Here is an 81,840-nt window from a genome sequence, read left to right on the forward strand (position 1 = left end):
GCTTGTCATAAAAACGGTCATTTACGAAAAGTAAACGCCTTGAATTTGAACTTTATATTTCAAGCACTTAGTGTATAGACGGACTTTAAATAGTATCATTTTTTTTTAACCCCTCACTTTGCATTTCAAAGTGCTTTTAATTCTTAATTCAATGGAAACCAGACTATCAAAATCAGAACACTGGAGCAACACCATCACTTTCAAAATGGTTGTAATAGCCGCCATGGTATTATTGCTCCTTATTCCACTAGCGATGATAAAAAACATCATCAGCGAACGGGAATCGACTTCGCACGAAGTAGAAAATGAGATATCCTCACAATGGGGAAATGCGCAAACGCTGGCCGGCCCTGTATTAAACATACCCACAATAGCACGAAGCGTTGACAAAAAAGGAGAGGTGCACATCGAGCGCAGCATGCTTCACATTATGCCGACAAATTTAACCTACACAACATCACTGTCGCCCGAAATACGGTACCTTGGCATCTACAAGGCAGCTGTCTACAATAGTGAAAGCACCATTACAGGAGATTTCAGCCTGGAGATAAAGCCGGAAGACAGCCACGGGAAACCAGACTGGAGCAAGGCATTCATAACATTCGGCGTGAGCGATAACAGGGGCATACGCGGAAATGTAGATATCCTCTGGAACAACCAGGCCATAACGCCTCAATCGGGAATGCTTACCAATGATATTACGACAACAGGATTCGGGGCAGAGGCAATAGCCAATCCTGAACTACTTAAAAAAGGGATTCCTTTTAAAATACAATTACAACTCAGCGGTTCAAACAGCTTTTCCATATTACCCTTAGGACAAACCAGCCGTATCAATATGGAATCGAGCTGGAACGACCCACGGTTCAACGGCAATCTGCTGCCACAAAAACGACAGATAGATGAATCCGGTTTCCAGGCAGAGTGGGAGCTGACGCACTTAAATCGCAACTTTCCCCAATTTTGGGAGGGTAAAAAATTTAATGTAGGGGAGCACAAACTAGGCGTAAATTTGTTTCTACCCGTCAATCATTACCAAAAATCGCTGAGATCGGCCAAATACGGCATTCTCTTCATATCATTGACCATGCTTGTTTTCCTGTTTATTGAGCTGACAAAAGATAAGAAAATACCAGTTTTTCAATATCTATTGGCAGGGCTGGCTATGATTCTGTTTTTTTCACTGCTGACAGCCCTCAGCGAGCATCTGGGCTTTAACATTGCTTACCTGATTGCTTCAGTGGCCAATGTTTCGCTTCTAACCCTGTTTGCCTATGGCCTTTTGCAGGATAAAAAAACCACATTATGGGTAACTTTGCTGCTCATAGCTATGTATGCCTTTTTGTTTGTGCTGCTTCAACTTAACGACTATGCCTTCCTCGCAGGAAATATTGGTTTAGTCATTATTCTATCAGTTATCATGAAAGCTTCACTAACCCTTTCGAAAAAGAAATAGTGTTTTAAATCATCTATAAAGACCAACTTCTGCGTTATGCTTACTCATTTTTCAACTTCGAATTAAACGGATTAAACAAATTATTTTGTTGCAACGCACTAATTTGCGGGGAGTAGTTCCCCCTCAAGGGGGGCAGGGGGGTGTGGGGTTAGGAGTGAAGGATCAGGGGTAAGAGGTTAGGGATCAAGGGTCAGGGGTCAAAAATGTTGAATACCCGAAGCGATATGTATGGCAGGATTGATTTGCGCCTGAAGGGCTTGATGGAATAATGTTGATCAAGGCTGAAAGTCTTGGAGTATCAGCACAGGGCATCGCCCTGTGTTATGATATTCAAACGTTTCATCGCCCTGAAAGGGCTACAGCCAGAAATAATTCATCCATATTGCACCTCTCAATTGATAGTATATTCCTAAACACTAATTTTTGTGTGGTTCTCTACCCAATGATTTTGTTCAATAATTAGATGAATTACCCACATCCGAAAAAATTGTATTACTATTTGGCTCTTGCCCTTTCAGGGCGATGTTTTTTTTGATCGTATACATAGGGCGTTGCCCTATGCTTTTGCTTGTTGCCCTTTCAGGGCTATTGGGTGACTGCCTCAAAAGACCAACTTCTGCATTACGCTTGCTCATTTTTCAACCTCGAATTAGTGTTTGTCTATAAAGTCAACTACTTCGTTACGCTTGTCATAAAAACAGTCATTTACGAAAAGTAAACTCCTTGATTTTTATGACTTCGCAAGCCTTGTATTTGAACTTTATATTTTAAACACTTAGTTTATAGACAATCTCTAATTAAACGGATTAAACAAATTATTTTGTTGCAACGCTCCAATCTGCGGGGAGTAGTTCCCCCTCAAGGGGGTCAGGGGGGTGTGGGGTTAGGAGTGAAGGGTTAGGGGGTTAGGGGGTTAGGGGTCAAGGGTCAAAAATGTTGAATACCCGAAACGATATGTATGACAGGATTGATTTGCGCCAGAAGGGCTTGATGGAATACTGTTGATCAAGGCACATGCGGTCGGTTTATAACCCTTAATTTTAAAATTGTATTTTTAAGGCCAAAATTTTTATTATGAATGATCAGGTACCATCCACGGAGCTCACTTCACGCATGCACCGGTTTCGGGAACGAATGACTGCCGACCACCCGGACTGGGAAATGGCCGTTGTTTTCAGCAAAATTAATCTTCTCTATTTTACCGGTTCAATGCCCGACGGCATGCTGATTATCAGGCGCGAAAAAGAAGCGACACTCTGGGCACGACGTAGCTTTGAACGCACACAAAAAGAATCGCTGTTCAGCGATATACGACCGATGAATAGTTATCGTGATGCGGCAAAAGCCTACACCTCCATTCCTGCCACCATATATCTGGAAACTGAATTTGTTCCTTTGGCCATGTACCAACGCTTTCAGAAATATTTTCCCGGCAAAAGAGCGGAGTCGATCGATTATCAACTATCCATGACGCGCGCCATCAAAAGTGACTGGGAACTTGGCTATATGAAACAGGCTGGCAAAATACACCAAAAAGTGCTTGAAAAGCGGGTGCCTGAACTATTGCACGAAGGAATAAGTGAAATGGAATTTGCAGTTGAAGTGTACCGTGTGATGATTGAAGAAGGTCATATGGGTATAGCCCGTTTCAATATGTTCGACACAGAAATGGTCATTGGGCAGATCGGCTTTGGCGAAAGTTCCATCTACCCCACAAACTTTAACGGTCCCGGTGGTAACTATGGTCTTAACGCCGCCATGCCGGGTATGGGGAGCCGTCAGCGCCGACTCAAAAAAGGCGATATGGTATTTGTAGATATGGCGCTGGCCGTTAATGGCTACCACACCGATAAAACCCTCAACTACCAATTTGGCCAACAACTGCCGGATGCGGCCATCGACGAACACAATAAGTGTGTAGCAATTCAGAATAAGATGGCTGAAATGCTGAAACCGGGCACTATTCCCGCCGACATTTACGACACCATTATAAATGATCTGAGTCCCGATTTATTAGTCAACTTTATGGGGTTTGGCACCCATCAGGTCAAATTTTTAGGACATGCCATTGGATTAACCGTGGATGAAATACCTGTTATAGCCAAAGGCTTTAACGAACCGCTGCAAAACAACATGGTGTTTGCCCTCGAACCTAAAAAAGGAATTGCCGGGGTAGGGATGGTTGGCATTGAAAATACCTTTATTGTAACCCCACAAGGTGGCAGATGCATAACAGGCACACACCCCGGATTAATGAAAATTTAAAATGCGACTATTGAATAATATTAATAAATTTAACACGGTTTAATTTAAGTAGAGTCTGTCTACAAAGTCCAACTTCTGCGTTACGCTTGCTCTCAAAATGGTCATTTACGGGAGTAAACTCACATTTTTCGAGCTGCGCAAGCCTTGAATTTGAACTTTATAGCTCAAACGTCCGACTTTATGGACAGGCACTAAGTAGTGCCTGCAAGAAAAATTCAATTTCTGCGTTATGCTTGTCCTCAAAATGATAATTTACGGGAGTAAACTCCCATTTTTCGGACTTCGCAAGCCTTGAATTTGAACATTTCTTATCAAGCACTTGAGCTTTCTTGCAGGCACTAAGCACCAATTTCAGTAATAAAAAATGAGATAACCCTTTAACATTCACTCATTGGAAACATTAAAATACATTTTGACAAATTTTAAATAGCCTTAAAAATTAAATTATAAACAGATGAAAAAATTAATTCTAATCCCGTTTTTACTAATCACTATTGCAAGTTCATCGCAAGTCTTTAACACCTCGTCGACACTTCGAAGCGGTCATTTCAGTTTGGGTTTTGAGCCCTCTGTGTATATTAACGGCGCCTCCGATTTCAATCTGTTTATTCATGGCGGCATTGGTTTAACCAGCAATATTGATTTAGGGCTTCATTTGGGCGTTCTGGGCAACGAAAACTACATCGGGGCTGATGTAGAATTTGGTCTGGGCCGACACTTCTCATTTACTGGTGGCGTTCACGATTATTATAATTTTGGTCTGGATGGAACTCTTTTGTGCACATTACCAATACAGCAAAATGCCAATATATTCATTGGTCTGGATACCGACATTGTTTTTGCCGACGAAGCAGACATGCTCTTCTGGCTACCGCTAGGTGTTGAGATTAATGTTCAGAAAAACATGGCTTTTATTTTGGAATCAGAAATAGGTCTGGGAGATACCAACACTCATTTTATTGGGGGAGGCCTTTGCTTCTATTTCTAGCCTACTGATTTGAGGTTTAGCAGTTCGATAAATTGAATGTAGCATCGAAGAGTGTGTCTCAAAAGTTCAATTATTGCAAGGTATTGACACAAACGCCCTGCTCCAGGGCAATCATTCTATACAGTACAACTATTCATCGGCGTCAACATGAATGGTAACCGCCACATCCAGTTTTTCCGCTAAAATGATCTCATATTTGGTGGCTATTTCATGAGCATAATAGAGACTATATTCACCTGGTAAAATAATATGAAATGTAAGCTCAGTGTGATTTCCATATCTATGAACTTGAAACTTATGCGGCTTCAAATCCAGCTTATCAACTATAGATCGGCCTAAATCAATAATTTCATTTTCTATTTCCGGTTCCAATGCTTCCCCCAGCAAAACACTTATAGAATCTTTCATAATACTGTAAGTGGTATAAAAAATCATAAAGGAAACCAGGAAACCCAGAACGCTGTCCATCCACCAAAAAGACTCACCAAAAATAATACCTACTAGTATCACCAAACTACTGATGGCATCCGAACGGTGATGCCACCCGTCAGCTTTAAGCGAATTATATTTAAATTTTTTGCCAATAATAATAGAATACCGGGCCATTATTTCTTTAACCACCACCGAAATAACGGTGACCCAAATAGCCAACGCTCCGTATTGTACCGACTCTTTAGACTGAAATTTGATAAACGACTCCACCAAAAAGCTAAAACCTACCACAGCTAATAAAACCCCCACCACCAGCGAAGCAATTAATTCAGCCCTGCCATGACCAAAGGGATGTTGTCTGTCGGCAGGTTGGGCAGAAAATTTAAGTCCAACAAGAACAGCTATTGAAGACACCGAATCGGATAAAGTATGCCATGCGTCCGCCATAATAGCAACCGAATTAGAGACTATCCCGGCCCAAAACTTTAATGCAGCCAGCAAAATATTTAAAACAATAGACAACCAGGTAGCTAAAAACGGCGTTTTACTTCTCATAATAATTATGATTTTATTGAATCACTAACGCATGTTGTATCCAACGGAAAATTTTGATTAATCCATGATGACAATCCTCCATTGAGCTGATATATATTCTTAAAACCTTTCTTCTTTAAAATTTTTGCCACGACTCTGGTACGCTCTCCATAATCGCAATAAATAAACAGAAGAGTATTCACATCCAGGTTACTGACCAAATTATTAAGATGCAATAAGTCACCTCCCCATACGGCATCAGGAATTCTATTTATCTGATAGTCGTTCCAGACCCTCACATCAATAAGCAAATATTTATTTGACTCTGAAGTCATCTGATAAAAATCTGCCGGTTCTATAAATTTTACAAAACCAAAAGATATCACTGCGAATATAAGTAAGCATTTCTGCATAGAATCAATTTACCAAAAATAATTCTTCAATAATGGCATCCGACAAAAACCAACCATCGGCCGTACACCTCAAAAATCCATCTTCAATAACTAAATGCTTCTGTTGAATCCGTATCTGTACCTGCCTGATTAAATTATCGAAATAGTCAGGAAAGTTAAGCTTTATCTGTGTTAAATTAACACCTTCGGCAGTGCGCAACCCCAACATAATACGTTCGTTAAACCGATCAATAGGTGTTAAAGATTCCTGTCCGTGTATCGCCTCATAATTTTTCGCATTGTATAAGCCCAGGTTACCTTTATTCCAGCTTCGTGTATTGTTATAAAAAGAATGACTTCCAGGTCCCAGGCCAATATAAGGTTCACCTTTCCAGTAGGATGAATTGTGGCGTGATTTAAATCCCGGCATACAAAAATTTGACACTTCATAATGTTCAAATCCGGCATCCAAAGCAGCTTTACGCAACATTTGGTATTGCATCAAACTACTTTCATCGCTAATTTCTTTATAAAAACCCTTTTTCAACAAGGCATAAAACGGCGTCCCCGATTCAAACGTCAAATGATAGGCCGACAAATGCTGCACATTAAGTTCCTGCATCGTTTTAAGATTATCGGCAAATGCCACTTCATTACTCCATGGTAACCCATAAATCAAATCAATACTAATATTCCGAAAGCCTGATTTTTGCGCCAACTCAACCGCGGACACAGCCTGAGCCGCATTATGCCTGCGTCCCATCTGGCGCAAATCTTCATCTTTAAAACTCTGTATTCCGATACTAATACGATTAAAACCGGTGTACAACAAAGAATGCAGAAAAGCCGGGGTGATGTCATCCGGATTAACTTCAATGGTCCACTCCACATTATCGCTAAAATCAAAATGCTTCAACAACCAGTCGTACAATTCGCTCAACAACTCCACACTTAACAACGAAGGAGTACCACCCCCCAGATAAACCGTATCTATTTTTTCACAAAAATGAGAAGAACGTTGTCGTATTTCCTCCTTTAAGGATTCAAAATAAGGCTTCATTTGATTTAATCTGGTGGTTTTATAAAAATCACAGTAACCACAACGGGTAAAACAAAACGGAACGTGAATATAAATACCTGCCATTCTTCATTAATATTAAAAATAGAGAAAAAACTAAAACCAAAACATTAAATTGTTTCACGTGAAACATTGCAAAACAAGCGATTAACCACACTTATAAACAAGTTATTAACAGAAATAACAGTCTTATTAACAACAAAAAATAAGTTTATCAACAAAACGTCGTATTTTTGTTAAAAATAGAGTTTATGAACAGAAATTGTAATTTGCTGCCGCAATAAAAACAGATTAATAAATGAACTACTTTACCATTCATATTCGTCAGTATAAATTTACAGCTATAATTACCCTCATTATAACATTTGTGAGTTTAATGAACGAATCAAATATTCCATCAACCGGATGGTTATCTTTTAAAAACTCCGATAAAGTGGTTCATATAATTATGTATATGACGCTTTCATATGTTTTGTTTTTAGAAAGAAACCAAAAAAGATACCTAAGTGTTCGTCATCACAAAATACCAAATTTTGTTTTTATGATTATTTTGATTCTTATGGGTGGCGTTATAGAAATAATACAACCCATTGTATCAAACAGAAGTTGTAATTTACTTGATTTTTTAGCCAACGGAGTAGGAGCTATTTTTGGGTTTTTGCTATTCAAATATACCCACCGGCTATTAAAGCTCTAAAAAAAGTTTTTCTTTACTTTCAAAATTATTCACGATACTACCAATCGTTTCTTTCTTAAAAAAGGAGACTATTTCCTGACGTATGGATGAATATTCATCGTGAACAGGACATTTTTTATGGGCCTCGTCGACACTATTACAAGGACGTGTACCCACAATACAGGATTCAAAAAGGTCGGTACCATCAACAATTTCAACCACTTCGAATAAAGTCACTTTGAACGGATCTTTACTAAAACGAAAACCACCCGCCGGTCCTTTAACACTAGTGAGTATGCCTTTACGAACAAAAACCTGCAATATTTTACTCAAAAACTGCATTGGAACCTTTAATTCTGTGGCAATGGTTCGAACGTTAACCAAACGTTCGGGAGTCGACTTAATACCAATATAAATAATTGATCTTAAGGCGTATTTACAAGTATTTGACAACATGATAGTATCGTATTTATGATAGTTATAGTCTGTCTATAAAGTCAACTACTTCGTTACGCTTGTCATAAAAACAGTCATTTACGAAAAGTAAACGCCTTGATTTTTATGACTTCGCAAGCCTTGTATTTGAACTTTATAGTCAAACTCACGCGTTTATGTACAGACTCTATTTGTGCTTGCAAGCAAAGTTCAGTTGCTGCATTAAATTTGTCCTGAAAACAATCATTTACCGTGGCAAACTCACATTTTTAGAACTTCACAAACCGTATGTTTGCAATTTATATTTCAAACATTCAGTTTATTAACAGGCTCTATTCAAGCGTCATTACTGCAAAATTCAATGATTAAGCAATAAAATACGCCTAAGACAAACATTATGAGTTTCCGGGCAAGCACAAAATAAATAATGTCCCGGCCTGATTTTTAGCGACAACTGATTTTTTGAATTCTGCGGATATGACGTCCGCCATCAAATGGTGTCTCTAAAAATAAATCAACAATTTCTTTAGCTTGTTCAACGGTAACAAACCGACCCGGCAAACTGCAAATGTTAGCATCATTATGCGCCCGTGCCAATCTTGAAATTTCAGGTATCCAACACAAAGCCCCTCTGATACCCTGATGTTTATTAGCCGTCATATTAATACCGTTGCCACTGCCACAAATAGTAAAACCCAACTGATTTTCACCATTCTCTACCGAAGTGGCTAAAGGGTGCGCATAATCGGCATAATCAACACTTTCGGCAGAATTGGTACCAAAATCTTCTACCTTTATACCTTTACTTTCAATATAACTCTTCAAAATTTTCTTTAACTCATACCCGGCATGATCACTACCAATGGCTACTTTTGTCCAATTCATTCAATTAATAATTATAACTTATTATAAATAAATATATAACGAAACAATACGTTCACACTGTCTTCATTTACAGACCAAAGATAATAATTAAATGGCTCGAAACAGGTTACTAACAGTTCTGTTTAAATCATTGTTAATAATTTGTGAAAACAAGCGCATAACTATTTAAAAATTTAAGTTGCTATTGTAAAAATGATTCACAAGCTAACTACAAAATCAAAAAGTCAACTATTGAAGCATCAATTTACAGATAGTTTTAAACAGCTTTAAGACCTAAATCACGTTGCTATGGCTTATGAAATTTTCAACTTTAAAAGTTCTTAACAACTGGTGAATAAACATCGTAAAGTATTATAATTAAATACGATATAAAATTAACGCATTGTTAATATCATCTTGATAAAGTACTTTTTAAAATAAAGTCAATACTTTTGCACAAATGTTTTCAACAGAACTAACAGCATAATACCATTATCATATAATTATTAAATCTATAAATATGAATAATAATAGTGTGTGGAAAAGTAAAGGTTTTGCAGCTGAACCTATTTCTGAAGATTTAAATTTGGTGGAAGAAATAGAGCGGCTGAAAAAAGAGAAAAATGCTATTATTATGGCCCATTACTATCAAGATAAAGCCATTCAGGACATTGCAGATTTTGTAGGCGATAGTTTAGCTTTGGCTCAGCAGGCTGCTAAGACAGATGCTGATGTTATATTGCTGGCAGGGGTTTATTTTATGGGCGAAACAGCAAAAATTTTGTCACCCGAGAAAAAGGTACTTATTCCAGATCTGAATGCGGGATGTTCATTGGCCGATAGTGCACCTGCTGCCGATTTTGAAGCTTTTGTAAAAAAATATCCCAATCATCAGGTGGTTACTTATGTTAATACCACGGCAGCTGTAAAAGCTTTATCGGATGTGGTGGTCACTAGTACCAATGCACTGGGAGTTATTAACAGCATACCTGGCGATCAGCCTATTTTGTTTGGTCCCGATCGTAACCTTGGTAACTATCTGGAAAGTTTAAGTGGTCGTAAAATGGTGTTATGGGATGGTGCGTGTCATGTTCATGAAAAGTTCTCCATTGATAAAATTGCTGACTTGAAGAAGCAATATCCGGAGGCCGAACTTTTGGCGCATCCTGAATGTAAACGTCCTTTGCTGATTATGGCCGATTTTGTGGGAAGTACGGCTGCGCTGTTAAAATATTCCATAAAGAGTGACAAAAATACGTTTATAGTAGCTACGGAGTCGGGTATTCTTCATCAGATGCAAAAAATGGCACCCGGTAAGACTTTTATTCCAGCACCGCCATTGGATTCTTCCTGTGGATGTAACGACTGTGAGTTTATGAAGTTGAATACGCTTAAAAAAGTATATTTGGCGCTAAATTATGAATATCCTGAAGTTTTTGTGGAAGAATCGGTGCGCATAAAAGCCTTGCGACCAATTGAACGTATGTTAAAGATTTCGGAGGCATTGAAATTTTGATGACGGTTCATCTACCAATAAATAAGGTCGATCTGTCTAAATGATTGGTTGGTCAATTTTTGTTCTGATATTTTATTTTTAACGTATGGCTTTTGTACTTTAGCATTTTCTGTTATTAAGAATTTTTTATGAAGGAATTGTCTCTATTGTTGGTTGAGGATAATTTGTTGAATCAAAAGCTTATTTTTTTGAATTTGACGCGTTACGGTTTTTCTATTGATGTGGCTAATAATGGTGTGGAGGCATTGGATAAAGTTTCAGATAAAAATTATGATCTTATTTTAATGGATTTGATGATGCCTGTGATGGATGGCTTTGAAGCCACGCGTTTGATTAGGACACGCGAAAAATCGCTGGGTGGTCATACACCAATCATAGGATTAACAGCCAATACTTTTGATGCCGATCGTGAAAAATGTTTAGAGATTGGCATGGATGAATTTATGTCGAAACCTTTTGATGTTGAAGTATTTTTAGCCATTTTAAAAATTCTTAATATTGATTTCGATTAAAATTCTTCAGTAAAGTACCACTTCGGTGATATTGTTGTTATCAATATTTTTTTTACATCAGTTAGCTTACATTTTAGAAAAAATGGGGTTTGGCTGTTGTCGTTAATTATAATTTTCGTTTTTTTGTCGTCTTAATAAATAGCATGGATCTTGATCTTCATAACCCCGGTACCGACGGTCCGGGAGATATTGATTTAGAGCAACGCTTAAGGCCGCTATCGTTTAAAGATTTCAAGGGACAGCAAAAAATTGTTGACAACCTTGAAGTTTTTGTAGAAGCTGCTTTAATGCGCGGTGAGTCGTTGGATCATGTGTTACTTCATGGGCCGCCCGGTTTGGGTAAGACGACCTTATCAAATATCATTGCCAACGAATTACATGTGGGTTTTAAATTGACAAGTGGTCCTGTTTTGGATAAACCGGGTGATCTTGCGGGTATTCTGACCAGTCTGGAACCCAATGATGTGTTGTTTATTGACGAAATTCATCGTTTAAGTTCGGTGGTCGAAGAGTATTTGTATTCGGCTATGGAGGATTTCAGAATTGATATTGTTATTGATAAAGGGCCGGGTGCCAAATCGATACAAATAGAGCTTAATCCTTTTACTTTAATCGGTGCAACCACACGTAGTGGTTTATTGACCAGTCCGTTACGTGCCCGTTTTGGTATCAATTCACATTTAGAGTATTATGATACAGAGATATTGTCGGGCATAGTTTCGAGATCGGCACGTATTTTAAATGTTGCCATTGAAGATTCTGCAGCTCATGAAATAGCCCGTCGTAGCCGAGGCACACCACGTATTGCCAATGCTTTGCTACGTAGGGTGCGCGATTTTGCCATGGTTAAGGGTAGTGGTAGCATTGATATCGAAATAACCCGTTTCTCTTTAAAAGCGCTTAATATTGATAATTTCGGTCTGGATGATATGGATCGTAAAATACTTTTGGTATTAATCGATAAATTTGATGGAGGACCAGTTGGGTTAACGACTATAGCAACTGCTATTGGCGAAGATAGTGGAACGATAGAAGAGGTTTACGAGCCTTTTCTCATAAAAGAAGGTTTTCTGAAGCGAACACCACGAGGGCGTGTGGTTACAACTTTGGCTTACGATCATTTTGGCAGAACGCCCGGTTCTATTCAAAACACATTATTTTAATGTCATCCGGTATTAAAGGTTTAGCTGGCGAAGCAATTATTTATGGGGCCACCACTATGATAGGCCGGCTTCTTAATTGGCTTCTTATGCCATTTTACATACGTACGTTAACCACGGGCGAATATGGAGTCATCGTTAATATTTACGGTGTTATTTCTATTCTTTTGGTTGTTTTTACCTATGGGTTGGAGACAGGTTTTTTCCGTTTTTCCAAAGAAGGGAAAAATCCATCTGTTTATAGTACTTCGCTTATAATGTTGGGCTGCTCCAGTGTTTTGCTCGTTACTGTTTCTTGGCTATTTTCGCCTTCTTTGAGTGATTTTTTTTATGGTGGCAACTACCATAAATCTGTTTTTTTGATGGGGTTAATAGTTGCTTTTGATTCTTTTTTATCTATCCCATTTGCTAATTTAAGGCTTGAAAATAAGGCGGTTCGCTTTGGTATTATAAAACTTACCAATATATTTTTGAATATATTTTTCAATCTGTTCTTTCTGTTGGCTGTGCCGTGGCTGATTAAACATCATTTATTAAGTGATTTTTGGCAATCGTTGTATGCTAAAGGGAATGGTGTTTTTTATGTACTTTTAAGTAATTTGATTGCTTCGGCTGGTATTGCATTATTTTTTATATCTGATTTTAAGCTTCTTAAATTTGGTTTGAATCGTACTTTGGCAACACGTATGCTAAGTTACTCATGGCCGGTTTTATTGGTTGGTATTACAGGCATGATTACTCAAAATAGTGATAAAATATTAATGCCTAAACTGATTAAAAACAATGGTTTAGAAGCTTTGGCTATTTATGGTGCTAATTTTAAAATCGGAGTTTTAATGAGTCTTTTTACCCAGTCGTTTAGGTTTGCTTTTGAGCCCTATTTCTTTAAGAATGAAGGGAAAGGCGTTATGAGCTATGCGCGGATAATGGATTATTTTATTTTTTTCGGTCTGGTTATTTTTCTGGGTGTTATACTTTTTATGGATGTGATAAATATTATTCTTACGAAGGAATATTTATCAGGTAACATCATTATCCCTGCTGTTTTGTTGGGGCAGTTGTTTTATGGAATATATTTTAATCTGTCGCTATGGTATAAGTTGACAGATAAGACTATTTATGGCGCTTTTTTTGGTTTTTTGGGTATGGTGGTCACCTTGGTTCTTAATTTCCTTTTAATACCGTTAATAGGTATTATAGGGGGTGCTTTGGCGATGTTGGCAGGTTATTTGTTAATGATGATAGTGTCTTATTTTTTAGGTCAACATTATTTTAAAGTGCCTTATCCTTTAAGACGGATTTCAATTTATTTTTTAGGCGCCGTTTTGGTTTATTATCTAAATGGCGTTATTGATTTGGACGCCATTTGGTTGACTTATTTTTTTAAGTCTTTGTTATTTCTTTTCTTTGCGCTGATTTTTGTTTTGGTGCAAAAGAAACTTTCATTTAAATAACGCGTAGGATGTTGGAAATTAAAGTTATTAATAAGAGTCATCACAAATTGCCTGATTTTGGAACTATTCATTCAGCAGGCGTAGATCTCAGAGCATATATAGATACATCGATCGTTATTAAACCTTTTGAGAGAGTTTTGGTTCCTACCGGCCTTTTTATACAGTTGCCGGAAGGCTATGAAGCTCAAATACGACCTCGAAGTGGCCTCGCCTTTAAAAATGGTATCACTGTATTAAATTCGCCTGGTACCATTGATGCTGATTACAGGGGTGAGATAAAAGTTATTCTTGTTAACCTTTCTAACGATGAATTTGTTATTAATGATGGAGAGCGTATATGCCAGATGGTCATTAATAAATTTGAGCGGTTTAATTGGAAATTATCGGAGTCGTTAGATGATTCGGAAAGAGGTACGGGCGGATTTGGACATACTGGTACACATTAATTTAGTGTAATTTTTTTTTTATGAAGCGACTACAATTTTGGGCATTAATTTTTTTCACGGTTATTTATATTTCCGGATGTAAAACAACGGAGTCTGTTCCATCCTTCAATTCTTATTTATATCCGCAGGGTAAGAAGGCGACAATTCAAACCATTGACGGCTGGGATCAACGTAAGTTCGATTTTTATTTCATGGAAGCCACTCGTCTTAAGATGATGGGTGATTTACAAAATTCTATATCCTATTACCGGGAGGCACTCAGTATCGATAGTACTTGTGCTACCTGTTTCTATGAGTTGGGTAATATTCTTATTCAGAATAAAGAAATTCCGGCCTCCGAAACTTTTTTGTTTAAAGCTGTACAACTGGATCCTACAAATGAAGAATTTGTTAGCTTACTCAGTAAGTTATATATCAATTTAAACAAGGATACTCTGGCCTTGAGTGCCACGCAGCATTTGTTGGAACTTAAGCCCGAGAATCCTGAGTACAGGTATCAAATGGCTCAGCTTTATTATAAAATCAAAAATTATGATAAAGCTATCGGTCAACTTAATATTCTGGAACAAAATATGGGCATTAATGAGAATATTTCTCTTGAGAAAATGTCCATATATGAGGAGCAGGATGATTTAAAAAGTGCAGAGGGTGAGTTGCTTAAACTCATCGAGCGATATCCGGCTAATAGTAATTATAGGGTTTATTTGGGCGATTTTTATATACAACATAAAAAAATTGCTCAGGCTAAAAAGGTTTACGATCAGGTGTTACAGGATGATTCGTCTAACGGGTTTGTCTATTTCAGTTTGGCTAACTATTATCTGATTAATGATGATCTGCCCGCTTTTAAAACTAATTTATTTTTAGGTTTTGAAAATGGTAATATTCCTTTGGATGTTAAGTTGCAGAAACTTATGTCTTTCATGGTTACCAAGGATCAGAAAAATCACCCTTTAAAGGACGATGATTTTCATGCTATTTTGGATACTCTGGTGCATGTTCATCCTTATTCGGCCAAAGTATATAATATTTACGGTAATTTTTTACTCGACCAAAAGGATACCGTTAATGCGGGCAATCAGTTCGATACCTCTCTTTTAATTGATCAACGCCAGGAAGAAGTTTGGAATCAGTATCTAATTATCACTTTTCAATCGCAGGATACGAGCCGATTTAATACAATTTTTCCACAATGTATGACGGTTTATCCCACTAATGGTTTTTTTAATTATCTGGGTGGTTTATCCTACTTTATGCAGGAGCGTTATGATTTGGCCCTTTATCATTTAAATAACGCGGTTGCAGCACCCGATTATGCCGATGGCTTTTACAGTGACGCTTATGGCCTTATAGGTGATATATGGCATTTAAAAAATAATCTGGACAGTGCCTGGGTTAATTATGATAAGAGCCTGAAGTTGAATGCTAATAATGTGGCTGTTTTAAATAATTATGCCTATTATCTTGCCATCAATAATTTGAATTTGGATAAGGCCGAAGATATGATTAGCCGGGTTATTGAACTGGAACCCGGAAAAGCGACTTATCTGGATTCTTATGCCTGGGTTTTATTTAAAAAGGGTAAATTTTTGGATGCTCTTTTTGTTATAGAACAGGCTATAGAAGCTGATACTTCGGCAAGTGGTGTCATTCAGGAGCATTATGGTGACATACTTTTTAAAAATGGAGACGTTGATAAAGCACTTATATATTGGCAAAAGGCTGCTGCAACTGGCAGTTCTGATTTGAGTAAAACCTTGCCGCAAAAAATTAGAGATCGTTCTTATTATGAGTAATTTGTAGTATTTTTTATGCGAAATATTTTTAAATCTTTTTTCATATTGTCTTTGATTTTTGTTTCTTCCTGCAAATCGGTGAAAGAAATTTCTGTGGGAGAAGTAGATCATAGGTTGAGTGAAAAAGAGTTGGTTTACAAGGTTTTAGATCAACAAAAACCATTTAAAAGCCTTTTTTTTAAGCATGTTCAGTTCGAATTTGACTATCAAGGGCAATTAAGGTCTTTGAAAGGTAATCTAAATTTGATACAGGATTCGGTTATTATCTTGTCTTTAACACCATTTATGGGTATTGAGGCTTTTAGGGTTTTGCTTTATCCTGATAGGATTATTGTTATCGATCGGCTTGACAAGAAAGTTTTGCATGGCGATTATTCTTATGTGGATGAGAAATTCCATTTTCCGGTTGATTTTGCTTTTTTGCAAAGTGTCTTGACCAACTCTCTGTTTTCTTATCCCCAGGGCGATACTTTAAGTTTGCTTAAGTATTACGGATCTGTAAAGAGTGACAGGTATTCACTTACCAGTTCGAAAGGACGCCACTTTTTAAATTATTCAAAAGATAATTTTATTCATACGGTTCTGATTTCTCCTTCTATTTTTAGAATGACCTCGTCTGTAATTACTTATCCTATTCAAAATGTTTCGTTTACTGTGGATTATGATAATTTTAAAACTTTTTCATCCGATTATATTTTTCCATCAGTTATTAATATGAAGGGTAGTCATTTATCTGATACCGCGCACATAAATATATTTTTCAGTTCGTTGGAAGTAAATTCAAGTCAATCTATTTCTTCGCAAGTACCTGATAACTATGAAAATATTAATTTATAGTTTTTTTTTCGCTTTTTTTTGTTTTTTTGATCTGTCGGCTCAGAATATTTCTTCTTTGAAAGCGGATCGGGATAAGCTTTTAGACGATATAAATAAAACTCAACAATTAATTAAAACAAAGCGTATTACGCGAGAATCGACACTTGAACAACTTGAATTAATCAATAGCGAACTTGCTTTACGAGATCAACTTATCACTAAATTATTACAGGAATTAGAACAAATAGAATCGAATATTACAGCGACTGAAGAATCAATTAATCAGTTAGAAGCCGACATAGAATCTTTGAAGAAAGAGTATGCTAAATTGCTTCAGGAGACTTATCGACGTCGCAATGCCATGGATGAATTGGTTTTTTATTTTAGTGCAGGTAGCTTTTCTGAAACGTATCGCAGATATCGTTTGTTGAAAGAGTATGCACGCTATAGAAAGCATCAGGCAGATCAGCTTATTACGTCACAGCAAAAGTTAATTGCTTTGGTTAATCATGTTCAATCACAGAAGGAGCAGAAGGAGTTGTATTTAAGGTCGATTAAAGATGAAAAGCAGCTTTTGGATAGTAGTAAGGCTAAGCAGGCTGTGGTAGTTCAAAAATTACAGTCTGAAGAAGCCTGGCTTTTGAAATCAATTAAGGAGAAAAATGTTCAGGCCAAAGCTTTGGAAAATAGAATTATAGAATTGATTGCGTCTGCAGGATCAGGTAGTGATGGGGTCGATTTCGATAAATATAAGGGTAAATTAATTTGGCCGGTCACAAAGGGTTTGGTTATCAGTAAGTTTGGCGAGCATCCGCATCCTGTACTGAAATCCGTTGTTGTGAAAAATAACGGGATTGATATTCAGGTTGTGGGTAATGAAACTGTATTTTCAGTGCATAATGGAGATGTTAGTAGAATTGTTGGTATACCTGGTTATAATACAGCTGTTATAGTGCGGCATGGCAAATTTTTATCGGTTTATGCTAATCTTAAAAGTGTTACTGTTAAACAGGGTGATCGTGTTATGGCTGGTGATCCCGTTGGGGTTGTTTTCAAAGAAAGTGAGCAATTATATGGTATTTTGCATTTTGAAGTGTGGGAAGGTAATGAAAAATTAAATCCATCTGATTGGCTCGTACCTTAATTATTTATAAATTTAGTAACTCTTAGGTGTTTTAAGAGTATAATGTTTTGCTAGTTGCTATTAAGGGGGAATTTAAAAAAAAATAACAAGCTGTGGAGCGAATGGTAATTGTATCCGATATTAAGAACATCAGTTTGGTCGAGAAGTTAATTGACGATTTAACTTCCCGGTTCCAACTGCATGCTGATGTTTATGGGAAGGTCCTTTTAGCTGTTGTAGAGGGGGTTAATAATGCCATTCTGCATGGCAATAGAGGGGATAAGTCAAAACATGTTGTTATTGACTATGAAGTTAATGATTCTGACCTTGTTTTTGTTATCAAGGACGAAGGTAACGGTTTCAATTATCAGAATTTACCAGATCCTACATTGCCTGAAAATATTGAGCGTACCAGTGGTCGTGGTGTTTTCCTTATGAAGCATCTGGCTGATGATCTGGAGTTTAATGAGTGTGGTAATAACGTAAAACTGGTATTTAATAAGTAATTATTTTGAGCCTTACTATTTTTAACGAAGATGTAGATTTACCTTCTTTGCAAGTTAATATTTTGGAGGATTGGTTTAATGAGGCAACCTCTTCAAATGGCCTTAAATTAGGCGATATTTCAGTTATTTTTTGTTCTGACTCCTATTTGTTAAACATTAATCAAAAGTACCTAAATCACGACTATTATACCGATATTATCACCTTTAACTATTCCAGACGGAATGTGCTTTCAGGTGATCTGTTTATTAGTTTGGAGATGGTGGTTAATAATGCTGCCAAATTTTCTATTCCTTTTGATGAGGAATTACATCGGGTTATGATTCATGGTCTTTTGCATTTAATCGGTTTTGATGATCATACCGAAGATGATATCGCTGAGATGCGTTTTCAGGAAAATTATTGGTTGTCAAAAATTGAATTAAATACTTGATTATAAGCTCTTTCAATCTTTTTTACTTTCTTTGGTTTTATTTTTATCTCCCAGCGGTAAGCTGCTTGTATTCTGATCTGTTCAGAAGGCTTTAATTATGTTTAGTATAGATTAAACGATTTTTCTTTGAGTTTGTTTATTACTTTTGCACACTATTACTCTTCTTTTTTAAATAGATAAAATGAGGTACGATTACGATATAATTGTCGTTGGAGCGGGTCATGCAGGTTGTGAGGCCGCTGCTGCGGCTGGTACCATGGGATTAGATACTTTGTTAATCACCATGGATATGAATAAAATGGCTCAGATGAGTTGCAATCCGGCGGTAGGAGGTATTGCTAAAGGTCAGATTGTTAGGGAGATAGATGCTTTGGGAGGGCGTATGGGACAGGTAACCGATGCTTCGTCTATTCAGTTTCGAATGCTCAATCGAAGTAAGGGACCTGCAATGTGGAGTCCCAGGTCGCAATGTGACCGGATGGTTTTTTCCGCAAAATGGCGTGAGACGTTGGAGTCTATCCCTCATGTATTTTTTTGGCAGGATTTGGTTGTTGATTTGGTTCTCGAAAATAACAAAGTCAAGGGTGTTATTACTAAGATGGGCGTAACATTTTCAGCCAATCGGGTAATACTTACAAATGGTACTTTTTTAAATGGGTTGATTCATATTGGGAGCACACAGTTACATGGCGGTCGTATTTCTGAAGAGGCGTCCTATGGTATTACTGAAAAGCTTTTTTCGGCAGGTTTTAAAACCGGTAGAATGAAGACGGGCACTCCGGTTCGTATAGATGCCAGAACCATCGATTTTAGTAAAACCGTAGAACAGAAGGGTGAGGATGGTTTTTATAAGTTTAGTTATTTGCCCGGTTCTAATCGATTACTTAAACAGAAGAGTTGTTATATTACGCATACCAATAGCGAGGTGCACCAGACGATAGAAGCAAAGCTTTCTGAGAGTCCTATGTTTAATGGTACCATTCAAAGTCTTGGACCAAGGTATTGTCCGAGTATTGAAACCAAAATTGTCACTTTTAGTGGCAAGGATTCTCACCAGCTATATTTGGAGCCTGAGGGGGAGACTACAGTAGAGTATTATTTGAATGGCTTTAGTAGTAGCTTACCTATGGAAACTCAGTTTGAAGCTTTGAAAAAAATTCCGGGTTTAGAACATGCGGTTTGTTTTAGACCAGGTTATGCCATCGAATATGATTTTTTTGACCCTACGCAATTGCTTCATACCTTGGAGACAAAATTAATTAGCGGACTATATTTTGCTGGACAGATTAATGGCACCACAGGTTATGAGGAAGCAGCAGCTCAGGGTATAATGGCTGCAATTAATGCTGTTTTGGCACATCGCGGTGAAGCTCCCTTTGTTCTTAAGCGGGATGAATCTTATATTGGGGTTTTAATTGATGATTTGGTTACAAAGGGGGTTGACGAACCTTATCGGATGTTTACCAGCAGGGCAGAGTATAGAATTTTGCTTCGCCAGGATGATGCCGATGTGCGGTTAACCCCCAGGGGTTACAGTTTAGGTTTAGCTTCCAAAGAGCGCCTACAATACTTGCAGGAAAAAATTGAGTTACGCGACTCTATTATTTCTTTTCTTAAAAAACAGAGTGTACGGCCAGATGATTTGAATTTGTATCTGGCGCAAAACAACTCATCGCTACTTAAGCAGAGTGTTAAGTTGATCGATATTGTACCTCGTCCGCAAGTTTCGTTATTTTCATTATGCGATTACTATTTACCGTTCCAAAAGTTTTGTGAGAGTTTACCGGCAGAAAGAAGGGAAGAAATTATAGAAGCGGCCGAGATTTTAATCAAGTATCAGGGGTATATTAGCCGAGAGCGTATTATAGCTGATAAATTAAAGCGACTCGAGAATATTAAGATAACGGATAAATTTAATTATTCTGAAATACATACTTTATCTACAGAAGCCAGACAAAAGCTTACAAAAATTAATCCTGAAACCATAGGGCAGGCCTCCAGAATCAGTGGGGTTAGTCCCAGTGATATTAATGTACTTTTGGTGCTTTTGGGTCGATGAAGTTTCACGTGGAACATTTTAATTGTTTATTATGCGTATAACAGGACATATTGTTGATTTATTTAAGCGGCGTATTTTTGACGGCGAAATTTTAGTAGAAGGCAATCGGATTGTATCCATAAGAGAGTGTGATACGATAAACGATCAATTTATCATACCCGGCCTTATCGATTCGCATGTTCACGTAGAGAGTACGATGTTAACACCATCACGTTTTGCTGATTTAATAGTTCCACGTGGAACAGTTGGGGTTGTAACCGACCCGCACGAAATTGCAAATGTAGTGGGGGTGGCAGGCGTTGATTTTATGATTGCGGATTCGAAGCATGTTCCTGTTAAATTTTTCTTTGGCGCGCCTTCGTGTGTTCCTGCTACGGCTTTCGAAACTTCGGGAGCCGTATTGGATAGTAAAGCCATTGAATCGCTCTTGCAGCGCGATGATATTTGGTTTTTGTCTGAAATGATGAATTTCCCAGGTGTTGTATTTGATGATAAAGAAGTGTGGCAAAAAATTAAATTCGCCCATTATTATAAGAAGCCGATTGATGGCCATGCACCGGGTTTAAAAGGAGATGATTTACGTAAGTACGCCGGTGCAGGGATTTCTACCGACCATGAGTGTGCTTTTCTGGATGAAGCACTGCAGAAAATAAAACAAGGGATGATGATACAAATCAGAGAGGGTAGTGCCGCTCGTAATTTTGATTCTTTGTATTCTTTGTTTGGGTCTCATCCTGATAAATTAATGCTGTGTACGGACGACAGCCATCCTGATCAATTACTTAATGAAGGTCATATTGACCGTCTTTTGCGACGAGGGATTGAGAAGCAAATTAATATTTTTGATTTACTGCGGGCGGCTACCGTTAATCCTGTTCAACATTATGGATTACCGGTGGGTTTGTTGCGTGAGGGTGATCCGGCGGATTTTGTGGTGGTAAAAGATTTGAAAAACTTTCAGGTGTTGCAAACATGGATTGATGGTTCTCAGGTTTATGATGCTGTAAAAGGTGTTCTTTTTGATTTACCATCTATTGAGCCGGTAAATAGCTTTCGCACCGAATTGGTGGATATTTCAAAGTTGAGAACAGGGATTCCATCAGATAAGAATTTTGTAAAAGTTATAGATATTGCCGATGGCGAATTGTTGACAAAATCTTTTTTGTGGGAGCCTGTTGTTAATGAATCACGTGAGGTTTCTCCGGATATTAAACAGGATATATTGAAATTGGTAGTTGTTAATCGGTATACAGCGGAAGAGCCAATAGTAGGTTTTGTGCGTAATTTAGGTTTAAAATCAGGAGCGATTGGGGGAACAGTGGCCCACGATAGTCATAATATTATTGTGGCAGGTGTTGATGATGCATCTATTTTAGCTGTTATTAATGGTCTTATTCAAGCCAAAGGAGGTATCGCCTCTTATGCAGAAGGATATTTTGATCTGCTGCCGCTTCCTGTTGGAGGTTTAATGAGTGCTGAAGATGGTGTGTCTGTAGCCTTAAAGTATCAACAACTTAATGATAAAGCTCGTCATCTGGGTTCTAAACTGAAAGCACCTTTTATGTCTTTGGCGTTTTTGTCTCTATTAGTTATTCCCTCGTTAAAGTTAGGTGATAAAGGTCTATTTGATGTCGATAAATTTAGTTTTACCTCATTGTTTGAATAATTGAATTGATGATTGATATTCCTCAAAAGCGTTTGGCGTATCTCCGGCAACTCGTGGCTGTTTTGCCACCAAGTCCTGGCGTATATCAATATTTTGATGAAAATGATAAGATTATTTATGTAGGTAAGGCCAAAAATCTAAAAAGACGAGTCGCATCCTACTTTAATCGCGAGCCGGATAATGGAAAGACCCGCGTTTTGATTCGAAAAATTCGTAATATCAGACATATCGTTGTCGATACGGAGGAAGATGCGTTGTTACTCGAAAATAATCTGATAAAAAAATATCAGCCTCGTTACAATGTTCTTCTGAAAGATGATAAGACTTATCCCTGGATTGTGGTTAAAAATGAACCATTCCCCCGTGTTTTTCAAACCAGACAAATAGTAAAGGATGGTAGTCGTTATTTTGGGCCTTACACGTCTACTTTTATGGTCCGAACGTTGCTTGATTTATTTCGCCATTTGTACCCTTTGAGAACATGCCGTTACGATTTATCCTCCGAAAATATTCAAAGAGGAAAGTTTAAACGGTGTCTGGAATTTCATTTGGGAAATTGTAAGGCGCCGTGCGAAGGGTTACAAACCTCCCGGGAGTACCAACAGCAGATTGAGGATATTTGCGATGTGTTAAAGGGTAATGTGGTGGGGGTGCTTCGCTATCTCAAAGAGCGAATGACGCATTTGGCTTCACAATATAAATATGAAGAGGCGGAGGAGTTGCGGCAGCGTATTGAATTATTGTCGCGTTATCAGAGTAAATCTACGATTGTTAATCCGAAGATTGATAATGTGGATGTCTTCTCTATTTTAAGTGATGAGTCATCAGTGTATGTTAATTTCTTGAAGGTTTTAAACGGTGCTATTATTCAGGCACACACCATTGAATATCGGCGACGCTTGAATGAAACCGAGGCTGAGTTGTTGTCAATGGCTATCGTGGAAATGCGTGCACGCATGCAAAGTTTTTCGCCTGAGATAATTATTCCTTTTATGCCCGAAACAACTCTTAATAATGTGATTTTTACAATCCCTAAAATAGGTGATAAAAAGAAATTGCTGGAGTTGTCAGAGCGTAATGTCAAGTATTATCGTCTCGAAAAGTTAAAACAGGCTGCCAATAAGCTGCAAACGCCCCGCCATGTTAAGTTGCTCGAGCGGTTACAATCCGATTTGCATTTAAAGCAATTGCCGGTGCATATTGAGTGTTTTGATAATTCAAACATAATGGGGACTTATCCTGTGGCCGCTTGTGTTGTGTTTAAAAATGGGAAGCCGTCCAAAAAGGATTATCGCCATTTTAATATTAAGACCGTAGAAGGGCCGGATGATTTTGCCTCGATGGAGGAAGTTGTGTTTCGTCGGTACAGAAGAATGCTGGAGGAGGGGTCGCCATTACCTCAATTGATTATTGTTGATGGAGGAAAGGGACAGTTGGGTTCGGCAGTCAATGCCTTAAACGATCTTGGTATTACCGATAAAGTTACCATTATTGGGATAGCTAAGCGTCTGGAAGAGCTATTTTTCCCTGGTGACCCGGTACCTCTCTATCTCGATAAAAATACACCATCGTTAAAGCTTATTCAGCATTTGAGAAATGAAGCCCACCGTTTTGGTATTACCTTCCATCGTGATAAACGCAGTAAAGGTGCCTTGATTTCCGAATTGGATGGCATTCAGGGGGTCGGTCCAAAAAGTGTTCAGGTTTTAATGTCGCATTTCAAGTCATTATCAGGTGTTAAAGCGGCATCTTTTCAACAATTAGAAGAAGTTGTTGGAGCCAAACGAGCCGGCGCAATCATATCACATTTTTCCGGTCAATCAGAAAAATAATGCTGTTAATTCTGATAAGGAGAGCTGATATTTTTTATCGATCTGATGTTTCTCTATCTCATTTTTAATGGCGCTTTTTGTATGGTATCTGTTTTTTACTGCTTGTGTTAAGTCTTCAATAATTTGCTTCTTTGGATGATTACTATTGATTTCTATGTTTTCAATTTTACCTTTATCTGCCTGTATTTTTATTATAAAGACAAATTCATTGGCTTTACCTCTTTTTTTAAAGACGTAGGAAGGCCCGTAACTATAGTTCCATTCGGGTGTGGCATATTTATTAGCTGCTAATTCTTTTATTGCCTGTATTTCGTCAGACGTAAAGTCTATTCTTTCCGTTTCAATTTCATGCTTTTCAATGGTGTTTACAAGTTGAAGCATAAAGTCCCTGGGGGATAAATTTTCGCGATATACTTCCGACAGGTTCATGACTTCACTGCGTACTGATTTTACCGCTTTATCGGTGAACCTGGAGGGGTCGCTCTTGAGACTGGCTGTTAGTTTGTTTAGCTCCGATTGATAAAGAAGGGTGCCGTGATGCATTACGCGTCGTTTGAAAACGTGACAGGCATTACCTGATATTTTTTTGTAGTCGATTAATAAATCGTTACGCTCACCATTCCGAACCGCCACTCCCCATTCGTTTAATACATCAACTATTGGTTGGGTTGCTTTTTTAAAATCCACCAAATGACCGGTTTCTCCATTTCTTATAAAGCAAAAGTTGATATTTCCCAAATCATGGTAGACTGTACCACCACCCGACAGTCGTCGGTATAATGGAATGTTTTGTTCTTCCAGATAAGGGAGGTTGATTTCTGATAATGCATTTTGATGTTTTCCTATAATGACCGAAGGTTTGTTGATGTAAAAAAACATAATGTCATTATCTCTCTTTCGTAATAGAAATTCTTCTGTCGCCAGATTAAACGATGGTTCGTTGCTGCTACTTATAATGGTTCTGGTCATAATGTATCCTTTAGTGCTGTGCGTCGTTTTGTTTTATATTGCTTAAAATTCTGTTTGGTATTAAATGATAACTTTATATAAAACATTTAAAGTACAGTTTAATAAAGTTTTATAGATGTATATTTTATAAACTGCTGTTACTTTAATTGCGTTATTCTTTTGAATAAATTTTTACATTGGTCGTCATTTTTTATTTGAATAAACCATTTAGAACTATTCTTGTTCTTTTTTTTATTTAAAAGTAATCGATAATTTCGAGCAATCAATATTGTTTTTATGCGGGTTGTTATTCAAAGAGTAAAGAGTGCTTCGGTATCCACGTCCAATGGTTACAATCGGTCCATAAAGAAAGGTTTGCTCGTTTTGGTGGGAATTGAACATGCCGATGATCAAACAGATGTTGAATGGCTGGTTGGTAAGATTTCCGGGTTACGTATTTTTGATGATGATAACGGTGTTATGAATTTATCAGTTCAGGCTGTTAACGGCGAAGTGTTGGTTGTTAGTCAGTTTACGCTTCATGCCAGTACGAAAAGGGGAAATCGTCCATCATATATTAAAGCGGCTCCACCGGAGTTTTCAATTCCATTGTACGAGCGCTTTGTGAAAGAGATGGCGCGAAGTTTGGGCAAACCTGTGCCGACGGGTGTTTTTGGCGCAAATATGGAGGTGTCGTTGATTAACGACGGACCTGTGACTATCATTATAGATTCTAAACAAAGAGAATAGTATGACCATTGAAGAGGCACAAAAAAAGGTGGACCAATGGATCGAAACCATTGGCGTTAGATATTTTAGTGAACTAACCAATACTGCCGTTCTGATGGAAGAAGTCGGCGAGTTGGCTCGGATCATGGCCCGTCGTTACGGCGAACAGTCCTTTAAAGATGGGGAGGAAGGTTCCGATGAAAGATTGGCAGATGAAATGGCCGATGTTTTATGGGTGCTTATTTGTTTGGCGAACCAAACGGGCGTTGATTTGACAGAGGCTTTGAGTAAAAATTTTCAAAAAAAATCAATACGTGATGCCATGCGACATAAAAGTAATGCTAAATTGAAGCCTTAATTGTGGCAGGCAATTATAGTCGTGTTTTCCTTAAAACTCTAATGGCAGATCAGGGCAGTGTATTTTTGAGTCTTTAGAAATCAGAATTTTACGCTATTTTGAAATCGGGAGTTGAGACGATGATGACTTTATGTTTTTGGCAATATATGCTTGTTCATGGAGGCGGTACTTTAGTTAATAAGTTCACATTTGAGGCTTGTGAAGTCATAAAATTAAAGGCGTTACCTTTTTGTAAATAACTGCTTTTATGGGAAGCGTCGCGCTGAAGTTGTACTTTTATAGACGGACTTTGAATAGGAGAGACCTAAAATTTTATTATAATGAAAATGAATTCTTTGTTTGAGGAATTTTCGGATGATTTTGCTGCTATACCTGTTTTTGACCCTGCTCGGTTGGGTAATTCAGATTCTACGGCTAATTTATTAAAGAAAATATTCAGTTGTATTGATTTAACTTCTTTAAAAACAACTGATAGTAGTAATTCTATTGAGACTTTTTGTGAGAAAGTTGCTGATTTTCCTGAAACGTTTCCCGAAATGCCTAACGTGGCTGCGGTGTGCGTGTATCCTGTTTTTGCATCTATTCCTTCTACTAAATTGAAAGGATTGTCGGTTAAAAGAGCGGTTGTTTCGGCATGTTTTCCGTCGTCTCAAACGTTTCTGGAGACAAAGGTCGATGAATGTAAAAGAGCCGTTTATTTTGGGGCTAATGAAGTCGATATAGTCATCTCGGCCGGTGAATTCCTCGAAGGGAATTATGAATTTGTGGCTGAAGAGATTGCTTCCATTAAAAAGGTTATAGGTAATGCGCTTCTTAAAGTTATTCTTGAAACCGGAGTTCTTGATACGGACGAAAATATATGGAAGGCCTCTTTGTTAGCTATGGAGGCTGGTGCTGATTTTATTAAGACATCGACCGGAAAGCTGGAACCAGCAGCCACACCGCAGGCAGCCTGGATTATGACGCATGCTATTCTGGCTTTTTCGAAACGACGTAAGCGGATGGTGGGATTTAAGCCGGCAGGAGGTATTGCATCGGTGGATGAGGCTTTGGTATACTGGCGTATACAGGAAAAGGTGCTTGGAGAGGAATGGTTGAGCCCCGAATTGTTTCGGATTGGCGCCAGTCGTTTGGCCAATAACCTGCTTTCTGCTATTGCTCAATTAGAGGGGAAACCGGATGTTAAATGGTTCTAAATTGACCGTTTTGGTTAATCGGGAGTCCTGCCTTAGGGGACTCTTTTTTTTGTTCTGCAGTGGATTGTTTAATCTGAATTTTTTTGTTTTTGTGATTTGGGTTTTACATTCTTCGGGTTGTGGTGAAATACACCAGTTCAATTAACGACGCACGAGCTTCAGATTCTGGGTAACTGTTTAGTATTTTTAATGCCTCGTCACGAAAGTGTGTCATACGTTCTTTGGCATATCCAATGCCGCCACGTTCTTTTACCATCTGCATAATGAGTGCTATTTTTTTCTCATTCTTGTGATGACGTTTAATGGTGCGCAGAACTTTTCGTTTCTCACCATTATTCATTTGATTCAGCACATATATAAGCGGCAGTGTTATTTTCTTTTCTTTCAGGTCGTTGCCCGTAGGTTTGCCTGCGAGGTTGGTTTTTTCATAATCAAGAAGATCGTCGCGAATCTGAAAAGCCATCCCCAAAGCCGTTCCAAAGTCGTGCATTTTTTGCAGCTGCTCGGTAGATGCTTTTACCGAATAGGCGCCTGCTTTGGTACAGGCTGCTATAAGCGTGGCCGTTTTTTTGCGAATGACCTCATAATAAACTTCTTCAGTAATATTGAGCTGACGTGATTTTTCAATCTGTAACAATTCCCCTTCGCTCATTTCTTTTACAGCTTCTGACACGACTTCCAAAACGCCTATTTGCCCTGTTTTTAGGGCGCTGATAAGTCCGACGGATAAGAAGTAATCGCCCACTAAAACGGCTATTTTTGAGCGCCACAATGCATTGATGGAGAAAAATCCCCTTCGTTGATAGGTTTCATCCACCACATCGTCATGAATTAAAGTGGCCGAATGCAATAGTTCTATGAGGCCCGCGGCAGTGAAACTCGCTTCACCAATCGTTCCATTTAATTTGGCCGATAAAAATACCAACATCGGACGCATCTGCTTGCCTTTACGCCGAAGCAGGTAATTGGTGATAATCGTCAGCAACGGAATCCGCGAGTTTAATTGAGTCCTGAAATAAGACTCAAATGATTTCATTTCCGCGGCTATCGGTGCTTTAATTTTTGATGTTGTATTCATGTAGTCGTTTGATAAACCTCAAAAATAGTAATTATTTAGACAGATTCTCAGGAATTTTTCTTAAAAGCTACAGTATCAACATTTCCATTTGGTTTAAAATTCTGAATTTAGGGTCTTGTTTCTTGTCAGGCAGCAATAGGCGTGTGAATGGGCTTTTTAACAAATTAATTACATATAAATAGTTAAATATTTTAAATGTAATATAATACGCTCTTTTATTCTTCTTATCTTTGTGGTTCATACTACAAAACCATTTTGTTGGTAGGCTGTTTATTCGTTGATTATAGAAATACAAAATGGCAGATATTTGTTAAAATTATGGAAATGGAAAAAGTTGCCCCGCTGAATGTAAAAATTAAGGACCTTGATCCTGCGGCTCTCGAGCGTGCAGCAAGTATGCTTAAAGCCATTGCACATCCTATGCGCATTGCTATTATTTCTCATCTGGAAGATGGGAAGAAGTTAACGGTTACCGAAATTCATAATTTGTTAAACATAGAGCAAAGCACCACTTCTCATCATTTGGGAATTTTAAAGGATAAGGGTGTTTTAACTTCTTTGCGTGAAGGAAAAAATACCTATTACTTTTTGAAGCACGATAGCTTGCGTAATATTATTGATTGCGTAAGTAAATGTAGTGTAGGTTGATAAATGGTATTTGTTGAAGTCTTTAATTTAATAGTATTTGGTTTGAATTTGAGCGAGAGCTCATTATTCTTCTAATATTTTTGTTAATGGTAAAAATAAGACTTACTAAGGAGTTCCGTTTTGAGATGGCACATGCCTTGTACAATTATGACGGGTTGTGCAAAAATATACACGGACACTCATACATTTTGCAGGTTACAGTTATTGGTGAACCTATAACCGAATCCAATAATCCAAAATTGGGTATGGTGATGGATTTTGGTGAACTGAAAACCATCGTGAATCGTGAAATTGTTTCAAAGCTCGATCATGCAGTGGTCATTGGTGATACTTATCCCAAAAAATATGTGGCTGATTTAAGGGGAATGACCGACCGTCTTTTTGTGTTTAACTATCAGCCTACCTGCGAAAATATGCTTCTTGACTTTGTGCAACGTATTCAGCCTTATTTACCGGATGGTGTTGAACTTTTTAGTCTTAAACTACACGAAACTGCCAACTCCTTTGCGGAATGGTACGCCGCCGACAATAAATAGTTTTTCTGATAAACAATCTTTATTTTAGCATGATTATTAATGCTAAAATAAAACGGCATGTCCGAAAATAAGAAAACGCTATTTTTACTGGATGCGTATGCTTTGATCTTCAGGGCTTATTATGCATTTATCCGTGCTCCGCGAATTAACTCCAAGGGGCTGAATACCTCTGCTATCTATGGGTTTGTTAATGCTTTATGGGATATTGTTCAGCGCGAAAATCCATCGCATCTGGCGGTAGCCATTGATTTTGCCGGGCCTACTTTTAGGAATAAGATGTACAGTGAGTACAAGGCCAACCGCGAATCTACACCTGAAGATATTAAGAAGGCCGTTCCTTACATCCGGCAAATTTTAAAAGCTTTACGAATTCCCTTGCTGGAAATTGAGGGGTTTGAAGCCGATGACGTGATTGGCACATTGGCTTTAAGAGCTGGTGAGGAGGGGTTTGATACTTATATGGTTACACCCGATAAAGATTACGCACAGCTTGTAAATGAACGTGTTAAGATGTATAAACCGAAGGCACGTGGTAACGATATTGAAATTTTGGGCCCCGATGAGATCCGAACGAATTTTAATGTGCCGGAACCCATTAATGTTATTGATATTTTGGCTTTGTGGGGTGATTCGGCCGATAATGTACCAGGTTGCCCGGGAGTTGGTGAAAAGCGGTCTAAGGAGATGGTGGCTAAGTATCATAATATTGATAACATATATGCTCATATCGACGATTTTTCGGGTAAGCAGAAGGAAAATTTAATTAATTTCAGGGAACAGGTTGAGCTGGCGCGTAAATTGGTGACCATTCACACTGAGGTGCCTTTAGATGCTAAATCGGATGATTTTATCAGATCGGAACCCGATTTGGAAGCCTTAAAGAATATTTTTGAGGAGTTGGAATTCCGGACGTTGTGGAAGCGCATATCCGGAAAGGAGCTAACTCAGGCCAAAGCACAACCCATGCAGACTTCTTTGTTTGGCGATGATAGTCCTGTTGTCCAGGCAGTAGATGACGACAGTATTAATTTTAAATCTATTGATGAAGTTAAGCATCAATACTTTTTGGTGGATAATGAGATGGCTGTTGATTCGTTGGCGATGGAACTGGCTATGCAGACCGAATTTTGTTTTGATACGGAAACCACCGGTTTAAATGTGCGTGAAGACGCGCTTCTTGGAATTGCTTTTTCGTGGAACGTTCATGAAGGTTATTATCTGGTTTTGCCGCCTGAAAGGGATAAAGCAAAGGAATTACTCGATAAGTTTCGTCATGCGTTTGACAATCCCGGATGTCTTAAAATAGGCCAGAATATAAAGTTTGATCTGTTAATGTTACGCCAATATGGTATTAATGTCGGGGGCCCGTTGTTCGACACAATGGTGGCGCATCATTTGTTGCAGCCCGGGTTGAAACATAACATGGATTATCTCTCGGAAGTTTATCTGCATTATCGTCCCGTTAGTATTGAGTCGTTAATAGGTTCCAAAGGTAAGAACCAGGGGAACATGCGCGATGTAGATGTTCAACTGGTAAAGGAATATGCCTGTGAAGATGCCGATGTGACTTTTCAATTAAAGCAGATTCTTTATAAGGAGCTTCAGGATGCTGCGTTAACAGGTTTTTTTGAAACTGTGGAAATGCCATTGGTACGTGTGTTGGCTCAGATGGAAGAGGAAGGCGCCCGAATCGATACGGCTGTGTTGAAGCAAACGGCATTGGAGCTGGAAGAAAAGCTGGACGGCATACAAAAGGAGATTATTGATATGGCTGGCATGACATTTAATGTGAACAGCCCTAAGCAGGTGGGTGAGGTTTTATTTGAGCATTTAAAAATTGAGGGTAAAGCATCCAAAACCAAGACGGGACAATTTTCCACCAGCGAGGAGAATCTTCAAAAGTTACGCGATAAACATCCTATTATTGGTCTGATACTGGAGCAACGTGGTCTTAAGAAGCTGTTGTCTACTTATGTGTACGCGTTACCTCAATTGGTAGATAAACATACAGGGCGTATTCATACCAGTTACAATCAGGCGGTGGTGGTTACCGGCCGTCTCAGTAGTACGAATCCTAATTTACAGAATATTCCCATTCGTGATGACGAAGGAAAGGTGATGCGTAAAGCGTTTGTGCCACGTCAAAAGGATTGGCTTTTTTTCAGTGCAGACTATTCGCAGGTGGAATTACGTTTGATGGCTCATTTAAGTGGCGATGCGCATTTGGTTGATGCTTTTCGTCGTGGTGAAGATATACATGCAGCTACTGCAGCGCGTATTTTTAAGGTTTCCATCAGTGAAGTGACTTCTGATATGAGGCGGAAAGCTAAGACGGCTAATTTTGGTATTATTTACGGCATTTCTGCCTTCGGATTGTCTGAGCGGCTCAATATACCAAGGGGAGAAGCAAAGGCTATTATTGATGGTTATTTTGAGAGTTTCCCGGGGGTTAAATTATTTATGGAAGCCTGCATTGCCACAGCACGCGAAAAGGGGTATGTGGAAACCTTATCCGGCCGTAGGCGTTATTTACCTGATATTAATTCGCGTAATGCCGTGGTTCGTGGCGTGGCCGAACGAAATGCCATTAACGCACCCATTCAGGGAACGGCGGCTGATATTATAAAAAAGGCCATGGTCGATATTCAGACTGTATTGGCTGAGAAACAGCTTCAATCGAAGATGATTCTTCAGGTTCATGATGAATTGAACTTCGATGTGGCACCCGGTGAACTGGAAGTATTAAGATCTATTGTGATAGAAAAGATGCAATCGGCATACGCACTTGATGTACCTCTGTTGGTCGATACCGGAGTGGGGCAGAACTGGCTCGATGCCCATTGATAATTGGCGCTTGCAAGAAAACTCCTGTGGCACATAAAAAAGCTTCATTTTAGATGCTTTCGAAGCCAGAAAAATTATGATGTTGTTAATGATTATTTTGAACGCGGGCGTAACGAAAAAAAACGTTTATCTTGGCAACCCAATTTTAATGAAATTAGGACGGGAAACCGGCTTTACGAATCTGTTTTATCAAGTCGTTTGCAAACAACAACCTTAAAACTTTAGGCCTTGTTCGGAGCTGCAGTCAGAGGTCTTTTTGGGACTTTAATCAGATCAGGCAGATAAACGGATATTCATTAATTTTTTTAATTTTAAAGGCGTGTAACTGATAAATTTAGAATAAACGTGGATCTCTTTTTTGTTATTTTGGGCATCCTGTTACTTTTGACAGGTATTGTGGGATGTGTATTGCCAGTGTTGCCGGGTCCACCTATTAGCTATGTGGCGTTGCTAATGCTACAGCTTACCCATTGGGGTCATTTTTCTTCGGGATTTTTATGGGGAGGGGCTCTGGCTGCTGTGATCGTAACAATTTTGGACTATTGGGTGCCGGCCTGGGGAACAAGAAAGTTAGGAGGCAGTAAACGTGGCGTTTGGGGTGCCTCCATTGGTTTGCTAATTGGTTTTTTTGTGGGGCCGCTGGGTATGATTATTGGTTCTTTCATGGGTGCATTAATAGGTGAACTGTCCTATCATTCAGATACCACCCGCGCCCTCAAAGCGGCTATTGGCTCTTTTATTGGCATCATTACAGGGATGGTTTTAAAATTGACGGTTTCTGTTTTTTTTGCCTGGCATTTTTTTAAGGAGTGGTTGTTTTAGCATAAAAAAAGCGATCTGATTATTTCAGATCGCTTTTTTTGTGTGTGCTTTGTTCTGATTTTACAGACAAACACTATTTAGAGCCTGTCCATAAACGAAGTGTTTGAAATATAAAGTTCAAATTCAAGGCTTGCGAAGTCATAAAATTCAAGGAGTTTACTTTTCGTAAATGACTGTTTTTATGACAAGCGTAACGCAGAAGTTGACTTTATAGACAAACACTATTTAGTTTTGTCTTTTATCACCGGCATGAGTCAAAATTGTACCGTTAAGCATGCCTGTGTATTTCGACATATCGCCAAATACATTCATTGCCGTTTCAACTTCTTTGTCATCCTGCAGATTGTATAGGATCGCTCCTTTTTGGTAGTAGTAACGGCGCATTAGTTCAATGGCAACCAAATTTTCCACTTCGTCGCGGAAATTATCAAGATCTCTGCCGACATTGGCATGCAGATGTTCCTCCATGTCATCAAACAGTTTGCGGTTTAATTCGTAATATTCTTCTTCTTTGGCCGTTTCTTTCAGTTTTTTTAGCAGGCTTTCAGATTCGGATTCATATTTGAAATCCTTTAAGCCACTAACATATTCTTTGAAATCAGTGAATATTTCGTCCGTTATTTTGAATTTATCAGGCGTTGCAATGGCGTTGTGTTCCAGTGAAAATTTAGTGGCATAATCAAAGGTGGTTTGGTTCATGATCAATGCCATGCTAATGTTGCTATAAGTCTCTTGTTCTGTTTCAATATCAGGAGATATGCCACCGCCATCAAATACCGTACGGCCATTTTTGGTTTTAAAAGGTTTCATGAGTGAATCAGGAACCAGACCTACGCTACCGTCTTCGTTACGGTTTGCATAATCAACGGCTTGGATGCAACGGCCACTTGGAATATAATACTTTGCTGTGGTCACTTTCAGGCTTGAATTGTATGCCAGGTTACGGGTGGTTTGAACCAGTCCTTTTCCGAATGAACGATGTCCGATTATGATGGCTCGGTCCTGATCCTGAAGGGATCCGGCAACAATTTCGCTGGCCGAGGCGGAACCCCGGTTTATCAGCACGGCCATTGGCATAACTGTGTCAATGGGTTCGCGGGGGGCACGATAGCTGTTGTCCCATTGCGCAACCTTGCCTTTTGTGTTGACGACTTCACTGCCACGAGGTAAAAACAGGTTGGCAACTTTTACGGCTTCATCCAATAACCCGCCGGGGTTTCCCCGAAGATCAAAGACCAGCTTTTGCATTCCCTGATTCTTTTTTAAGTCTATAAATGCTTTTTCAACTTCCTTGGCGCAGTCTTGTGTGAAATTATTAAGTATGATAATTCCTGTTTCGCTGTCGAGCATACCGTAATAGGGAACCGGGTTGATTTGAATAACGCGGCGGGTAATGGGGATTTCCAGTTTCTCATTTTTACCCGGACGTTCTATTAATACTTTAATTTGTGTACTGGCAGGTCCTTTTAATCTTTCACTTACCTTTGATACATCTTTGCCTTTCATATCGTCGCCATCAATTTTCAGAATGCGATCGCCGGCTTTCAATCCGGCTTCCTGAGCCGGGAAGCCTTCGTAGGGTTCTGAGATAACAATGTAATCGCCGCGTTTTGTTATAATAGCGCCGATACCTGCATATTCACCTGTTGTCATAAATTTGAAATCATCCATTTCCGATTCCGGAATGAAAGTGGTATACGGATCAAGCGATTCGAGCATTGCGTCGATGCCCGTTTTTATTAATTTTTCAGGATTGGTTTCATCTACATAAAAACTATTCAGTTCCCTGAAAAGCGTGTAGAAAATATCCAGATTTTTAACAATTTCAAAATTTCTACGGTCGCTGGAAGCTGCAACAAATCCAACAAGTATAACCGAGCTTAGCAGGCTGGCTAACAACCATTTTTTTAAAAAAAATCTTTTCTTCTTTACCATTTGATAAGGTATTTATTAATTTTTATTGCTGTTAGGATTGTCTTCACAAATACCGTTCCATGTGATTTTAACCCGACACTTCCGATGTTGCAAATTTAGTATTTATTATGAAATGAGCATGTTAATTAAGTTACAAACAGGTGTTAAGCGCAGTGTCAGAGGTTTGTCGCCTTATCGGAACGGGGAAGACAGTAGAAAATGCGTGTTGTGCGAATGCCGGTATTATCAATCAGGGTAATAATATGACGCCCTTTGTCCGGTTGGATTTCCATGTCGTGGGGAGATTGGGTGCTGCCCAGAAAATTACCATCCAGATGCCAGAAAATTACCGCATCGGGATTGCGGTGAATAGCTTTTAAAATGACTTTTTGTAAAGAGCCATCGAGTCCTATGGGCAGCGCTATGGTTGTGTTGGCCGGTGGATATACAAATTCCATGGGTTGCTCTTCACTACTGTCGAAGCAGCCTGGTTTTAGTGGAGGTAGTGTTTTATATTCCGGATGGCGTCGTTGGTAATACCATTCCATTACAGGAGGGAGTGTGAAGTAGTTTACGGCCTTAATGTTGTTGGCTGACTCACAACCAATGCGGGTACGATAACGTTCGTCTTTGGTCACGTGTTCGATGTGATGATAGGGGCATGGTTTATTTTCCCTGGTTTGACGGGGCACGAGAAGTGTGTCCGTTTCGGAGCAATAAGGCCCCGCACGGTAGCCTGATAACCGGCAAATGGTTGTTTCTGCTAAATCGTCATAAGGTGTCGCAAATTTTGGTGTGGGGGGCAGCAGATTGAATAATTCGAAGAGCATAGGTCCGGCAGCGGTGCCTCCCACTATCCCAGGACGGCCTTCGCCGGAGGCATTGCCTGCCCATACGGCGATCACATACTGTGGGGTTACGCCTACAGCCCATGCATCTCTGAAGCCGAAACTGGTGCCTGTTTTCCAGGCGATTTGTCTTGAAGTGCCGAAATATTTCCAGCCCGACTCTTCGGGGGGCCGTTGCAGATTGGTCATTGCTTTAAATGTTTGATAAATAGTTCCGGCTCTAAGTACAGGTGTATATGATATATTATTTTTTGTGGATGGGGTATGAGTGGTTGGTTCACAGCTTAACGATCGCGTTAAGTGATCGCTGTATGTGCCATCGTTTGCGACATAATAATTGAGTGTTCGCGACATGGAGGCATAGCAGCCTGCCAGCTCCAGCAAGGTGATTTCGCCTCCGCCAAGTATCAGACTTAAACCGTAGTGGCTGTATGGCTGATTAAAAGTGGTGAAACCGCATCTTTTTAGTGTTTTTAAGAAGATCTCACCACCAAAACGATCAAGCAGTCGGACGAAGGGGATGTTTAGCGATCGGCTTAAAGCTTCGTCGGCGGGCACTGCTCCGTCATAGAAGGCTTGATAGTTGCGAGGTACAAAATTTTTGTAATACGTTGGAATATCTGGTAGTAACGTGGTGGGCATTATTAGTCCTTCCTGTAAAGCCGCGGCATAAAGTATGGGTTTCAGAACGCTGCCTGAACTACGTGGTGCTCTGATAATATCAACCTGATTGCCCTTATAGGGTTCTGTGGGGTCTGAATTTCCGATGTAGGCGATTATTTCACCGGTTTCTACGTTTGCGATTAGGGCCGCTGCGTTATATATTTCATTTTGGCTTAATCGGTGGCTGTGTTGATTAACGATGCGTGCGGCATTAATTTGTAAATGCCGGTCAATGGATGTACGAATGTTTTTTCCTTTTTTGTTTTTCAGATAAAAATCAAGCAGGTGCGGGGTCAGTTGCGGCAATGCCTGAGGTTTTTCGGGCAATGGTTCCAAAAGCGCCAGTTGACACGTTAAACTATCCAAATAACCTTTGGTATATAGCTTTTGTAACAGGCGGTTTCTCTTTTTTATCAGAAGAGTCCGGTTTTTCCCGGGGTGCATTAAGCCTGGAGCATTTGGTAATACGGCCAGCAAAGCGGTTTCACTCCAGGTTAATTCTTGCGCAGGATGATTGAAATAACGCCATGAAGCCGCTTCGAGACCAACGGTGTTACCTCCAAATGGAGCATGGGCTGCATATAGTTTTAAAATGGCGTCTTTGCTGTTGGTGAGTTCCAGACGCAGTGCCTTTATAATTTCTATGGTTTTAGTAAAAACAGTTCGTTTGGATGGTTGTGCCAGTCTTATCACCTGCATGGTTATGGTACTTCCTCCGCTGACGATTTTGCCTTGCTTGATATTTTGGGACAGGGCCCGCAGCAATGAAATAGGATTTACGCCCGGATGTTTATAAAAATAGGCATCTTCAAATGTTAAGAGGGCGGTTATAAATTTAGCAGGGACTGAATCGGCTGGTGGAAATCGCCACTGCCCGTCGTCGGCAATATGAGCACCAAGTAACTGTCCGCTGCGATCAGTCACAACGGTCGAATAGCTTGTTTTGAAAAGTGGCCGCGGTATTGAGTACCAAAAAAACAACCATCCGGCAATGAGAAGAATACCCCATTTCAGATGGTTGTTATGTAGTGCTTTTCCGAAAGTTTTCCTGCTAATGCTAAGTAAAATAGGTTTAAACGATATCATGGCAAATGGTATTGTGACCGCCAATTTACCCAATATTTTTTATCGTGGTACCTGATGTTAAATAAAGGCAGCCAGAATTTGAACGCAGATAATTAAAATCACCATAGCCACAGGATAAACGGTTGCGTATGCCACTGCCGGAGCATTGGTGTCGGTCATTGGCGAGGCAGCGGCCAATCCCGGTGTGCTGGTCATGGCACCCGTTAAGGTTCCCATCAACGACAAAATGTTCATTTTTTTGGAAAATCTGGCGACAATTACGGTCAATATCATGGGGACTAATGTGATGGCGCCCCCGATCACAAACAGATTATAGCCATAGCTCTCAAAAGTACCGACGATATTAGCACCAGCTTTGGTTCCTACTTCTACCAAAAAGAACATGAGGCCCAACTGGCGTAGCAGTTGCGTGGCAGCACCCGACATACTCCAAATGATCGGACCGGTGCGACCCAGTCGGCTGAGTATCATTCCTACTAATAGAATGCCTCCGGTTAACCCGGGACTGAAAGTGAAATTATCACCGAATGAGAGTGACAGATTACCGAATACTATACCCAGAACAATACCTGCTGCAATGGGAAAGAAGTCTGTGTCGGACAGTTTCTTATCGTTATTGCCGAAGATGTTAATAACCTGTTTCATGTTTTCCCGGCTGCAGGCGACTAATAGTTTATCACCCATCTGTAGTCGTATCGATGGCGATGGCGTGATGTCAATACCACTTCGTCGAACACGGGTGGCGGTTGCCTGATAGTTGGTCCATAAGTTGAAGACGCGTAATTCTTTGTTAATAGCATCTTTATTGGTGACCAAGACGGATTGTACTTCGTAGGATTTATGCAACGGTATTTCTTCGTCACTTTTACTACCAATGAGCAGACCTATTTTGGTTAATGCTTCTTCAGTTCCCACAGCCTTTATTAGGTCACCTTTGGCCAATGTTGCGACGGGGGAGGGTACGATGGGTTCTCCCTGGTGTTGAATTCGTGAAATAACCGCATTGGTCATCGAGCGGAGTTTTAGTTCGCCAATGGTTTTATTACAAACGGCATCGTTTTCAACTTTAAAAATCTGGCTTTTTATTTCGGGAAATCCTGAGTTGCTTTCTTTTTCGTATTGTTCTTCTGCTGCCTTTATGTTGGCGCGCGTAAGTTTTGGGTATAAGCGTACAAATAAGATGACTCCAATGACACCAAACGGGTAAGCAATACCGTAACCGATGGAAATGAGCGGTGAATGAGCGGTTGCGTCAATTCCTGCTGCTAATCCGGGTGTGCTTGTTAATGCACCTGTGAGTAAACCGATGGCAACAGGCATTTCTATGCCGCCAAATTTGTAACTTAGAAAGGCAATTAAAGAGGCTGATACAATGACAATGGTTGTTAGTAGCACCAGTGTACGCCCTTGTTTCTTAAATGAATCAAAAAAACCTGGTCCCGCTTGCATGCCAATTGTGTATATAAAAAGGACCAGTCCCAGTGTTCCTATTATTGGTGGCATGGTAACACCCAGATGACCAAATAATAGGGCCACGAAGATGATGGCTGAAATGTCCAGCGAAATGCCGGCTACTTTGATGTTGCCAATGATGAATCCAAGGCAAATAATGACGAATAACGCCACGTACGGTTGACTGATGAGCTCCATAATAGTTTGTGATTTTTTTGAGGGTGCAAATGTAGGGTAAATATAGGTTTTGGACCTGAAAAAGACGTTGTTAAATGTTGTAAAACTAAAATTTATGCATTTTATAACATCTGTTGTGTTTTAATATGAAGGTTTACTGATGTTTGTTTTGTTTTTAATTATTATGGGTGGCTATTTTTCTTACTTTTGTGTACTATGTAGTGCTTTGCCCGAAAATGCCAGTGGCAGACAAGAAAGCTTTGTTTTTGAGGCTTGCGAAAGTCGAAAAAGTTGAGTTTACTGGTGTAAGTAACTCCTTTGAAGGCGGACGTAACGAAAAAAAATGGCGTTTTTTTGTTGCCATTATATAATTTTTAAATCTTAGCACTTTATCCTGTATGAAAATAATATATTATCATGGACAAGTCACATGACCTCGTAAAGAAGCAGCATTTGCTGGATCAGCGTTATCTGGGTATGGCAGCTATATGGGCCCAGAATTCCTATTGCAAAAGACGGCAGGTAGGGGCGTTGCTCGTCAAAAATAAAATGATTATCAGCGATGGGTACAATGGGACGCCTTCCGGTTTTGAAAATATTTGTGAGGATGAGGAAGGCAAAACAAAACCGTACGTACTTCATGCCGAAGCCAATGCGATTACGAAAGTGGCACGAAGTAACAACAGTTCTGATGGTGCGACGCTTTATGTTACCTCGTCACCGTGTATTGAATGTGCCAAGCTTATTATTCAGGCTGGTATTGTAAGGGTTGTCTTTTCTGAAAATTATCGGGTGGATGACGGTATCAGGTTACTTGAAAGAGCTGGTATAGAAATAGTTCAAATTTAAAGTTCTTCTTTTATTTTTTAAAAAGATGCATTACAAAAACAGCTTTAAGCAAATTATTTTACCTGTTGTTATAGCAGGTGTTTTAGTGGTTGGATTTTTTATGGGTAAGCTATTTTCTCCAGCCAGCACTGGGGCGTCAGATGGTAAACTCTTTATTTATCCGCAAAAGAGTAAGGTGGAATCCATTCTTAATCTGATTGAGGAGGAGTATGTCGACACGGTTGACCGGGGAAAGCTGGAAGAAAAGATTATCCCTGAGATATTGAAAAATCTTGATCCTCATACTGTTTATATCCCAAAAGATGATTTGCAGGAAGCGAATCAGGAACTGGAAGGTAATTTTGGTGGTATTGGCGTTCAGTTCAGCATTCAAAACGATACTGTTTTAGTGATTGGCGTGGTGTCGGGCGGTCCATCCGAAAAATTAGGTGTATTACCCGGCGATCGCATTATTACCGTTAACGACAGCGTTATTGCCGGAAAGGGAATTCGTTCGGATGACGTGGTTGGAATGTTACGTGGCGAAATGGGAACCCGGGTTAATGTGGGTATCAAACGAAACGGACGGCCCGGGTTGATCGATTTTGAGATTATTCGTGGTAATATTCCCGTTTATAGTGTCGATATTGCTTATATGGTGACGGATTCTATCGGTTATGTTAAGGTCAGTCGTTTTGCCCGAAATACTTACAACGAATTTCTCACTGCGTTGGCAAAGCTTAAGGCTTATAACTGTCAGGATTTGATTCTCGATTTACGTGGAAATTCAGGGGGTTACCTTGATGTTGCCATTAGTATGAGCAATGAATTTTTAGAGAAAGGTGATTTAATTGTCTATACAGAAGGGAAATCGAGTCCTCGTCAGAATGTGTATGCCAATGGTACCGGTTCGTGCAGGGATATGGGCGTGACTGTTTTAATTGATGAGTTCAGCGCGTCGGCCAGCGAAATTGTGTCGGGGGCTATTCAGGATAATGACAGAGGGCTTATTGTGGGACGTCGTTCCTTTGGAAAAGGGTTGGTTCAACAGCAAATTCCATTGTCGGATGGTAGTGCGTTGCGGCTGACGGTGGCCCGTTATTATACACCCAGTGGTCGCTGCATTCAAAAGTCCTACGAAAATGGGTTGGACAATTATAATCTCGATATCATAAATCGTTTTCAGCATGGCGAGTTTTTTGTTCGCGATAGTATAAATTTTAATGATTCTCTTCGTTATAAAACAAAGGGTGGACGCATCGTTTTTGGTGGCGGCGGTATTATGCCGGATATTTTTGTGCCACGCGATACATCTATGTTGTCCGATTATTATTACCGTTTGCGCGATCGCGGCATTGTTTATCAATTTGCTTTAAAATATAGCGATGATCATCGACTGGTTTTGCAACGTCATCAAACGGTTGAGGAATTATTGTCTTTTCTCGAAACGCAATCTTTTGGACGCCTGGTAGCCAACTTTGCCACATCTAAAGGAATTCCTTACAATGCAACTCAATATAAGCTCTCCGAAAAAATCATTAATATTGAAGCCAGGGCTTATATTGCTCGTAATATTATGGATAATGAGGCTTTTTACCCGGTGTTGCATAAAATTGATGAGGTGTTGATAAAGGCGGTTGAGGAGATTCGATTTGAACATCCACAGAAGTTATTACAAATGGCCGGTATTGTTGGGGAAGAAGACGTTAATTAGTATCAACAGAAACGCAAATGCTCAATGGAATCGTCAAATTCAAGGCCTGCGAGATCCCGGAAAATGTGAATTGTATGGTAAATGGTCATTTTGAGGATAAGCGTAATGCTGAGGTTGGACTTTCCCTGCAAGCAATAATTAAGAGATTGAGTTATGCTTAGGTTTTTATTATTTATTTTTCTGTTCTATTTGATTTTTAAGGTTCTTGCAAAGTTCCTTTTTCCCTGGCTTCTTGCTTCAGGAATCAATAAAATGAATGCTGATAAGCAAAAGAACTATCAGGATTTTGTTAAAAACAAAAAGAAGGAAGAGGGACGGGTCTCTGTTGACTATGTTCCTCCGAAAGGTAAACATTTGTCTTCGGATGAAGGCGAGTATGTCGATTACGAAGAGGTGAAGGATTAACTATTTATAAGGGACAAAAAAACGGCTGTCATACCTATTGTGTATTTGACAGCCGTTTTTTTTAGCGTTTATGAAGGCCACACTCTTTGGTGTCTGGATTTTCCCACCACCATCGGCCGGCCCGGAGGTCTTCGCCGGGTTGAATGGCACGCGTACACGGCTGGCAGCCAATGGAAGGGAAACCTTTGTCGTGAAGTGTATTGTATGGTACTTTGTGGGTTTTGATGTATTGCCAGACATCGTCCTCAGACCAATGAGCCAGCGGATTAATTTTTATCAATCCATTGTTTTCATCCCACTCTATAATGTCGATATTTTGACGTGTTATTGCCTGTGACGCACGTAAGCCACAGATCCATGCATCCATGGTGGTGAAAGCCCGTTGCAGCGGTTCTATTTTGCGTATGTGGCAACATGCTTTGCGGTTGGTGATGCTTTCGTAAAAAAGATTAATGCCTTTGTTGTTGACCATTTCTTCCACTTTTTGATGATCGGGAAAAAAGATCTCTATTTTGGTTTTATATTTCCGACTGGTTCTATCAATAAGATCATAGGTTTCAGGGAATAATCTGCCTGTATCTAAAGTAAATATGCGAGCAGCTGGTTCTATTTTTAATATCATATCAGTTAACACCTGATCTTCGGCACCCAACGATGACGACAAGGCGATGCGGTCGCCGAAAATCGGGAGCACTCGCTTTAATATGTTTTCTGCTGTTTCCTCTTGAAGTTCAATGTTTAGTTGTTTTATTTCTGTGCGATCCATCTGATTTTGTATTGTAATGATTGTTTATGTTTTACGGTGTTTGTTTTCAATTATAGATTAAAGGCAGTCGCCAAAGCAAACACCCATGTGACGGCCCTCTTTTACCAGGTGGTTGGTGGTTGGATCAATCAATTTTATTTTTCCACCCACATCGCTCAGTGGTATGGATACAATTTCTCCGTTTTGTATAGCTACCATGGTGCCAAATTTTCTTTCGTGTATTAATTCTGCTGCAAAAGCACCCAGTCGGGTGGCCAAAATCCGGTCGGTTGCAGTCGGGCTCCCGCCACGTTGAATGTAGCCTAAGATGGTTTCGCGGGTTTCGAGACCCGTCAATTTTTTGATTTGTTTGGCGATGAAGACACCGGCTGACTTTTTAGACTGTTTTTGAATTCCTTCACCAACTACTACAATTGAATAAGGTTTCTTTTTGCGGCTTCGTTCCAACAAACATTCGGCCACTAAATTAAGATCATGGGTAATTTCGGGAATCAGAATTACGTCGCCACCACCGGCAACTCCTGAGTTTAGCGCAATCCAGCCGGCGTGATGGCCCATCACTTCAATCACCATTACTCTTTTATGTGAGTTGGCGGTGGTGTGAAGGCGGTCTATGGCTTCGGTGGCTATATGGACGGCTGTATCAAAGCCAAAGGTCATGTCTGTGCCCCAAATGTCATTGTCGATAGTCTTGGGTATTCCAACCACATTAAGGCCTTCTTGTGCCAGCAAATCGGCTGTTTTTTGAGTGCCATTGCCACCGATGCATACCAGAGCCTCCAGGCCCAGTTCCATATAATGCTTTTTTATGAGATCCGGTTTGGTGTGTGGCGCTTCTCCCTCAATGTTTTTAAAGGGTTTAAGTCTTGAAGTTCCTAATATTGTACCGCCAAGGGTAAGTATTCCCGACAGTAGTTGCTCGTTTAATTCAATGGTTTCCTTTTCAACCAGCCCGTTGAAACCGTTAATAATGCCAACCACGTCCATCCCATATTGAACAATGGCTGTTTTGCCTACGCCACGTATGGCGGCATTGATGCCGGGGCAATCGCCGCCGGCTGATAAAATCCCTATGCGCATGTTTTTGCTCCCCATGGTATTTTTGCTTTTTATTCAACGCCTGAAAGATAATTCAAATCATTTTATCTCTCTTTATTTTTATGGATAATGCTGATAAAAATTCCGTTTCGAAGGTCGTTCTTTTGGTTATGATTGGAATATTAATAATGGAACATCGGTTTCGTAAAGCATTTTTTTTGTAACCGATGGTGTAAAAATTTTTTTTAGAATTGTCCTTTTGTGGCTCGACATGGTGATGAGGTCTATTTGGTTGTTTTCAGCATAGGTTTTAATCGTTGTTACAAAGTTTTTTCCACTAATCGCGCTGAATTCAATGGGTTGGTGTTGACAGTTTTTCTCGCAATAGCTACGCATTTTGTCTATCCGGCGTTGGTCTCTTTTGTCCTCTTTGTTGGTGGTGTGATAAACAGCATATATCCGGGTGTTAAATGGTTTTGTAATCCGAATTAACCGGTGCAGTGTGATGAAGTCGCGATCGTTCTCTTCCATTAAAAATAAGATATTACCAATTTTTAAGTGGTTTACACGACTGTTGGCGGGCACGGCCAGAACCAGCGCTTTTGTGCGGTTAATAACATCGCCGGTAACGCTGCCCATGGCTTGTTTTATGGGGTCGTTTTTGCTGCTGGTACCCATAATGATCACATCCGAACGCATGGCCTTGCTTATTTGTGTGATGACTTCTTCCGGATAGCCATATTCAAAGCGGTATTCAATATGTATGTTCTTGTTTTGAAGTGACGACATATTTGTGATCACTTTGTTGGTTAGTTTTTTTAAACGTTCCTGGCTGTCGCGGTCGTGTCGTTCAATGTCAGGCAGCAGGGGTTCTTCGGTATTGGGGTTGTCGGGGTCGATGTCGCGTGATGCATAATCAGAAAAGCAGTGCAGAATAGTGATGCCTGCCTGAAATTTTTCAGAAAGCGTCAGGGCATACGACAAGGCGTTGATGGAATAATCCGAAAAGTTAACCGGCACCAATATCTTAATCATTGCTTTGTTGTTTGAAGGGGTTTGTAAAGCGGTATTTGGCCTTTAACCACATTGTTTTCTTATCCTACTAAATGTAGTATAAAAATAGGGAAAAAAGAACCCCGGAGAAAATTCTTTACTCCGGGGTTTTGAAATTTTTTTATGATGGCATTGTCTGTTACTCTTCTATCAGAGTAAGCCAGCCGTGCTTGTCAGGTTCTTCACCATACTGAATGGCTCTGAGTTTATGGTATAATTTTTCGGAAATAGGACCCGGTTTTCCATTTTTACTATAAACGTATTTTTTACCGGTATCAATGTCGTCAATTTCGGCTACAGGACTTATAACAGCAGCCGTACCACAGGCTCCGACTTCTTCAAAGGTATCCAATTCCTCCAATGGTACTTTTCGACGTTCGGTTTTTAGTCCCATCTCTTCAGCAAGTACCATCAGGCTTTTGTTGGTAATTGAGGGTAGTACTGATTTTGATAAAGGTGTAATATACGTATTGTTTTTGATGCCGAAGAAGTTGGCCGGGCCGCATTCGTCAATGTATTTTTTCTCGCGGCTGTCCAGATATAATACGGCTGAATATCCTTTTTCGTGGGCAATTTTGCCTGAACGTAAGCTGGCTGCGTAGTTGCCGCCGATTTTAATATAGCCTGTACCGTTTGGCGCTGCTCTGTCGTATTCACGGGTTATCATCAGGTTGGTGGGTTTAAAGCCTTCCTTAAAATAGGGTCCTACCGGTGTTACAAAAACGACAAAAAGATATTCATCTGATGGAGAGACTCCCACTTTGGCACCGGTGCCAATTAGTAATGGACGTATGTATAGGGCGGCGCCTGAGTCCATTGGTGGGACAAAGCGACTGTTGAGTTGTACGGCTTTTTTAACGGCTTTTATGAAAATTTCTTCCGGGACGGGCTGCATGAGCACACCTTCGGCTGAGGAGATCATGCGGCGGGCGTTATCTTCGAGACGGAAAATTCTGATTTTGCCGTCTTTGCCTCTGAAGGCTTTTTGTCCTTCAAAGGCTTCCTGACCGTAATGCAGGCAGGTGGCAGCCATGTGCATGCTAATGTTTTCTGAGGAGCTGATTTCTAACTCTCCCCATTTCCCGTCGCGATAATAGCAACGTACGTTGTAGTCTGTTTTTATGTAGGAAAATGATAATTTTCCCCAATCAATATCGCCAGTCATTTTATTTATGATTTGAGAGTATAAACAAATGGTAAAAATAGCAATATCTTTCCATATTATAGCCTGATATTAGCAATTATCAACTAAAAAGATGAGTTTAGTCACACTTGGGGGTTTGTTATTTTTCAAAATGCGGGAATCAATTGGGGTGGATTGTATGTCAGACTCAAGTGTTTTTTGTGATAAGAATCTGTTTTGTGTTTATGGGCTTCCTTTGAAATCTTCTTAAAACAGATAAAGGTTTATCTTATATAGGTTTTATGGGTAGCGAATAATTATTCGACGTTTTTATAATTATTTTATTACTAGTCTTTTAGCTCGTATGTAATTGTGCCCGACGGCTGAAGTCTGGAATCTTTTATTTATGAGGATGACGTAAATAATTTGTTTTATAGTTTATTTGGAATTTACATTGTCGTTTGAGTTTTTTTAAGGCATGTTTGTTTCTGAATAGGTTCGTTTATTGTCGTTAATGATTATTTTGAAAGCTTGAATAATTAAGAAAATGGCTTTTTTGTAGTTTGACGAAATAAAAAAGGAGGCTGTATTTCAGCCTCCTTTTTTATTAATTTTATTCTCTAATTAAAAAGCATAACTCAAACCTATTTGAAGGACATTGTTTTTAGCGTCGCCATTTTCCATAATATTTGACAGCCCAAGGTTGTATCGGATGCCGATCCCTAGTCCGGAATTCATTTGATAACCAGCTCCGAATCCAAGACCAAATTCGGTTCCTTTCATTCCATCTTTGATATCTTCATCGTCTCCGTCAAACTCCTCTTTTGCAGCCAGATTAAATCCAATTTGAGGACCTGCTTCCAGCATAAAGCTTTCTGTTAGGTTTAATTTTACCATTAATGGGATATCCAAATAAGTAAGTTTGACCACGTAATCGTCAGTAATCTTTGCACCTTTCATTGAAAGAAGGAGTTCTGGTTGAAAAGATAATTTTTTAGATAATGAGATGTTGGCAAAACCTCCAAAATACGGTGCTATACGTGAATCTAAGTTCTCTGCATCATCACCGGACATATTGGCAATGTTGATACCGGCTTTGGCGCCAAAAGAGGTTTGAGCAAACGAAGTAACTGTTGCAAATAACAGGATACCCGTTAGTAATACTGAAAATTTTTTCATTTGGTTAGTTTTTGTTAAGTAATTAAATCTTTTATGTTTATGTTTTAAACATTCAAAAATAATTTAAAGATTGTTACATGTTTTGTTTTCGTGCAATTTTGTGACGAATGGTGTTTTTTTTATGATTAAAGCATTGTTTCTGATGATAGAAGCGGCGTTTGGGTAATTTGACGTGCTTTTAATAAAGAATTTAATATTACCATTGATAAATAGCAGTCTATTTTATCAGTAGTAAAAAGGCTGAGATGGCAATTACTATTACCACAAAATAGCGGAATGCTTTTTCGGGTATAAAGCTTACAATTTTACGACCGACCAAAGTGCCCAGATAAACGGCTGGTATCATTACGAAGTTCATTTGGAGTGACGAGAGGGTCACCGATTCCCAAACAAACATGTGAAGCGGTAGCTTGATGAGGTTGAGTGTGAGATAAAAAAACGCACCGGTACCTATAAAATTAATTTTAGGCAGGCGCATCGAAAGCAGATACAAATCGAATATTGGACCTGCTGCATTGCCTATCATCGATGCAAAACCACCACTTAAACCTGCAAAAATTGATAAAGGTTTTGATTTTGAAAGATCTGCTTTTTTTCCTGCTAAATCGAATATGAAGATGAGCGACAGGCAAATGAATACAATAATGGCGATGATATTTCGGAAGATGCTGTCGTTAACCATTTTTCCAACTAAAACGGCAAGTACAATGCCTGCTAAAGCCCATGGAAGCAGTTTTTTTATCTGCTGCCATTTGGCACTTCGGTGATAGTAACGCAGCGCAAAAATGTCACCAATAATTAAAAAGGGGAGTAATATTCCGGTGGAGGTCATGCCGCCGTAATAATAGGCCAGTATGGGGATGGTTACCATGGCTATGCCTTTGAGTCCACTCTTCGAAAGCCCGTTGATGAATGCACATCCTAAGGTGATGAACCACACTCCCCATGATACGTTTAGCGGATTTAAAATGGATTGAAGCATGTTGCAAAGGAAGTGAATAATTTATAGGGCCTTGAATATTTATTTGTTAAAAAAACAAAAGTGGCGTTTCAGTTTTGGTGGTTCAACAGATCACGAAGAACCTTTGAGGCGGCCATGATGCCAAAAATTGCGGGCATATAGCTGATGGTGCCCAAAGTTGTTTTTTTATTTGGCTCGTCATCCACAAATAACAGGTGATTTTTGTCTGTGGGTTCAGGGCTGAATACCACATTAAAACCATTTTTGATGTCAAATTTGTTCAGTCGTTTGCGTACCATACGCGCCAGCCGGCACTGGTATGATTGGGAAATGTCGCTGACCTGTACTTTGGATGGATCCATTTTGCCGCCGGCTCCCATACTTGAAATCAGCGGTATTTTATTATTTACGGAATGGACAATCAGAAATATCTTTGGTGTCAGAGAATCAATAGCATCTATAACATAGTTAAAAGGTTGGTTTAATAGTTCAGGGATTTTGTCCTTATCCATAAATTCATGGATGGCATTGACTGTTATGGATGGATTTATGTCTACCATCCTTTGTTTCATGATTTCAACTTTTGGCTGATTCTCGGTGCTGCTCAGGGCAATTAACTGCCGGTTTCGGTTGGAGGGTTTTACGGTATCTGCATCCACAATGGTAATTTCGCCAATACCGGAACGAGCCAGCATCTCTGCGGCATAAGCCCCCACACCTCCAATCCCGGCTATTAATATATGGGCTTTCTGAAGCTTTTCCATCTGTTCTTTGCCCAATAATAATTCCGTTCTGCTAAGCCACTCCATTTCTCGTTTTTTTGTAATGCCCGCAAAAATAGTCAGATTTTTGGTTTGGTGAATGTTTCAAAGCTGATATTCGTTTGCGCTACCAGATAATGCGACCTAATAAGACCCAACGGTTTGAAGGTAAGTCTTGTATTGAAGGGTGGTTAGTAATTGTTTTTTGAAGAGAGTATTGTAGAATTTAATATTTAACTATTATTGTGTTATATGCTTAATGATATAAAGTTATTCCATATTATTTCAATCAGTTGTTTAATATCGGTAGCGTGTATTCTGGCTGCATTTTTATAGATCTCTTGTATTGGTTCATTACTGTCGTCGGTTTCTAAAAAGAAAGACTGAGGCGGTGTTTGTTTAAGACTTTGGGCTGCTTTGCTTTTTTCTATCAGGATGGCGGGGCCGAAACTGAGCCTGAATCCGGCAGACGTCAATTGCCGGGCCAATTGTGGGTGCCCTGTAAACCCATGAATTATCCAGGGTTGAATGGGTTGCTTTTCTTTTTTTATTTGGAGTAGTTCGTTAAAATAGCCTACGCAATGAATGACCAGTGGCTTTTTTAATTTTTCGGATATCTGTATGTGTTCTTCAAAAATGGATATTTGTTGTTCTAAGGAGCTACCTTTTAATTTATCTAATCCACATTCTCCAATGTAAAAGAGATTCTTATTTGTGGTTATTTGACTGTTAAATTTAAGTTTGTTTTGGGTTTTACTGTCCCATGGATGCACGCCGTAGCCAAAGAATCCTTGTTGAGGTAATGGCTCTCCCTGGCGAATGCTTTGAATAGCTAACACTGTTTCGGGATGAACATTTTTGTGGGTGTGAAAATCAATAATAGTCATTTTTTAGGCGTTGATTATACCAATGCTGCTTATGATTTTTTTTTATTTGAAGATGTTTATAAGCGTCAGTTTCTGCGTAACACTGTGTCAAAAAGAAAGTTTTATTATTTATGTACTTTGGGTGCCTAAAGGTGGCACCCAAAGTTTTGGTTTTATTGTTTGGTTACGTTAACCCACATTCCTGGTTCTGATGCTCTGATGCTATAATCATACATTGCTTCGCAGCTAACGGCAGGCAGATAAAACCGGCCAATATATGCAGCATGTAATCCAATTACTAACCGTTTGGTTTCTCCGGGCATTAGGCTAAGATATGAGTATACCCGGTCGTCGCGAATGTCGCGATAGCCGGGTTGGTCAATCTCATATAATGAACCATTTCCTTCCATGCGTGAGTTTCTGATTTCCCAGCCTGATGGAAATATTTGTGTCAGAGCCAGGTTGTTTACCGCTTTGGCTCCTGTGTTTTTAAGACTGACGGTGACCTTAAAGTCGGTGCCTTGAGCCATGGTTGATGGATTTATGCTGTTGCCGTTTAAGGTGGCATACTCCACTTTTATGGATAGGTTTTCTTCTACTTTCTGTGTTAAGGTGTCGTGCAACGGTCGTCCGGACATAATCAGGTTGGCAAAAATTTCGCCGTCGGACTGATTGGTGATTGATAGATTTCCTTGCGCCGGGAGCTCTGCATTTGTTTTTTGTTGATTAATGGGTTTTGTAAAGCTTATGACGGTTCCGGGACCGTTGTTAAATGAGTATTTAACTTTTGCTTTAGATGTTTGCTTTTTATTGGTTGTTATATATTTGCTTAAAGCAAGTAACGAGTAGGCCGTTGTTTGAGTGCTCAACCAGTGGTCGCTATTGATGAGGTTGGTTAGTTCGCGGGCTAAACGTGCAGACTTCTCTTTCTCATTCATCAATAACATGGTTTCGAGTGTCATGGCCATGTCACGTTCTCTTGATCCGTAAGTGTTGGAGAATACGCTGGTTTGATCCGGGATTTCAGCAATTGTTTGTGTCAGTTCCCGGGCTACGTCATTTATTCCTGCAATGGCGTAGGTAGCTGCAAGGCGCCATTTGGCCTGCTGCGACAGATTGGGCTGCTGCCGCATCCTGTTCATCCCTGATAGATGAGTTTCGCCTGCCAATGCTAAAGTGTAAAGTCGGTAGGCCTGAATGAAGTCATGGCCATGGTAGCGACCTGATTTATCTGGCACCCATGCGTTGACCTGACTTTTTTGATATTTTAGCCACTGTTTTTTTATCGTCGCAGGAAGGGCATAGCCTTTTAGTTCTGCTTCGACCATAAAATGGCCGGCATACGAAGTGGCCCATTCGTCGGCTGTGGGGCCTCCTGGCCAGTAGGCAAATCCGCCATTGCCTGTCTGGTAGTTGCCCAGCTTTCCTAGTGTTTCCTGTACATTGGCCATTGCCCTTGACATTTGTTGAGGGCTTAGGTCTGAGAGGTCAGAGAGGTACAATTGGGGGAAAGCTTTGGACGTTATCTGTTCAATGCAGCCATGTGGATACGACAGTAAATATTCCAGACGTCTTCCAAAATTAATGGGTGTCAGGATGCTTAGTTCCAAAGTGGTTTTATTGGTGCCCTGAACGCCCGGCATGTTATAGTTTATGCGTGTTGTCTTACCGGCTGCGATCACTTCACTGTTAACTCTTGTGACGGATGGGTTGGGATTTCGAATGGGTAGGTGAACAATGTGTGTGGCTGTTTCCTTTCCCGCACTGGCACTTACTTCTATTGTTGAAGTGCCGGTGACTTCTCCTGCCTGCAATTCAAAAAAGAGGGTCTGTTCTCCCGCCTTGTCAAATTGAATAGCTTGTTTTGATAATCCTTTTATAATTATACTTTTGTCTGTTTTTATTTCAATGTTAACTTCATGGATTGATTTTTCTGAGACAAAGACGGTAACCGGTAAAGCAACGGTTTCGCCCGGGCCCAGCACACGGGGTAGGGCAGCCCATACCATAAGTGGTTGTCGTATGGCGATGGTGCTTTCTGTTGAGCCGGTTGCGTTACCGTTGGTGGCTACTACCATAGCGCGAACAGAGCCCGTGTAGTTGGGTATTTGAAGGGTGTGCTTATTGGTACGGCCTTTTTTCAGGTCAAAAGGACCGTAGAAGTGAACCATTGGGTCAAATCTTCTTGCATTGTTTTGACCCTCACTGTTTAGCATATCTGCATCACCACCAATGCTGAACAGACGTTCTATTTGTCCGCCGTATGCACCCAGCACGTAGTCGTACATATCCCAGGTCTTGACGCCCAAAGCCTCCCTCGCGTTGAAGTGATTCCAGGGATCAGGTGTTTGAAATCTGGTCAGATCCAATAAGCCTTCATCAACAATGGCAAGGGTGTAGCTCATGGCTTGATTCTCGGCTTCACTCACTTTGATGGTGACTTTTTGATTAGGGCGCCATTCTTTGTTACTTTTGATCTGTGGCTTCAGTTGACTGGCTGGCGAAAAGACCGTTATGGGCAGGATGCCGTACATTCGTACCGGTAGATCGTTTTTCTTTTTATCCTGAGGCTGTAACAAACTGATATGTATATATATATTCGGTGTCATATCGTCGGTTACTTCAAATGTAAAATGGGTGCTTTCCGGTTCGGGCTCAACCCACCATGACCGTAGTACTTTTGTGCCGTTCTCAAGACTAATTAATGCCCGGCCTTTTCCTGCTGAAGGGAAGGTGACTGTAGCTATATCACCTACATTGTATTTTTCTTTATCGGTATTAAAAATCAGCATAGAAGCGGCTTCTGCATCAACTCCGCTGGTTTTCTGTGCCCATCCGGGCCAGTCAACCAATACGGTGGTTGTGGCTGCATGGCCTCCAATGGGATCTTCCACCCGGATGAGGTACCGGCCCCATTCGGGTTGGTCGATGCGGAAGGGAATTGAGGCTTTGCCATTAGTGGTGGTCAGGTTGCCTTGTTTGATAATATTGGCCGACCGTGAGCTGACATAACGCCCCAGTTTTTCTTCGCTGCGATCCCACCACCAGCGCCAGTTGATTTTATAGATGGTGTATTTAAGTCCTTTGAGGTTGACAGATTTTCCTTTTTCATCAACGGTTACAACGTCTATCTGATGGTCGGTATCGGTCATTAAATAGCCTTTTTGATCGCCTTGTGGTGCACGGACGCCGATGTAACGGCTATAGGGCGAATATAAGTTGTGATCGGTGCCGATACTAAATGATCCGCCTTGCTCAAAGACGCGTGTGGTAAAGTTGACCCTGACAAAGCCGGGTGTTTTTTGATGAATATTAGGTTGAAAAAGAAATGATGCTTTTCCTTCACTATTTAATGGCGCTTCATAGACGACTTGTTTGGATGGTTCGAAATCCCGTGTCTGGTCGTCAAAACGATAGTTGGGATAGGCATCGAAAGTTGTGGTAGCAGGGTTTAATGTCATTTCTACTTGTGCTTTCAGACCGCTGGCTGAGGCACCGTGAAGCCATTCTGAGTACAACTTAATTGTTGCAGCATTACCTGAAGTCAGTAGTTTGTTCATTTCAAGATTTATCCGCAACCGGTTGGGTTTGATGGTTTCGATGCGCAGACTTTTTGTAAATACCAGATCGCCCATCAAGGCACGTATCTGCCAGAAGCCCGTTGGTGCTTCGGGGGCTGTGGCTGTTTTGAATGTATACAATTTGTTTTGGGGATGACGGCTTATAGTTCGTTGCACCAGTTGCCCCTGCGGGTTGAGTAGTTCGAAGGTCACAGGGTAATTAGCCGGTAACTTGTGCAGTTTGTCTTCGGGCATGAATGAGATATAGAGGCTATCGCCCGGTCGCCAAACACCCCGGTCGCCATAAATAAAACCTTTTATACCCTGTTTTATGGTTTGACCGGATACATCAAATTTACTGAGCGACAGAGACTGGCCATCATCTAATCGCAGGTAACCGCGCTGGTTGTCTTTTTTTACAATTAAAAGGAACGGCCGACCGTTGGTTGTGATCGCACATCTGCCTTCTTTATCGGTGGTGCCTGAACCAATTGGTTGCATCTGAAAGTTTAGGATAGTGACCGTTGCATCCATGACGGGCTGAGTGCTTTGCAGATTGGTGACGAATGTTTCTGTTTGGTTATTGCTCCCGGCCTTGGCTATGATGCCCAGATTGGAAGCCAGTAAATTGCGGCTGACATAACGTTCGCGTTGGTAATAAGCATTGGAACATGGATTATCACGTTCTTCCCAGTTCCAATAAGTATAATTGTATGGATAATCGCTATAGTAATTGTTGGGAGAGTCCCAAAATTCGCCATCGTTGGGCATTATGGGCATCTCGTCGTCTGCGCCATTTGTTTCATCGCATGGATATACTGAGGAGCCGCGTCCAAAGCCCAGTTCTACGCGATAAATGGCACCTGGGTCGGGTTGTATCATTGTGCTTAGATCTATGGCGAAGGTGTTCCATTGGTTTAGATTGAGGGTTGCATCTTCGTTTAGATGAATTAATTGCTGATGTATCAACCTTCCGGCACGCTTCAATTGCGAGCTTTCGTCCATGGTATTGATCTGCAGAAAATAAGGGACGTTGTTTTCGTATATCTTGATGATTCGAAGTACAACTGATTTTAACGATACCGCTTTGAAATGGATGATTGGATTTTCGGATGAGGGAAGGATGTTGCCTTTGCCCACAAAATCAACAGCCGGTTTTAAACTGGTAAATGATATTTGTGTTCGGAAGGCGCCTTCTTTTAGCGTGGCACCAACGATACTTCGAATGCCTGATAGCAGCACCAGCTCTGTGTCTCCGTATGTGGCAGCCGTAGGATAAATTTCAAGAATGTTTTGGTTGACACTGTAGTTTATTTGTTGTCTGTTGGATAAAGAGATCAGTCCATCCAGATTTTGGGTTGCATCAAGTGGTTCGCTAAAGGTTACACGGATAAGCTGCGACGGCTGTTGAATAACTGTTGTTGATTGAATGGTAAAGTCTCCCAACGCCGGAATTTGTATGTTTTCGGTGCCGCTTCCGCTGGCATTGATTGGCTCACCTGTGTGATTGACAGATAGTTGTTGGCTTTCAGTGGTGCGGTTGATGGGTTTTATTTCAAATAGATGCGTTTTGCCATCGGGGTTTTGCCATTCAATGGCGAGTGTTTTGTTCCCGATGGAGGCCGAAAGCATACTGCTGGCTTCTTCAGGGGTGATGTCGTCGGCGACCTGTAAGCGACCGGTGAGTTTGTAGGCTTTATAGTCGTTTTTTTCGGCTGGTTGTATGGGATTCAGTGTAACACGGTAATTTTGAGGTATGGTTGCTATCTCAAAAAAGAAGTCGTCTTCTTCTTTGAATAGTTTTTTGAGATGAAGGGTTATTTTCCATTTCCGGCCGGTTGAGAGTCGCGCCGATGGGGTGAATTTAATGGTTTTGTGATCGGTCCACAGCCAATCTCCTTTTAATGACGGTTCGATGCTTACCAACGATGAGGCGGCTGTTTGTCCTGGTACTGAACCCGGCACCGAGTCGGTAAATTCTACAAAGAACGAGCCTGTTGTGGGTATAAAACCCGAAGAGAAGGCGGCAATGCGTTCATTGAAAGGTGAATGGTCTGTTTCAATTGTTTGTTTGTTTTGCTTACAACTCCAAAGTGATAAGAATAATATCAGCACTATGGCGATTTTGGACGGAAGTGATTTCATCGATACAAGTAATTTGGTTTTCAATGATTAAAAGTACGTCCTTTGAACAGAACTGTCAAAAGTTAACAGATAAATAATTACGGCACCGGATCATGTCCGCTTCCGCCCCACGGATTGCAGGAAAGTATTCGTTTTATGGACAGCCATAATCCTTTTATGGGGCCATGCTTTTTTAAGGCTTCAATGGTGTAGGCTGAGCAGGTGGGCGTGTAACGGCATGACGGGCCAATCATTGGTGAAATGACGTACTGGTAAAATTTTACGGGCAAAATGAGGAGATAAACGACTCCTTTACCAAGGTATTTTATTATCTGTTGCATTTAAAAAGGTTGGTTTTAATGCAATAAGGTTTTAAAAGGAAAATTGTTTAGGGTTATGTATTTAGGCTTGTAAGAAAAGTTTAACTTCTGCGTTATGGTTGTTCTTAAAATGGTCATTTGTCATAGTAACTCACATTTTGCATGCTTCGTAAGACGCAAAAATGACGATTGTTTGTCTGTTACAGGCGTTTTCGGGCAAGTGCTATTTATTTGTGTTCAGAGTTTGGTTCTGATGTATGATTGTTGCCGATTTTGGTTAATTTTTTAATTGATTTTTCAACAGCTTTTTCAATCGTTTTGAAATCATGTATTTCGTTGTCGGCGTATATGTATGCGATGAGAAGTGTTTGATGATCGGGTACAGCCGCATAGAGCTGATGCTTATGAAGGCGATAGCTTTCGCGTATGCGTCGTTTTAAGAGGTTGCGTGTTACTGCTCGTTTAAAGCGTTTTTTCGGCACCGATATGAGGAGTTGGGCCGCTGTTTCATCTTGCCTGGGAACCATAAGGTATTGTGCCCGTAACGGGAATGACATGTATGATTTACCTTTAGGAAACAGCTCGGCAATGAGTTTTTTCCGGCAAAGTCGTTCGTTTTTACTTAAGGTAAATAGTGATGACATCTGGTTGTGTTTGTCAGGCTTCAAAAATAGAAATAAAAATGAAATTTGGTGTTAAGGTCGGGTTTTTGATGAAAAATTTGATGGGTAAGTGGAGATGAAAATTAAGCCCCCTCAATCAATGGTTGATAAAGGGGGCTTTTGGTATGAAGCAGTTTATATGCCGCCGTATTATTTTTTGCTGTTTTGCTGTTTTATGTATAGTTCCAAAGCAGCCGTCATGGATGGTGCCTGTGGCATTGGTGCCTGTATATCGAGGCGTAGACCGGCTTCGGTGACTGCTTTTGCTGTGGCCGGACCAAATGACGCGATGATAATATTTTTCTGTTGAAAGTCAGGGAAATTTTGAAACAGTGACGCAATTCCTGAAGGACTAAAAAATACCAGCATGTCGTAGTCTATTCCTTTGAGGTCACTCAGGTCACTACTCACCGTTTTGTATAAAATGGCCTTGGTGTATTTTACCTTTGATTTGTTGAGTAAGTCAGGAATTTCTTGTTTGTGAATGTCGGATAAAGGAACCAAAAATTTTTCATCCTTATGTTTTTTAATGACATCCATAAGGTCGGTAAAACGACCTGTGGAATGGAAAATTTTTCGTTTCCGGTAAACAATGTATTTCTGAAGATAAAAAGCCGTCGCTTCCGAAATACAGAAATACTTCATGTTATCATCGATGGTCAGTCTCATTTCTTCGCTGATTCGGAAGAAGTGATCAATGGCTGTTCGGCTGGTAAATATGACAGCTGTGTGGTCCAGGATTGACACTTTTTGTTTTCTGAAGTCTTTGACATCAACGCCTTCTACCTGAATAAATGGTCTAAAATCAATTTTTACATTGTTTTTTTCCGCCAATTCAAAATAGGGCGATTTTGGTGTTGTTGGTTCAGGTTGTGAAACCAGGATCTTTTTTATTTTCAACTTGCTACAATTTTGGTTCAACTTAGGCCGGAACAATACCGGTGTTTTACTTGAACAGTACTTTATAAAGCAGAGATAGCGGTACAATTTCCAGTGCACAAAGATACAAAATAATGTAATATCCTGATAAAAGAGATACTAAATTATTCCGTATGCCTCTGATTGTCTGTATTAAATATAGAAAAATAAAAAGTGTGAGGGCTGTTTTGATAAGAACATTAAGTGTTATTCCTTCTGTGAATGGGATAAGCAATATAAACGGGGTCAGAAAAATGGCGAAGGCTTTACTCATGGCCGACGATTGGGCCAGATAAGCATTGACCGCATCGGAGGTGTTGAATATCTTGCCTGACAATCTGTAAACCAATGCTTTCATGGTCATTATTGTGAATAGAAATACGAATGCAACCGGTAATATGAGTGCGCCTTGTAAGCCTAAAAAGGGTTGGTTGAGGCGTGTTGTTATTTCATATATTAATACAGAGCTGTTGAAGTAGAATAAGAGATATAATAAGAACGACGGCTGACTGTTGGAGATGTTGTTGCGCGAGAGTTTTCCGGTGAAATCAGGATATAGGATGGCATGCATCAAATCGGTGATATATCGTGAGGATCGTAATCTTATCCAACCTAATAACACGACTGATAATACAAGTAAACCAAAAAACCAGTCGTTGTGCAATGGTTCTTTAACAATGGTTTCAGTCTCTTTTATTTCTGTTCTGTATTTTTTTTGCTCTACGGTTGTTTTTGGGGGTACAACCGCTTTTTTGATATTTTGAGTTTTGTTCTCGTTGTTTTTATTGGAGATGAATATCGGGTGTATTTGCGTGTTTATGGTGTCGTTAAAGTTGTCGTACGATTCAAAAATCATGGACCAGTTGACTTTTTGCTGCGCGGCACCTTTTAGGTTAAACAGTATTGAGTCCTGATTTGAAATAGCAGGCTTTGTGATTTTTTTTACCGGTGAATGCTGAGTTGTAGCTGGTATATTTCGGCGGCTCATTCTGATTGAGTCGATTTGTATCAGATGAATGGGGGAGCGGGCGACAGAAATCTGATGCGTGGAGTCGCCTGGCGCAATGATGGCCTGTACCGGTTGGACGACTGGAAGTGTTTGTGCTTTTGACAACGAATCGGTTGATATGGTCTGATAGTTGACACCCATTTTTATTCTTTTTTATTTGGCTGAAACAGCGGCGAAATTGATGACTTCAGGACCCCAGGGTTTATGGTTGTTGATAGCTTCAATGACCGCAACAGGGGTGTTGACTATTTGCCATATTTCCAAGTGTTTTTGTTGCATAAAATTTTCAGTAACCATTTTTGAAGCCATTTGGGCAAGCGGGTCAAAATAGCCATCGGTATTTAGCAAGATGATAGGATGCGGGAAAAAACCCAGTTTTTTAAGTGATACAACCTCATAGAGTTCTTCCAGAGTGCCTGTTCCACCTGGTAGAGCCACTACGGCATCAGTGTCTTTAATAAGCAGTTCTTTGCGATGGCGCATGTCTTCCACATGTATCATCTCTTTTACGCCTTTGTGCTCCCACTCTACATCGATCATGAATTTGGGTATGATTCCTTTAATATGTCCACCCATTTTTAAGGTGGTGTCGGCTACGGCTCCCATCAGTCCGGTGGCTCCGCCACCATAAATGATATTGTATTCGCTGTTTACCAATAGTTCGGTGAGTTGTCGGGTTGCTTCAAAGTATTTTTCAGGGATGCCCGGACTGGATGCGCAAAAGATGGTTATTTGTTTATTCATAATTATTGTAAAGCACTTTCTTTTAATAGTTTAAAACATTCTTATAAAGAATCACTCCAACACCAGGTGGCGGCGCCCAGTAAAATGAAATCTTTAATCAGCGCGTGTCCGGTCCTTGACAGTTCCGGGAATCCATATCCCGTTTGCCATACAATGCCCGAAGTGATAAAAATAAGAATACCTGCCACAAAAATTAATACGGCGAGTGCGCCACCCCATGCGGCGCTTTTTCTTGATACCGGATTTAGCATGATGAGCAAACCTGCTAAGATTTGTATCCATGCAATGATTTGTGCAAAGGCATATATGGTAACATATTTCAGCAGCCACTTGAAGAGAAACGTTTGGGCCATGGCTTGTTCTATATGAAGTGCTTCTGCGTTTCTAAACTTCATCAATCCTAACCATATTAGCACGATACCTAATCCGTAACGAAGTAAAAATTGACTTATTGCCAGGAGTGTTTTCTTGAAGAGGTTTTTCATACGAGTCATTTTGTATTTTTGGTGATTTTGAACGTCATTGACTGTCGTCACCAGCTGGTCTTCATGTTATAATGTTAGTTTGTAATGGTATATCCAAAAGGCGTTAGTGCCAGCCCGGCCATCTTAAAATGCTGTCGTCCAAAAGGAATTCCGATGATTGTTATGGATAGAATAATGCCCCAAAAGAGGTGGTCTAGTGCAATCCAAAAACCAGCCAGAAATAGCCAGATGATGTTAAAAAGTGTGTTTAAACAACCACCTTGTCGGGAAGTGGGGGTCACTTTGCTGGAAAATGGCCACAGCGCCAAAATGCCCAGTTTAAAAGCCTGAAGGCCAAAGGGTATACCAACAATGGTTATCATCATTAGCAAGCCGCCTACAAAGTATTGTATGGCAATGATAAGTCCGCCAAAAATTAGCCATATGATATTTCCTAAAATATTCATAAATAATTATTTATGTGTTGTTATTAAAATAATCCATTTAATTTTGCGTCTATTTTGTCAAGAATATAACTTAATGACGATGGATCATTTACGAAATCAATCTCATCAACATTGATTGTCAGTAGGTTATTGCCTTCGTATTTCATGATCCATCCTTCGTAGCGTTCGTTAAGGCTTTTTAGATAATTGAGGCGAATGCCAGCTTCGTACGGACGTCCTCGTAGTTCAATTTGTCTTACCAGGGCAGGAACTGAAGCCCGAAGATAAATTAACAGGTCGGGGGGTTGAATCAGGCTGGTCATTAATTCAAATAGCGACAGGTAGTTATTGTAGTCGCGAGAACTCATGAGGCCCATTTCATATAGGTTGGCCGCAAAAATATAAGCATCTTCGTATATGGTACGATCCTGAACCACCGTTTTGTTGGAATGGCGTATTTTAACAATTTGCGAAAAGCGGCTGTTGAGAAAATAGACCTGAAGATTGAAAGACCATCTTTTCATATCTTCATAGAAATCGGCTAAGTAGGGGTTTTGGTCAACTTCTTCGTAGTGGGCATCCCAATTGTAGTGTTTGGCCAACAAGCCGGCCAGCGACGTCTTTCCCGATCCAATATTTCCGGCAATGGCGATATGCATAGTTTTATTGGTTTAATTTGATGAGGTCGTCTAAATATTCGCGGTTATTGGCCAGACGGGGAATTTTATTCTGGCCTCCCAGTTTGTTTTTTGCTTTTAGCCAGTCTATAAACAGTCCTTCACGGGCTATGGTGAGGGTTGGCTGCGCCAGAGTGATGTTTTTATATCGTTTGGCTTCGTAGTCGCTGTTGATGGACTGTAAGGTGGTATCCAGCTCTTCTATGAATTTTTGTGTGCTTTCCGGTTGTTTTTCAAATTCAATGAGCCATTGATGTGACCCTTTGGTCTCAGAATCCATAAAAATAGGTCCGGCCGTATATTCGTGTATCACAGCTCCTGTTGCCTGACAGGCTGCCTGAAGTGCTTTTTCAGCATTGTCAATAACAACTTCTTCACCAAAGGCATTGATGAAATGCTTGGTGCGCCCTGAAATGATTATTTTATAGGGGTTTTTTGAGGTAAACCGAATGGTGTCGCCTATGAGATAGCGCCACAAACCTCCGTTGGAGGATATGATGAGTGCATAGTCGGTGTTCGTTTGGGTTTCGTGCAAACTAAGAGTGCGCGGATGTGGATTGCCTAATTCCGATAGTGGCATAAATTCGTAGAAGATGCCGTAATCGAGCATCAACAAAAGGCTGGGAGAAGCTGGGTCGCTTTGAATGGCAAAGAAGCCCTCCGAGGCATTATAGGTTTCCAAATAATGCATTTCTGTTGAAGGAATCAAATCCTTATATTGTTGACGGTAAGGGGTAAAATTGATGCCGCCGTGAATAAAGAGCTCTAAATTGGGCCATATTTCCAACAGATTGTTTTTACCTGAAACTTTCAGAATATTTCTTAGCAACACCAAAAACCAGGAAGGAACGCCCGCCAGTGCGGTCACATTTTCGTTGATGGTGGTTTCGGTAATGAGTCTGAGTTTTTCTTCCCACTCATCTAAAAGAGCAATGTCGCGCTCGGGAGTGCGAAAAAAGTTGGTCCAAAATGGGAGGTTGTTGATCAGGATGGCTGATAAATCACCATATACTGAGCTGTTGCTGAAGTTGTTGATTTGCTGGCTTCCACCTAGCGTTAACGTCTTGCCTGAGAATATTTTCGTGTCGGGATACAGGTTTTGATAAATGACCAGAACATCGCGCCCACCCTGAAAATGACAGTCATTAAGGGCTTCTTTGGAAATGGGGATGAATTTGCTTTTGGTTGATGTGGTTCCCGAACTTTTGGCGAACCAGTTGATTTCACCGGGCCATAACAGGTTTTTTTCACCCTGCCGAAGTCGGATCACTAATGGCATCAGGGCTTCGTAATCGTATACGGGCACGCGTTCTTTGAATGTCTCTACTGATTTTATGGAAGCAAAGTCATATGTTTTTCCAAATTCGGTATTTTGGGCCTTTTTTATGAGCATTTTAAACTGCTCCAACTGGACGTCTTCTCCATTTTGGCTGAAATGTTTTATTTCGTTGACACGTCCGGTGTTGATAAACGACATTATTTCATTAATAACGGGCATATAGAGCTCTTTATGATATGATTTTCAAAGATAGGAAAAATGAGCGATGTATGTATTCGGGTTTTGAAGCCTTTTATCAATCCGTTTCATTTCCTTTCGGCGAATCTTCTTAAAACGTTATCTTTGATTAATTGTTTTAACCATTATATGAAGCGATCGGATTTGTTTGAGACAGAACTGGAAGGTATTGGGGTGGTTACATTTCGTAGCGATAAGAGGTGTCGTCGATTGTCGTTGCGTGTAAAGCCCATAAAGGGTGTTGAGGTTTTATTTCCGCCCGGTTATCCGATAAAAACGGCGATGGCTTTTGTGGTGCAACAAAAAACCTGGATTTTGCAATCGCTTCAAAAAATGAAGTCATATGAAGAGAAACTGACTGTATTTGATGAGTCTACGGCTTTCAGATCACGTTCGTTTGTGTTAAGGATTTCAAAAGCACAACGCAGCGATGTGCGTTTATTTTTAAACAATGGATATCTGGATGTTTTCTATCCGATGCATCGAAAGGTTACAGAAGACTCTATTCAGGAGGTTATTCGTTATGGCATTGAAGAAGCGATGCGTCGTGAGGCAAAGCGTTTTTTAGTGCCACGTTTGGCCGAGTTGGCCAGGCAATTTGGCTTTAGTTATAACCGTGTTTTTATAAAAAATCTGAAAAGTCGCTGGGGTAGCTGTTCTTCGGTTAATAATATTAATCTGAATTTGCATTTAATGCGTTTACCTGAGTCGCTGTCTGATTATGTGTTGTTGCACGAGTTGTGCCACACTGTAGAGAAAAATCATGGACCGGATTTTTGGCGGCTTCTTGACCGTTGTACAAATGGTTGTGCCCGGCAAAAGGCCCGTGAAATGAAATCATATCGTACCACCATTTATTAGTAGTGAAGTCCGGATAGCTAAGGTTTATCTTAACCTTAACCGGAATAATGTGTTGTTTGTTAAGTTGTAGTTATTATTAGTCTTTTAGTGATCGCATCCAGTTCCTGGGTGGTAATCGCAAGTTCTCCTTCCACTTTATGCTTTTTTACGTTGAGTCCCTGCAGTAAGGCTTCAACCATATTAATGGTTTTGCGTATGTGAAATAGCGATAACTTAAACCGTTTGCTTTCGGTCCAATCCAGTATGAGTTGATTGATGAGTGTACTCATAAATTTGGGTACAGCCTCCAGATGTAACTGTAAATCGCGGGTCTCAACGTATTGTGACAGTTCATTCCGGAAAGCACATAGGTTCATGTAAGCCTCAACACAATTAATGAATGCGACGTACGACCATTCGCCGCGTTGTGGCACGGTTGCAAAATCGTTGCTGTTTGACTCGGAGAGGGGTTTCATTATTTTAATGGCTTCAGTGAGTTTTTTTAACGCCATTTCACCCAACAAGAGAGTGTCTTTAATTTCTTCCAGGTCAATGGATAAATTTTCAGTATTTAGTATAAAAGGCATGAAGCTGGCGCCTTTAGGGTCTTTTGCTTCTTGTATTTCTTTTTCGAGTTTGGCAATGACTTTAGCTTCCTGGCTTTCCAGTCCTTTTAGCAATCTTTTTTCTTTGGATAAATCATCAATGCGTTGTTTTAAATAATCGGCGACTTTTAATGAAGCGATTTGCGACAATCTGGCGGTCAGTATTTCCTGACGTCGATGTTTGGTTCTGATCTTGTCGGTTTCCAACCATCTGTTAAATATGTAATGTAGATCTTGTTTGGGTGTGTCATTCCTTCCCGAACCTACCTTTTTAAGTTTGGTTTCGGTTTTTTTTATGATGGAAAGATGCTCCCTGTAAGAAGCGCTACATTTATCATAAAGTATTTTTTGATATTGTACTTTACGAATTGCATATCTTAATTCTTTTAATTCCGATAGGTAAACCTGAAACATCGTAGCTATTGTTTTGGTTGTTTATTTGCGCTTGTATGTATAGAAGTTATTGATTGTATGACTTCTATGTTTCGTTAGCCCCCCTGATAGTGTAATTCTAATTCCGGTATTGTTTTGGTATAGATGAAAATCTATTATAAATAATTTTTTAACATGTAAAAAAAGCCAGTGTGCTTAATTGTTTTGTTATCAACTATTTGTTGTTCTACTGGCGTAAAGAAAGGGTTGTTTAAAAGCAATTCAAATATAGTTAAAAACCTAAAGGTTTGTCAATCTTACAGTTTAATTTTTCTGATCGTTTAATATCTTTTGTATTTAACAATAAAATTAATAAACTTGAAAGCGATTGGAAAGTGGTGTATAGTAGTATTTAATAAACCAAAGTATTGAGTCATAATATTAAATCTTTCTTTCAGACCGGGTAAAATATTTTTTTTAGTTAACCCCCCGTCTAAAAATCTGGAGAGCACCAAATGGGTATTAATAATGGTTGCAGATTGTTTAAGGGCGTATAATACCCATTCGTAATCAGCCGAATATTTGTATTTTAAAAGATATGGGTGGCAAACATCTACACTGACAATTACAGATTGATGGCTTACCACCATGCCATGTCTGAAATCTCTCCAGCTTAATTGCTCGGGCGGGGAGAGCCGCCTTAATCCAATTTCACGCCCCTGGATGTCGGTAATTATGGTGTCACCATAGTATAGGTCGGCTTTGGGAAATCGACTAAAGATAGTTGTAAGTATATTACTATCAGCAATTTCATCCCCCGAATTAATAAACCATAGATATTGACCTGTTGCTATTTGCATGCCTTTATTCATGGCATCATACAGGCCATTGTCGGGTTCGCTGATAAATTTTTGAATGTTTTTTTTGTATTTGTTTATGATGTTATGTGTTCCGTCGTTGCTGCCACCATCAATCACAATGTATTCAATGGCTTCATAGGTCTGCTGTACAATGCTTTCAATGGTTCTCTCCAGCGTATCGACGCCGTTGTATACAACTGTAATGATAGAGACAACCGGAATGCTGGAACTATGGGAGTAGTGACTCATATAATTCGAGATATTGTCCGGCAACAAGGTCGGGTGAGAAGTTTTCAAGAACCCGTTGGCGGGCTTCCTGACGAAAATAATCCTGATTACTGCCCGACAACAGGAAGTCAATGCCTTCTGCCAAACCTTTGGCATCACCGGCAGGGGCCAGGTAACCACAGGTGCCATGTGCAACCATTTCGGGTACGCCTCCGATGCGGAAGGCAGCTACGGGCGTTCCACACGACAGCGATTCCATAACGGTATTTGGTAAGTTGTCTTCTAATGAAGGGAGAACAAATAAATCGGCCGCATTATATAGATTTGCCAATAATTCGGGTTTGTTTATATAATGCATCAGCGTGGTGCGGAAGGGTAGTTTTTCTTCGATACCGGGAGTTGTTTTGCCAAAAATGACTAATTCAATGTGTTGATTGTAAGGTTTATCCTTTAGTTCGTTAAGAGCGTGTAACAAAAGCGGCATTCCTTTACGGGGATCGGATGTGTTGGCTGCCCCAAAAAGAATAATTTTTTTGTCGAGGGGAAGTCCCAACTCCCTGCGCGCCTCGATTCGGGGCTTGGGTTTGAACTGGTCGGTATCAATGGGATTATGGATGCAATGAATGGGGAATTGTTTTATCAGCGTAGCTTTTTGTGCCATCTGTTTAAGCCAGTTACTGCACGTGGCAAATGAAATTGATGCATCGCTATAAATATTCTGTTTTTTGGCGTATTGAACAAATGAGAGATCCTTTGCTGACGATTCAAGCAACATAGGACAGTTGCCACAGCTGTTTGTGTAATGGTCACATTGTGCTGTATAATGGCAGCCTCCCGTAAAACTCCACATGTCGTGAAGCGTCCATACAATCGGTTTTCCGGTATTTATAAGCGTTTGTAGTCCTTTTAAAGAAAGAAATCCCTGGTTGAACCAATGCAGATGAATAATATCGGCATCCCGGACCAGAGGATGGTTGCTTAGGTCAAATCCTTTGCGTGACAATGAAAAGGCAAACCGGCCTCTTTTGTTTTTTTCGTATGGAAGAAAGGCTACGATGTCCTGTAAAAAGTAAAACATTAATCTGGCATTGTCTTTTCGCGAGCGGATAATTGAAGTGACCCAGGTGTGTTTGCTTTTTTTTTCGGCCACCAACATGGAGGCGTCCACATTGCGTTGGCGAAGGGCAGCGACAATTCGAGATGCGGCCACAGCTGCTCCGCCTGTTAAATCACTTTTATTAATGTGTACAACCTTCATATACCTGGTTTTTATTCGTAACGATACATCTTGCCGGATGTCTGTTCGTTAATCATTCAAATGTTTTTGCAACAGTCGTGCGAAGGTGGGTTTAGAACAGGTTAATTGACATCTTTCATTGGACTTTGCACTGTAACAAAGGTAGCAAAAAATGCAATTGGTTTTATGACCCGTATGGGATAGCCTGTTTATTGATTGTGATTGAGGTATTTTGTGCGACTATTTAGTGTTTGTCTATAAAGTCAACTACTTCGTTATGCTTGCCATAAAAACAGTCATTTACGAAAAGTAAACTTCTTGATTTTTATGATTTCGCAAGCCTTGTATTTGAACTTTATATTTCAAACACTTAGTTTATGGACAGACTCTATTTAGTGTTTGTCTATAAAGCCGGGCAATTTTAATTCAAGGTTTTTGTTATTCCTAAAAATGAGAGTGTATTGTTGTAAATGATCATTTAGAAAGAAGCGTAACGGTAAGCTTCAAGAGTCGGGAAAGGAGTGTTTAATTCAAGTCCTGCGAAGTCTGAAAATGTATGTTTAATATCGTAAATGCCTTTTTGAGAATATGCATAGCACAGAAGTTGAACTTAATTAACTGATTCTGCTTAACTGCTATATTGTTTTTGATTGTTGGCAGATATAATGTGCTATTTTAATGCGGTTAATACATCGGCGGTAAAGCGACGGCCGGTAAAAGCGTTTAAAGGCCTGGTCTATGCAACTGTTTTTTATGGCCGGCGTTGGGTTTAAGGGTTGGTGCGTTAATGAAACGGCATATTTGCCGGAGCTTTTCATGTGGGTTCCGCTGCCGTCGGCACCTACATTGCGCACCATTGACCTAATCGGATATACATTGGTACCACCAAGATTAAAACATGCCTGATTAAACCGTACTGCCCAGGATGTAATTTTTTTTTGTTGTTGCTTAAGTAGCATGACCGGTAAATCAGTCCCTTGTTGTGCCAATTGAGCTCGTTGCTTTTTATTAGAGATAAATTGGTTAAAGTCTTGTACCTCCCAATCAACTTTTTGCCAACGGTTGCGCCAGGTCGCCCAACCCCACGAATTGATTCGTGGAAAAAGAAATGCTTCATGGGGATAATTATGCGGTATTTTGATGGGTGGACAGTAGCCTGACACCGAGAATATATTGTCGTTTTTTTCGTGTATGGATAGTGCCTGATTCATGAAGTTAAGAAAGAAGGGTGATGTTTCCAGATCATCTTCTAGGATGATGCACGCAGTATGGTGCTGCAGCACTTCCGAAACGCCTGAAATAACAGATGCCGCCAAACCCATATTCGATGTCCGTTCTACTACGGTTATATGCTTAAATCCCTGAATATGAGCCAGCAAAGTTCTCACTAGTTTAACTTTATCCACATCTTTTGCAGTTTTGGGTGCATCTGAGTAAATGTACAATTCAGACAGACGTGATAAGTTGTTAGCTTTAAGCGCATCTATAGTTTTTTCCAGATGGATTGGACGATTATAACAAAAGAGAACAATGGGATAAATAGCTTGCATTATAAAATAATATTTGAGAACATTCAGCCGAATTTTAATAATCAGTCAATTGTGTGAATGACGAACAAAGTTCAATAAAAAGAATGTGTAACTGGTTTTCAGATTCATATTCTAAGGTTTTATCATACCTCTTTATTTGGCAAAACACTGAAAGTACTTATTTAGAATTTTCATTTAGTAATGTCATCTCAATGCTTTTTAGTGTTTGATATATTGATAAGTTGCTGTTAAATGTATTTTTTAACCCAAAAATTTTAACAATCTCCTTTATCCCTCTTTGTGTTGTTAAAAAGTGTTTAACGTTTTCAATGGGTGAAGAATAGCTCCTTAAAAATTGGTTTACTTGATTAATTTGTGTCGTTTGAATTGGCGTATTTTGCCATAATCTGGGGTTCAGGTCGACATAATTTGAAGCACTAAACAGCTGTCTGTTTAGAGTATTACGGGTGTCACCAAAGACTGAACGACTTCGGTAGTGAAGGCCTGTTTTTTTAAAATAATCTTTAACCCACAACCTATTATGCAATCTTTCAGGTGGCAAAGACAACATCTTGCAGACGATGTCAAAATTATTATAAGGTGAAGTGGATGACATTCCCAGATGGTCAGGTAGTTTATATAAATAATGTAGAAGATTCATTTTTAAACGCATGCTGACTACAGAGTACCATCGCAGATCAGATAATAGCGCTTTATTCTGTTCAAAAAATTTGGTTTCTGCATAAGTTTCCCGATAGGGTAGTAAGGAGTTGCAATTTAAATCATGAGTTAAAGCCAATTGGTATATCTGGCTGGTATTTTCAACCTTAATGCCCGATAAATATCCGCCTGAAAAAGCGCCGCCACTTAAACCGCTTAAAAGAATAGGATTTTTGACATCAGGATTGTCGCTGATAATTTTCTTTAAAAACTCGATATGATTCATCCCATGTAAATGGGTGCCAAATCCGAATAAATCATGCCATTCATTAATGTCTTGATAAGCATTTCCTAATGGGATTTGTTTCCACTGAAGATTTAATTTTTGAGAGACAGATTTTGCGATTTGTGATTCAAAACTTTTTTCTTGTTTGGGAGATATCCCAAATGTATACGTTTTAACTCTATATTTTTGTTTTTCAGGTATTAATGAACATAGAACTCTGGAATCAAGACCGCCAGAAAGGGGGCAAATGACAGTTCCCGTGGTTTGATCGAGAAGATGACTTATATCCTCTCTAATCATTTCTCTAATGTCGGCTTCATTGGCTGGCTTTGAAAGGTCAACTGACAAAGCAGGGTCTTCCTTTTCAACAACATCTATCGTCTTTTTTGAAAAATGTATTGAAGAATAATAACGTAAGGATTTAACTTTTTTAAATGGCGTTACTCCCATTACCGAAAACCCATATTTTAGAAACAGGTATAAACCCTCGTCATCGAATGATTTGTCGTCCTGAAGACAAACATTGGAATACGTTGATATAATTTTATCATCTACATTGTAGTATACAGGGATTCCTCCAATCCAATCATTTTCTACGACGACACCCTCGTCGCTCACAGAAATCAGCAAATTGTGTTTTAACAAATCGGAATGGGGCGGAAATCCAAGCGACCAAACACCTGGTGAAATTGGTTTAATATCTTCACTGATACTATATAAAGCTAAAACGCCCCAATCGCCTTTAATCACTTTCGTTTTAAGACGAGGATTTATTTTGGGTACATAATTTATTTTTTCCTTCGATAGGATGAAGCCTGAAATTTTATTTGTCATTCAAAATTTGTGTTAACTACAATGTCATAAACAAAGTTAATAAAAGAATCTCAACCAAAGTAGATGAGATTCATGAATTCCAGTGATAGGTTATGCTCAGATATAATTTTAATTAGCTGTTGTTTAATTTTGGAATTAGTGGTTCTACATGGTTGGAATGCTCTAAAAACGTTTTATTTAAAGTCGTATGACCTACTGATTCACCATTTTTCAATTTTTAGCTTTGTAATAATAGTTGCTGGGTGTTATTCAATAATTTGTTTTGTTGGCAAATATTAATCTATTATCAATTAAGGAACAATGTACTATTTTTGTCAGCCACGTTTTATTTCGGACTTCTCTTGTGTTAAAAAAGAAAAGGTTTTTTGTTAAAATTATGGTTGCAACGACCTACGAATGCCGAGCCAAGATTAGGACGCTTGCCTCCATTTTGAAATCATGTTTGGATGTCCTTCAAATCGTATGAAGTAATTTCCCAATAATTTACTTTTTGGGTGTAAAGCCAAAGCTATTTGGGGAATGTTTTGTTTTTATGTCTGTTGGTCTTATAGTTGTCGTTTTTAATTTACTGCTTTCTCAATGGTGGAGTGTATGATGCCTCTGGTCATACTATCAAAAGTTTTTAACAAAATCCTTTAAATTTGGAATCACCCGGAATAGTTTTAAAAGCATAAGATATGCAACAGTGATAAAAAGGCTTCTGACAATAAGTAAATATATCCAATGCCACTCTGGATTGAAGAGAGAAATGAGGTAATAACTGACAACACCGGCTAAAGGGATTGTAAAATGTTCAATACGAATAGAGCGAATTTCTAATTTATGTTGAATCACAAACATATTAATGCCCACATAAATAAATTTCGAAAAAGCAGAGGCAAATGCGGCACCTGTAATTCCCCAAATTGGAATAAAAATTAAATTGGTACCTATTGCAAGTATTCCTAAAATAAAAGTAAGATAAGTATTTAGTTTATAGTATTCTGAAGTCACAACAATAACGCCCCCTAAACCCATTGCACTATGCAAAAGATTAGCCAATCCTATAAAGAATATTACCCATTTCCCGGCCTGGTAGCTTACCGGCAATATTTCGAAAACGGCATCTATATTAATCCATATACCAATAAATATCAATACGCCCACTCCCAGCTGGGATACAACACTCTTATAGTACAAGTCTTGTAACTGACCAATATCGTGTTTAGACCATAATCCGGCTAAAGAAGTCGCAGCAATTTTTCCCATCGCTCTTCTGGGAATCTGAACTAAGGTGCCAACATAATTACTTATTGAATAAATACCCGTAGACCCCAATCCGAGAAAGATATTGATCATATAGCGATCAATATAAGTAATGAGCATGCCCCCAAAACCCGATAAAATATAAAATGCCCCAACACTAATCATTTTTAAACCATGCACACTCAATAGCGATTTGTCGGGACGCCGCAAAGAAATATTCCCGGTGCGATACAATTCAAAAACGATGACAGTTGGTGGAAGTCCCAGGGCTAAGACATACAAAAACAGGAATAAAGAAAAGTCGATAATATTAAACAGGAAGAGTAAGGACAATACGAGGTTGATGCAACGAAATATGAATTCTTGCATAAAAACACCGATAACCGATTTAGAAAGTACAGCTGCATAGATGTCGGTTACCAGAAACGACAAGGTGAAAAAAGTAATAGGAATAATATACGCGCCATATTGTCCAAGTAGAACAGACTCCTCTGCCTTAGAGGATAGAATTTGGTCTTTAAACAAGCCAAAAATAATTAGGAATAACACATAGCCAACAATAATAACCGAAGCTATTATACTAAAATAGCCCTTATGTCGGGATACTTTATCTCTGAAATGGTGGAAAAAATAATTCGTTACACCGTTTACCCCCAACGAAGAAAATTGTGCAAACATAGCTGAAACAGCGATAAGAACATTAATCAGTCCTACCTGCTCCTCCGAAAAAATGCGTGGATATAAAATCGCAATATTAACGCCTCCAAGTATTACACCCAGATACGAAAAAAATGAATTTTGTATGGTTTGTTTGGCTATCGTTCCCAAGTTCCGAGTTTTTAAGAATGATGCAAAGATACTATTCCTATGTACTAAATGATTTAATTATCTGAGGATAAGTTTTAGAACATCTTAATCAAAAGTAATATCTTTATTGGTTGGACAATTGTTTAATTAAACTTATACCGGTGAGCGTCTTCGGCGATTGCTTAATTATATACTTTAATAGATTTACATAAAATGCTGATATACCACCATATTCAATATTATTAAGCCGACAATTGTGCCATAAAAGGCTAAATATTCCGCCAAATTTTTGCGCTTCTTTAATATAGTGCTCCACAGCATTGTTCATTTCTGCATAACCTGCTTTTCTATATTGTAAAATGGAGGCTTCCATAATCACCAGTGGAATTTCCCAGATGTCCATCGTATTATCATTCTCAAAATCGTAGGGATGAAAGGGGTAACAGTAGCTGTTGCGATAGCCGTCGTGTTCGGCAAAGGCCAGTGTTGTATCGTAAATAAAATGTGCTGCCTGCTGTATCTTAAAAGTCTGGGGATGGTAGAACATGAGATAATGTTGCCGGATGCCCTGAGGGTGAATGCCTGTGACAGTTTCCATTTCTTTTTTTTGTGAAATCAGGTTTTCCAGTTGGTTTGCACTGGCTATGGTACCATGAAGTGATACTTCAAAATTATCTTTTAATAGTCTGTTTATTAAAGTTTTAATTTTTTTATTTTTCAAAGTGTATTGGGCGTTTTTGGCGCCATCTTCGCGTTTCAGAAAATAGAATGTGGATCTTATTTCCAGCTGTTTTTCCAGATTTATCAGCCAGTCAAAATTCCACCAGGGATCGTTGGTTGCAAAGGGATTCAGGTTGAACAGAATGCCTGAAACAAGTAGCTTTATAGTTTTAGTAAAGGAGTATGTAAGTGGTGATAAACCGATGATTTGTTTTATTTTATAGGCAATATTTCTTGGATGATGAAAAGCGATTCGGTCCACATCATGGCTCAGTAAAAAACCGAAGTTTTGGAAGAGTCGTTTGCGACGAATTGTGAAGTTATGGTTTAAGGCATAATCTTCGAAGCCTTGCAGAATGATTTCAAAATAGTAATTAACCAGCGGTAGGGTGGTGAATCCCAATTTATGCTGAATGCTGGCAGCGTGTGGAAAGCGACCGAATTTATCCCGTTCTGTGATTTCCGTTTCTTGCTTACCCGATAATAGGTAGAAGGCCGAAGACAAGTAGTCATGACAGAAAATCAGGTTGTTGTTTTCATCTCTCCGAAACAGATTGTTGGTTGTTTCGAGTGGAAAGAGGATGGGTAACTGTTGTTTATCGAATTTAATGAAAGCTGACTGTGGTTTTGGCAAAGGCGAGGTTAAAAAAATAATCTGATCGGTGTCGTGCTTGTAACTGTCATCGTTTGCCTCCATAACCCTGATACGACCTGTGAGCTCTGGTTTGGCATACCAATGTTGCCTAAGGTGAAAAAAGAGATATTCAATTTGATTTTTTGACAGTTGCATATTATCTTTTTTTCTGATAGCGTTGTTCGACGCTCTAAAATTAGCGATTTTTTTATTGGCGGGATAAAATAGTGCCTGTCCATAAAGTCGGGAGTTTGAGTTATAAAGTTCAAATTCAAGGCTTGCGCAGCTCGAAAAATGTGAGTTTACTCCCGTAAATGACCATTTTGAGGGCAAGCGAAACGCAGAAGTTGGACTTTATAGACAGACTCTAATTAAATAGTTTTTAACATGGTTTTTAATAGCTTTTGAACTATATTTGCAGCTAATTTTGATTAAATATGCCCTTTTGAAATTTAAAGACGGGATCATAATATGAGCAGTACAGCAGCAAAAAGGAAACTACGCAGTTCGTATGCCACCACGATAATTAGTATTTCGTTGGTGCTTTTTTTGTTGGGAATTATTGGGTTTTTATTGCTTAATGCCAGTCGCTTATCGGTTTATGTGAAAGAAAATCTGGGTTTTACCGTTTTGATAAAAGATAATGCCCGGGAAGCCGAAGTGATGCGATTGCAGAAGATTTTGAACGCAGCACCTTACGTTCGCTCAGCAGAGTATATCAATAAAGAACGTGCGGCTGGTGTTTTGAAGGGGGAATTGGGGGAAGATTTTGTTGAGTTTTTAGGTTATAATCCGTTACTGGCTTCTATTGAAGTGAAGTTGGCAGCTGATTGGGCTCGACCAGACAGTATGGCTCGTATCGAATCGCAAGTGCTTAGCTTTCCCGAAGTAAAAGAAGTGTATTACCAGAAAAATCTGTTGGAGGCAATTCATGATAATATCAGGCGTATTTCGCTGATATTAAGTGTGTTTAGTGTGCTGCTTCTGATGATTGCGATGGCCTTAATTAATAATACTATTCGTCTATCGGTTTATTCGCGTCGGTTTTTGATTCGTACCATGCAGTTGGTAGGTGCCACACGCGTGTTTATAAGGCGTCCTTTTCTCATGAAAAGTGTTTTGCACGGCCTGGCCGGCGCTACAGTCGCTATCATTTTACTGTCGGCTGTTATTTATGGCCTAAGCAGTGAATTGAATGGTGTCATAGGTTTTTCTAATGTTCTATTGATTGGTGTTTTATTTGTTTTTGTGGTTGTTACCGGTATCGTGTTGACTTTGGTTTCAACTTTTTTCGCGGTTAATAAATATTTGCGGTTGCGTACCGATGAATTGTATTATTGATAAAGATTTTGATCATGTCAAAAAAAGAAACAACAAAAAAATCGACTTCCGAAAAGAAGTTTGAAATGGCGCTTGGCAAAGAGAACTACTTACTTTTAGCCCTTTCATTTTTAATTGTCGTTGTGGGTTTTGTTCTTATGATTGGTGGTGGCAGCGACGATCCAAAAGTGTTCAATGAGGCTGTTTATGGTTTTCAAAGAATCACATTGGCACCTATGGTGGTGTTATTTGGATTTTTGTTTGCGATTTATGCCATTATGAAAAAGCCGCGTGCCGATAAATAGAAATTGTTAACTCTCTCGCTTTTTTTTGAATAAACAATCGTTTTTTTATGAATTGGATTGAAGCTTTAATCCTTGGTTTGCTGCAGGGGTTGACTGAGTTTTTACCTGTTAGTAGCAGCGGACATCTTGAAATTGGAAAACAGTTATTGGGCGTGGCCCCCGGTGATAATCTGATATTTACTGTTATGGTACATGCTGCCACCGTGTTAAGCACATTGGTCGTCTTTCGTAAGGATATTATTACCTTGTTAACGGGATTATTTAGGTTTAAGTGGAACGAAGAAACACAATACCTGCTTAAGATTGTAGTTTCTATGATTCCTGTTGCCGTAGTTGGGCTTTTTTTTAAGGATGCTGTCGAAACTCTCTTCGACACGCCCGACATTTTGTTTCTGGTGGGATCTATGTTGTTTGTTACGGCTCTTCTGTTGTCGTTTGCCTACTATCGTAAACCGGGCAACAAAGATATTTCATTTGGTCGTGCTTTTATTATCGGTATCGCCCAGATGGTAGCTGTTATTCCTGGTATTTCAAGGTCTGGTTCAACCATTGCAACCGGGCTTTTGTTGGGTACGCGCAAAGAAAGCGTGGCCAAGTTTTCTTTTTTAATGGTTTTGGTTCCTATTTTAGGGGAAGCTTTTTTGAGTGTTCTGAAGTACGAAGCGCCCGTCGATGCAGCGTCGGGTGGCGTTGGTGTGTTACCTATGGTAGTTGGTTTTGTAGCTGCTTTTGTGGCTGGATTGGCTGCTTGTAAATGGATGATTCGAATCGTGAGTAATGGCAAACTTATATGGTTTGCCGTTTATTGTGCCTTGGTGGCTATATTTGCGATAAGTGGTGCACTCATCGCGTAAATAATGGAATGGAAGATTTAGTAAAGGAATTAGATGTAAGGCAGGCTAAAAGTGCCGAAGATTTTAAAGAAGGGCGGATTCTTTTAATCGACAAGCCACTAACATGGTCGTCGTTCGACGTGGTTAACAAGGTTCGTATTATGCTTCGGGCCAACCTGGGTATCCGAAAAATAAAAACCGGACATGCCGGGACGCTCGATCCTTTGGCTACCGGTTTATTGGTACTTTGTATTGGTAAGGCTACCAAACGCATCAATGAATTAATGGGGTTGGATAAAGAGTATGTGGCTGACATTACTTTTGGTGCAGAAACACCTTCTTATGATCTTGAAACTGAATTTTCGGAAACTTTTGAAACAGGACATATTACCAAAGAAAAGGTCGAGCAATCATTAAAAGATTTTTTGGGAGTTCAAACGCAAACACCACCTGTCTTTTCTGCTGTGCGGGCAGAAGGTCGGCGTGGGTATCAACATGCCCGCAGCGGAAATGGCGATGTTGAGATGCCACCCCGCATCGTTGAGTTTTTTGAACTGGAGCTGTTGAGTTTTAACCATCCGGTGGCTACCGTACGAATAAAATGTAGTAAAGGAACTTATATTCGTTCGTTAGCTCACGATTTGGGGCTGGCCTTGGATTGTGGGGCACATCTCAGCAGTTTACGACGCACTGCCAATGGCGTTTTAAGAGTTGATGCTGCTATGTCGTTCGATTATTTTAATGAAGTTTTAAAAGAAATTCGAACAAATGCTTGACTTATACGTATAAGGTCAGCTTATTTTGTTTAAAAAAATCACTCAAATATAATTTGTTACTATGAAGTTATCGAAGTTTAAATACAAATTGCCAGAGGAACTGATCGCTTTGCATCCAACGCTTAATCGTGATGAGTCGCGTTTGATGGTTATTAATCGGGCCACCGGGAAAATAGAACATAAAATCTTTAAGGATCTTATCAATTATTTTAAGGAGGATGATGTTTTGGTGTTTAACGACACAAAGGTTTTTCCTGCCCGGCTTTATGGTAACAAAGAAAAAACAGGGGCAGAAATTGAGGTTTTTCTTCTTCGGGAACTAAACCAGGATCAGCGTTTATGGGACGTTTTAGTTGATCCGGCACGTAAAATACGTATCGGGAATAAACTTTATTTTGGTGAAGATGACGCCCTGGTGGCCGAGGTAATTGATAATACCACTTCACGGGGACGCACCCTGCGCTTTTTATTCGACGGGCCCTATGAGGAGTTTAAAACAACTTTATATGGATTGGGCCAGACGCCTCTGCCTAAATTTATAAACAGGGAAGTTGAGCCAGAAGACAGTGAGCGGTATCAAACCATATTTGCCAAACACGAAGGCGCTGTTGCTGCGCCTACCGCCGGGTTACATTTTAGTCGTGAGTTATTGAAACGTCTCGAGATTAAAGGTTCGAAATTTGCTTACGTGACGCTTCATGTCGGTTTGGGCAATTTTAGGAGTGTGGATGTGGAAGATCTCACCAAGCATAAGATGGATTCTGAACAGATTTTTATCCGCGAAGAAGCCACTGAAGTTATCAATAAAGCCAAGGACGATAAAAAACGAATTTGTGCCGTAGGAACAACTGTTATGCGAACACTTGAAAGTTCGGTTAGTACTTACGGTCATGTTAAGCCTTTTGAAGGATGGACCAATAAATTTATCTTTCCCAACTATGAGTTTAGTGTGGCTAATTGCATGGTGTCAAATTTCCATTTACCTTACTCTACATTGTTGATGATGACTGCTGCTTTTGGAGGCTATGATTTAATCATGAAGGCTTATAAAGTGGCTGTTAAAGAGAAGTATCGGTTTGGAACCTATGGCGATGCCATGTTAATTATATAACCAAGGGGGGATAAAGAAAACTCAAAGACGGCCCGAAAAATTTTATGTTTTTTGGGCTGTTTTTTTTTAACATTTGGTAACGTCCCATTTTAGATGGCAGACGGAAAGCCTTCTCATATCTGTTTGAGCGTAATTTTAGCGTGTCTGGTTCTGTTGAAGAACCGGAATAATTGTTTTTTCCGAAAAAGGGAATTTGTTCTGAAGAATTTATGACAAGTCGCTGGTGAGTATTTCCTTATATGGACTCTCTTTAATGAAGCCAACAGCCTGTGCAAACACAGAAGAATGTACAAAAATTGTGATACTTTCAATAGTGGCGCCGCCCATAGTGAGGTTCATAACAGACGATGCAGGATTATCCGACTCAAGCAGACATATAATAGACTTCGATTCTAAGTAATCCTGAATCTCTTCGGCTAACGCTCTGTTACTTATAGTAAGTAATTGTTTTAAATCGGTTGACATATTGTATGCTTTTAATGTTCGGCTGCTGTAAGTTAAGTGATTTTTGCGAGTAGATACCATGTTTTTTTTGATAAATAATGTTTCCCCGAAAAATTCAGAGGCAGATATCAACATTTCATTTTTGAGGCTTGCGAAGTCATAAAAATCAAGGAACTGACGAACGAAGTAAAGGCATAAGCAAAGCTATTGCTTTGATTATGCTTTACAAGGAGGAAGAAGACGGAGACAGTTTTATTGACAAGCGTAACGCAGAAGTTGACTTTATAGACAAACATACAATAATGGTTGGTTTTTGGATGGCTCAGGTTGCGACCGTGATAACGCGTTGTTTGTCTGTTTTACAATTATTCGTTTTTTTCTTTGGTTTTTTACTAAAAATTAACTATTCGTAACGTGTTATTATATTGATAGTTGCAATAATATTGAGCGTAAAATGGTTGGGCCGGACTATTTCAATAGTTCATAATCGCTTAAAATACACTAATTTTGCACCCCAATTCGGAATTCTACTATATGCAAAAAATTAGAAACATTGCCATCATTGCCCACGTTGACCATGGTAAAACAACCCTGGTTGATAAAATGCTTATGGCCGGCAACCTTTTTAAAAATCACCAGCAAGTTGGTGAATTAATCATGGACAATAACGATCTGGAACGTGAACGAGGTATTACTATCCTTTCGAAAAACGTTTCAGTGATCTGGAAAGACACTAAAATCAATATTATTGATACGCCCGGTCACTCCGATTTCGGTGGTGAGGTTGAACGGGTTCTTAATATGGCCGATGGCGTTTTGCTGTTGGTTGATGCTTTTGAAGGACCTATGCCGCAAACTCGTTTTGTGTTACAGAAGGCGTTGGCATTGGGATTGAAGCCTATCGTTGTAATTAACAAAGTAGACAAACCAAATTGTCGCCCTGAAGAAGTTCAGGAATCTGTTTTCGATTTAATGTTTAGTTTGGATGCCACAGAGAAACAGCTTGATTTTGTGACTGTTTATGGTTCAGCCAAAGAAAATTGGATGTCTTCCGACTGGAAGGAAAAAACCAACGATATTCACGTTTTGATGGATGCGATTATTGAGCATATTCCGGCACCTGATAAAATGGATGGAACACCTCAATTGTTGATCACTTCGCTGGAATATTCGTCTTATGTGGGACGTATTGCCATTGGCCGGTTGCACCGCGGGAAGCTGAAATCAAATATGGAAGTCGCTTTGGTAGGCCGGAAAGGTGAAGTTTCTAAAACACGCATTAAGGAGTTAAATGTGTTTTCAGGTCTTGGACGTGTCAAAGTCGATGAAGTTGAAAATGGCGAAATATGTGCTTTGGTTGGACTTGATCGTTTTGATATTGGTGATTCAATTTGTGATGTAGAGAATCCTGAACCTTTGGATCCTATTGCCGTTGACGAGCCAACAATGAGTATGTTGTTTACCATCAACAACTCTCCGTTTTTTGGTAAAGATGGTAAATTTGTGACCTCTCGTCATATTCGTGATCGTTTGTATAAAGAGCTGGAGAAGAATCTGGCTTTGCGGGTTGAGCCGACTGACTCGGCAGATGCCTGGATCGTTTATGGACGTGGTGTGTTGCATTTGTCAGTATTGATTGAAACCATGCGTCGTGAGGGGTACGAATTACAGGTTGGACAGCCCCGTGTTATTATAAAAGAAATTGACGGTCAGAAGAATGAACCGGTAGAGGAGCTAACGATTGATCTGCCCGATGAAGTTTCGGGTCGTGCCATCGAAATGGTTTCTATGCGAAAAGGTGAATTGCGGTCCATGGAGCGAAAAGGCGAACGGGTTCATCTTGAATTTATTATTCCGTCGAGGGGTATCATTGGATTGAGAAATGCTTTGTTGACAGCTACGGCTGGCGAAGCGGTAATGGCTCACCGATTTATCGAATTTCAACCCTGGAAAGGGCTCATTGAAAAACGTAAAAATGGTTCGCTAATTGCCATGGAAGGGGGGACTACCTTTGCCTATGCCATTGATAAATTGCAGGACAGGGGTAAATTCTTTGTTTTTCCGCAGGAGGAAGTATATCTGGGACAGGTGATTGGTGAGAATAACAGGGAAGGCGATCTTACAGTAAATGTCACCAAAAGTAAAAAATTGACCAATATGCGGGCTTCCGGCTCCGACGATAAAGTGCGTATTGTACCTCCCATTGTCTTTAGTCTCGAAGAAGCACTTGAATATATTCAGGCAGACGAGTATGTTGAAGTAACACCCAAATCCATTCGTTTGCGTAAGATTTTATTGCAGGAGTTTGAACGTAAACGTCAGAATAAACAATTTTAATCGAGTCACCGGTGATTATAGTCTGGTTTTATTACTAGTATGATCAGGTACTAAATATAACGAATCCGCAAAGATGAATTTAATGATTCATTTTTGCGGATTCTCTTTTTGTTATACTCTACATTTATAATAGTTTGACTAGTTGGCTGCCATTTGATATTTTAGTGGCAAATGAAGCTAAAAAAATATGTTTACTGATGTAAATGATCATTCTGAATGCAGACGTAACGCAGGAGTTGATTTCATAGACAAGTACTATTTAGATTTTGTCAACTGTTATAACTCTGTATGTGTTTGAATTTATTGTAATTCTGATATTGTTTTTCGAATTCTTAACATAGATATTTTTTCCGGTTTTATGGAAAAATCCGATCTCGGTTTCTTTTATAATTTTGAATAGCGTTTGTTCTATTTCTGTTTTCGAATAGTTACTATTCAGTTTTTTATTGATTCTGCCGTAAACCAGTTCGGTGTAGCAAATATGATTAAGAATTTCGGTTTTGTTTATAAACATTGATGATTGTTTCATTATACGTTGTGTTGCGTTTGATTTTCCACTAATGCGGCATCTGTAAGTCCGCCTTAACAATACATTAATGTGATTGAAGAAGCGTCCTGAAACAGGAGTGTCAAATCGATCCGATTATGAAACACAAAAATGATAATTTTGAAAGAGAGTATGGAAAATATGGCGTTTTTTTGCTGATGTCATATATATATTGAATGCTTCGGTGCGCACAATATAAATATTCAGATAGATACTTGCCGGAAAATGTAAATGAAGGGGGTGGTTTGTAGTAATAAGCTCCTCAGGTAGGACTTGAACCTACGACCTACGGATTAACAGTCCGCCGCTCTAACCAACTGAGCTACTGAGGAATTTTATTTTATGGAAATTGAAGAACTTTTAGCTCCTCAGGTAGGACTTGAACCTACGACCTACGGATTAACAGTCCGCCGCTCTAACCAACTGAGCTACTGAGGAAT

At 39.7% G+C, this 81,840-nt stretch carries 72 protein-coding genes and 2 tRNA genes; 35 read left to right on the forward strand and 39 right to left on the reverse strand.

Annotated features, from left to right (window positions below; genetic code table 11):
• Positions 1-151: 151 nt before the first annotated feature.
• The 3 genes from creD (at position 152) to ACT3CD_RS09670 (ending at position 4,709) form a co-directional block, all read left to right on the forward strand.
• Complete coding sequence (gene creD / locus ACT3CD_RS09660) at positions 152-1,456, forward strand: cell envelope integrity protein CreD (RefSeq protein ID WP_444645205.1); 1,305 nt, start codon at positions 152-154, stop codon at positions 1,454-1,456.
• 1,074 nt (positions 1,457-2,530) lie between these two features.
• Positions 2,531-3,721 carry a M24 family metallopeptidase gene (locus ACT3CD_RS09665; RefSeq protein ID WP_444645207.1) on the forward strand — a complete coding sequence of 397 codons (1,191 nt, stop codon included), beginning with the start codon at positions 2,531-2,533 and terminating at the stop codon, positions 3,719-3,721.
• Positions 3,722-4,175: 454 nt separating this feature from the next.
• Complete coding sequence (locus ACT3CD_RS09670) at positions 4,176-4,709, forward strand: hypothetical protein (RefSeq protein WP_444645209.1); 534 nt, start codon at positions 4,176-4,178, stop codon at positions 4,707-4,709.
• A 129-nt stretch (positions 4,710-4,838) separates the two neighbouring features.
• On the opposite strand, the gene ACT3CD_RS09675 is transcribed toward ACT3CD_RS09670, so the two are convergent.
• Genes ACT3CD_RS09675 through hemW form a run of 3 tightly spaced genes read right to left on the reverse strand, consistent with a single transcriptional unit; the run spans position 4,839 to position 7,211 of the window.
• Positions 4,839-5,696, reverse strand: coding sequence for a cation diffusion facilitator family transporter (locus ACT3CD_RS09675; protein ID WP_444645211.1), 858 nt, complete (start codon positions 5,694-5,696; stop codon positions 4,839-4,841).
• Between the two features lie 5 nt (positions 5,697-5,701).
• Entirely contained in the window at positions 5,702-6,088 is a 387-nt protein-coding gene (locus tag ACT3CD_RS09680; protein WP_444645212.1) for a rhodanese-like domain-containing protein, read from the reverse strand.
• Positions 6,089-6,092: 4 nt separating this feature from the next.
• Positions 6,093-7,211, reverse strand: a complete 1,119-nt coding sequence (hemW, locus tag ACT3CD_RS09685) for a radical SAM family heme chaperone HemW (RefSeq protein WP_444645214.1) — start codon at positions 7,209-7,211, stop codon at positions 6,093-6,095.
• 232 nt (positions 7,212-7,443) lie between these two features.
• Between hemW and ACT3CD_RS09690 the strand changes: the two genes are divergently transcribed.
• Positions 7,444-7,842 (forward strand): VanZ family protein, encoded by a 399-nt coding sequence (locus tag ACT3CD_RS09690; protein ID WP_444645215.1) that lies wholly within the window; start codon positions 7,444-7,446, stop codon positions 7,840-7,842.
• On the opposite strand, the gene ACT3CD_RS09695 is transcribed toward ACT3CD_RS09690, so the two are convergent.
• Both ACT3CD_RS09695 and rpiB read right to left on the reverse strand, forming a co-directional pair.
• Positions 7,831-8,277, reverse strand: a complete 447-nt coding sequence (locus ACT3CD_RS09695) for an RrF2 family transcriptional regulator (RefSeq protein ID WP_444645217.1) — start codon at positions 8,275-8,277, stop codon at positions 7,831-7,833. The genes ACT3CD_RS09690 and ACT3CD_RS09695 overlap by 12 nt on opposite strands.
• 423 nt (positions 8,278-8,700) lie before the next feature.
• Entirely contained in the window at positions 8,701-9,141 is a 441-nt protein-coding gene (rpiB, locus tag ACT3CD_RS09700) for a ribose 5-phosphate isomerase B (protein WP_444645218.1), read from the reverse strand.
• Positions 9,142-9,640: 499 nt separating this feature from the next.
• Here rpiB and nadA point away from each other — a divergent pair, with 499 nt between their 5' ends.
• From nadA to uvrC, 13 genes are all read left to right on the forward strand, one after another.
• Positions 9,641-10,636 carry a quinolinate synthase NadA gene (gene nadA, locus ACT3CD_RS09705; protein ID WP_444645220.1) on the forward strand — a complete coding sequence of 332 codons (996 nt, stop codon included), beginning with the start codon at positions 9,641-9,643 and terminating at the stop codon, positions 10,634-10,636.
• A 128-nt stretch (positions 10,637-10,764) separates the two neighbouring features.
• The gene (locus ACT3CD_RS09710) at positions 10,765-11,148 is read left to right on the forward strand and encodes a response regulator (RefSeq protein ID WP_444645222.1); all 384 of its coding nucleotides are present in this window, start codon (positions 10,765-10,767) and stop codon (positions 11,146-11,148) included.
• Positions 11,149-11,291: 143 nt separating this feature from the next.
• Positions 11,292-12,311 (forward strand): Holliday junction branch migration DNA helicase RuvB, encoded by a 1,020-nt coding sequence (gene ruvB / locus ACT3CD_RS09715; protein WP_444645224.1) that lies wholly within the window; start codon positions 11,292-11,294, stop codon positions 12,309-12,311.
• The gene (locus tag ACT3CD_RS09720) at positions 12,311-13,762 is read left to right on the forward strand and encodes a lipopolysaccharide biosynthesis protein (RefSeq protein ID WP_444645226.1); all 1,452 of its coding nucleotides are present in this window, start codon (positions 12,311-12,313) and stop codon (positions 13,760-13,762) included. Before ruvB ends, ACT3CD_RS09720 begins: the two co-directional genes overlap by 1 nt.
• A gap of 8 nt (positions 13,763-13,770) precedes the next feature.
• On the forward strand, positions 13,771-14,208 hold the full coding sequence (dut, locus tag ACT3CD_RS09725; protein ID WP_444645228.1) for a dUTP diphosphatase: 438 nt from the start codon (positions 13,771-13,773) through the stop codon (positions 14,206-14,208).
• A gap of 20 nt (positions 14,209-14,228) precedes the next feature.
• Positions 14,229-16,004: a tetratricopeptide repeat protein gene (locus ACT3CD_RS09730; protein WP_444645230.1), complete on the forward strand. Its 1,776-nt coding sequence runs from the start codon at positions 14,229-14,231 to the stop codon at positions 16,002-16,004.
• A gap of 45 nt (positions 16,005-16,049) precedes the next feature.
• The gene (locus ACT3CD_RS09735; protein WP_444645232.1) at positions 16,050-16,841 is read left to right on the forward strand and encodes a DUF4292 domain-containing protein; all 792 of its coding nucleotides are present in this window, start codon (positions 16,050-16,052) and stop codon (positions 16,839-16,841) included.
• On the forward strand, positions 16,822-17,964 hold the full coding sequence (locus ACT3CD_RS09740; RefSeq protein ID WP_444645234.1) for a murein hydrolase activator EnvC family protein: 1,143 nt from the start codon (positions 16,822-16,824) through the stop codon (positions 17,962-17,964). Before ACT3CD_RS09735 ends, ACT3CD_RS09740 begins: the two co-directional genes overlap by 20 nt.
• A 101-nt stretch (positions 17,965-18,065) precedes the next feature.
• On the forward strand, positions 18,066-18,449 hold the full coding sequence (locus ACT3CD_RS09745; protein ID WP_444645479.1) for an ATP-binding protein: 384 nt from the start codon (positions 18,066-18,068) through the stop codon (positions 18,447-18,449).
• Positions 18,450-18,454: 5 nt separating this feature from the next.
• On the forward strand, positions 18,455-18,880 hold the full coding sequence (gene ybeY, locus ACT3CD_RS09750; RefSeq protein ID WP_444645236.1) for an rRNA maturation RNase YbeY: 426 nt from the start codon (positions 18,455-18,457) through the stop codon (positions 18,878-18,880).
• 181 nt (positions 18,881-19,061) lie between these two features.
• Positions 19,062-20,939, forward strand: a complete 1,878-nt coding sequence (gene mnmG, locus ACT3CD_RS09755) for a tRNA uridine-5-carboxymethylaminomethyl(34) synthesis enzyme MnmG (protein WP_444645238.1) — start codon at positions 19,062-19,064, stop codon at positions 20,937-20,939.
• Between the two features lie 31 nt (positions 20,940-20,970).
• Complete coding sequence (ade, locus tag ACT3CD_RS09760; protein WP_444645240.1) at positions 20,971-22,605, forward strand: adenine deaminase; 1,635 nt, start codon at positions 20,971-20,973, stop codon at positions 22,603-22,605.
• 8 nt (positions 22,606-22,613) lie between these two features.
• On the forward strand, positions 22,614-24,437 hold the full coding sequence (gene uvrC, locus ACT3CD_RS09765) for an excinuclease ABC subunit UvrC (RefSeq protein ID WP_444645242.1): 1,824 nt from the start codon (positions 22,614-22,616) through the stop codon (positions 24,435-24,437).
• Here uvrC and ACT3CD_RS09770 read toward each other — a convergent pair.
• Positions 24,426-25,406: a lipoate--protein ligase family protein gene (locus ACT3CD_RS09770; protein WP_444645244.1), complete on the reverse strand. Its 981-nt coding sequence runs from the start codon at positions 25,404-25,406 to the stop codon at positions 24,426-24,428. The two genes, uvrC and ACT3CD_RS09770, sit on opposite strands and share 12 nt — an antisense overlap.
• 276 nt (positions 25,407-25,682) lie before the next feature.
• On the opposite strand from ACT3CD_RS09770, the gene dtd reads away from it, so the two are divergent.
• The 3 genes from dtd to deoC all read left to right on the forward strand — a co-directional run bounded on the left by dtd (position 25,683) and on the right by deoC (position 27,668).
• Entirely contained in the window at positions 25,683-26,135 is a 453-nt protein-coding gene (gene dtd, locus ACT3CD_RS09775) for a D-aminoacyl-tRNA deacylase (RefSeq protein ID WP_444645246.1), read from the forward strand.
• 1 nt (position 26,136) lies between these two features.
• The gene (locus ACT3CD_RS09780) at positions 26,137-26,472 is read left to right on the forward strand and encodes a nucleotide pyrophosphohydrolase (RefSeq protein ID WP_444645248.1); all 336 of its coding nucleotides are present in this window, start codon (positions 26,137-26,139) and stop codon (positions 26,470-26,472) included.
• Between the two features lie 320 nt (positions 26,473-26,792).
• Positions 26,793-27,668, forward strand: coding sequence for a deoxyribose-phosphate aldolase (gene deoC, locus ACT3CD_RS09785; RefSeq protein WP_444645250.1), 876 nt, complete (start codon positions 26,793-26,795; stop codon positions 27,666-27,668).
• A 103-nt stretch (positions 27,669-27,771) separates the two neighbouring features.
• Here the strand turns inward: deoC and ACT3CD_RS09790 are convergent, their stop codons facing one another.
• Positions 27,772-28,704 (reverse strand): polyprenyl synthetase family protein, encoded by a 933-nt coding sequence (locus ACT3CD_RS09790; protein WP_444645252.1) that lies wholly within the window; start codon positions 28,702-28,704, stop codon positions 27,772-27,774.
• Between the two features lie 366 nt (positions 28,705-29,070).
• Between ACT3CD_RS09790 and ACT3CD_RS09795 the strand changes: the two genes are divergently transcribed.
• The 4 genes from ACT3CD_RS09795 to ACT3CD_RS09810 all read left to right on the forward strand — a co-directional run bounded on the left by ACT3CD_RS09795 (position 29,071) and on the right by ACT3CD_RS09810 (position 33,596).
• A complete protein-coding gene (locus ACT3CD_RS09795; protein ID WP_444645254.1) occupies positions 29,071-29,394 on the forward strand; it encodes an ArsR/SmtB family transcription factor in 324 nt (107 codons plus the stop codon).
• Between the two features lie 86 nt (positions 29,395-29,480).
• Positions 29,481-29,930, forward strand: coding sequence for a 6-pyruvoyl trahydropterin synthase family protein (locus ACT3CD_RS09800; protein ID WP_444645256.1), 450 nt, complete (start codon positions 29,481-29,483; stop codon positions 29,928-29,930).
• A gap of 57 nt (positions 29,931-29,987) precedes the next feature.
• Entirely contained in the window at positions 29,988-32,774 is a 2,787-nt protein-coding gene (gene polA, locus ACT3CD_RS09805) for a DNA polymerase I (protein WP_444645258.1), read from the forward strand.
• A gap of 345 nt (positions 32,775-33,119) precedes the next feature.
• Positions 33,120-33,596, forward strand: a complete 477-nt coding sequence (locus ACT3CD_RS09810; protein ID WP_444645260.1) for a DUF456 domain-containing protein — start codon at positions 33,120-33,122, stop codon at positions 33,594-33,596.
• A gap of 225 nt (positions 33,597-33,821) precedes the next feature.
• Here ACT3CD_RS09810 and ACT3CD_RS09815 read toward each other — a convergent pair whose 3' ends face one another.
• From ACT3CD_RS09815 to ACT3CD_RS09825, 3 genes are all read right to left on the reverse strand, one after another.
• Complete coding sequence (locus tag ACT3CD_RS09815; protein ID WP_444645262.1) at positions 33,822-35,531, reverse strand: S41 family peptidase; 1,710 nt, start codon at positions 35,529-35,531, stop codon at positions 33,822-33,824.
• A 155-nt stretch (positions 35,532-35,686) separates the two neighbouring features.
• Positions 35,687-38,107 carry a penicillin-binding protein 1C gene (gene pbpC / locus ACT3CD_RS09820; protein WP_444645264.1) on the reverse strand — a complete coding sequence of 807 codons (2,421 nt, stop codon included), beginning with the start codon at positions 38,105-38,107 and terminating at the stop codon, positions 35,687-35,689.
• Positions 38,108-38,164: 57 nt separating this feature from the next.
• The gene (locus ACT3CD_RS09825; RefSeq protein WP_444645266.1) at positions 38,165-39,757 is read right to left on the reverse strand and encodes an aspartate:alanine exchanger family transporter; all 1,593 of its coding nucleotides are present in this window, start codon (positions 39,755-39,757) and stop codon (positions 38,165-38,167) included.
• 167 nt (positions 39,758-39,924) lie between these two features.
• On the opposite strand from ACT3CD_RS09825, the gene ACT3CD_RS09830 reads away from it, so the two are divergent.
• From ACT3CD_RS09830 to ACT3CD_RS09845, 4 genes are all read left to right on the forward strand, one after another.
• Complete coding sequence (locus ACT3CD_RS09830; RefSeq protein WP_444645267.1) at positions 39,925-40,107, forward strand: hypothetical protein; 183 nt, start codon at positions 39,925-39,927, stop codon at positions 40,105-40,107.
• Between the two features lie 46 nt (positions 40,108-40,153).
• Positions 40,154-40,585: a deoxycytidylate deaminase gene (locus tag ACT3CD_RS09835; protein WP_444645269.1), complete on the forward strand. Its 432-nt coding sequence runs from the start codon at positions 40,154-40,156 to the stop codon at positions 40,583-40,585.
• Positions 40,586-40,610: 25 nt separating this feature from the next.
• Positions 40,611-42,278: a S41 family peptidase gene (locus tag ACT3CD_RS09840; protein ID WP_444645271.1), complete on the forward strand. Its 1,668-nt coding sequence runs from the start codon at positions 40,611-40,613 to the stop codon at positions 42,276-42,278.
• 153 nt (positions 42,279-42,431) lie between these two features.
• Positions 42,432-42,683: a hypothetical protein gene (locus ACT3CD_RS09845; RefSeq protein WP_444645273.1), complete on the forward strand. Its 252-nt coding sequence runs from the start codon at positions 42,432-42,434 to the stop codon at positions 42,681-42,683.
• Positions 42,684-42,744: 61 nt separating this feature from the next.
• On the opposite strand, the gene ACT3CD_RS09850 is transcribed toward ACT3CD_RS09845, so the two are convergent.
• The 18 genes from ACT3CD_RS09850 to ACT3CD_RS09935 form a co-directional block, all read right to left on the reverse strand.
• Positions 42,745-43,449, reverse strand: coding sequence for a phosphoadenylyl-sulfate reductase (locus ACT3CD_RS09850; protein ID WP_444645275.1), 705 nt, complete (start codon positions 43,447-43,449; stop codon positions 42,745-42,747).
• Between the two features lie 57 nt (positions 43,450-43,506).
• Complete coding sequence (locus ACT3CD_RS09855; RefSeq protein ID WP_444645277.1) at positions 43,507-44,544, reverse strand: 6-phosphofructokinase; 1,038 nt, start codon at positions 44,542-44,544, stop codon at positions 43,507-43,509.
• Between the two features lie 111 nt (positions 44,545-44,655).
• Positions 44,656-45,522: a universal stress protein gene (locus ACT3CD_RS09860; protein ID WP_444645279.1), complete on the reverse strand. Its 867-nt coding sequence runs from the start codon at positions 45,520-45,522 to the stop codon at positions 44,656-44,658.
• A gap of 157 nt (positions 45,523-45,679) precedes the next feature.
• The gene (locus ACT3CD_RS09865) at positions 45,680-46,705 is read right to left on the reverse strand and encodes a branched-chain amino acid aminotransferase (RefSeq protein WP_444645281.1); all 1,026 of its coding nucleotides are present in this window, start codon (positions 46,703-46,705) and stop codon (positions 45,680-45,682) included.
• Between the two features lie 582 nt (positions 46,706-47,287).
• A complete protein-coding gene (locus tag ACT3CD_RS09870) occupies positions 47,288-47,842 on the reverse strand; it encodes a porin family protein (protein ID WP_444645283.1) in 555 nt (184 codons plus the stop codon).
• A 217-nt stretch (positions 47,843-48,059) separates the two neighbouring features.
• Complete coding sequence (locus ACT3CD_RS09875) at positions 48,060-48,824, reverse strand: sulfite exporter TauE/SafE family protein (protein ID WP_444645285.1); 765 nt, start codon at positions 48,822-48,824, stop codon at positions 48,060-48,062.
• Between the two features lie 68 nt (positions 48,825-48,892).
• The gene (locus ACT3CD_RS09880) at positions 48,893-49,612 is read right to left on the reverse strand and encodes a tRNA threonylcarbamoyladenosine dehydratase (protein WP_444645287.1); all 720 of its coding nucleotides are present in this window, start codon (positions 49,610-49,612) and stop codon (positions 48,893-48,895) included.
• A gap of 200 nt (positions 49,613-49,812) precedes the next feature.
• Positions 49,813-50,451: a TatD family hydrolase gene (locus tag ACT3CD_RS09885; RefSeq protein WP_444645289.1), complete on the reverse strand. Its 639-nt coding sequence runs from the start codon at positions 50,449-50,451 to the stop codon at positions 49,813-49,815.
• Between the two features lie 152 nt (positions 50,452-50,603).
• Entirely contained in the window at positions 50,604-56,135 is a 5,532-nt protein-coding gene (locus tag ACT3CD_RS09890; RefSeq protein ID WP_444645291.1) for an alpha-2-macroglobulin family protein, read from the reverse strand.
• Between the two features lie 77 nt (positions 56,136-56,212).
• Entirely contained in the window at positions 56,213-56,455 is a 243-nt protein-coding gene (yidD, locus tag ACT3CD_RS09895; protein ID WP_444645293.1) for a membrane protein insertion efficiency factor YidD, read from the reverse strand.
• Positions 56,456-56,661: 206 nt separating this feature from the next.
• Positions 56,662-57,078, reverse strand: coding sequence for a ribonuclease P protein component (gene rnpA / locus ACT3CD_RS09900; RefSeq protein WP_444645295.1), 417 nt, complete (start codon positions 57,076-57,078; stop codon positions 56,662-56,664).
• A 168-nt stretch (positions 57,079-57,246) separates the two neighbouring features.
• Complete coding sequence (locus tag ACT3CD_RS09905; RefSeq protein ID WP_444645297.1) at positions 57,247-57,996, reverse strand: uroporphyrinogen-III synthase; 750 nt, start codon at positions 57,994-57,996, stop codon at positions 57,247-57,249.
• Positions 57,997-58,042: 46 nt separating this feature from the next.
• Positions 58,043-59,164 (reverse strand): DUF4271 domain-containing protein, encoded by a 1,122-nt coding sequence (locus tag ACT3CD_RS09910; RefSeq protein WP_444645299.1) that lies wholly within the window; start codon positions 59,162-59,164, stop codon positions 58,043-58,045.
• A 12-nt stretch (positions 59,165-59,176) separates the two neighbouring features.
• On the reverse strand, positions 59,177-59,767 hold the full coding sequence (locus ACT3CD_RS09915; protein ID WP_444645300.1) for an LOG family protein: 591 nt from the start codon (positions 59,765-59,767) through the stop codon (positions 59,177-59,179).
• A 41-nt stretch (positions 59,768-59,808) separates the two neighbouring features.
• Complete coding sequence (locus ACT3CD_RS09920; RefSeq protein ID WP_444645302.1) at positions 59,809-60,252, reverse strand: DUF417 family protein; 444 nt, start codon at positions 60,250-60,252, stop codon at positions 59,809-59,811.
• Between the two features lie 74 nt (positions 60,253-60,326).
• Positions 60,327-60,698 carry a YccF domain-containing protein gene (locus tag ACT3CD_RS09925; RefSeq protein WP_444645304.1) on the reverse strand — a complete coding sequence of 124 codons (372 nt, stop codon included), beginning with the start codon at positions 60,696-60,698 and terminating at the stop codon, positions 60,327-60,329.
• Between the two features lie 23 nt (positions 60,699-60,721).
• Positions 60,722-61,336 (reverse strand): deoxynucleoside kinase, encoded by a 615-nt coding sequence (locus ACT3CD_RS09930; protein ID WP_444645306.1) that lies wholly within the window; start codon positions 61,334-61,336, stop codon positions 60,722-60,724.
• 4 nt (positions 61,337-61,340) lie between these two features.
• Positions 61,341-62,852 (reverse strand): GH3 auxin-responsive promoter family protein, encoded by a 1,512-nt coding sequence (locus ACT3CD_RS09935; protein WP_444645307.1) that lies wholly within the window; start codon positions 62,850-62,852, stop codon positions 61,341-61,343.
• A 39-nt stretch (positions 62,853-62,891) separates the two neighbouring features.
• Here ACT3CD_RS09935 and ACT3CD_RS09940 point away from each other — a divergent pair, with 39 nt between their 5' ends.
• Positions 62,892-63,731 carry a M48 family metallopeptidase gene (locus ACT3CD_RS09940; RefSeq protein WP_444645309.1) on the forward strand — a complete coding sequence of 280 codons (840 nt, stop codon included), beginning with the start codon at positions 62,892-62,894 and terminating at the stop codon, positions 63,729-63,731.
• 59 nt (positions 63,732-63,790) lie between these two features.
• Here ACT3CD_RS09940 and ACT3CD_RS09945 read toward each other — a convergent pair whose 3' ends face one another.
• The 7 genes from ACT3CD_RS09945 to ACT3CD_RS09975 all read right to left on the reverse strand — a co-directional run bounded on the left by ACT3CD_RS09945 (position 63,791) and on the right by ACT3CD_RS09975 (position 73,883).
• Positions 63,791-64,729: a hypothetical protein gene (locus tag ACT3CD_RS09945; protein ID WP_444645311.1), complete on the reverse strand. Its 939-nt coding sequence runs from the start codon at positions 64,727-64,729 to the stop codon at positions 63,791-63,793.
• 299 nt (positions 64,730-65,028) lie between these two features.
• Entirely contained in the window at positions 65,029-65,796 is a 768-nt protein-coding gene (locus tag ACT3CD_RS09950) for a glycosyltransferase family 2 protein (protein WP_444645313.1), read from the reverse strand.
• Positions 65,777-67,033, reverse strand: a complete 1,257-nt coding sequence (locus ACT3CD_RS09955; protein ID WP_444645314.1) for a glycosyltransferase family 4 protein — start codon at positions 67,031-67,033, stop codon at positions 65,777-65,779. The genes ACT3CD_RS09950 and ACT3CD_RS09955 overlap by 20 nt, the downstream gene beginning before the upstream one ends.
• A gap of 614 nt (positions 67,034-67,647) precedes the next feature.
• Positions 67,648-68,562: a sugar transferase gene (locus tag ACT3CD_RS09960; RefSeq protein ID WP_444645316.1), complete on the reverse strand. Its 915-nt coding sequence runs from the start codon at positions 68,560-68,562 to the stop codon at positions 67,648-67,650.
• Between the two features lie 157 nt (positions 68,563-68,719).
• Positions 68,720-70,321 carry an asparagine synthase-related protein gene (locus tag ACT3CD_RS09965; protein ID WP_444645317.1) on the reverse strand — a complete coding sequence of 534 codons (1,602 nt, stop codon included), beginning with the start codon at positions 70,319-70,321 and terminating at the stop codon, positions 68,720-68,722.
• Between the two features lie 612 nt (positions 70,322-70,933).
• A complete protein-coding gene (locus ACT3CD_RS09970) occupies positions 70,934-72,394 on the reverse strand; it encodes a lipopolysaccharide biosynthesis protein (RefSeq protein WP_444645319.1) in 1,461 nt (486 codons plus the stop codon).
• Positions 72,395-72,497: 103 nt separating this feature from the next.
• Positions 72,498-73,883 carry a polysaccharide deacetylase family protein gene (locus ACT3CD_RS09975; protein ID WP_444645321.1) on the reverse strand — a complete coding sequence of 462 codons (1,386 nt, stop codon included), beginning with the start codon at positions 73,881-73,883 and terminating at the stop codon, positions 72,498-72,500.
• A gap of 315 nt (positions 73,884-74,198) precedes the next feature.
• Here ACT3CD_RS09975 and ACT3CD_RS09980 point away from each other — a divergent pair, with 315 nt between their 5' ends.
• The 5 genes from ACT3CD_RS09980 (at position 74,199) to queA (ending at position 78,072) form a co-directional block, all read left to right on the forward strand.
• A complete protein-coding gene (locus ACT3CD_RS09980; RefSeq protein WP_444645322.1) occupies positions 74,199-75,068 on the forward strand; it encodes a cell division protein FtsX in 870 nt (289 codons plus the stop codon).
• Positions 75,069-75,082: 14 nt separating this feature from the next.
• Positions 75,083-75,352, forward strand: coding sequence for a DUF3098 domain-containing protein (locus ACT3CD_RS09985; RefSeq protein ID WP_444645324.1), 270 nt, complete (start codon positions 75,083-75,085; stop codon positions 75,350-75,352).
• 47 nt (positions 75,353-75,399) lie between these two features.
• Positions 75,400-76,206: an undecaprenyl-diphosphate phosphatase gene (locus ACT3CD_RS09990; RefSeq protein ID WP_444645326.1), complete on the forward strand. Its 807-nt coding sequence runs from the start codon at positions 75,400-75,402 to the stop codon at positions 76,204-76,206.
• Positions 76,207-76,214: 8 nt separating this feature from the next.
• Positions 76,215-76,961, forward strand: coding sequence for a tRNA pseudouridine(55) synthase TruB (truB, locus tag ACT3CD_RS09995; protein ID WP_444645327.1), 747 nt, complete (start codon positions 76,215-76,217; stop codon positions 76,959-76,961).
• A gap of 61 nt (positions 76,962-77,022) precedes the next feature.
• Complete coding sequence (gene queA, locus ACT3CD_RS10000; protein WP_444645329.1) at positions 77,023-78,072, forward strand: tRNA preQ1(34) S-adenosylmethionine ribosyltransferase-isomerase QueA; 1,050 nt, start codon at positions 77,023-77,025, stop codon at positions 78,070-78,072.
• Positions 78,073-78,279: 207 nt separating this feature from the next.
• Here the strand turns inward: queA and ACT3CD_RS10005 are convergent, their stop codons facing one another.
• Entirely contained in the window at positions 78,280-78,537 is a 258-nt protein-coding gene (locus tag ACT3CD_RS10005; protein ID WP_444645331.1) for a hypothetical protein, read from the reverse strand.
• A gap of 513 nt (positions 78,538-79,050) precedes the next feature.
• On the opposite strand from ACT3CD_RS10005, the gene typA reads away from it, so the two are divergent.
• Positions 79,051-80,853 (forward strand): translational GTPase TypA, encoded by a 1,803-nt coding sequence (gene typA / locus ACT3CD_RS10010; protein WP_444645333.1) that lies wholly within the window; start codon positions 79,051-79,053, stop codon positions 80,851-80,853.
• Positions 80,854-81,112: 259 nt separating this feature from the next.
• On the opposite strand, the gene ACT3CD_RS10015 is transcribed toward typA, so the two are convergent.
• From ACT3CD_RS10015 to ACT3CD_RS10025, 3 genes are all read right to left on the reverse strand, one after another.
• Positions 81,113-81,382, reverse strand: coding sequence for a DUF3781 domain-containing protein (locus ACT3CD_RS10015; protein WP_444645335.1), 270 nt, complete (start codon positions 81,380-81,382; stop codon positions 81,113-81,115).
• A 276-nt stretch (positions 81,383-81,658) separates the two neighbouring features.
• Positions 81,659-81,732 (reverse strand) — tRNA-Asn (locus ACT3CD_RS10020).
• 32 nt (positions 81,733-81,764) lie between these two features.
• A tRNA-Asn gene (locus tag ACT3CD_RS10025) sits at positions 81,765-81,838 on the reverse strand.
• Positions 81,839-81,840 lie beyond the last annotated feature (2 nt).

The organism is Geofilum sp. OHC36d9 (assembly GCF_052400685.1).
Taxonomy (GTDB): domain Bacteria; phylum Bacteroidota; class Bacteroidia; order Bacteroidales; family Marinilabiliaceae; genus CAZHHH01.

Coding starts and splice junctions, on each gene's coding strand:
- creD (WP_444645205.1), top strand. CDS start 152: ATGGAAACCAGACTATCAAAATCAGAACACTGGAGCAACACCATCACT.
- ACT3CD_RS09665 (WP_444645207.1), top strand. CDS start 2,531: ATGAATGATCAGGTACCATCCACGGAGCTCACTTCACGCATGCACCGG.
- ACT3CD_RS09670 (WP_444645209.1), top strand. CDS start 4,176: ATGAAAAAATTAATTCTAATCCCGTTTTTACTAATCACTATTGCAAGT.
- ACT3CD_RS09675 (WP_444645211.1), bottom strand. CDS start 5,696: ATGAGAAGTAAAACGCCGTTTTTAGCTACCTGGTTGTCTATTGTTTTA.
- ACT3CD_RS09680 (WP_444645212.1), bottom strand. CDS start 6,088: ATGCAGAAATGCTTACTTATATTCGCAGTGATATCTTTTGGTTTTGTA.
- hemW (WP_444645214.1), bottom strand. CDS start 7,211: ATGGCAGGTATTTATATTCACGTTCCGTTTTGTTTTACCCGTTGTGGT.
- ACT3CD_RS09690 (WP_444645215.1), top strand. CDS start 7,444: ATGAACTACTTTACCATTCATATTCGTCAGTATAAATTTACAGCTATA.
- ACT3CD_RS09695 (WP_444645217.1), bottom strand. CDS start 8,277: ATGTTGTCAAATACTTGTAAATACGCCTTAAGATCAATTATTTATATT.
- rpiB (WP_444645218.1), bottom strand. CDS start 9,141: ATGAATTGGACAAAAGTAGCCATTGGTAGTGATCATGCCGGGTATGAG.
- nadA (WP_444645220.1), top strand. CDS start 9,641: ATGAATAATAATAGTGTGTGGAAAAGTAAAGGTTTTGCAGCTGAACCT.
- ACT3CD_RS09710 (WP_444645222.1), top strand. CDS start 10,765: ATGAAGGAATTGTCTCTATTGTTGGTTGAGGATAATTTGTTGAATCAA.
- ruvB (WP_444645224.1), top strand. CDS start 11,292: ATGGATCTTGATCTTCATAACCCCGGTACCGACGGTCCGGGAGATATT.
- ACT3CD_RS09720 (WP_444645226.1), top strand. CDS start 12,311: ATGTCATCCGGTATTAAAGGTTTAGCTGGCGAAGCAATTATTTATGGG.
- dut (WP_444645228.1), top strand. CDS start 13,771: ATGTTGGAAATTAAAGTTATTAATAAGAGTCATCACAAATTGCCTGAT.
- ACT3CD_RS09730 (WP_444645230.1), top strand. CDS start 14,229: ATGAAGCGACTACAATTTTGGGCATTAATTTTTTTCACGGTTATTTAT.
- ACT3CD_RS09740 (WP_444645234.1), top strand. CDS start 16,822: ATGAAAATATTAATTTATAGTTTTTTTTTCGCTTTTTTTTGTTTTTTT.
- ACT3CD_RS09745 (WP_444645479.1), top strand. CDS start 18,066: ATGGTAATTGTATCCGATATTAAGAACATCAGTTTGGTCGAGAAGTTA.
- mnmG (WP_444645238.1), top strand. CDS start 19,062: ATGAGGTACGATTACGATATAATTGTCGTTGGAGCGGGTCATGCAGGT.
- ade (WP_444645240.1), top strand. CDS start 20,971: ATGCGTATAACAGGACATATTGTTGATTTATTTAAGCGGCGTATTTTT.
- uvrC (WP_444645242.1), top strand. CDS start 22,614: ATGATTGATATTCCTCAAAAGCGTTTGGCGTATCTCCGGCAACTCGTG.
- ACT3CD_RS09770 (WP_444645244.1), bottom strand. CDS start 25,406: ATGACCAGAACCATTATAAGTAGCAGCAACGAACCATCGTTTAATCTG.
- dtd (WP_444645246.1), top strand. CDS start 25,683: ATGCGGGTTGTTATTCAAAGAGTAAAGAGTGCTTCGGTATCCACGTCC.
- ACT3CD_RS09780 (WP_444645248.1), top strand. CDS start 26,137: ATGACCATTGAAGAGGCACAAAAAAAGGTGGACCAATGGATCGAAACC.
- deoC (WP_444645250.1), top strand. CDS start 26,793: ATGAAAATGAATTCTTTGTTTGAGGAATTTTCGGATGATTTTGCTGCT.
- ACT3CD_RS09790 (WP_444645252.1), bottom strand. CDS start 28,704: ATGAAATCATTTGAGTCTTATTTCAGGACTCAATTAAACTCGCGGATT.
- ACT3CD_RS09795 (WP_444645254.1), top strand. CDS start 29,071: ATGGAAAAAGTTGCCCCGCTGAATGTAAAAATTAAGGACCTTGATCCT.
- ACT3CD_RS09800 (WP_444645256.1), top strand. CDS start 29,481: ATGGTAAAAATAAGACTTACTAAGGAGTTCCGTTTTGAGATGGCACAT.
- polA (WP_444645258.1), top strand. CDS start 29,988: ATGTCCGAAAATAAGAAAACGCTATTTTTACTGGATGCGTATGCTTTG.
- ACT3CD_RS09815 (WP_444645262.1), bottom strand. CDS start 35,531: ATGGTAAAGAAGAAAAGATTTTTTTTAAAAAAATGGTTGTTAGCCAGC.
- pbpC (WP_444645264.1), bottom strand. CDS start 38,107: ATGATATCGTTTAAACCTATTTTACTTAGCATTAGCAGGAAAACTTTC.
- ACT3CD_RS09825 (WP_444645266.1), bottom strand. CDS start 39,757: ATGGAGCTCATCAGTCAACCGTACGTGGCGTTATTCGTCATTATTTGC.
- ACT3CD_RS09835 (WP_444645269.1), top strand. CDS start 40,154: ATGGACAAGTCACATGACCTCGTAAAGAAGCAGCATTTGCTGGATCAG.
- ACT3CD_RS09840 (WP_444645271.1), top strand. CDS start 40,611: ATGCATTACAAAAACAGCTTTAAGCAAATTATTTTACCTGTTGTTATA.
- ACT3CD_RS09845 (WP_444645273.1), top strand. CDS start 42,432: ATGCTTAGGTTTTTATTATTTATTTTTCTGTTCTATTTGATTTTTAAG.
- ACT3CD_RS09850 (WP_444645275.1), bottom strand. CDS start 43,449: ATGGATCGCACAGAAATAAAACAACTAAACATTGAACTTCAAGAGGAA.
- ACT3CD_RS09855 (WP_444645277.1), bottom strand. CDS start 44,544: ATGGGGAGCAAAAACATGCGCATAGGGATTTTATCAGCCGGCGGCGAT.
- ACT3CD_RS09860 (WP_444645279.1), bottom strand. CDS start 45,522: ATGATTAAGATATTGGTGCCGGTTAACTTTTCGGATTATTCCATCAAC.
- ACT3CD_RS09865 (WP_444645281.1), bottom strand. CDS start 46,705: ATGACTGGCGATATTGATTGGGGAAAATTATCATTTTCCTACATAAAA.
- ACT3CD_RS09870 (WP_444645283.1), bottom strand. CDS start 47,842: ATGAAAAAATTTTCAGTATTACTAACGGGTATCCTGTTATTTGCAACA.
- ACT3CD_RS09875 (WP_444645285.1), bottom strand. CDS start 48,824: ATGCTTCAATCCATTTTAAATCCGCTAAACGTATCATGGGGAGTGTGG.
- ACT3CD_RS09880 (WP_444645287.1), bottom strand. CDS start 49,612: ATGGAGTGGCTTAGCAGAACGGAATTATTATTGGGCAAAGAACAGATG.
- ACT3CD_RS09885 (WP_444645289.1), bottom strand. CDS start 50,451: ATGACTATTATTGATTTTCACACCCACAAAAATGTTCATCCCGAAACA.
- ACT3CD_RS09890 (WP_444645291.1), bottom strand. CDS start 56,135: ATGAAATCACTTCCGTCCAAAATCGCCATAGTGCTGATATTATTCTTA.
- yidD (WP_444645293.1), bottom strand. CDS start 56,455: ATGCAACAGATAATAAAATACCTTGGTAAAGGAGTCGTTTATCTCCTC.
- rnpA (WP_444645295.1), bottom strand. CDS start 57,078: ATGTCATCACTATTTACCTTAAGTAAAAACGAACGACTTTGCCGGAAA.
- ACT3CD_RS09910 (WP_444645299.1), bottom strand. CDS start 59,164: ATGGGTGTCAACTATCAGACCATATCAACCGATTCGTTGTCAAAAGCA.
- ACT3CD_RS09915 (WP_444645300.1), bottom strand. CDS start 59,767: ATGAATAAACAAATAACCATCTTTTGCGCATCCAGTCCGGGCATCCCT.
- ACT3CD_RS09920 (WP_444645302.1), bottom strand. CDS start 60,252: ATGAAAAACCTCTTCAAGAAAACACTCCTGGCAATAAGTCAATTTTTA.
- ACT3CD_RS09925 (WP_444645304.1), bottom strand. CDS start 60,698: ATGAATATTTTAGGAAATATCATATGGCTAATTTTTGGCGGACTTATC.
- ACT3CD_RS09930 (WP_444645306.1), bottom strand. CDS start 61,336: ATGCATATCGCCATTGCCGGAAATATTGGATCGGGAAAGACGTCGCTG.
- ACT3CD_RS09935 (WP_444645307.1), bottom strand. CDS start 62,852: ATGCCCGTTATTAATGAAATAATGTCGTTTATCAACACCGGACGTGTC.
- ACT3CD_RS09940 (WP_444645309.1), top strand. CDS start 62,892: ATGAGCGATGTATGTATTCGGGTTTTGAAGCCTTTTATCAATCCGTTT.
- ACT3CD_RS09945 (WP_444645311.1), bottom strand. CDS start 64,729: ATGTTTCAGGTTTACCTATCGGAATTAAAAGAATTAAGATATGCAATT.
- ACT3CD_RS09950 (WP_444645313.1), bottom strand. CDS start 65,796: ATGAGTCACTACTCCCATAGTTCCAGCATTCCGGTTGTCTCTATCATT.
- ACT3CD_RS09955 (WP_444645314.1), bottom strand. CDS start 67,033: ATGAAGGTTGTACACATTAATAAAAGTGATTTAACAGGCGGAGCAGCT.
- ACT3CD_RS09960 (WP_444645316.1), bottom strand. CDS start 68,562: ATGCAAGCTATTTATCCCATTGTTCTCTTTTGTTATAATCGTCCAATC.
- ACT3CD_RS09965 (WP_444645317.1), bottom strand. CDS start 70,321: ATGACAAATAAAATTTCAGGCTTCATCCTATCGAAGGAAAAAATAAAT.
- ACT3CD_RS09975 (WP_444645321.1), bottom strand. CDS start 73,883: ATGCAACTGTCAAAAAATCAAATTGAATATCTCTTTTTTCACCTTAGG.
- ACT3CD_RS09980 (WP_444645322.1), top strand. CDS start 74,199: ATGAGCAGTACAGCAGCAAAAAGGAAACTACGCAGTTCGTATGCCACC.
- ACT3CD_RS09985 (WP_444645324.1), top strand. CDS start 75,083: ATGTCAAAAAAAGAAACAACAAAAAAATCGACTTCCGAAAAGAAGTTT.
- ACT3CD_RS09990 (WP_444645326.1), top strand. CDS start 75,400: ATGAATTGGATTGAAGCTTTAATCCTTGGTTTGCTGCAGGGGTTGACT.
- truB (WP_444645327.1), top strand. CDS start 76,215: ATGGAAGATTTAGTAAAGGAATTAGATGTAAGGCAGGCTAAAAGTGCC.
- queA (WP_444645329.1), top strand. CDS start 77,023: ATGAAGTTATCGAAGTTTAAATACAAATTGCCAGAGGAACTGATCGCT.
- ACT3CD_RS10005 (WP_444645331.1), bottom strand. CDS start 78,537: ATGTCAACCGATTTAAAACAATTACTTACTATAAGTAACAGAGCGTTA.
- typA (WP_444645333.1), top strand. CDS start 79,051: ATGCAAAAAATTAGAAACATTGCCATCATTGCCCACGTTGACCATGGT.
- ACT3CD_RS10015 (WP_444645335.1), bottom strand. CDS start 81,382: ATGAAACAATCATCAATGTTTATAAACAAAACCGAAATTCTTAATCAT.